This window comes from Pontibacter brevis (assembly GCF_054779655.1).
This window is the reverse complement of sequence record NZ_BAAGXV010000027.1, coordinates 1-115,343: the sequence shown is the minus strand read 5'-3', so window position 1 is coordinate 115,343 and position 115,343 is coordinate 1. Positions and strand designations below refer to the sequence as shown.

The 115,343-nt window shown below is 49.4% G+C and carries 100 protein-coding genes, 2 pseudogenes and 2 riboswitches; of the genes and pseudogenes, 56 read left to right on the top strand and 46 right to left on the bottom strand.

Annotation, left to right across the window (positions count from 1 at the left end):
* The first annotated feature begins 75 nt into the window (after positions 1-75).
* The 4 genes from ACYVB1_RS08335 to ACYVB1_RS08320 are packed head-to-tail and all read left to right on the top strand — an operon-like array spanning position 76 to position 2,291.
* Positions 76-504 (top strand): hypothetical protein, encoded by a 429-nt coding sequence (locus ACYVB1_RS08335; protein WP_460922694.1) that lies wholly within the window; start codon positions 76-78, stop codon positions 502-504.
* Positions 501-866 (top strand): family 43 glycosylhydrolase, encoded by a 366-nt coding sequence (locus tag ACYVB1_RS08330; protein WP_460922691.1) that lies wholly within the window; start codon positions 501-503, stop codon positions 864-866. The genes ACYVB1_RS08335 and ACYVB1_RS08330 overlap by 4 nt, the downstream gene beginning before the upstream one ends.
* Before the next feature lie 21 nt (positions 867-887).
* Entirely contained in the window at positions 888-1,586 is a 699-nt protein-coding gene (locus tag ACYVB1_RS08325; protein WP_460922688.1) for a discoidin domain-containing protein, read from the top strand.
* 42 nt (positions 1,587-1,628) lie between these two features.
* Entirely contained in the window at positions 1,629-2,291 is a 663-nt protein-coding gene (locus ACYVB1_RS08320; protein WP_460922685.1) for an SGNH/GDSL hydrolase family protein, read from the top strand.
* 113 nt (positions 2,292-2,404) lie between these two features.
* Here ACYVB1_RS08320 and ACYVB1_RS08315 read toward each other — a convergent pair whose 3' ends face one another.
* The 6 genes from ACYVB1_RS08315 to ACYVB1_RS08290 all read right to left on the bottom strand — a co-directional run bounded on the left by ACYVB1_RS08315 (position 2,405) and on the right by ACYVB1_RS08290 (position 9,176).
* Entirely contained in the window at positions 2,405-3,796 is a 1,392-nt protein-coding gene (locus tag ACYVB1_RS08315) for an alkaline phosphatase family protein (protein ID WP_460922682.1), read from the bottom strand.
* Positions 3,741-5,021, bottom strand: a complete 1,281-nt coding sequence (eboE, locus tag ACYVB1_RS08310) for a metabolite traffic protein EboE (protein ID WP_460922679.1) — start codon at positions 5,019-5,021, stop codon at positions 3,741-3,743. The genes ACYVB1_RS08315 and eboE overlap by 56 nt, the downstream gene beginning before the upstream one ends.
* A gap of 73 nt (positions 5,022-5,094) precedes the next feature.
* Positions 5,095-6,285 (bottom strand): 3-dehydroquinate synthase, encoded by a 1,191-nt coding sequence (locus tag ACYVB1_RS08305; RefSeq protein WP_460922675.1) that lies wholly within the window; start codon positions 6,283-6,285, stop codon positions 5,095-5,097.
* A gap of 128 nt (positions 6,286-6,413) precedes the next feature.
* Complete coding sequence (gene eboC, locus ACYVB1_RS08300) at positions 6,414-7,322, bottom strand: UbiA-like protein EboC (RefSeq protein WP_460922672.1); 909 nt, start codon at positions 7,320-7,322, stop codon at positions 6,414-6,416.
* Positions 7,322-8,266, bottom strand: a complete 945-nt coding sequence (locus ACYVB1_RS08295; RefSeq protein ID WP_460922670.1) for a TatD family hydrolase — start codon at positions 8,264-8,266, stop codon at positions 7,322-7,324. The genes eboC and ACYVB1_RS08295 overlap by 1 nt, the downstream gene beginning before the upstream one ends.
* A 46-nt stretch (positions 8,267-8,312) precedes the next feature.
* Entirely contained in the window at positions 8,313-9,176 is an 864-nt protein-coding gene (locus tag ACYVB1_RS08290) for an EboA domain-containing protein (RefSeq protein ID WP_460922667.1), read from the bottom strand.
* A 331-nt stretch (positions 9,177-9,507) separates the two neighbouring features.
* Here ACYVB1_RS08290 and mug point away from each other — a divergent pair, with 331 nt between their 5' ends.
* The 6 genes from mug to ACYVB1_RS08260 all read left to right on the top strand — a co-directional run bounded on the left by mug (position 9,508) and on the right by ACYVB1_RS08260 (position 17,721).
* Positions 9,508-10,062, top strand: coding sequence for a G/U mismatch-specific DNA glycosylase (mug, locus tag ACYVB1_RS08285; RefSeq protein WP_460922664.1), 555 nt, complete (start codon positions 9,508-9,510; stop codon positions 10,060-10,062).
* Positions 10,063-10,484: 422 nt separating this feature from the next.
* Positions 10,485-10,769: a hypothetical protein gene (locus tag ACYVB1_RS08280; protein ID WP_460922661.1), complete on the top strand. Its 285-nt coding sequence runs from the start codon at positions 10,485-10,487 to the stop codon at positions 10,767-10,769.
* Between the two features lie 594 nt (positions 10,770-11,363).
* Positions 11,364-11,465, top strand: a riboswitch (SAM riboswitch).
* Positions 11,466-11,975: 510 nt separating this feature from the next.
* Entirely contained in the window at positions 11,976-14,108 is a 2,133-nt protein-coding gene (locus tag ACYVB1_RS08275) for a nitrite reductase (protein ID WP_460922658.1), read from the top strand.
* 207 nt (positions 14,109-14,315) lie between these two features.
* Entirely contained in the window at positions 14,316-15,842 is a 1,527-nt protein-coding gene (locus ACYVB1_RS08270) for a TSUP family transporter (protein ID WP_460922655.1), read from the top strand.
* 152 nt (positions 15,843-15,994) lie between these two features.
* Positions 15,995-17,161 (top strand): trans-sulfuration enzyme family protein, encoded by a 1,167-nt coding sequence (locus ACYVB1_RS08265; protein ID WP_460922652.1) that lies wholly within the window; start codon positions 15,995-15,997, stop codon positions 17,159-17,161.
* A gap of 113 nt (positions 17,162-17,274) precedes the next feature.
* The gene (locus tag ACYVB1_RS08260; protein WP_460922649.1) at positions 17,275-17,721 is read left to right on the top strand and encodes an OsmC family protein; all 447 of its coding nucleotides are present in this window, start codon (positions 17,275-17,277) and stop codon (positions 17,719-17,721) included.
* Positions 17,722-17,875: 154 nt separating this feature from the next.
* Here the strand turns inward: ACYVB1_RS08260 and ACYVB1_RS08255 are convergent, their stop codons facing one another.
* The 4 genes from ACYVB1_RS08255 to ACYVB1_RS08240 form a co-directional block, all read right to left on the bottom strand.
* Positions 17,876-19,156 carry a sulfate adenylyltransferase subunit 1 gene (locus ACYVB1_RS08255; protein ID WP_460922645.1) on the bottom strand — a complete coding sequence of 427 codons (1,281 nt, stop codon included), beginning with the start codon at positions 19,154-19,156 and terminating at the stop codon, positions 17,876-17,878.
* A 1-nt stretch (position 19,157) separates the two neighbouring features.
* The gene (cysD, locus tag ACYVB1_RS08250) at positions 19,158-20,066 is read right to left on the bottom strand and encodes a sulfate adenylyltransferase subunit CysD (RefSeq protein WP_460922642.1); all 909 of its coding nucleotides are present in this window, start codon (positions 20,064-20,066) and stop codon (positions 19,158-19,160) included.
* Between the two features lie 144 nt (positions 20,067-20,210).
* Positions 20,211-20,930 carry a phosphoadenylyl-sulfate reductase gene (locus ACYVB1_RS08245; protein ID WP_460922639.1) on the bottom strand — a complete coding sequence of 240 codons (720 nt, stop codon included), beginning with the start codon at positions 20,928-20,930 and terminating at the stop codon, positions 20,211-20,213.
* Between the two features lie 344 nt (positions 20,931-21,274).
* Positions 21,275-21,378, bottom strand: a riboswitch (SAM riboswitch).
* 145 nt (positions 21,379-21,523) lie between these two features.
* On the bottom strand, positions 21,524-22,243 hold the full coding sequence (locus ACYVB1_RS08240; protein ID WP_460922636.1) for a hypothetical protein: 720 nt from the start codon (positions 22,241-22,243) through the stop codon (positions 21,524-21,526).
* 749 nt (positions 22,244-22,992) lie between these two features.
* Here ACYVB1_RS08240 and ACYVB1_RS08235 point away from each other — a divergent pair.
* The 4 genes from ACYVB1_RS08235 to ACYVB1_RS08220 all read left to right on the top strand — a co-directional run bounded on the left by ACYVB1_RS08235 (position 22,993) and on the right by ACYVB1_RS08220 (position 28,683).
* Positions 22,993-26,376, top strand: a complete 3,384-nt coding sequence (locus ACYVB1_RS08235) for a ThuA domain-containing protein (RefSeq protein ID WP_460922633.1) — start codon at positions 22,993-22,995, stop codon at positions 26,374-26,376.
* A gap of 256 nt (positions 26,377-26,632) precedes the next feature.
* Positions 26,633-27,412: a glucose 1-dehydrogenase gene (locus ACYVB1_RS08230; RefSeq protein ID WP_460922630.1), complete on the top strand. Its 780-nt coding sequence runs from the start codon at positions 26,633-26,635 to the stop codon at positions 27,410-27,412.
* Between the two features lie 76 nt (positions 27,413-27,488).
* Positions 27,489-28,127, top strand: a complete 639-nt coding sequence (locus ACYVB1_RS08225; protein ID WP_460922627.1) for a DsbA family protein — start codon at positions 27,489-27,491, stop codon at positions 28,125-28,127.
* A 196-nt stretch (positions 28,128-28,323) separates the two neighbouring features.
* A complete protein-coding gene (locus tag ACYVB1_RS08220; protein WP_460922624.1) occupies positions 28,324-28,683 on the top strand; it encodes a DUF1801 domain-containing protein in 360 nt (119 codons plus the stop codon).
* Between the two features lie 168 nt (positions 28,684-28,851).
* On the opposite strand, the gene ACYVB1_RS08215 is transcribed toward ACYVB1_RS08220, so the two are convergent.
* Entirely contained in the window at positions 28,852-29,052 is a 201-nt protein-coding gene (locus tag ACYVB1_RS08215; protein ID WP_460922752.1) for a cation transporter dimerization domain-containing protein, read from the bottom strand.
* Between the two features lie 259 nt (positions 29,053-29,311).
* Between ACYVB1_RS08215 and ACYVB1_RS08210 the strand changes: the two genes are divergently transcribed.
* From ACYVB1_RS08210 to ACYVB1_RS08200, 3 genes are all read left to right on the top strand, one after another.
* A complete protein-coding gene (locus ACYVB1_RS08210) occupies positions 29,312-29,995 on the top strand; it encodes a response regulator transcription factor (protein ID WP_460922749.1) in 684 nt (227 codons plus the stop codon).
* Entirely contained in the window at positions 29,992-31,374 is a 1,383-nt protein-coding gene (locus tag ACYVB1_RS08205) for a sensor histidine kinase (protein WP_460922621.1), read from the top strand. Before ACYVB1_RS08210 ends, ACYVB1_RS08205 begins: the two co-directional genes overlap by 4 nt.
* A 143-nt stretch (positions 31,375-31,517) precedes the next feature.
* Complete coding sequence (locus tag ACYVB1_RS08200) at positions 31,518-33,083, top strand: SulP family inorganic anion transporter (protein ID WP_460922618.1); 1,566 nt, start codon at positions 31,518-31,520, stop codon at positions 33,081-33,083.
* A 244-nt stretch (positions 33,084-33,327) separates the two neighbouring features.
* Here ACYVB1_RS08200 and ACYVB1_RS08195 read toward each other — a convergent pair whose 3' ends face one another.
* Together ACYVB1_RS08195 and ACYVB1_RS08190 are read right to left on the bottom strand one after the other, a co-directional pair.
* Positions 33,328-33,939 carry a porin family protein gene (locus tag ACYVB1_RS08195; RefSeq protein WP_460922614.1) on the bottom strand — a complete coding sequence of 204 codons (612 nt, stop codon included), beginning with the start codon at positions 33,937-33,939 and terminating at the stop codon, positions 33,328-33,330.
* 169 nt (positions 33,940-34,108) lie between these two features.
* Entirely contained in the window at positions 34,109-35,155 is a 1,047-nt protein-coding gene (locus ACYVB1_RS08190) for an SWFGD domain-containing protein (RefSeq protein ID WP_460922612.1), read from the bottom strand.
* 512 nt (positions 35,156-35,667) lie between these two features.
* Between ACYVB1_RS08190 and ACYVB1_RS08185 the strand changes: the two genes are divergently transcribed.
* Entirely contained in the window at positions 35,668-36,069 is a 402-nt protein-coding gene (locus ACYVB1_RS08185) for a hypothetical protein (protein WP_460922609.1), read from the top strand.
* A gap of 121 nt (positions 36,070-36,190) precedes the next feature.
* On the opposite strand, the gene ACYVB1_RS08180 is transcribed toward ACYVB1_RS08185, so the two are convergent.
* Positions 36,191-38,653: a type IA DNA topoisomerase gene (locus tag ACYVB1_RS08180; protein WP_460922606.1), complete on the bottom strand. Its 2,463-nt coding sequence runs from the start codon at positions 38,651-38,653 to the stop codon at positions 36,191-36,193.
* A gap of 244 nt (positions 38,654-38,897) precedes the next feature.
* On the opposite strand from ACYVB1_RS08180, the gene ACYVB1_RS08175 reads away from it, so the two are divergent.
* From ACYVB1_RS08175 to ACYVB1_RS08135, 9 genes are all read left to right on the top strand, one after another.
* Positions 38,898-39,119: a DUF2905 domain-containing protein gene (locus ACYVB1_RS08175; protein WP_460922603.1), complete on the top strand. Its 222-nt coding sequence runs from the start codon at positions 38,898-38,900 to the stop codon at positions 39,117-39,119.
* A 157-nt stretch (positions 39,120-39,276) separates the two neighbouring features.
* Positions 39,277-40,041 (top strand): YdcF family protein, encoded by a 765-nt coding sequence (locus tag ACYVB1_RS08170; protein WP_460922600.1) that lies wholly within the window; start codon positions 39,277-39,279, stop codon positions 40,039-40,041.
* A 303-nt stretch (positions 40,042-40,344) separates the two neighbouring features.
* Positions 40,345-40,899, top strand: coding sequence for an RNA polymerase sigma factor (locus ACYVB1_RS08165; protein WP_460922597.1), 555 nt, complete (start codon positions 40,345-40,347; stop codon positions 40,897-40,899).
* The gene (locus ACYVB1_RS08160; RefSeq protein WP_460922594.1) at positions 40,892-41,731 is read left to right on the top strand and encodes an anti-sigma factor; all 840 of its coding nucleotides are present in this window, start codon (positions 40,892-40,894) and stop codon (positions 41,729-41,731) included. The genes ACYVB1_RS08165 and ACYVB1_RS08160 overlap by 8 nt, the downstream gene beginning before the upstream one ends.
* A gap of 341 nt (positions 41,732-42,072) precedes the next feature.
* Positions 42,073-42,795 carry a TIGR04282 family arsenosugar biosynthesis glycosyltransferase gene (locus ACYVB1_RS08155; RefSeq protein ID WP_460922591.1) on the top strand — a complete coding sequence of 241 codons (723 nt, stop codon included), beginning with the start codon at positions 42,073-42,075 and terminating at the stop codon, positions 42,793-42,795.
* 189 nt (positions 42,796-42,984) lie between these two features.
* Complete coding sequence (locus ACYVB1_RS08150) at positions 42,985-43,320, top strand: arsenosugar biosynthesis-associated peroxidase-like protein (RefSeq protein ID WP_460922588.1); 336 nt, start codon at positions 42,985-42,987, stop codon at positions 43,318-43,320.
* 3 nt (positions 43,321-43,323) lie between these two features.
* Positions 43,324-44,391, top strand: coding sequence for an arsenosugar biosynthesis radical SAM (seleno)protein ArsS (arsS, locus tag ACYVB1_RS08145; RefSeq protein ID WP_460922585.1), 1,068 nt, complete (start codon positions 43,324-43,326; stop codon positions 44,389-44,391).
* 46 nt (positions 44,392-44,437) lie between these two features.
* Positions 44,438-45,034: a TIGR04282 family arsenosugar biosynthesis glycosyltransferase gene (locus tag ACYVB1_RS08140; protein WP_460922581.1), complete on the top strand. Its 597-nt coding sequence runs from the start codon at positions 44,438-44,440 to the stop codon at positions 45,032-45,034.
* A 145-nt stretch (positions 45,035-45,179) separates the two neighbouring features.
* Positions 45,180-45,860 (top strand): DUF2461 domain-containing protein, encoded by a 681-nt coding sequence (locus tag ACYVB1_RS08135; protein WP_460922578.1) that lies wholly within the window; start codon positions 45,180-45,182, stop codon positions 45,858-45,860.
* A gap of 21 nt (positions 45,861-45,881) precedes the next feature.
* Here ACYVB1_RS08135 and ACYVB1_RS08130 read toward each other — a convergent pair whose 3' ends face one another.
* The 3 genes from ACYVB1_RS08130 to ACYVB1_RS08120 are packed head-to-tail and all read right to left on the bottom strand — an operon-like array spanning position 45,882 to position 49,435.
* A complete protein-coding gene (locus ACYVB1_RS08130; protein WP_460922575.1) occupies positions 45,882-47,252 on the bottom strand; it encodes a glycosyltransferase 87 family protein in 1,371 nt (456 codons plus the stop codon).
* 2 nt (positions 47,253-47,254) lie between these two features.
* Positions 47,255-48,733: a cellulose synthase family protein gene (locus tag ACYVB1_RS08125; RefSeq protein ID WP_460922572.1), complete on the bottom strand. Its 1,479-nt coding sequence runs from the start codon at positions 48,731-48,733 to the stop codon at positions 47,255-47,257.
* A 9-nt stretch (positions 48,734-48,742) separates the two neighbouring features.
* Positions 48,743-49,435, bottom strand: coding sequence for a glycosyltransferase family 2 protein (locus tag ACYVB1_RS08120; RefSeq protein ID WP_460922569.1), 693 nt, complete (start codon positions 49,433-49,435; stop codon positions 48,743-48,745).
* Between the two features lie 135 nt (positions 49,436-49,570).
* Here ACYVB1_RS08120 and ACYVB1_RS08115 point away from each other — a divergent pair, with 135 nt between their 5' ends.
* Positions 49,571-50,065, top strand: coding sequence for a peroxiredoxin (locus ACYVB1_RS08115; RefSeq protein WP_460922566.1), 495 nt, complete (start codon positions 49,571-49,573; stop codon positions 50,063-50,065).
* A gap of 76 nt (positions 50,066-50,141) precedes the next feature.
* Here the strand turns inward: ACYVB1_RS08115 and ACYVB1_RS08110 are convergent, their stop codons facing one another.
* The 6 genes from ACYVB1_RS08110 to ACYVB1_RS08085 all read right to left on the bottom strand — a co-directional run bounded on the left by ACYVB1_RS08110 (position 50,142) and on the right by ACYVB1_RS08085 (position 58,090).
* Positions 50,142-50,708: a hypothetical protein gene (locus tag ACYVB1_RS08110; protein WP_460922563.1), complete on the bottom strand. Its 567-nt coding sequence runs from the start codon at positions 50,706-50,708 to the stop codon at positions 50,142-50,144.
* Positions 50,709-50,766: 58 nt separating this feature from the next.
* Positions 50,767-51,729, bottom strand: a complete 963-nt coding sequence (locus tag ACYVB1_RS08105; protein ID WP_460922560.1) for an alpha/beta fold hydrolase — start codon at positions 51,727-51,729, stop codon at positions 50,767-50,769.
* A gap of 9 nt (positions 51,730-51,738) precedes the next feature.
* The gene (locus ACYVB1_RS08100; RefSeq protein WP_460922558.1) at positions 51,739-51,924 is read right to left on the bottom strand and encodes a hypothetical protein; all 186 of its coding nucleotides are present in this window, start codon (positions 51,922-51,924) and stop codon (positions 51,739-51,741) included.
* 98 nt (positions 51,925-52,022) lie between these two features.
* Positions 52,023-52,256 carry a hypothetical protein gene (locus ACYVB1_RS08095; protein WP_460922555.1) on the bottom strand — a complete coding sequence of 78 codons (234 nt, stop codon included), beginning with the start codon at positions 52,254-52,256 and terminating at the stop codon, positions 52,023-52,025.
* Positions 52,257-52,577: 321 nt separating this feature from the next.
* Positions 52,578-56,192 carry a T9SS-dependent M36 family metallopeptidase gene (locus ACYVB1_RS08090; protein WP_460922552.1) on the bottom strand — a complete coding sequence of 1,205 codons (3,615 nt, stop codon included), beginning with the start codon at positions 56,190-56,192 and terminating at the stop codon, positions 52,578-52,580.
* A gap of 512 nt (positions 56,193-56,704) precedes the next feature.
* Positions 56,705-58,090, bottom strand: a complete 1,386-nt coding sequence (locus tag ACYVB1_RS08085; protein WP_460922549.1) for a neutral/alkaline non-lysosomal ceramidase N-terminal domain-containing protein — start codon at positions 58,088-58,090, stop codon at positions 56,705-56,707.
* Positions 58,091-58,219: 129 nt separating this feature from the next.
* Between ACYVB1_RS08085 and ACYVB1_RS08080 the strand changes: the two genes are divergently transcribed.
* The 7 genes from ACYVB1_RS08080 (at position 58,220) to ACYVB1_RS08050 (ending at position 66,031) form a co-directional block, all read left to right on the top strand.
* Complete coding sequence (locus ACYVB1_RS08080; RefSeq protein WP_460922546.1) at positions 58,220-58,354, top strand: hypothetical protein; 135 nt, start codon at positions 58,220-58,222, stop codon at positions 58,352-58,354.
* Between the two features lie 108 nt (positions 58,355-58,462).
* On the top strand, positions 58,463-60,718 hold the full coding sequence (locus tag ACYVB1_RS08075) for a Tex family protein (protein WP_460922543.1): 2,256 nt from the start codon (positions 58,463-58,465) through the stop codon (positions 60,716-60,718).
* A gap of 186 nt (positions 60,719-60,904) precedes the next feature.
* Entirely contained in the window at positions 60,905-62,077 is a 1,173-nt protein-coding gene (locus ACYVB1_RS08070) for a PQQ-dependent sugar dehydrogenase (protein ID WP_460922540.1), read from the top strand.
* A gap of 266 nt (positions 62,078-62,343) precedes the next feature.
* A complete protein-coding gene (locus tag ACYVB1_RS08065; protein WP_460922537.1) occupies positions 62,344-63,048 on the top strand; it encodes a porin family protein in 705 nt (234 codons plus the stop codon).
* A 147-nt stretch (positions 63,049-63,195) separates the two neighbouring features.
* Positions 63,196-63,945, top strand: a complete 750-nt coding sequence (locus tag ACYVB1_RS08060; protein WP_460922534.1) for an SRPBCC family protein — start codon at positions 63,196-63,198, stop codon at positions 63,943-63,945.
* A gap of 42 nt (positions 63,946-63,987) precedes the next feature.
* A complete protein-coding gene (locus ACYVB1_RS08055; protein WP_460922531.1) occupies positions 63,988-65,157 on the top strand; it encodes a zinc-dependent alcohol dehydrogenase in 1,170 nt (389 codons plus the stop codon).
* A gap of 280 nt (positions 65,158-65,437) precedes the next feature.
* Entirely contained in the window at positions 65,438-66,031 is a 594-nt protein-coding gene (locus tag ACYVB1_RS08050; protein WP_460922528.1) for a hypothetical protein, read from the top strand.
* Between the two features lie 105 nt (positions 66,032-66,136).
* Here ACYVB1_RS08050 and ACYVB1_RS08045 read toward each other — a convergent pair whose 3' ends face one another.
* Positions 66,137-66,628: a hypothetical protein gene (locus tag ACYVB1_RS08045; RefSeq protein ID WP_460922525.1), complete on the bottom strand. Its 492-nt coding sequence runs from the start codon at positions 66,626-66,628 to the stop codon at positions 66,137-66,139.
* Between the two features lie 89 nt (positions 66,629-66,717).
* A complete protein-coding gene (locus ACYVB1_RS08040) occupies positions 66,718-68,121 on the bottom strand; it encodes a high affinity choline transporter 1 (RefSeq protein ID WP_460922522.1) in 1,404 nt (467 codons plus the stop codon).
* Positions 68,122-68,318: 197 nt separating this feature from the next.
* Here ACYVB1_RS08040 and ACYVB1_RS08035 point away from each other — a divergent pair, with 197 nt between their 5' ends.
* The 8 genes from ACYVB1_RS08035 (at position 68,319) to ACYVB1_RS08000 (ending at position 74,828) form a co-directional block, all read left to right on the top strand.
* Positions 68,319-69,239: a M48 family metalloprotease gene (locus ACYVB1_RS08035; protein WP_460922519.1), complete on the top strand. Its 921-nt coding sequence runs from the start codon at positions 68,319-68,321 to the stop codon at positions 69,237-69,239.
* A gap of 118 nt (positions 69,240-69,357) precedes the next feature.
* Positions 69,358-69,777 carry a GIN domain-containing protein gene (locus ACYVB1_RS08030; RefSeq protein WP_460922516.1) on the top strand — a complete coding sequence of 140 codons (420 nt, stop codon included), beginning with the start codon at positions 69,358-69,360 and terminating at the stop codon, positions 69,775-69,777.
* A 2-nt stretch (positions 69,778-69,779) separates the two neighbouring features.
* Entirely contained in the window at positions 69,780-70,013 is a 234-nt protein-coding gene (locus tag ACYVB1_RS08025; RefSeq protein WP_460922513.1) for a GIN domain-containing protein, read from the top strand.
* Between the two features lie 15 nt (positions 70,014-70,028).
* A complete protein-coding gene (locus ACYVB1_RS08020; RefSeq protein WP_460922510.1) occupies positions 70,029-70,610 on the top strand; it encodes a hypothetical protein in 582 nt (193 codons plus the stop codon).
* Between the two features lie 453 nt (positions 70,611-71,063).
* Positions 71,064-71,978, top strand: a complete 915-nt coding sequence (locus ACYVB1_RS08015) for a M28 family peptidase (protein WP_460922507.1) — start codon at positions 71,064-71,066, stop codon at positions 71,976-71,978.
* 374 nt (positions 71,979-72,352) lie between these two features.
* Positions 72,353-73,102, top strand: coding sequence for an outer membrane beta-barrel protein (locus ACYVB1_RS08010; RefSeq protein WP_460922504.1), 750 nt, complete (start codon positions 72,353-72,355; stop codon positions 73,100-73,102).
* Between the two features lie 126 nt (positions 73,103-73,228).
* Positions 73,229-74,248 carry an SDR family NAD(P)-dependent oxidoreductase gene (locus ACYVB1_RS08005; RefSeq protein WP_460922501.1) on the top strand — a complete coding sequence of 340 codons (1,020 nt, stop codon included), beginning with the start codon at positions 73,229-73,231 and terminating at the stop codon, positions 74,246-74,248.
* A 64-nt stretch (positions 74,249-74,312) separates the two neighbouring features.
* Positions 74,313-74,828, top strand: a complete 516-nt coding sequence (locus ACYVB1_RS08000) for an NUDIX domain-containing protein (RefSeq protein ID WP_460922498.1) — start codon at positions 74,313-74,315, stop codon at positions 74,826-74,828.
* Positions 74,829-74,881: 53 nt separating this feature from the next.
* Here the strand turns inward: ACYVB1_RS08000 and ACYVB1_RS07995 are convergent, their stop codons facing one another.
* Positions 74,882-75,583: a hypothetical protein gene (locus ACYVB1_RS07995; protein WP_460922495.1), complete on the bottom strand. Its 702-nt coding sequence runs from the start codon at positions 75,581-75,583 to the stop codon at positions 74,882-74,884.
* An 81-nt stretch (positions 75,584-75,664) separates the two neighbouring features.
* A complete protein-coding gene (locus ACYVB1_RS07990) occupies positions 75,665-77,539 on the bottom strand; it encodes a glycoside hydrolase family 3 protein (RefSeq protein ID WP_460922492.1) in 1,875 nt (624 codons plus the stop codon).
* 224 nt (positions 77,540-77,763) lie between these two features.
* Between ACYVB1_RS07990 and ACYVB1_RS07985 the strand changes: the two genes are divergently transcribed.
* From ACYVB1_RS07985 to ACYVB1_RS07965, 5 genes are all read left to right on the top strand, one after another.
* Positions 77,764-78,573, top strand: a complete 810-nt coding sequence (locus ACYVB1_RS07985; protein WP_460922488.1) for a rhomboid family intramembrane serine protease — start codon at positions 77,764-77,766, stop codon at positions 78,571-78,573.
* A gap of 16 nt (positions 78,574-78,589) precedes the next feature.
* Complete coding sequence (locus ACYVB1_RS07980; RefSeq protein WP_460922486.1) at positions 78,590-79,396, top strand: TVP38/TMEM64 family protein; 807 nt, start codon at positions 78,590-78,592, stop codon at positions 79,394-79,396.
* A 399-nt stretch (positions 79,397-79,795) separates the two neighbouring features.
* Positions 79,796-80,323 carry a hypothetical protein gene (locus ACYVB1_RS07975; RefSeq protein ID WP_460922483.1) on the top strand — a complete coding sequence of 176 codons (528 nt, stop codon included), beginning with the start codon at positions 79,796-79,798 and terminating at the stop codon, positions 80,321-80,323.
* Between the two features lie 91 nt (positions 80,324-80,414).
* Positions 80,415-81,260 (top strand): potassium channel family protein, encoded by an 846-nt coding sequence (locus ACYVB1_RS07970; protein WP_460922481.1) that lies wholly within the window; start codon positions 80,415-80,417, stop codon positions 81,258-81,260.
* A 65-nt stretch (positions 81,261-81,325) separates the two neighbouring features.
* Positions 81,326-81,892 carry an HD domain-containing protein gene (locus tag ACYVB1_RS07965; RefSeq protein WP_460922479.1) on the top strand — a complete coding sequence of 189 codons (567 nt, stop codon included), beginning with the start codon at positions 81,326-81,328 and terminating at the stop codon, positions 81,890-81,892.
* Between the two features lie 39 nt (positions 81,893-81,931).
* On the opposite strand, the gene ACYVB1_RS07960 is transcribed toward ACYVB1_RS07965, so the two are convergent.
* Positions 81,932-82,144 (bottom strand): hypothetical protein, encoded by a 213-nt coding sequence (locus ACYVB1_RS07960; RefSeq protein WP_460922477.1) that lies wholly within the window; start codon positions 82,142-82,144, stop codon positions 81,932-81,934.
* A gap of 178 nt (positions 82,145-82,322) precedes the next feature.
* On the opposite strand from ACYVB1_RS07960, the gene ACYVB1_RS07955 reads away from it, so the two are divergent.
* The gene (locus tag ACYVB1_RS07955) at positions 82,323-83,285 is read left to right on the top strand and encodes a sterol desaturase family protein (protein WP_460922474.1); all 963 of its coding nucleotides are present in this window, start codon (positions 82,323-82,325) and stop codon (positions 83,283-83,285) included.
* 151 nt (positions 83,286-83,436) lie between these two features.
* Here the strand turns inward: ACYVB1_RS07955 and ACYVB1_RS07950 are convergent, their stop codons facing one another.
* Complete coding sequence (locus tag ACYVB1_RS07950) at positions 83,437-83,880, bottom strand: hypothetical protein (protein WP_460922472.1); 444 nt, start codon at positions 83,878-83,880, stop codon at positions 83,437-83,439.
* Between the two features lie 104 nt (positions 83,881-83,984).
* Positions 83,985-85,034 carry a nucleoid-associated protein gene (locus ACYVB1_RS07945; RefSeq protein WP_460922470.1) on the bottom strand — a complete coding sequence of 350 codons (1,050 nt, stop codon included), beginning with the start codon at positions 85,032-85,034 and terminating at the stop codon, positions 83,985-83,987.
* A gap of 171 nt (positions 85,035-85,205) precedes the next feature.
* Between ACYVB1_RS07945 and ACYVB1_RS07940 the strand changes: the two genes are divergently transcribed.
* Positions 85,206-85,856 carry a hypothetical protein gene (locus ACYVB1_RS07940; protein WP_460922468.1) on the top strand — a complete coding sequence of 217 codons (651 nt, stop codon included), beginning with the start codon at positions 85,206-85,208 and terminating at the stop codon, positions 85,854-85,856.
* A gap of 321 nt (positions 85,857-86,177) precedes the next feature.
* Positions 86,178-86,906, top strand: coding sequence for a porin family protein (locus ACYVB1_RS07935; RefSeq protein ID WP_460922466.1), 729 nt, complete (start codon positions 86,178-86,180; stop codon positions 86,904-86,906).
* Positions 86,907-87,194: 288 nt separating this feature from the next.
* Here the strand turns inward: ACYVB1_RS07935 and ACYVB1_RS07930 are convergent, their stop codons facing one another.
* The gene (locus ACYVB1_RS07930; protein WP_460922464.1) at positions 87,195-87,896 is read right to left on the bottom strand and encodes a response regulator transcription factor; all 702 of its coding nucleotides are present in this window, start codon (positions 87,894-87,896) and stop codon (positions 87,195-87,197) included.
* Positions 87,897-88,055: 159 nt separating this feature from the next.
* Positions 88,056-90,317, bottom strand: a complete 2,262-nt coding sequence (locus ACYVB1_RS07925) for a sensor histidine kinase (RefSeq protein WP_460922462.1) — start codon at positions 90,315-90,317, stop codon at positions 88,056-88,058.
* Between the two features lie 289 nt (positions 90,318-90,606).
* On the opposite strand from ACYVB1_RS07925, the gene ACYVB1_RS07920 reads away from it, so the two are divergent.
* On the top strand, positions 90,607-91,845 hold the full coding sequence (locus ACYVB1_RS07920) for a T9SS type A sorting domain-containing protein (RefSeq protein WP_460922460.1): 1,239 nt from the start codon (positions 90,607-90,609) through the stop codon (positions 91,843-91,845).
* Between the two features lie 312 nt (positions 91,846-92,157).
* Here the strand turns inward: ACYVB1_RS07920 and ACYVB1_RS07915 are convergent, their stop codons facing one another.
* Positions 92,158-92,385, bottom strand: coding sequence for a hypothetical protein (locus ACYVB1_RS07915; protein ID WP_460922458.1), 228 nt, complete (start codon positions 92,383-92,385; stop codon positions 92,158-92,160).
* 149 nt (positions 92,386-92,534) lie between these two features.
* On the opposite strand from ACYVB1_RS07915, the gene ACYVB1_RS07910 reads away from it, so the two are divergent.
* Together ACYVB1_RS07910 and ACYVB1_RS07905 are read left to right on the top strand one after the other, a co-directional pair.
* The gene (locus ACYVB1_RS07910) at positions 92,535-93,305 is read left to right on the top strand and encodes a DUF547 domain-containing protein (protein WP_460922456.1); all 771 of its coding nucleotides are present in this window, start codon (positions 92,535-92,537) and stop codon (positions 93,303-93,305) included.
* 96 nt (positions 93,306-93,401) lie between these two features.
* Positions 93,402-93,764, top strand: coding sequence for a hypothetical protein (locus ACYVB1_RS07905; protein ID WP_460922454.1), 363 nt, complete (start codon positions 93,402-93,404; stop codon positions 93,762-93,764).
* A gap of 115 nt (positions 93,765-93,879) precedes the next feature.
* Here ACYVB1_RS07905 and ACYVB1_RS07900 read toward each other — a convergent pair whose 3' ends face one another.
* From ACYVB1_RS07900 to ACYVB1_RS07890, 3 genes are all read right to left on the bottom strand, one after another.
* Positions 93,880-94,263 (bottom strand): hypothetical protein, encoded by a 384-nt coding sequence (locus ACYVB1_RS07900; RefSeq protein ID WP_460922452.1) that lies wholly within the window; start codon positions 94,261-94,263, stop codon positions 93,880-93,882.
* A gap of 512 nt (positions 94,264-94,775) precedes the next feature.
* On the bottom strand, positions 94,776-95,189 hold the full coding sequence (locus ACYVB1_RS07895) for a response regulator (protein WP_460922450.1): 414 nt from the start codon (positions 95,187-95,189) through the stop codon (positions 94,776-94,778).
* Positions 95,190-95,199: 10 nt separating this feature from the next.
* Positions 95,200-98,541, bottom strand: coding sequence for a PAS domain S-box protein (locus ACYVB1_RS07890; protein ID WP_460922448.1), 3,342 nt, complete (start codon positions 98,539-98,541; stop codon positions 95,200-95,202).
* A gap of 458 nt (positions 98,542-98,999) precedes the next feature.
* Between ACYVB1_RS07890 and ACYVB1_RS07885 the strand changes: the two genes are divergently transcribed.
* Complete coding sequence (locus ACYVB1_RS07885; protein ID WP_460922446.1) at positions 99,000-101,234, top strand: heavy metal translocating P-type ATPase; 2,235 nt, start codon at positions 99,000-99,002, stop codon at positions 101,232-101,234.
* Between the two features lie 31 nt (positions 101,235-101,265).
* The gene (locus ACYVB1_RS07880; RefSeq protein WP_460922444.1) at positions 101,266-101,475 is read left to right on the top strand and encodes a heavy-metal-associated domain-containing protein; all 210 of its coding nucleotides are present in this window, start codon (positions 101,266-101,268) and stop codon (positions 101,473-101,475) included.
* Positions 101,476-101,530: 55 nt separating this feature from the next.
* Here the strand turns inward: ACYVB1_RS07880 and ACYVB1_RS07875 are convergent, their stop codons facing one another.
* From ACYVB1_RS07875 to ACYVB1_RS07830, 10 genes and pseudogenes are all read right to left on the bottom strand, one after another.
* Complete coding sequence (locus ACYVB1_RS07875) at positions 101,531-101,920, bottom strand: transmembrane 220 family protein (protein ID WP_460922442.1); 390 nt, start codon at positions 101,918-101,920, stop codon at positions 101,531-101,533.
* A gap of 177 nt (positions 101,921-102,097) precedes the next feature.
* A complete protein-coding gene (locus ACYVB1_RS07870) occupies positions 102,098-103,123 on the bottom strand; it encodes a PorP/SprF family type IX secretion system membrane protein (RefSeq protein ID WP_460922439.1) in 1,026 nt (341 codons plus the stop codon).
* An 8-nt stretch (positions 103,124-103,131) separates the two neighbouring features.
* Entirely contained in the window at positions 103,132-108,978 is a 5,847-nt protein-coding gene (locus tag ACYVB1_RS07865) for an Ig-like domain-containing protein (RefSeq protein WP_460922437.1), read from the bottom strand.
* A gap of 968 nt (positions 108,979-109,946) precedes the next feature.
* On the bottom strand, positions 109,947-110,177 hold the full coding sequence (locus ACYVB1_RS07860) for a hypothetical protein (RefSeq protein WP_460922435.1): 231 nt from the start codon (positions 110,175-110,177) through the stop codon (positions 109,947-109,949).
* A gap of 289 nt (positions 110,178-110,466) precedes the next feature.
* Positions 110,467-111,231, bottom strand: coding sequence for a sensor histidine kinase (locus ACYVB1_RS07855; protein ID WP_460922433.1), 765 nt, complete (start codon positions 111,229-111,231; stop codon positions 110,467-110,469).
* 48 nt (positions 111,232-111,279) lie between these two features.
* Positions 111,280-111,768: a PAS domain-containing protein gene (locus ACYVB1_RS07850; RefSeq protein ID WP_460922431.1), complete on the bottom strand. Its 489-nt coding sequence runs from the start codon at positions 111,766-111,768 to the stop codon at positions 111,280-111,282.
* A pseudogene (locus ACYVB1_RS07845) lies at positions 111,752-113,131 on the bottom strand (sigma-54-dependent transcriptional regulator). The gene ACYVB1_RS07850 and the pseudogene ACYVB1_RS07845 overlap by 17 nt, the downstream one beginning before the upstream one ends.
* Before the next feature lie 67 nt (positions 113,132-113,198).
* A complete protein-coding gene (locus ACYVB1_RS07840) occupies positions 113,199-114,071 on the bottom strand; it encodes an ABC transporter permease (protein WP_460922429.1) in 873 nt (290 codons plus the stop codon).
* A 304-nt stretch (positions 114,072-114,375) separates the two neighbouring features.
* On the bottom strand, positions 114,376-115,182 hold the full coding sequence (locus ACYVB1_RS07835) for an ABC transporter permease (RefSeq protein WP_460922746.1): 807 nt from the start codon (positions 115,180-115,182) through the stop codon (positions 114,376-114,378).
* Between the two features lie 16 nt (positions 115,183-115,198).
* Positions 115,199-115,343, bottom strand: a pseudogene (locus ACYVB1_RS07830) (IS1 family transposase); the annotation flags it as partial.

Below are 115,343 nucleotides of genomic sequence, written 5' to 3'. Positions count from 1 at the left end.
TCGGTCATATGTGGCTTCATGTATCAAATACCTGTTTGTATCCCTGTTACATTGATGGGCATAACTAAAAAGTCAATGATTCTGGTCTTTTCTAAAACGTTGCTGTTCTGGTTCGCTGTTGCCTGCTGCATTTCGGCTGCCCGGACACAGGACACTCACATGAGCACTTACTGCAACCCGCTCAATATTGACTATACCTATGCGGTGTATGATGCCCACAGGGATATTTCGTACCGCTCGGGTGCCGATCCTGCTGTGGTTGAATTCAGGAATGAGTATTACATGTTTGTGACCCGATCCATGGGCTACTGGTACTCGACTGATTTGCAGAACTGGACGTTCATCAGCCCGGAGAAGTGGTATTTTGAAGGCTCTAATGCGCCGGCAGCACACAACTATAAAGACTCTGTGCTCTATGTGGCCGGCAATCCGTCCGGCTCTATGAACGTTCTATACACCGACAGTCCAAAAAAGGAGACTGGAAAGCGACACCGGCGATTTTGAACGACCTGCAGGATCCGGACCTGTTTATTGACGATGAAGGGCAGGCTTATATGTTCTGGGGTTCCTCCAACACCTACCCCATTCGGGTAAAGAAACTGGATAGGAAGAACCGGTTTAAGCCTTCCGAAGAAACAGTAGAACTCTTTAAACTGGATGGAAAGAAGCACGGCTGGGAACGCTTTGGAGAAAACCATTCTGACACGGTGCTGGCTGGCTATATGGAAGGGCCGTGGCTGACTAAGCACAACGGGAAGTATTACCTGCAGTATGCTGCCCCAGGCACAGAGTTCAACGTGTATGGCGATGGATTCGAATACGTACTTCGGGGATTATCCTCATTATGCACCAGCTGTTCCGGGTAAAATGGGGAATTTGCCGGATGGATGCTGCTGTCTTACAAGAAACCTGTTACAGCTTCTTCTACGCTGGAGGGGTTTAGCCCCGGGAACATGGTAGATGAAAGTATCAAATCTTTTTGGGTGGCGGCGGAAAACAATGATCAGCAGTGGGTGCAGGTTGACCTTCTGAAGCCGGGGAAAGTGTATGCTGTTCAGGTAAATTACCACGACTACAAATCCGACCTCTACGGCAAAGTGCCGGGGCTGTACCACCGGTATGTGATAGAGGGTTCTATGGACGGAAAGAACTGGCAGACCCTGGTAGACAGAAAAGATAATTATAAGGATGTGCCTAACGATTATGTTGAGATTGCCTCTCCACAGACAGTGCGTTACATCCGTTATCAGAACTTACACGCGCCTACTACAAATCTGGCTATCTCCGGGTTGCGTGTATTCGGCCTTGGGCAGGGTAAGGCACCCTCACGTGTGAAGGGCCTGAAAGTAAAACGTCCACAGGATCGCCGGGATGCCGTACTTACCTGGGACAGGCAGCCAACTGCACAGGGGTACCAGGTGCTGTGGGGTATAGCACCGGATAAACTATACAGTTCCTGGATGGTGTACGATGACAATTCTCTGAACCTGAAAAGCCTGTCAGTTGACCCGGCTTACTATTTTTCTGTGGAGGCTTTCAACGAGAATGGTGTGTCAGAAAGAACGAAAGTCGTGAAGGTTGAGTAAGCAAAAGTAAAAAATGCCACATGCCAGAAGCAAAATAAATACATGATGAAGAAAATTGCGCTATTGATTTTAGGACTACTGTGGCAGTTTAGTGTAAAGGCACAGGAAAATACTCCTCCTTTCTGGGACGAAATTCAGCACTATAAACAGCAGGACAGTGTGCAGATGCCGCCTGAAAATGCGATTCTTTTTGTTGGAAGTTCGTCTATCCGGATGTGGGACAGCTTGCAGGAGATGTTCCCTAAGCGGGCTGTCATTAACCGTGGATTTGGCGGTTCTAACCTGCTGGATCTGAAATATTACCTGAATGATATTGTGCTTCCGTACCAACCGAAGCAGATTGTGATATACTCCGGCGAGAATGACATTCCCTCTGACACCGTGCAGGCCCCAGAGGTGCTGGCGCGGTTTAAGGATGTTTTCGAAGGTATACGCCAGGAGATGCCGCAGGTGCCTATCGTGTTTATCTCGATTAAACCCAGCCCATCCCGGATCCAGTATCTCCCCGTCATGCAGGAGTCAAACAGGCTGATTCAACAGTACCTGAAAACGCAGCCCAAGGCAAAGTACGTGGATGTATATTCCCTGATGCTGGACAGGAACGGCAGGCCAATGCAGGACATCTTTCTAAATGACAACCTGCACATGAATAAGAAGGGATACCAGATCTGGAAGAAGGCGCTAGAACCACACCTGGCGAAATGAAAGTGAAGGCCCTTGAGCATTAGCAAAGGCAGACTTTCCCCACCACCTATACAAGCAGAAGGGGCAGCTAAACCAGCTGCCCCTTCTGCTTGCACATCATAGTGTTACTCGGTCTATACTGCCGTTTCCTGCTTCGGTACCTGCAGATGCGACAGGATGATATTAAATACATCTACGGCTTGTATGTCCTGTGGCAAGGCTTGCTTACTTTTTGTCAGCAGCACCGGCCACTCGCTTTTGTCTTCCGGGATGCGACCGTGCGAACCTTTGATTAAGGTAGCATCCAACGGAATAATATCCATCACCATCCGGAAACCCAGCTTTTTCTTCAGTACCTTGCCCGCCACTTTGGGAATCAGGAATTTGATTTTCGGATCAGCAAACATCTCTACCGGGTCGAAGCCGGGTTTTTTATGAATGTCTACCATGCGGGCATAGTCAGGGGCCTTTTTGTCGTCAAGCCAGAAATAATAGGTAAACCAGGAATCCTTATCAGCCACTACTACCAGTTCGCCGCAACGCTCGTGCGCCAGTTTATACTTGTCACGTTCAGCCCCCGCCAGTACCTCCTGCACACCAGGTACCTGTTGCAGTAGCTTTTGCACTGTGGCAACTTCAGAGGAGTTCTCTACATAAACATGCGCTACCTGGTGATCGGCTACGGCAAAAGCCCTGCTCATGGCCGTGTCCAGCAGTTCGGTGCCACGTTCATTGCGCACGGCAATATACCCATGCTCCCGCAGCACACGGTTCAGGTGCACCGGGCGGTTCACGTCCGAAATACCATACTCCGACAGCACAATTACCTGCGCCCCCTTTGCCTCGTAAAACTGGATCAGGTCGCCTACCACGGCGTCTATCTCCTGCAGGTCTTTGGCTACGCGTGGATCGCTGGGGCCGAGGCGCTGCAGGTTATAATCTAAGTGCGGCAGGTAAATGAGCGTGAGCGTAGGGTTGTACAGGTTATCTGTTATCTTGCTTGCCTCTGCTATCCACCTGCTCGATTTGATGGATGTTTTGGGGCCCCAGTAATTGAAAAGAGGGAATGTGCCCAGTTGCGCCTGCAGCGTGTCCCGTAAATCGGCAGGCTGAGTATAGCAGTCTGGTAGTTTACGGCCGTCGGCCAGGTATTGGGGGCGGGGGGTGAGGGTATAGTCGGCGGTAGTGTTCATGTTGTACCACCAGCCCATGTTAGCCACCGTAAAGTTTGGGTCTTTTGCGCGCGCAACTTCCCATATCTTAGATGCCTTGATCAGCTTATTCGACTGGCGCCACAGCTTGACCTCGTCCTCATCCCGGAAATACCAGCCATTGGCCACAATGCCATGCTCTTCCGGCCACTTTCCGGTAAGGTAGGTGGCATGGGCAGTACAGGTAACTGCCGGAAACACCGGGCGCACCGTTTTTTGCTGCGCATCTGCTGCCCATTTTGCCAGGAAAGGAGTGTTCTTACCGAGGAGTGATTTCGTGAGGCCTACTACGTCCAGCACTACTGTTTTCTGCATTTTCAGTACGGTTTATGTTTGTCAGAACCCATTCCAACTCCCGCTGAATAGATTCTGAAAGGTCTTTTTTCATGTCTTCCGGTAGCACGTCCCAGGTGTAGGTTTCAACCTCGAGGTGGGACGTTAGCTGTTTCTGCTGCAGGAGCGCCAGCACGTCCACTATGTCCTGCTGTGTCGACTCAAGGCCACTGTAGGATTGCGTGAAGAGTGGAACGTGAAAATGCATGCGCCACTCTACGGCATTCGGTTTGCGGATATGCTGCAGCGCGAATGTCAGGTCAGGGTACTGGCACATCTCGCCGCCATCCCCCCGCTCCACCACCTGGTGCAGGTATGTGGATTCGGCAAAGCAGGCAAAAGCCTCAGCCAGTTCACCGCGTGTCTCCACATCCTTAGGCAAATGCGTTTTAAGGGCAGCGCTAAGCTGTACTTTCCCGATTTTGATGCCGGCATGTGTCAGTTTGGCAAAAGCCTCCGCAGGTTTTTCGTAGGCCAATGCAAAGTGGCATACATCGTAGCAAACCTGTATGTGCTCTAAAACGGTTTTTTGGGCTTCCTCCTTTGTTAGCCCATGCGACTCCTGCAGGGCCTTCTCGCCGGCAGGAAGGAGCCAGTCGTGGTAATAGTTGATAACCTCTTTGCTGTTTTCCAGCAGCCCGTCCGGTTCCGGTTCTATATCAATATGTATGGTTTTGCCTGTTTCCTGCTTTAGTTGAATTAAGTCCTTGACAAGCGAAACCAGGTTGTCTGTTGCGTTACTGAAAACAGACTTTACTTTAGAGTTATCTGCCTCCAGGTACCAGGGCTTGTAAGAGAGGGGGGAGGTAGATATGCCGCCTTCCATGCCATCAGGCAGGAGTGCCGCCAGAATGTGCGCCAGGCGGACGGTATAATTCAGCCGCTCGTCCGTTGTCCAGTCTGGCTTGTGGACATCGTCTTTCACGGATTGGTTATGAAAGCCACCGTATGGAAAGCCGTTCATTGTGAACACATACAAACCCTGCTCCTGCAGCCACTGCTTAAACTCCTGTAGTTGCTCGCCCTCCAAAAGCTGCTCGCTGGCCTGGTTGGAGAGGCGCAACCCAATACCGAAAGGATGGTCGGGGGAGAGTTTATTTTTGAGTGGCGGAAGGTAAGTTTGAAGCTGTTGAAAAACATCTTCCCACGTTTCGCCGGGGTGGATGTTGGTGCAGTAAGTAAGGTGATGCCCTGTGTTCAGATACATGTTTTGCAAAAATTAAGTAAGAAAACAGCAGCCTTCAAACACCACAGTGCTGCTTTTTACAGAATACCGTTGCTTATGCAGCAGGCTGAGGGTGGTGGCGCTTTTTTAATAGTTCTACGGCCTGTAGCAAGAGCGGTTCGTCCATGTGGTGTACTTCCACACCCTCACCGATTTTGTTCAGCAGCATGATAGTCAGTTTACCACCCAGGTGCTCTCTGAATTCCTGGAGTCCTTTAATTACGCTGAGTTGCTCGGAATTAGTCTCCTGCTGCGATAACTGAGGAACATACAGCTCAAAACCCAAATCCTGGAGCAGTGTCAGCACATCTTCGTGCTCTTCCGGCGTCAGCATGCCTTTCAGCATCGAGTAGGTGGTATCCAGAGCGATGCCAATGGCTACTGCCTCACCGTGGCGCAGGTCGTAGTTGGTAAGTTGCTCCAGCTTATGGGCGGCCCAATGTCCAAAGTCGAGGGGGCGGGATGAGCCGGTTTCAAAGGGATCTGCTCCACCAATATGCTCCACATGCATCTCAGCACAGCGGTGGATTAGCCGCTGCATGGCTGGCATATCGCGCTGAGCCAGTTTGGCTGCATCTTTTTTGATTTCCCTGTAAAAGGCCTCGTCCTTGATAAGTGCCACTTTTATGGCTTCCGAAATGCCGGAGCGCCAGTCGCGGTCGTTCAGGGTGAGCAGGAAATCGCTATCGTTGATGACGGCAAAAGGCGGGGCGAAGGTGCCCAGGAAATTCTTTTTATTGAAGAAGTTGAAGCTGTTCTTTACACCCACGGCAGAATCATCCTGCGACAAAACGGTAGTAGGGATGCGGATGTGCCGGATGCCTCTGTGTGCAATGGCCGCGGCAAAACCAGCCATGTCCAGCACGGCGCCGCCCCCAATGGCAACAAAGTAGGAGTGGCGGTCGATGCCATAGTCGTTCACAGCCTCCAACAGCTTCTGCAGCAGTTGCGTGCTGTTTTTTACTTCCTCGCCGCCCGTAATCAACATGGGTTCAGCCAGCAGTTTCATGACCTCCTTATAGCGGAAAGCGTACTGCTTGATCTGTTCTGTTAAATTAGGGTGAGCGGCTGCCACGCCACTGTCTATCACAAAAAACACTTTGCGTGGGGCCGTGCCATTGTCCTGCTGCAGCACATCAGAAAACAAATTGTTTTCAGGGTTAAAAAGGTCCTTGGTAAAGTAAACACCATACCTGAACTGCACCGAAAACGACTGCTCAATGGCCCTCATATCTTTTTGAAGCATCTGATTTTTTGGGGTTGTGGAATTCTACGCTTTGCATAGCAAATTAAGAATTCTGTTGTTTATTGACCTAAATGTTACCCAATTTAGGTCTTCTTTCTTGTAGAACACCGTGCAGGGCCTAACAATTCTCAGGTAACGGCAAATTTCCGCGCTACATAAATAGAAACCGGTAAAAGCAGCAATACCAGCAGCCCATACTGCCAACCGGCAAAGCCTGCGGCCATGCTGGCATTCATCACTATCAGTGCCAGGATACCGGCTTTCACCGCTTTGAAGATCAACTTTGGCTCTTTGGCAGGCATTGCCTTGAAAAGTGGCGGGAAAATGAGGTAAGCAAACAGCAGCAAAAAAGGAATGCTGTACCATAGGTTAAAGTGAGGCAACAGCGAAAGGGTCATGATACCAGCAAACACCAGGGCATACATAAAAGCGGCTGCCTTCAGAGCGGCTGTGTTACCTCCGTGTACTTCCCCGCGACTCACCATTGTGATAGCCGCGATATACACAATCGGGATAAGCGCCATAAACCACAGTTGCCCTACAGCAGCAGGCACGGCACTTATCCCGAGCAGCAGGTTTCCGCCACGGCAGGCACCCATGTTGATAGGGCCAAGAAAGGTGTTGTGCTTGCCCCGGTAATCGTATAACAAAGCGAGGCAGGCAACAGCCAGGGCAATGGCAGCACTTACCAGCGACACCTGCCAGGCCGCCAACACCCCGCCTGTTAAAAGAAAAGCACCTAAGGTGGCAGCCCCCGCTACAGAGGCCTTTCCGCTGGGTATGGGCCGCTCCGGGCGCTCTACCCGGTCCAGATCGGCGTCAAACACATCGTTGAACACCACACCACCGCCATACAGGCCAATCGTGGACAGCACAAGCCAGCCCAACGGCTGAAGCGTTTCAGCGTTCAATCCACCCTCCCAGAAAGGGCGCGACAGCAAAGCCCCTGAGGCTGCAAAGCCCATCATGATATCTGCAATGGCCGTGATGATATTGGCTGGGCGCATGAGCCGCAGATAAGCGCCTAGTCGGGTCATCAACGTACGATGTTTGAGCCAAACTCTCCCTCGTCAGCTCCCAGGTTGCCGACTACAGGTGTTTGTCCTCCTCTTAATACAGAATTGTCTGAAAATTTCTCGCGCTGATCCACGCTTGCAGGGCTAAGCCAGTCAGATTCGTTCATCTGGCCGCTTTTGCCAAAGGCCTCGAGTGCGTTTTGGTAACACACCTTGCGCACATCTTCTAAAGAGATGCCGCGCTCCAGCATCAGGGAGGCTGTTTTAGGTACAGAAAGTGGGTCACTGATGCCCCAGTCGGCTGCGCTGTTAATCATAATGCGCTCTGTGCCATATTTCTTCACAACCTCCACCATGCGCTCGTTGCCCATTTTAGAGTTAGGGTAAATCGTGAAGGCAGCCCAGAAACCTCTGTCCAGCACATCCTTTACTGTTTCCTCGTTGTTGTGGTCCACGATCACCATGTCCGGGGCAATGCCGTGCTCCAGGCTCACTTCCATACTCCGGATGGTGCCGGATTTCTTATCGCGGTGCGGCGTGTGGATCTGCACCGGCATGTTTGTTTCCTTCGCCAGCTCCAGCTGCAAGCGGTAGTATTTATCTTCTGCCTGGGTCTGGTCGTCGTAGCCAATCTCACCGACGCCTACCACGCCCTCTTTATAGATGAAGAGCGGCAGCAGTTCCATTACCTGCTCAGCCAGTGCCTCGTTGTTTGCCTCTTTGGAGTTCAGGCCGATAGTGCAGTAGTGCCTGATGCCGAACTGGCTTGCCCGAAAGCGCTCCCAACCTACCAGGCTGCTGTAGTAATCTTTAAAGGAGCCGACTTCTGTGCGGGGCTGTCCCAACCAAAAGGCAGGTTCGATAATGGCCACAATGCCTGCCTGGCGCATGCGCTCGTAATCGTCGGTGGTACGGGACGTCATGTGTATGTGCGGGTCAATCAGCATCAGGTTCTGGGTGTTCATATGCTTTATCTTATATCGGTGATGTGTTATTTTAAATCTGTTTCAGTTAACTCTGTACTGTCGATGTGCGGCCAATCAGGTCCCAGTTCAGCTCATTGCTCTCCACTTTCTGCTTTAAGTCAGGGTGTGTCTCCAGCAGTTCTCTGGCCGGGCCATAGCTGCTTTTCGCGCAGGCCAGTGCTGCTGCTTCGCGCTCTGCTTCGTTAGGCTGCGAGAAGAGTTTCTTAATGTCCTGGATATTCGTTTCATCTATAAAAGGGCCAACCGGGCGCCATAACTCCGGAGACACCGGGCGTCCAGCTGCCCAGCGTTCGTGCGCATAGTCCGTCAGCATGCGGGCTAGTTTGGGATTGCTGCGTTCCTCCAGGCCGTAGATGCGGTAAAGGGGCTTGCCGACGAACAGGGTCTTTAGTACCAGTTGGTTCCAGGCATCTTCCTCCATATACTCCGCAGGGTAGGGGTTCTCAAGCGCCACGGCCTCGTACACGTCGCCTATATTGGTGCGCACGCCTTCTGCAGCTCTTTTCTTAAACTTTTCGGGGTGGGGCAGCAGGGGCAGGCTTCCGTACAGTGCTACCAGCTCGCCCATGTCTGCGGTACTAAACAGGGTCTCCACTTTTTTTACAAAGGCATCGGCATCCTGTGCCGGAAGAGACAAGAGGAGCAGGGTGCGGGCGGCCTGATCAGCAGTCCAACGGATTGGGTTAAAACCTTCCCGGATGTTGTTGGCCTGCTCCAGGTCTGCGTCAGTTACCTGCAGCTTCTCTTTGCCGACAAAACGCGGGGCAGCGCTAAAGGCAAGGTACAAGTCTTTTCCCATGGCGGCTTCAGATCCTAACTGCCCTGTTTTCTGGGTAAGCCATTCAATGCCCCGGTCTGTTGTGCTGCGCTTCAAAAGTACTTTCAGCAATGCTTTGCTTGCATTTATGTCTGCCTGATACACGTGTGTATGGTTTAAGATAAACAATGATTACCGTAACCTGTTGATGCTGCTTTCTTAGCCTTCAAGATAGCAAATTTTTATTTGCTGCCATGGCGTTCTGCTAATGAAGAGGTAAAACGCTGAGCCAACTTTGGCAGTGCAGGAAAGTTGCGCGCCTGCAGTGGAACAGGTTTATTGTCCTGATAAGCGTTTAAACACTCATTCTGGCTGCACAAGAAAAAAAATCCTGCAGAATAGGCTGCACCTGCCAGAAAACCGCTTTGCTGCAACAAAGCACCCACTGGTAAAGGTAAAAAGAATGATGCATATATATAAACCCACGAAAGAGGAAATATCAGCTGCTGCAGGAAAGACAGTACACGATGTCATAGCTCCCGACTTAAAGGTGCTGTTCTGTGGCATTAACCCTGGTCTTTATACTGCTGCCACCGGGTACAATTTTGCCCGCCCCGGCAACAGGTTCTGGCCTACTTTGTATGCGGCAGGCTTCACGCCACGCCAGTTAAAACCTCATGAGCAGCAGGAGTTGCTGACATACGGCTGTGGCATCACAAATTTCGTGGCGCGAGCCACCGCGGCGGCGGCAGAACTGAGTGCTGCAGAGCTGGTGGAAGGAGGAAGGTTGCTGAAAGAAAAGGTAATCCAGTATAGGCCGCAAGTGGTGGCTTTCCTTGGTGTTACGGCCTACCGCACTGCCTTCAGCCTACCCAAAGCCGTATTGGGACCACAGCCGGAAACAATAGGTGAGTCCCGGCTTTGGGTGCTGCCAAATCCCAGCGGCTTAAATGCCCATTACCCACCGGCTGCGCTGGCACAGGTGTATCGGGAACTGCGGGATGGTTTACTCCTCTAAGACGGCTACTAAATAAGACAAATGAAGAGTCTTTACCTCTTTACAAAACGATAGCCTTAAAAAGTTGAACCGGAGGTGTAGAACCTGCTGACTTTTTTAAACCAAAAAATATTTTGAAAAAATTGAAACCTTGTTAGCTGGTGCTGAGTATAAGGGGTGCAATCTGATTACATAGAAAAATATATATGTATATATTTTAGCTGTAAAAAGCTAAAACATGAGAGGAAAAGGTATATTTTTTTCAATGTATATACATGTAAGTGCTGTTTACCCTTGAAAAAGTACCGTTTACTTTGTTGTTATAGTTTATTGAAGTTTTTGAGTATAGTTTTGAACTATAAAGCTCTTATAAGTGTCAACCCAATAGAACTAAAAACCAAACATATAAAATCAAACTTAAAAGTTAGAACATTAAAAGCATCATGAAGGATTATTTAGAAAGACTTGAGAGCGGACTTAACAAAAGCAAAACTTTACTTTACAAGCCTGACCAAACAGGTTTGGCGTGTTCCTTTGTAAATGGTGGATTAGTAGTGGATAGCTTCATTATTGAAGATGATGTAATTGCCGATGCACTTTCCAAGAAGGGATTAAATGGTGTGGTAGAAGGTTCTAACTTTGAGATGCTGAAAAGCAACTATTCATGGTTCTCCCTGCATGTTAAAACAAAGCAGGTTTACCGTGAGCTGGAAAAGCAGGCAGTATAATTTATACCAGTAGTTCTACACACATCCTCTCCATATGGCCAGAAAAGGGCATGTGGAGAGGATGCTTTTTTATATAGGCTTCCATAAAAGTCCTCCAGCAGAAAAGCCTCTTTAAAATAGGAGAGCCCTTCTGTATCGGAAGCAATAGAAACGTAAGTGCTATTCATTGTCAATGCCGTTTACGTCATGCCTGATAGCCATGTCCTCCTCGTATGGAACATCACAGTTTAAGCTGCAGCATGCAAGCACCGCCGTCTTTTTTTGGAACTTTCGACAACATTCCAGTGGACTTACCAGTGTCGCACATATAATAGAAGTGTTGGTAGAGGAATTGGAGTACTGGTGCACGAGCGGAAACAGGAACATAAAATCAGGTAAGTTTATACAGGCGGAACAAAAACAGCTTTCCGCTGTTTATAGATTATGGTTGCTGTTGCCACAGCCAAAACCACCCAGGGAATCAGATAAAAGGAGCTGCCTGTGCAGTGGTACGGAACTGTTGTATAGAAAATAATCGCATGTTTTTGGCAATCTGGTATACTATGTGATATTTATTTTCTATTTTTGCAAAGAATATTATTGCTATCCGCAAGAAATTTATAGACGAAGAGGCGAGAGAACAGGCTCCCAGACCCTCTGGCAACCATCCGATTGGAAAGGTGCCAAGTCCTGCCCAACGAAGGGGAAATATAAATTAAAGAACCATGAACAAGACATCAGGCATATTCCACTCTACCAGTTTGTTACCTCCTGCTAACGCCGTTGCTACATCTTTGCCTGTGATGTGCTGTTGTTGCTGTTGTTCCTGTTAAAGGATTCCCCACCTCTTTCCTGCAGCCAGGCTAACGTAGCTTTTGCCGGTTGTAAAGGAACTTATCAACCTTTTTAATCTTTAACATAGCGCAGGGTGCGGCATATCAGGTACATATACCGTTTCGTAACAGCGCAAAGCAACAAGTTTATGCTTCACACAATTGCACATTTTATACATCAACAGGCTTCCGGGTTAAAAACCGGTGCCTCCGTTACATGCCTTCCTGCTGGCAGCAGGTGCATGCACTGTTGTACCTCAAGTGTCTGTTGTTGACACTTTATATTATACAGTTTACTGCCCCGGGTAGTAAGTCATTAAATTGCTGATTGATATATTAATAACAAATTTGAGCAGAAGCCTTTACAGGCTCATTTATAAAACAGAACATTTGTATGCAAAGCTTTAGATCTGAGATAGAGAATCCGATAGTCGAAAAGGATATCATTGACCTGGAAAAGAAAATCCGGCTGTTCCGTGAGGGTAAGTTACAGGAAGATAAATTTAAGAGCCTGCGCCTGGCCCGTGGCGTATATGGCCAGCGCCAGCTAGGTGTACAAATGGTGCGTATCAAGCTGCCTTTTGGTAGAATGACAACGCAGCAGTTGCTGCGCATTGCGTCTATATCTGATGAATACTCAACCGGGAACCTACACCTGACTACACGTCAGGACATCCAGATCCACTTTGTGAGTCTGGACAGAACACCTGAACTGTGGGCAAACCTGGAGAAAGATGATATTACACTGCGTGAAGCCTGCGGTAATACGGTGCGTAACGTGACGGCTTCGCCGGAAGCGGGTATTGACCCGGAAGAACCGTTTGATGTGTCGCCTTATGCGGATGCCACATTCCGTTACTTCCTGCGTAACCCAATCTGCCAGGACATGGGCCGAAAGTTCAAGATGTCCTTCTCATCCAGCGACTCTGATACCGCTTTATCTTATATGCACGACCTTGGGTTTATACCGAAGGTAAAAGAAGAGAACGGCGAAACCATCCGTGGCTTTAAAGTTATGATTGGCGGAGGTTTGGGGGCCCAGCCGGCACTGGCACATACTGCCTATGAGTTTCTTCCTGAAGACAGGGTGATACCTTTCATTGAGGGCGTGTTGCGCATCTTTGATCGCCATGGCGAACGCAATAACCGCAACAAAGCCCGCTTCAAATACCTGATTGGCAAACTTGGACTGGAAGAGGTGATGCGCCTGGTGAACGAGGAGTATAATGCCCTGAAGTCACATTCTTTTGAAATTGACAAGTCTGCGAGCTTTGATCCGGCCTTGCCTGAAGTAAAAGAAATCCCCGACTTCGTAATTGAGGACACAGACAAGTACAACAAGTGGTTGAAGACAAATGTGTTCCAGCAGAAGCAGAAAGGCTACTATGGTGTTTACATCAAAGTTCTGACCGGCGACATCAGCAGCGATACAGCCAGAGAGCTGGCACCGCTGGTACGTGAATATTCTGCCGATGAGATAAGGGTAACACAAGGCCAGAACCTGCTGCTAAAATATGTGCCGGAACAGGCGTTGCCATTCTTCTTCTCCAGGTTAGATGAACTGGGGCTTGCTGAGCCAGGCTTCAACAGTGTGGCCGATATCACTACCTGCCCTGGTACTGACACCTGTAACCTAGGTATCTCCAACAGTGTGACCGCTGCCAAAGTACTCGAGGACCTGATCATCACAGAATACCCGGAACTGCTCTTTAACAGGGATATCAAGATTAAAATGAGCGGCTGTATGAACTCCTGCGGCCAGCATGGCATGGCGAATCTGGGTTTCCATGGTTCTTCGCTGAAGAGCGGCAAGAGCGTGATACCTGCGCTGCAGGTGCTGCTGGGCGGTGGTACTGTGGTGAATGGCGAAGGCCGTATTGCACAGAAAGTGCTGAAAGTGCCAAGCAAGCGTGGTCCGGAAGTAGTGCGCCAGGTTATCAACGACTACCAGGCGAACAAACTGGAAAACGAGCGCTTTAACGAGTACTACGACAGAAACGGCAAAGATTACTTTTACCAGATGCTGAAGCCGTTGGCTGACCTGACCACACTAACACCAGATGAGTACATTGACTGGGGGCACCAGGAGCAGTTTGAAACTGCCATTGGCGTGGGTGAGTGTGCCGGTGTTATGATTGACCTGGTAGCTACGCTGCTGTATGAGTCTGATGAGAAACTGGAGTGGGCTGCCGAAGCAATGGAAGACCAGCGTTTTGCTGATGCCATCTACTATGGTTATGCTTCTTATGTAAGTACCGCCAAGGCGCTTCTGTTGGATAAGAATGTAAAGTGTAACACACAGGCTGGCATCATTCAGGATTTTGACACACATTATGTAGCAGAGGGAATCTTCCGTTTTGAGCCTGATTTCAGCAGCGAAGTAATGCAGATAAACAAGAACAAGCCAAGCGAGGCCTTTGCGAAAGAATACCTGAACAAAGCCACTTTATTCCTGCAGGAAGCTACACGCTACCGTCAGGAGCAGCGTGACATAACTGCACCTGCCAGGCTAAATCAAGAGGGGTAGTAAAGGAGAAAGGTTAAATGGCTGGCTGCTGGATTCAATTGTTCAGCAGTCAGCCATTTCATCGTTTAAAAAGACATGAAGATGGTATAAGGAATCATCTGATGCTGCAGTACTTCCCGAACCTGGACAGGTGGAGGAAGCAGTACAGCATAGTCTTATGTTTCCGATATACTGAATATATTAATGAGTAGCGCTCCTAACACAACCATGGCTTCTCCTGCAACATCAACTCAAACAGCTACGAATCCGCTTTTTCCGGTTTTTTTGAAACTGGAGCAATTGCAGACACTTGTGGTAGGTGGAGGCGCTGTGGGCCTGGAAAAACTTTCCGCCATTTTAGCCAATAGTCCGAAGGCACAGGTGGTACTGGTTGCACCCGAAATACTTCCGGAAATCGTGGAACTGGTAGCCCGTCACCCACTGGTGCAGCTTGTGAAGCGGGAGTTTCAGGAAGAGGACCTGACACGCAAGGACCTGGTACTGGTGGCGACGGACGACCATGTGCTGAATGTGACCATCCGGGACCTGGCAAAGTCGCGAAAGATTCTAACGAACGTAGCGGATACACCGCAGCAATGCGACTTTTACCTTGGATCTATTGTACAGAAAGGAAGCCTTAAGCTTGCTATCTCCACCAACGGTAAATCCCCGACGGTAGCCAAGCGCCTGAAGCAGGTACTGAATGAGTCTCTGCCCGATGAGATGGAGCAGGTGCTGGATAAGCTCACGCAGCTGCGGGCGCAGCTTAAGGGCGACTTTGCCTATAAAGTGAAGCGACTGAACGAAGCCACTGAAATTCTGGTGGAGCCGACTGTTGCAACTGCTACCACCGTAAGGGAGAAAAAAAAGCAGGCAAAATACAGCCTGAAGGTGGTGCTGATGCTCCTCTTCGCTGCGCTTGCCCTAATGGTAACCGGCCACCTGCTTTTCAGCTATATTCCCTTCAGCACCATTGGTGCCATGGCCATGGATGTAGCAGCACAGGTAGACAGGGAAATCCTCATTTTTATCCTGGCAGGCTTTGTTGCGCAGCTGATTGATGGCGCGCTGGGCATGGCCTACGGTGTGAGTGCCACAACATTCCTTCTTAGCTTTGGCGTATCGCCGGTGGCCGCCAGTGCGAGTGTGCATGCCTCTGAGATTTTTACCTCCGGTGCCTCTGGCTGGATGCACCTGAAGTTCGGGAACGTGAACAGCAAGCTGTTCAAAACCATTGTGTTTCCGGGAGTATTAGGGGCTATTGTAGGAGCTTTCCTGCTTTATACGCTGGAGGAGTACCTTTACCTCATTAAGCCGGTGGTAGCCTGCTACACCTTGTTCCTGGGTATCCTGATTATCCGGAAAGTGCTGAAGAAGCGTGTCAAGAAGAGCCCTGTCAAAAGGCTGGGTATGTTGGGTGCCATCGGGGGATTTATGGATGCCATTGGTGGCGGCGGTTGGGGGCCTATTGTTTCCTCCACCCTCATTGCAAAGGGCAGGCACCCGATGTATACAGTAGGTTCTGTTAACTTAGCCGAATTTTTCGTGTCTTTTGCGAGCTCCGTAGCTTTTATTTCCCTGATAGGTATTACGCACTGGCAAATAATCATAGGCCTGATACTAGGTGGTACTATTGCAGCTCCCTTAGGAGCAATGCTTGCCAGAAGGCTTCCGGTAAAGACGATGATGATCATCGTGGGTATTGTGGTTATTATCGTCAGCCTGCGCCTTATCTTTATGGCTTTCTTTATGTAATCAGGGGATCAGGCGCCCCACAGTTTGAAGATACGGGGACACCTTCTTAACTTGAGCTCAAAGAATTAAATTAAATATAATCGGGATGTGAGCAGACGGAGCTTTTAGGTGTCCGCAGCAAAACAACCTGCTATTAGCAATGAACAATCAATATGTCTGATAAAGAAACAAAAGCTATCAGGCTGCAGACCAAGCGCAGCCATAACCGGGAACACTCGGTACCTCTTTACCTAACGTCCAGCTTCCTTTTTGAGGATGCAGAGCAGGCGCGTGCAGTATTTGCCGATGAAGAGCCAGGAAACATTTACTCCCGTTTCTCAAACCCGAACGTGGATGAGCTGGTGGAGAAAATGTGCTATCTGGAGAATGCCGAAGATGGTTTTGCCTTTGCTACAGGAATGGGAGCCGTGTTCACGAGCATGGCCTCTTTGTTGAAAGCAGGTGACCATATTCTAGCAAGCCGTGCTGTTTTTGGCTCTACCCACCAGTTGCTGACGAGTGTGCTGCCGCGCTGGGGCATTACCCATTCCTACGCCGATGCCAGCAAGCCGGAAGAATGGGAAAGCCTCATCAAGCCTGAGACCAAGCTTATCATGATCGAGACGCCCTCCAATCCTGGGTTGGAGCTCATTGATTTAGAGTGGCTGGGTGAACTGAAGCGCAAGCATAACCTGATACTTGTGGTGGACAACTGCTTTGCTACCTGTATCCTGCAGAACCCGATAGAATACGGTGCTGACCTGGTGGTGCATTCTGCCACGAAGTACATTGACGGGCAGGGTCGTGTGTTAGGCGGTCTGGTAGTGGGCAGGGCTGATTTGATAAAAGAAGTACGCTTCTTCTCCCGCCATACAGGTCCGGCTATGTCGCCGTTCAATGCCTGGGTGCTCTCTAAAAGTCTGGAAACACTCTCGCTGCGCATCGACAAACACTGCGAAAATGCACTGAAGCTGGCACAAACGCTGGAAAACAACCCGGCACTGGAGGTAGTAAACTACCCGTTCCTGCCATCTTTTCCGCAGTACGAATTGGCTAAAAAGCAGATGAGGCAGGGTGGAGGCATTATCACCTTTGTGGTAAAAGGTGGCTATGATGCAGCCAAGCGGTTTATTGATAACCTGGAGATGGCCAGCATCAGTGCAAACCTGGGCGATACGCGCACCATCGTGACGCATCCGGCTTCCACCACTCACTCTAAACTGTCAGCTGAGGAAAAGGCTGCTACAGGTATTTCTGAAGGCCTTATCCGGGTTTCTGTTGGTTTGGAAAGCATACAAGATATCATCCAGGACATAGAGCAGGCACTGGCAAAGGTGTAGTGAATATCCAATCAAAGGATTGGTTTAATAAGACTCTTTTTATTATCAAATCATGCAGCTACAGTTTCGCGTTTACATGCAGCTGTAGCTGTATCTGTAAAAAATAAATGAACATGGAAGTTAATTTAACACGCGTAGATCAGGATTTTCATTTTGCAGCAACGGGTGCCTCTGGCGTAGCAGTTCAGATTGATGGTTCGCCTGAAATTGGCGGTCACAACGCAGGTGCCCGCCCTATGGAGCTGTTGCTTATGGGCTTAGGCGGTTGCAGCGCCATCGATATCATTCAGATTCTGAAAAAGCAGCGCCAGCAGATTGATACCTTCGACATAAAAGTAACGGCAGAAAGGACGCCAGGCGAAATTCCATCCCTGTTCAAGAACATCAATGTGCACTTTATGCTGGGCGGGCCGCTGGATGAGGAGAAAGTGCAGAAAGCCATCAATCTTTCTATGGATAAGTATTGCTCGGTAGCAGCCATTCTTTACAAAACAGCTACCATCACCCACACGTTTGAAGTGGGAGCCGGGAAGCTGGGCATGCCAGGCGAGCTAGTGTAATAGCAAATCCATTTCAAGGCTAAATTTCTCTGGTGCGAGTTTTTCGAACTTGTGGTATTTAGAAATAAAAACAAAAGAGCCGCTGCAGGTATACCCGCAGCGGCTCTTTTGCTTCCTGACCTCCCGGTGTCCAACAGACCCGTGGAGTGTCTTTTTAAATCATGTAATTCAGTTCACTCTCGTGCGTGATACTTTCTACCATACCGGCACCAACGGTTGTAAAGGAAGTCTCATCAATCAATATGAAACCGCCATTTGCACGGTTGTTTTCATACTTGTCGAGCAGGAGGGGAGTAGCTGTTTTAATCTGCACACGGCAAATGTCGTTCAGCTGTACCTGATCTGCGTCGATGATGTTATCAAGCGAGTTTACGTCTATCTTATACTGTATCTGTCTTACAACCGCGCGTGTTTCGGTAGAGTTGTGGCGCAGCAACAGTTTGGCACCTGGCTTCAGCGGCTTGTTGTTCATCCAGCAAACCAGTGCTTCAAACTCTTTTGTTACGTCCAGGTTTTCTTCCTGCTTCACAATCACATCGCCACGGCTGATGTCCACATCATCTTCCAGTTGCAGTACAACCGACATAGGAGCGAAAGCTTCTTCCAGTTCCTTGCCACCCAGTTCTACTGATTTGATAATAGAGGTTTGGCCAGAAGGAAGAACAGTCACTTTATCGCCTTTGCTGTAGGTGCCGCTGATAACCTTACCGGCATAGCCACGGTAATCGTGATGCTCGTGCGTGTGAGGGCGGATGACGTACTGCACCGGGAAACGGGCGTCTTCTAAGTTAAAGTCGTTTGATACCGGCACTTTCTCCAGGTGTTCTAAAAGATTAGGGCCTTCATACCATGGCATTTTCTCAGAGCGGTCTACCACGTTATCGCCTTTCAGGGCGCTAATCGGGATAAAGGTAATGTCCTTTGCAGTCAGTTTGGAGGCAGCGAATTGCTTGTAATCTTCTACAATCTGGTTGTATACGTTTTCATCAAAACCGACTAAGTCCATTTTGTTGATGCAGATAACCAGGTGCGGAATACCAAGCAGCGAAGAGATGATAGAGTGGCGGCGGGTTTGCTCCTGCACCCCATTACGGGCATCTACCAGGATGATAGACAGGTTGGAGTTGGAGGCACCCGTTACCATATTGCGGGTATACTGGATATGGCCAGGGGCGTCGGCAATAATAAACTTACGCTTTGGCGTGCTGAAGTACTTGTAGGCTACGTCAATCGTAATGCCTTGTTCACGCTCTGCCTTCAGGCCGTCCGTCAGCAGCGACAGGTCTACCTGCCCGTCTTCGTTTACCCGGCCAGAGCTTTCAATGGCTTCCAGCTGGTCGATATAAATCTGGTTTGTGTCGTACAGCAATCTGCCAATGAGGGTACTTTTACCGTCGTCTACGCTACCTGCCGTTATAAATCTTAATATATCCATGTTAAAAGTATCCTCCTTTCTTGCGGTCTTCCATTGCCGTTTCCGATAACTTATCGTCGATACGGGTAGCGCCACGCTCACTTATTTTTGACTCTATTATCTCTGCAATCACAGTGTCTATGTCGTATGCCACAGACTCTACAGCAGCTGTACAGGTCATGTCGCCTACGGTGCGGAAGCGTACTTTGCGGGTCACAATTTCATCTTCCGGGTCACGGTAAATAAAATCTGAAGTGGCCATTAGCTTTCCATCGCGGATGAGGCACTCGCGCTCGTGGGTAAAATAAATGTTTGGAAGAGCGATATTCTCGCGCTTGATGTAGTTCCAAACATCCAGTTCCGTCCAGTTACTGATAGGGAAGGCACGCACATTTTCGCCCAGAGAAATACGGCCGTTGTAGGTGTTCCAGAGCTCCGGGCGCTGGCGTTTCGGGTCCCACTGTCCGAACTCGTCTCTTACTGAAAAGATCCTTTCCTTGGCACGGGCTTTCTCCTCATCGCGGCGGGCACCACCAATGCAGCAATCAAAACCAAACTCTTCTATTGTCTCGAGCAAGGTATACGTCTGCAGACCATTGCGGCTGGCATAGCGGCCGGTTGGCTCCGAAAGGTTCTGCTTCTTGATGGTGTCTTCTACGTTACGCACAATCAGCTTCTCACCCAGTCGCTCGGCTAACTCATCACGGTACTGGATAGCCTCCGGAAAGTTATGGCCCGTGTCGATGTGCACCAGCGGGAATGGGAATTTACCCGGGCGGAAAGCCTTTTCAGCTAAGCGCACCAGGGTGATGGAATCTTTACCGCCCGAAAACAGTAAGGCCGGCTTTTGAAACTGGCCCGCTACCTCACGCATGATATGGATGGCTTCTGCCTCCAGCTGGTCGAGGTAATCAAGGTATCTCTTATTCATTTCTTGTATTGTTTATTCAAATCGTGTTTCAGCGAAACGACTTTAAATTTGGGTGCAAAATTAAGGGAACTTAAAACGTAAAGCATGATTTAAATTAATTCTTTGTAAAGAAGAACAAATTTAAATCATGCTCTGGATGCTTTATTACCTGGCGTGCAGTCCGCACTCTTTCTTGGAGTTGCTTTCCCACCACCAGCGGCCTGCCCTAAAGTCTTCTCCTTCGGCAATGGCACGGGTACAAGGGGCACAGCCAATGCTCACGAATCCTTTGTCGTGCAGCGGGTTGTAGGGAATGTTAAGCTGGCGCACAGCCTCCCGCACGGCATCCAGCGACCAGTTCTTCAGGGGGTTGTATTTTATTACCTGGAAACCTGGGTCCCACTCCAGCAACTGTAGGTTCTGGCGTGCATCAGACTGTTCTGCCCGTATACCTGTAATCCAGAGTTCTACGCCCTGCAATGCCCGCTTCAAAGGCTCTACCTTACGCACAAAGCAGCACTGCTTGCGGTCTTCCACAGAATTGTAGAAGCTCAGTGTGCCTTTCTCGTTTACCATTTGCTCCACAGCCTCGTGCTTCGGGAAGAAGACTTCTATGTTTTTACCGTAGTGGCGGTTGGTTTTGTGCAGCAGAGTATAAGTTTCGTTGAACAGGCGGCCTGTATCCAGCGAGAAAACACGGATAGGCAGGTTGTTCTCGAATATATAATGCGTAATAAGCTGATCTTCGATGCCAAGGCTACTGGAGAAGGCAATTTTCCCTTCGAACTGCGAAGCCAGCAGTGCCAGACCTTCTTCGATGCCTTTTCCCTCCAGCAGTGCAAGCAGTGCCGGCAGTTTGGTTTCTAAAGCAGATATATCGTTCATGTGTGGTAATTTAAAATCTTGGGAAGATGAAACTTAGTTGTTTGTCATTGCTCCCGGGTTATAACTATCCTGCTCCTCTTTTTGTGCCCGCAACAGCATAAAAATTCAACTGAAGCATGGGCACATAATGCCTGAAAAAAAGAAAGAGGGTGAAAAACAGGGGCGCCTGACAGGGCAGAAGTGCTGAAAGTAAAATCTAAGGCAATAGATTTAAACGCCTAGCACGGCATACAGCAACAACAACAGCAGCATGCTGACAGAGCGTAAGTAGGAACTGTGGCAGCAGGAGCGCTACCAGGAAAAGAAGGCGATGTGTAGTAAGCTGTCGTTTGCATTGTTTCTGAAATTTATATGTCCCGAACACGCGGGATAGGACTTGGCACCTTCCCTAAACGGGTGGTTGCCAGAGGGTCATAGAGCCTATTCTCTCGCCTCTTCTTTATAAATTTTTATCTTGACGGTTAAGTCAACCGGTATTAATTATACAAATTTACACCAAAAAATGTTTAACAGCCTACTATTTAGTTTAAAATATATTTGCGGAGCAGCAAAAAAGGGCCTCAGCTGCTCCGATATTCATAATTTATTTCCGGTTACGCTGCCAGATTCGCCACAAACTTAACCAGGGAGCGCTTGGCAATAGGTAGCAGCGAGTGCTCCAGTGGTACTGGAATTTTAGACACCACCGCAAACGTGGCGGGGTTTGGAAATTCCTGTCGCTCCCGCAACAGCTGCACTTTCAGGTTTTCGTGTGTCTGTGCCAGCCCGCGGCGCACTGTTTGCAGGTGCTTTGTGTTGATGCCCCTGTATTTCTCGTAGGTGTTCTCGAATACTGTAATGCGGTATACATAAACCTGTGTCTCTTTGCCCGGGAAGGTCTCCAGAAACAGGTAGCCTTCGTTGCGGTACATGGGTGTGATGCCGACGGAGCTGATTTCCAGGTGTCGCTCCACAAAATCATACAGTTCTTTGCCTTCAGAGAGGGCCTCGTTGAAGAGGGGAGAAGCATACTGTATTATCTCCTCAATCTGCTGCATTGTCTCGTCGTCCTGCACAATTTTCTCATATACCAGTTCCAGCTTTTCGAAGTCAGCCCGGCTGATACGCTCCGGAAACGATTCGTATGCCAGCTGCTTATGCGCTTTTACCTGTTGCAGGTTGCGGTAATGCATGATCAGGTCTGAGAAAACCGGGTAGAGGCGCTGTTTGCCAAATTCAGATCTGGCAGCTTTGAGGTAAGCCAGCAGCAGGTACTTTTTGTACTCAAAATCAAGAAGCCCTTCAGTGAGCCAGTTGGCAGGTAGGGTGTTCATACGCTTTCAAGTTTATATAGGTAAATTTAGCACAGTAGTTTAACGCTGTAACGCTTTTCCTGTTGATGCCTGTAAAAGGAAAATTCTTAAAATTTCTAAGAGCAGCAATAAGGCCAGAATTAAGCAGGTCACACCCGTGGCAGATTTGCTCTGCGTATCTGCACAGTAACATTATCTGATGTAGCTGTTTCAGGATATAACTTGCAGCAGCTTCTTGTTCTTTATACAAGTCCTCGTGCAACATGCTCAGCTTTTGAGGCGGCGCCTGGATGCACTTTACCAGGTAGTGGTGTAGCGAATCAGCGCGGTGCAGGTACTCCTTTAAAGCTTTTGTCTAAAAAGCGAAAGAACATACATATAGCCGGACTGTAAAAACAAGTATCTGAGTCGCATTCAGAACGGCTGTTCATATAATGACAGATGCACGCAGCGCCTTTTTTGAGCCTACTCTAATAATTCCTTTGTTGGCACTTCGAAAATATTTCCTTAAACTTATAGGCTGTTTGATATTGAACTAAGGCAGGATGCTTTACGGTTAAGGAAGTGATTACTCAGGTAAAGAGTATAATGTGCTGTTATGAAGTGTTTTAGCTGCCGTGTTGCAGTTGAAATAATCTTTTATCCTTAGCGTTCTAAGCTCGTTACAGAAACTCATTGCGTCAAAAGAACACATATATACCAATTATTACACCCCTACATAAAAATAAATGATAACAAAGGTCTCCCTCTATCAGGTCTTTTGCTTATTTATGATAAGCAGCCTTACACTCTTTTCTTGTAGCGACAAACGCTCCGGTGATCCCCGGGTGCTCGTCTTTAGCAAGACAAGTGGCTTTCACCATGCATCCATTGATGCTGGAAACAATGCCCTCATGCAGTTGGGCGAGGAGCACGGCTTTATTGTAGACACTACTACCAATGCCGCTGTTTTCAACGAAGATTCACTTAAGAAGTATTCAGCCGTTGTGTTCCTGAACACAACCGGTGATGTGCTGAACAATTACCAGGAAGCGGATTTTGAGCGCTACATACAAGCTGGCGGTGGCTTTGTGGGTATACACGCCGCTACCGATACGGAGTATGACTGGGGCTGGTACGGCAGGCTCGTGGGTGGCTACTTCAACGGCCATCCGGAACCACAGAAGGCTGTTTTAAGTGTAGTGAACACAGAGCATGCGGCTACTGAGCACCTGCCGAAGCAATGGGAAAGAGCAGATGAGTGGTACTCGTTTAAAAATCTGAACACCAACGCTAAGGTTCTGCTCACCATAGATGAGAGCACCTACAAAGGTGGCACGAATGGCGACAACCACCCGATGGCTTGGTTTCATGAGTACGATGGTGGTCGTGCCTTCTATACCGGCTTAGGCCACACGGAGGAATCTTTCAGGGACCCACAGTACCTGAAGCATGTGGCAGGAGGTATCAAATATGCCATTGGTGAGAACCTGGAGCTTGATTACGAAAAAGTTAAAACACAGCGTGTGCCGGAAGAAGACCGCTTTGTGAAGGTGCAGCTGAGCCAGGGCCAGTTCTTTGAGCCTACCGAAATGGCCGTTCTCCCTAACCTGAACATCCTGGTGGCACAGCGCCGCGGTGAACTGATGCTTTATAACCAGGAAACCGGTGATGTAAAACAGGTTGGCGCGCTGAATGTGTACCACAAAACAACAGTGCCGGATGTGAATGCAGAAGAAGGCCTGATGGGCCTTGCAGCTGACCCTAACTTCAGCAAGAACAACTACATCTACCTGTTCTACAGCCCGATGGATACTTCTGTGAATCGTTTGTCGCGTTTTGTTTTCAAAAACGGGCAACTGGACAACAGCTCTGAAAAAGTAATGCTGGAGTTCTACTCACAGCGAAACATCTGCTGCCATACCGGCGGTTCTATCGCCTTTGGCCCGGGTAACATCCTGTACCTGTCTACAGGAGATAACTCAACGCCTTTCAACGAGAAGGGGCAGCCTTATGTAAACAACGGCTTTGCGCCACTGGATGATCGCCCGGGGCACGAGCAGTATGATGCCCGCAGATCTTCTTCTAACTCAAACGACCTGAGAGGTAAAATCCTTCGAATCAAAATAAACGAAGACGGTACTTACACGATACCGGACGGTAACCTGTTTCCTGGCAACAACCCGAAGGCACGCCCTGAAATTTACACCATGGGACACCGTAACCCGTACCGCATTGCAGTAGACCAGAAAAACGGCGCCCTTTACTGGGGTGAAGTAGGACCGGATGCCGGTGCAGACAGCTTGAATGTGCGTGGCCCGAGAGGCTATGATGAAGTGAACCAGGCGCGCAAAGCCGGTTACTACGGCTGGCCGCTGTTTATTGGCGACAACTACGCTTACCACCGCTACGACTATGCCAAAGGGGAAACAGGTCCGACTTTCGACCCTAAGAAACCTATCAACAACTCTCCGAATAACACGGGCTTACAGGAGTTGCCAGAAGCACAGCCAGCCTTTATCTGGTATCCTTATGCTGAATCACCAGATTTCCCGCAGTTAGGCACTGGTGGCCGTAACGCCATGGCGGGCCCTGTGTACTATTCCGATATGTTCCCGGAAGCCACCCGATACTCCTCTTACTATGATGGTAAGCTGTTTATTTATGACTGGATGCGGGGCTGGATTAAGGCTGTGACAATGGATGAGAACGGTAATTTTGAAAAGATGGAGCCGTTTATGTCCACCATTGACCTTAATGCACCAATAGACATGGAGGTAGGTCCTGATGGCAAGCTTTATATACTGGAGTACGGCTCCGGCTGGTTTGCTAAAAACGAAGATTCCGGCCTGGCCAGAATAGATTACCTGGCAGGTAACAGACCACCGAAGGTAGCAGGTGTAACCGTTGATAAGATGAGCGGAAAAGCACCGCTTACCGTTACGGCCACAGTCGAGGCCATAGATCCGGAAAACGACAGGCTGCGATACGTGTGGACGGTAGGTGATAAGAAGAAAGAAACTACTGAGCCAAAGCTGAATCATACTTTTGGTGCCAAAGGAGACCATAACATCAGTGTAGAGGTGTTTGATCAGCATTATGCTTCTACCAAGAGTAATGTGGTGTCGCTTTATGCCGGAAATGAGCAGCCAAAAGTGAACGTAGTCGTGCAGGGTAACCGCAGCTTCTACTTTGAAGGGCAGCCCGTGCAGTACCAGGTGAAAGTAACAGACGAAGATGGCACAGTGGACAACAGCAACCTGTTTGTTTCTGCGGATTATGTAGAGGGCACAGACATGGCGGGTGCCTCTATGGGCCACCAGATAGTGTCGGCTGAGATGCTAGGTAAAAACCTGATGTTAAGCTCCGACTGTAAAGCGTGCCACGCTGTAAACGAGAAGTCCATCGGGCCGACTTATACGCAGGTAGCACAGAAATACCAGAAAGACCGTGATGCGATGCAGCACCTGACAAATAAGATCATCAAAGGCGGAAGCGGTGTATGGGGCGAGGCAGCCATGCCGGCTCACCCGAATATGCCGGCTTCTGATGCAAAACAGATTGTGCAGTGGATTCTTTCTTTGGGTAACACCGCAAATGCACGTCAGTCGCTGCCAGCAAGCGGTCAGGTGGTACCAAAACTGGACCCGCAGCAGAAAGACAATACCGTGCTGAAACTGGCTGCCACTTATACCGACCAGGGCGGAGCAGGCATCAAGCCATTGGCTGGCTCTGACGCCGTTTACCTCAGAAACAATGCCATGGATGCGGCTGATTTCGCTTCTGTCAACGGGTTCAGTAAGGCAACCTTTAGCGGTGCAACTTACCTCATCTTCCCGGGCACAACCGGTTGGGTGAAAGGAAATCAGCTTGACCTGACAAACATTGGCAGCATTGAACTGACAGGCATCGGAAACGGTGAGGCAAGTCAATATGCCCTGGAGGTAAGATTAGGCAAGCCGGATGGTCAGAAAATAGGAGAAGGGCAAATCAGCCTGTCCGGTGAAAGAAAGCCAACTCCTGCCACCATAACGATACAGAATGTTCCGGCTAACAAGCAGCAGGACGTTTACATCGTGGTGCGGCACACAGGTGGTGCAACAGGCCAGAATCATGTGCTGAAAACGGTTAAATTTGTGCCGTCTACAGGAACAGCAACTGCCATGAATAAATAGAAATTTTCTTGCAGTACCCCTAAAAAGAGGCTTCCTGATGAAGGAAGCCTCTTTTTTTTACTCGTTCAATGGTTAATCAGGTTTGTGGCGACTCCGTGTTGTTCATGGGTTCTCCTAAAGGGCCATAAGAACCTCGTAAGTTGGCAATGGGAATAGACCGCTTGCCTTTAACAAAAACCTTCCAATCAAGCCTTGCAGGACCTTGGAGGCAACAGGTAAGGTGTTTCTGTCCGTATCCATCAGAAAGACTAATACGATGAAAGACTACTACACCTCAAAAGTTATTTTGATTACGGGCGGTGGCCAGGGCATTGGCTTTGGTATGGCTCAGGCTTTCGGCAAGGCAGGGGCAAGCGTTATCATAGCCGACGCCGACGAAGAAGCCGGGCAGGAAGCTTTGGAAAGGCTCAGGAAGCAGCAGCTGCAGGTAGAGTTTATACGGTGTGACGTGGCTTTGGAAGAGCAGGTACAGCACCTGATGCAGCAGGTAAGCCAGAAGCACGGTGTGCTGGATGCGTTGGTTAACAATGCCGGTATTGCCGACCCTTTTGTGAAGCCGCTGCAGGAAATGGATATAGCAGTGTTTGACAGGGTGCTGGCAGTGAACCTGCGGGGGCCACTATTATGCGCCAAATATGCGCTACCGCTGTTGCAGCAAGCCGCTCACCCGGCCATTCTGAATATCTCCAGTACCCGCGCCTTTATGTCGGAGCCAAACACCTTTCCCTATTCCGCTTCAAAAGGCGGACTTGAAGCCCTTACGCATTCGCTGGCCGTTAGCTTAACAGCGGAGCATGTGAGGGTAAATGCCATTGCCCCCGGCTGGATAGAAGTAGGAGAGTGGGAAAAAGAAAGTCAGCGCTATTATCCGCAGCATAGCAGGGAAGACAAAGAGCAGCACCCGGTCGGGCGGGTAGGCATGCCTGAAGACATCGCTGAAGCTGCTCTGTTCCTTTGCTCTGATAAAGCCGGGTTTATTACAGGGCAAAGCCTTGCCATAGATGGAGGCATGACTGTGAAAATGATTTACAAGTGAATTGACAGACCCATAACCCAATAAAACATAACTCTTATTTAGCCTTTGCTGTAAACTAAAAGCAAAAACTTTGCCTATGGTACATGCACCACATGCTCCTACTTTGATTTACGTAACCAACCCTATGTGCCCCTGGTGCTATGGTTTTACGCCTGTTGTGCGCCGGTTGCGTGCCCTCTGGCATGGCAGGTTAAATGTGCAGGTGCTGCTTGGTGACATGTATGCGCATGCAACTGAGCCGCTTCCGGTGGAAGAAAAAAGTAAACAAGCGGTGAGCTGGCACAGAATACAGGAACACACTTTTCAACCTTTCGATTACCGCTTTTTCAAACAGCGGGACTTTGTTTACAATACTGAGCCTGCCTGCCGTGCACTGTTATGTGTGCGCCTGCTTCGGCCAAAGCTCGTGCTGGAGGTGCTGCGGGCCTTTCATTCCGCCTTTTTTGTAGATGGCCTTGACCTGAAAGAAACAGCAGTGTTAGTGCGCCTCGTCAGTTTATTCGGAATCAGAGAGAACCTGTTCCTGGCCCTCTTCGAATCAGACGAAATTATGCAGCAAATGGAGGAGGAGTTCAGTTACGTGGATAGTATTGGGGCTGCTACTTTTCCGAGTGTGCTGGTGCAGACAGGCCGCGGAGTAGAAAAGCTTGTACATGGGTATGTGCCTTTAGACCAGTTAGAGCAGCGCCTGTTGCAGATACTGGAGCAGGTATAGCCGGTTCTTATAGCTTTTCTGTTACTAACCTGCTGTTCTGCAGCCTATAGCTGGTTTTGTCTCTGTGTAAGGTGTATTAATTTATATATTTTAATAAAAAAATATATGCAAATCTAAACTTAAAAGGCTGGTTTGGTGTATATATTAAAATATTAGTATATTTATGATGCTATCTCCTACCAGAGACAATACCTATATGAAAAGCAGAACGACAACCAACCAAGTAGACATGTATATTGAATCCCTTGCACCTGAAAAACAAGAGCTTGCAAAAGAAGTCCGACGCATTGTTGCCGCCTCTGTTGCACATCTGGAAGAGACGGTGCGGTGGGATTGTGCCTGCTATTTTTTCTATGGCCCAGTTTGTTATTTCGCCTCTTCGCGCAGCGGCATCCATTTCGGTTTTTTCCGCGGCAAAGAACTGTCTGATCCGAAGCGACGGCTTGTGAGCCGTAACGGGCAGTACCCACACATAAAAGTGCGCTCGCTGCAGGACATAGATGAAGACTACTTTGGAGACCTCATTCGGGAGGCGGTACACCTAAACCAGAACTAACCATACGCTTAGTTATTCTTTGTCTGTAAGCGACTCTTGTCAAAACTGCTTCTGTTGTCCCGCCTCGGTCAGCGAAAGCAGTTTTGCTTTATAGCAGGCTTGTTGTGGTTTGGTGCTGCGCTTATTTCTCCACGAGCCTGGTTCAGCTTCTGATATTTCGCGCGTTTCTCAGAGGTATTCCTGGTGGCTGCAATCCTCTGCTGTTTCCAGCTCCACCGTAACATGCTGTATATCTATGTCAGCCATAGCTTTCCTTACACTTTTCTTCAGCGCCTCTGCCTGTTGCATTTTCAAATTCGGAGCTATCACGGCATGTAGTGTCAGCACGTAATAGGTGCCACCCAATGTCCAGCTGTGCAGATCGTGTATGGCGTGTACAGGATAGCTAAGCCGAAGTTCAGGATAAAAGTGACTCTTATGTTATTGCGGGCATCGTGGCGATGCCCGGTATGGTGGCGATGTGCGTGTGCCACAGCATTAAAATGAAAACGGGGTTAGCTGGAACTTCATCGGCGCAGCTCAGGCTTCCTGCATTTGTTTTGATATTGTGTTGTAGCTTTGTGTACAGTGGTAATTTGAATTTACTTTCGTAACATAACATCCAGATGAACCCTGGTCAATTTACATGATGAGAATACTGCTGATAGAAGACGAGCCCAAAGTAGCTTCCTTTATAAAAAAGGGCCTCGAAGAACAGTCCTATGAGGTGGACCAGGCTTATGATGGCATTTTTGGGGTGAAGCTGGCGCTGCAGAATGAGTATGACCTGATAATACTGGACATCATCCTGCCTAATATGAGCGGGCTGGACGTGTGCCGCGAGATTCGCCGACATAACAGCAGCGTTTCTATCATGATGCTGACAGCACTGGGAAGCACTGATGACAAGATAGTGGGCCTTGATGCGGGGGCGGATGATTACCTGGCAAAGCCCTTTGAGTTTAAGGAGCTACTCGCGCGGATCAGGGCGCTTTCCCGCCGCAGTACCGAAATCGTAACCAGTGAAAAGCTGCACATAGCGGACCTGGAGCTGGATGTGAACAAAAAAACTGTGCACAGAGCTGGCAAGCCTGTAAGCCTGACTGCCCGTGAATTCGCACTACTGTACTACCTGCTGCGCAACAAAGGCAGGGTGGTGTCGCGGGTAGATATCACGGAGCAGGTATGGGAAACCTCTTTCGATACGGGCAGCAACGTGATAGACGTTTACATCAATTTTCTTCGTAAGAAAGTAGATAAGGGCCATTCCACAAAGCTCATACATACGCTTGTGGGTATGGGCTACGTGCTAAGGGAACAGGACGAAGCATGAGAATCAGAAATAAGCTTACCCTGCAGTTTGCCAGTATCACAGCCCTGATACTTCTCCTCTTTTCGCTGGTAGTCTACTATTTCACCTCGCTGTACCGGCAGGACGATTTCTATAACCGGATTGACCGGAGGGCCTCTATTGTGGCCAGCCACTTGCTGGAGGCCGATGAAGTAGACGACAGGCAGCGCAGGAGCAACCAGATAAGCTATTTCCAGGAACTGCCTTACGAAGCCATCCGAATATTTCAGGCCAACGGCGACCTTATTTTTGCCAAGGGAGAGGGGTGGCTTGGAGTGACTCCTGAGGTGCTGCAAGAGATTAAGGAGAAAAAGAGGCTGCAGTATGAACAGGATGCACGGCAGGTGGTAGGAATTTATTACCCCGACAACCAGGGCGACTTTATTGTGCTAGCCTCCTCTGTGGATGCCTATAGCCTGCGCAAACTGCAGCACCTGAAGGTCATCCTGATTGTGTGCTTCTTTGGGTCAATGGTGCTGGTGTTGGTGGCAGGATGGGCTTTCTCCAAACAGGCCATGCGGCCGATTATGAAAGTAGTGCGGGAGGTGGAGAGAGTGAGTATCAAAGACCTGCACATGCGCCTGACCAACGCTGACGGCAGAGACGAAGTATCGGAACTGGCGCAGACATTTAACAAGATGCTGGACCGCCTGGAGCTTGCCTTTGAGATGCAGCGTACCTTTGTTTCGAATGCCTCCCATGAACTGCGCACCCCCCTGACTGTGATGATAGGGGAGTTGGAGGTAGCCCTGATGAAGCCCAGGGAGCAGAAAGAGTATGAGCGGGTGCTACAGTCTGCTCTGGAGGACGCCCGCCTGCTGGCTGAACTGCTGAACGGACTGCTGCACATCGCCCAGGCAAGTATAGATACCTCTAAAATAGAGAAGACCCACCTCCGGTTTGATGAACTGGTCTGGATGGCCAGGGATCAGGCCCTGAAGCGACATGCTGATGCATCTATTGATATTGACTTTGCCAATTTTCCGGATGATGAGAACCGGCTCATTGTAAAAGGCAATGAGACCTTGCTGCTTATTGCCGTGCTGAACGTGCTGGAGAACGCTGTAAAGTTCTCTCCGTCTGGCAAAACGGCCACCGGGCGAATTATTGTACAGAAGCAGGAGGTATGGCTGGAGGTAAGGGACCGTGGTATCGGTATTTCCGCAGAAGACCTGAAGCATGTTTTTGTGCCTTTCTTCAGGGCTGAGAATGTTCGCAGCATAACAGGGCATGGCATCGGGCTGCCACTGGCAGAGCGGATCCTGAAGCTGCATGGCGGTTCAATAACGGTAAATTCCAAAATCAACGAAGGAACGGAGGTGGTTCTAAAGCTTCCGCAGGCCTATCTTTTTATTCCCTAAGTCTCATTTTAATCTAGTTTTAATCTCATTTTAATTCCATATTAATGTCTTGCTCGTACGTTCATACAATTATCAGATAGTGTGTAAGTTTCACAACCGTGCTGGTATAAAACTGTTTTTTGCATAAACTTTTTGAACTCAAAATGGAGAAAGACCACAATAGTTTAACCGCCAATTTAGGGAAAGATATACCAGCGGGCTTGGTTGTATTTCTTGTGGCACTCCCTCTTTGCCTTGGAATTGCCCTGGCGTCGGGAGCACCACTTTTCTCGGGGCTTATTACCGGTATAGTTGCAGGTGTGTTAGTATCCTGGCTGAGCGGCTCTAATTTGGCTGTTAGTGGCCCGGCTGCCGGCTTAACAGTTATTGTGCTGAACGGACTGGAAACACTTGGGTCCTTTGAGGCTTTTATTATGGCCGTGGTGCTGGCAGGTGTTTTACAGCTGGTCCTGGGTTTTATGAAAGCAGGTGTAATTGGCCTTTACTTTCCTTCTTCTGTAATAAAGGGTATGCTTGCCGCCATTGGCCTTATTCTTATCCTGAAGCAGATTCCGCACTTTATGGGTGCCGATGAAGACTTTTTTGGAGAAATGCAATTCTTTCAGCCGGATGGCCGCAATACCTTCTCTGAAATAGGCTACGCCTTCTCTTCTATACAGTTAGGTGCCCTGCTTGTGGGGGTTATCTCTCTAATTATATTAGTCGCATGGGATACAAATGCATTGAAGCGCTTTAAGTTCTTCAAATTTGTGCCAGGTGCCTTGGTGGTGGTGCTACTTTCTATTGCTCTCAATGCTTTGTTCATCAACTATTTCCCTTCGTTGGCTATTGCCGAGTCTCACCTCGTAAGCATCCCGAACATAGGAAGCTTCGCGGAGTTAGGTAATGTGCTGATGCTGCCTGACTTCGGGTCTCTTGCTGATATTGATTTGTATATAGTAGCCTTCACGATAGCCATTGTGGCAAGCCTCGAGACCCTGCTGAGTATAGAAGCAATAGATAAGCTGGACCCGCATAAGCGCCGAAGTGATCTGAATCGTGAATTGAAAGCCCAGGGAGTGGGTAACATTGTAGCGGGTATGTTAGGTGGCCTCCCGATGACTGCTGTAATTGTTCGGGGAACAGCCAACGTTACATCTGGTGCTCAGACACGCGTTTCTGCTTTTGTGCATGGTGTTTTACTCTTATCAGCAGTGTTTTTCCTGGCTGGTTTCCTGAATCGAATACCGCTCTCGGCCCTTGCTGCTGTGTTACTTGTTGTAGGTTACAAGCTGACGAAACCTGCCCTCTACAAGAATCAGTTCCGGCTGGGACATGAGCAGTTTGTGCCTTTTATTGTCACTATCATTGCCATCCTCTTCACTGACCTGTTGATAGGTATCTGTATAGGTTTGGCAGTAGGTGTCTTCTACATTCTGAAGGCAAACTACAACTCGCCTTATTTCTTCCACAAAGAGGAGTCGCCGAACCGTGACATCATTCGCATTAAGCTGAGTGAGCACGTTTCTTTCCTGAACAAAGCCAGCATTATCATGACCCTGGACCAAATGCCCCACAATAGTCATGTTATCATCGACGGAGAGAACACCGAGTATATAGACTATGACGTGTTGGAGGCAATTATGGAATTTAAGAAAACAGCCCATGAGCGTGACATCCTGGTTGAGGTGTACAACATCAAAGAGGTGAATATAATGGAGATGCACTAAGCTTCAGGCTTCCTGAACTTGTCCTTTGCAGCAGGCACCATGGTGGATGGTTCACGTTCAGGAGGCATCCTTTGTACCCTCCGTAAGCCAGTAATAGGTAAATGCATTCGTTTAAGCGTTACGAACACATCTATAGTGTGGAGGGGTTAAGAAGAATAAAGAAGTATAAGATTTATCTGAAACATAAGAGGCCCTTGCCAAAAGCAAGGGCCTCTTATGTTTCAGATAAATCTGGTGCAATACCTTAATGACCTAAAAAGTAGCTCAGCATCAGGTTGAAGCCTGAGTTTCTACGTTCTTTGCCAGCGAATGGTCCTTCATCATCAATGTTCTTTAAGCCACCGTTGTATCTCAGTTCCAGGCCAATCCCATTGTCTGCACGGTAGCCAATACCGGCTGCATAACCAAAGTCTATAGTATAAGGCTGATCCGTAATGTCTGTTTTAGAGGAAGTGGTGGTACTGCCGGAGGTGATCTCCCGCATATGATTTGCTTTTACGATAAAAGACGCCTGAGGTCCTAAGTCGAAAAACAGTCCCCCGGCTGAGACATGAAACAAGACAGGTACATCTACATAGTTCAGCCGGAACGACTCTTCTACCTCATTGTTGCCGGCGTTGGACAGGCGTTTAGCTCCCCTGGCTGTATACAGCGCCTCTACCTGAATGCCCATCAGGGTATTGAAATGCCGCTGCAGTACAAGGCCAGCCGTATACCCCACGCGGGAGTCGTAGTCCTGCGCATCATTGCCTTTAAAAGTTGTGTACGTTGCCCCTGCTTTTATGCCAAGGCTCTGGGCAAATCCTGTGGTCGTAGCCAGCGCCAGAACCAGAAGCAGCATCAGTTTCTTCATCATCTTTGTAATTTTTGTTTTCTTTTTAGGTTGATTNAGCATAACTTAGGAATGGCATAAAATTAAAAACCCCGCTGCTACTTGCAGCGGGGTTTTCTGTGGAGTTACATCCACTATCCTCAGGTAGTGCTACCGTTGGTAGCCGTAAGAATACGGCCGCCTGTTGGAGTTTCTACCACTCATAGTCTCTGCGCGAAGATGATCCGTAAGAGTAGGGAGGTCCGTTATAGGTGTTTCCTGTTGTTCTGCTCCCATACCTGTCGTTGTCCCGGCTACGGTCGCGGGCTTCATCCATTCTTCTTCTTCGTTCGGCTTCATCATCGCCAAACCATGACTTCACCTCGTCTCCGGCTCTATCAAAGAAACCACGGTCATCGTCATTGTTTCTGTTCCTGCCGTAGTCATTTCTGTCGTTATCGGAGCTATAGCGGTCTCTGTCATAGTTTGATGAATATCGGTCTCTGTCTCTGTCAGATGAACCGTAAGAGGTGCCATAGTTTGATGTGGTATAACCTGTGCCATAGGTCGCGTTACCATAGCCTGAGTTGCCACCCATTGATGAGCTGGAACCATATCCTGTAGCACCTGAGCCTAAAGAACCGGAACCATAGTTACTGCCAGAGTTAGAACCATAGTTGCTCAAAGAACCAAAACGGTTGTTACTAGACGAATCGTAGTCATTGTCTGAGCCATAGCGGCCTGAGTAGCTTGAGCCAGCATCGTACCCTCTGTCAGAGTTGTATCTGCCGGAGGAGCCGTAGCTTCTGTTTCTGTAGTTATCGTCGTCGTCGTCGCTGTTGGTCATTCTGTCCCAGGTGTTCTCCAGCTTATCAGTCCAGCTGTTGTTATCGCGGTTTCTGTCGTTGCCGTAGCGGTTAGATGAGCCGTAAGAACTGCTTGTTCCATAGCCTGTGTTATGCTGGTCTCTGTCATTGCCATAACGGTTGCTCATACCGCTGTAGTTATAGTTTGAGTCAGAGTTGCGGAACTCTCCTGAACGGTTAAAGTTCATGGAAGAACCGGCATAACCTGAGTTAGAGAAAGTATCAAAGCCTGAACCAAAGTCGCTGCTATCGCGGCTGGTGTTTGTGCGCGAGCTACCACGGTCCTGGTTAGTTATATCATAATCATCTGAGTAATAATTTCGTCTGGATCCCCTTGTCTGGGACCTGTCGTTACTGTTGTACGGGTTGTAGCCCGAATTTTCATAGCTTCTCATAGTTCAATAGTTTTTAGTTGAAAGAATCTCAAAAGTGTGGAATGGCGCCAATGACAACATTCTACTTATTTTTTTACGGTTATAAATACTTAAAGTTTATTCACTGTATGCACCTTAGAATCTAAAGCGGGAGCACGGTTTTTTCAAATCAGCGCTATTTATACCTAATTTTTTCTGTGCAATTTTAGCCTTTGTTAAGGGATACGTTTAGGAGCTGCGGAAAAGTAAATAATTGTACTTTAAATTATAATTTATATAACCGTTGTGGCGTTATAGTAGATATGGTCTGTATATATGCTTGATGTGTAATGTTGTAGGCGAGTTTTTAACACACTAACACATCTATATATTATATCTAGAATTGTAAATTTTTATGTTCTTGTTCTTTGACATTCAAACAATCTTTCTAAATTTGCATTATGCTTCCGGGAGGGACCCGCTGGAGGCTAGATAAAAGAAGTGCAAAATTAATGCTGTCGCCAAAGGCAGACTTACAACTTTTAGCCAATATTATGAAATTGAAAACAATGCTAGCCTCTATGGCAGCCGTATGTATGCTTACGGCATGTGAGGATTTGTTCGAGGACGGAAGCTTGCAGCCAGATGGATCTGTTCCAAGCTTAAAGGTCAACAGTCCCACTAAAAACCCTACTGTTACAGCCGAGCAAGGTTTACAGGTTTATGTAACGGTAGTAGATAAGGATAAAGTAAATAGCATCGACTTTCAGGTGCTAGGTGCTAATGGCGAAAAGCCACTGATTGATTTCAGCAAGCAACCTAACAAGACTGTAGTTGAGTTTGATACGCTGGTATCTCTGCGAGGTATAGTACCCGGTACGTATACTTTAAAGATCAGCGCCAAAGATATGCGTACAAACGTAAAAGCAGAGGAAGTTAACTTTACAGTAGAGTAAAGAACCCCTAAAGCTTTAGAAGCGGCAACCGTAGCATTACGGTTGCCGCTTTTTTTATGGCTGAGGCTTATACTTTTGTGCTGGTAATAGGAATGGCAGATGGAAGGGAGTGCAGGTTGCCCTAGAACTGGTAAACTACCTGCCACTGTTCGTTTAGCTTTAGGGCGGCATCAAATGAGTCACCGGTTTTCTCTGAAATAAATCCTTTGATTTTAGGTGTTTTACCTTTCAGAACGAGGGCGGCTATCTGTTTGTCCGTTAACTGTCTGCCGCCCATCTCGAAAGGAACCAGGAAACGGCAACCCTCCCGGAAACGGCTGCAGCCGTAGGCCGTTTTGCCCTTCAGTAGTTTGCCCTGCTTGCAGCGCGGGCACTGTTCGAAAGGATCCGCTGCAGGGGCCTTTTCCACTTTCTCCAGTACCAACTGGTTGGCGCTGCCTAATTTTACAACCGCATCAAAGTTTTCACCCTGTTCATCTTTGAAGCCTTTGATGACAGGCGTCTTGCCTTTGCTGAGCAAAGCCTGTACCTGCTTCTCAGTTAGCTCCTTTCCCTGCTGGTCGATCGGTATCAGAAAGCGACAGCCCTCCTTATAACGGATGCAGCCGTACGCCTTTGACCCCTTCAGTATATGTCCTTCTTTACAGGCAGGGCAGGGGCCCATGCCTGCGGTAGGAGCTGCAGGGGCTTTCGCTGCCTTTGGAGCAGGAGCTGATTTCTTTGTAGGCTGCTTACCCGGCTTAGATGATTCCTGCTGCTGCGGTTCCAGGGTAACAGTGGCGGCATGGTCGTACTTTACCTCCTGGACCAGGCTGATAACAAAGTCCTGCAGTTCCTGCAGGAAAGCCTCAGCCCTGAACTCTCCGCCCTCAATCTGGCGCAGCTTGCGCTCCCACTGCCCCGTCATCTCCGCCGATTTTAGGGTCTGGTTCCGGATAACGCCAATCAGGTCGATGCCCATCTGCGTGGGCACTATCTTCTTTTTCTCCTTGCGGATATACTGGCGCTTGTACAGCGTCTCGATGATGGCAGCCCGCGTGGAAGGGCGGCCGATACCGTTTTCCTTCAGGGCCTCCTTCAGTTCATCGTCTTCCACCTGGCGTCCGGCTGTTTCCATAGCGCGCAGCAGAGTCGCCTCTGTGTACTCCTTCGGTGGGTTGGTCATCTTCTTGTCCAGCAGCGGTTCGTGCGGTCCGTGCTCGCCCTTTTCGAAATTGGGCAGCACGCCGGTAGCTTCCTCTTCCTCCTTGTTTTCGCCTTCTTTGCCGGTCGGTGCGTCTGAAGACTTTATGTCATCGGCACCATACAGCACACGCCAGCCCGGTTCCAGGATCTGCTTGCCCCGCACCCGGAAGGCATAACCTGCCGATTCGGCCATCACGGTGGTGTTGCTCACAATACAGTCCGGGTAAAAAGCAGCGATGAAGCGGCGCGTGATGATGTCGTAAACATCTGCCTCACGTCCATACAGGCTGCCTGCCGCTGCCCCTGTAGGGATGATGGCGTGGTGGTCGGTTACTTTATTGTTGTTGAATACTTTCTTCGTTTTCCTGATTTTGCTTTGCAGCAGCGGTGCCACCTCCTGGCTATAGTTATTCAGGCCCTGCAGGATGCCCGGTATCTTCGGGTAAATATCGTCTGGCAGGAACGTCGTATCAACGCGTGGGTAGGAAACTACTTTTTTCTCATACAGGCTCTGCACTGTCTTCAGCGTCTCATCAGCCGAGAGGCTCAGCTTGTTGTTGCACTCAATCTGCAGCGAGGTCAGGTCAAACAGCTTGGGAGGCGACTCGGTACCTTTCTTAATCTCGACATCCGTTATCGTCAGTTCCTCCTGCCGTATGGCATCCATTATCTTCTGCGCCTCTTCCTCTTTCTGAAAGCGGCCGTTGGTGCTGGAAAAGGTGGTGTCGCGGTAAACGGTTTTCAGTTCCCAGTAAGGCTGCGGTACAAAATTGGCAATCTCGTGGTGGCGGTTCACCAGCATGGCCAGCGTAGGCGTCTGCACTCTGCCGATGGAGAGCGTCTGGCGGCTGCCGTTCGCATACTTCAGGGTGAAAAGGCGGGTGGCGTTCAGGCCCAGCAGCCAGTCGCCGATGGCGCGGCTCTTGCCAGCCTGGTACAGCGAGTCGAACTCAGAGCCCTCGCGCAGTTGCGCAAAGCCCTGCCGGATGGCGTCTTCGGTGAGCGACGAAATCCAGAGGCGCTTGAAGGGCTTACGGTAGTTTGCCTCCGTCAGCACCCAGCGCTGAATTACTTCTCCTTCCTGCCCGGCATCCCCGCAGTTAATCACCTCTTCGGCTTTCTCCAGTAATTTCTTTATGATGCTGAACTGCTTCTGCACACCGCTGTCTTTCATCAGCTTTATACCATAGCGTTCGGGCAGCATCGGCAAATCATACAGGCTCCAGCGCTTCCACTCCGGGCGGTAGTCGTCCGGCTCACGCAGCGTACAAAAGTGGCCAAAGGTCCAGGTCACCTGATAGCCGTTGCCTTCATAATAGCCGTCCTTCTTCGATTTGGCACCTATCACCATGGCTATCTCACGGGCTACACTCGGTTTCTCAGCAATACAAACTTTCAAGTAAATCAGAATTAATGGTTCCTACAGAAGTCAAATTTACGATTTTTGGGGCTTATAAACGAGGCGCAGCAGCTATTATCTGCGCGTCAGCTTAACTTTGCAGCTATAGCCCAATAACCCGGAACATGCAAACGTAGTAGGTGGTTAGAAGGTGCACGGGCCAGAGGAAAGGCTGTGCAGTCAGGGGGCAAGATTAAGTTAGCCGCTCTGTTGAATTTCATTTAAATATCATCCAGAAGAACCCATGCAACCTATAGGAAAAACAATTGTCTTACTCGGTGTGATACTGGTGGTGGTAGGGCTGGTAGTGTGGCTGGCAGGTGACAAGTTCGGGTGGTTTGGCCACTTGCCTGGCGACGTACGCGTAGAACGGAAGAATATGCGCTTCTATGCCCCCATCACCAGTATGATTCTGCTAAGCATCCTTTTCTCAGTTCTGATGTGGCTGTTCCGTAAATTCTTCTAGCCGTAGGTTTTTTATGCTGCAGGCATATTGCCTAAATTGCCACTGCCAAAGGAATACCAGAATCAGAGGAAAGCAAAGCTGCACAAAGATGTGATTATCATCCGGGCAGTGGTGCTTGCTTTCCTGTTGCTTTGGCTTTTCTTTTAAACCCAAGGCAATGTTTTTCATCCTTTCCAAGACCTTACATTTTTTTCTGATGCCCTTTATCTGGGTGCTGGTCCTTTTGCTGCTGGCTGTGTTTCTCAAATCAGTAAAGATAAGGCGCATCAGCCTGCTGGCAGCGCTCGCGATACTCCTTATCTTCTCTAACCCCTTCTTGGCAAACGAAGCCTGGCGGGCCTGGGAGGTAAAGGCCAAACCGGTAAATGAGCTGGAGCAGTTTGATGTGGCTGTTATCCTGACGGGGGTTACCGGTTACCGGGAGGATATTCCGGACAGAATCCACACCCATAAGGGGGCTGATCGCTTCCTGCACCCGCTGCAGCTGTACCGCATGGGCAAAATAGACAAGTTCCTGATTACGGGTGGTAGCGGGCACGTATTGGCCAATGCAGTGCCTGAGGCGGAGCAGGTAGAGAAGGTGCTGCTCATGGCCGGTGTGCCGGAAGAAGCCATCATAACTGAAGGAAACAGCCGCAACACCCATGAAAATGCTGTCAACACCGCCCGGCTTTTAGAGCAACACCCGGAGTGGCAGGACCTGCTGCTGGTGACTTCTGCCTTTCATATGCGCCGGTCAGCCGGGTGCTTTGAAAAAGCAGGTGTCAGCGCTACTCCCTTTAGCACCGATTTTTACGCCTCTGAGCGACGCTTTACACCGGATGAATTCATCATACCCAGTATCCATGCCTTCAGCAACTGGCACCTGCTCATACACGAAATATCAGGTTACATTGTCTACAAAATCATGGGTTATTGTTAAGTGTGGGTACTAAAGCAGCGTTGAAAACTGTAGCGACAATCACATTTGAGTAGCATTAAATTTTACTACGCTAGAGTAGGAATCTGGGTGCCTGCTGATTGAGATATGGCCCCGGAATCATTGGCTTTAGCCCGATGCTACAAAAAGCGGCTGTCTGTGTCTGAACACTAATTTTTAGACTTTTGTACACAGAGAATAGTACCAAAAACCTTTTGTGTCAGGAATAGTTTAAAGACTAGTTTTCCAAAATTTTTATTACATTCAAGCACCTGAATACCCCAGGCAGCGCCTTAATTTAAGACATTGCAGAACCAACCAACCAAAACTATTACGGAGGAGGAACTGGTAGCCCGACTCCGGTCGCAGGATGCATCGGCTGTGTCGTTGCTATATGACATGTATAGCCCCACGTTGTTTGGTGTAGTGTTGCAAATTATCAAAGAAGAAGAGACTGCTGAGGATGTGCTGCAGGAGGCTTTTGTTAAAATATGGAGCTCTTTTCAAAGTTATGATGCCTCGAAAGGCCGGTTGTTTACCTGGATGATAAACATCTGCAGAAATCTGGCTATCGATAAAATCCGCTCGAAACAATATCGCGTAAGTCAAAAAACAAACGAAATACCTGCTTCACCGCGAGCCATCCATGGTTCATCGGAATTTAAACCAGAGCATATCGGGCTACGTGAAGTAACCGAGAAGTTAAGCCCTGAGCAGAAGCAGATTATCGATTTGATGTACTTTGAGGGACTGACGCAGAGTGAGATTGCAGAGGAGTTTAGTATTCCGCTGGGCACCGTGAAGACAAGGGCTAGAAGTGCAATAAAAACTTTAGGAAAACTGTTTAAAGGACGTGAATAACGAAGAGGACTACATAGCGTCCGGAGTGCTGGAACTATATGCCGCAGGTGCACTGAGTGAGGAGGAAAGGCTGGAAGTAGAGGGCATGGCTGCCGGTTCGCCGGAAATACGCATTGCCTTAGAGGAAGCTTGTGCCGTAATGGAACAATACGCTACTCTGCATGCTGTAAAGCCGTCTGCTGCCCTGAAAGCAAGGGTTCTTGAACAGATAGTGGTGCAGGGACCTGTTTCCGCCTCAGAGGCGGAAGAGCAGACTGTCCGGCCGTTGTACCCTGTAGAAGACGAACACCGGGTGGGTTCTGCTTATAAATGGATGTTTGCGGCAAGTATCGCGCTGTTTCTTTTGTCCGGCTTTATGAGTATCCGCTTTTACCAGAACTGGCAGGAAGCAGAGGAAAAGCTGGCCGAAGCGCTGGTTTCCCAGCAAATGCTTGCACAGAACTACCAAACCACCTCAAACCGCTTAGAACAGCAGGAACAGATCCTGCGAGTGCTCCGGGACGAAAATTTTCAATCTGTAAGGCTACAGGGCGTGGAGGCTCACCCTGAGGCGAATGTGCTGGTGTACTGGAATCCGGAACAGCAGGAAGTGTTTGTGGATGCCGTACAACTGCCTGATCCGCCCGCCGGAAAGCAGTACCAGTTGTGGGCCTTGCTGGATGGCAAACCCATCGATGCGGGCTTGATCAACGTGGAGGGGAAACAGTACCCGATGCAGCAGATGAAGCCCATTGGTGCCGCTCAGGCTTTTGCTGTTACACTGGAGCCGGCCGGCGGTAGTGTGAACCCTAGCCTGGACCAACTCTATGTAATGGGAGAAACAGAATCATAATGGCGGGAGTACCTAATCCATAGGCCTGTGCAAGGTACTCCTTCATGCTGATAAGGAGAAAAGCCTGCTCTTCCGATAGGAGATGGAGCAGGCTTTATTCTTCTGGTATCTTTTATGGCAGGCGCCTGTATCTCTGATACAATGGCTGCCAGGCAGGGTAACATTGTTTAATTGTTTTTCCGGGAGAATATTCTGTACACCCGGGTGCATGTGAAGCCGTTATACTGCTTTTCCTCCTAATGAATCAGGTATTATGAGTATATTTAGAAATAGGTAAGCTTATATGAGAAAAGAACTTAAATGTACTGTAGCAGGTAAAAGAAAGTAATACAAAGTCTCTGTTGTTTCACGCTCCCCCCAATACCGCCATTCTCCTGTTTGCACATGCAGCAGAACACGAAGTAAAGTCAAAGATTTTTTCTTCCGGACACAGCGCGCATGTAAATCAGAAGGTTGCCTTGGCCCTGCTCAGGCACACACTCAGGACCATAAAAAAGTCGGGTATTCCTTTCCTTACTGTTTTTACAGAGCAGCAGAGCGGAAGCACGTTTGGGGAGCGTTTGGCAAATGCTTTCCGTGATGCCTTTCAGGCGGGCTATCAACGGGTGATTTGTGTGGGGAGCGACTGCCCCACTTTGACCGCGGCAGACTTGCTGCAGGCAAAACATGTTTTGCAGGAGCGATGCATCGTCGCAGGTCCTGCCGCTGACGGCGGCGCCTGGCTTACCGGGATGCATGCAGACAACTTTAACCCTGAGGCCTTTGCCTTGCTAAACTGGCAAACGGACCAGGTCATGCAGGAGCTAGCCTCATACGCCTTTCAGCAGGGGGTGCCGCTGCATGCTCTTGGGTTTCTGCAGGTAAAAGCAGACGTTGACTCAGGGGAAGACCTTAACCTTCTGCTGCAACAATTGCCAGTACTGAACAGGCTGAGAAAACAACTCCTTTCCATACTGTCAAAAGGAGCAGCACAGGCACGTGCTTTCCGGCGCCTGCTTATTCAGCCATTTGATAAACATCTTCAAGTCCTGCTGTTGCGCCCGCCTCCACTGCAACAGCTGTAACTTATTTGTATTCTAAAACATTGCAGCCCCTTACAGGTTGCTGTTGAAGCAATTCTGCCCCTGCACTATAGCTGCAGGAGGCGAATCCTATTCATTTTAATTTTCAGGAAGAAAATAAAAAACAGGGCAGGAGCAAAGTTCAGGCTGCTGTTCTGCTGTAACCATACATCATTCATAAAAGAAAAAATCATGGAAAAGACCTACTATAACCCGGCTGACCTCTCAAAATTTGGCAATATCTCTGAGCTTCAGCCAGAAATGGGCCGCAAGTTCTTTGACTACTATGGCGAGGTATTCAAAGAGGGCGCATTAACGGAACGCGAGAAAGCACTGATTGCCCTTGCTGTGTCGCATGCAGTGCAATGCCCGTATTGCATTGACGCCTACACCACCGGCTGCCTGGAAAAAGGAGCAGATGAAAACCAGATGATGGAAGCGGTGCATGTGGCAGCAGCCATCAAGGGTGGGGCAGCACTTGTGCATGGTGTGCAGATGATGAACAAGATCAAAGAACTGACAATGTAGCCTATGGAAACCTCTGTCAAATCATTAAAGGGCCGGCAGCATGAGCTGTCGGATTCTTCTTTTCAGCTGAATGTGCTCCAGGCGCCAACGCAACATGGTACCCGTTTTCCGGCTTTTGCAAAGCGCCTGCAGGAGCACGAGCTTTACCCGCTGAAGCCGACAGGCACCACCATCCTGCAGGTGAACATGGGCAAAATGTGTAACCAGACCTGCAAGCACTGCCATGTGGATGCCGGGCCGGACCGCAGGGAGAACATGACGCGTGAAACGATGCAGTTGTGCCTGGATGCGCTGAATCAATCGCCCCAAATAAGGACTGTAGACCTGACAGGTGGCGCGCCGGAGATGAACCCGGACTTCCGCTGGTTTGTGGAAGAACTATCGAAGTTGGGGCGGCAGGTGATAGTGCGCTGTAACCTCACCATCATCCTGGCAAATAAAAAGTACCACGACCTGCCGGAGTTCTTTCAGAAGCATGGGGTGCACGTGGTGTCCTCCCTGCCGTATTTCCAGGCTTCGCGCACGGATGCGCAACGGGGCGATGGTGTGTTTGATAAATCCATCAAAGCACTGCAGATGCTCAACGAGGTGGGATATGGGATGGAAGGCAGCAACCTGCTGCTGGACCTGGTCTACAATCCATCCGGGGCCTTTCTTCCAGGTGCGCAGGCCTCGCTGGAGGCAGAGTTTAAGCGCAGGCTGCGTAGTGGTTACAACATTCAGTTCAACAACCTTTTCTGCATCACGAACCTGCCGGTCAGCCGCTTCCTGGATTACCTCGTACAGAGCGGTAACTACGATGGCTATATGGAGAAACTGGTGAATGCTTTTAACCCTGTGGCTGCAGCAGGGGTAATGTGCCGCAATACCATTTCCGTTGGCTGGGACGGCTATCTCTACGATTGTGACTTTAACCAAATGCTGGAGCTGCAGGTGGCGAAGAATTCCCCCCGGCACATCCGCGATTTTGATACCGCAAGCCTGGACCAGCGCAGCATTGTGCTAAATCAGCACTGCTATGGCTGCACAGCCGGGGCCGGCTCAAGCTGTGGTGGCGAAACGGTGAAGTGAGTGGTTATTAGTTATCAGAAGTTTGTTGTTGGCGTTTTGAATACATATGGATGATAAAAAGCTGTTGATGCTCTTTGTGCGCAACCCTGAACTGGGCAAGGTGAAAACTCGCCTGGCGGCAGCCGTAGGAGAGGAAAAGGCGTTAGATATATACCTGCAACTGCTCCGGCATACCTGCCAGGTTACGAAAGGATTGCCCGTACAGAAGCTGGTGTATTACTCCAATGCTGTGGACACAAACGACCTGTGGCCAAACGAGCATTACCAAAAGCAGGTGCAACCGCAGGGCGATTTAGGAGAGAAGATGGAGGGTGCTTTTGCTGCTGCCTTTGCCGAGGGCTATACCGCTGTTGTGATAATTGGCAGTGACTGCCTGCAGTTGACGGCAGACATTGTTTTGCAGGCTTATCGGCAACTGGAACAGCATGATGTGGTTATAGGGCCGGCGCTGGATGGCGGGTATTACCTGCTGGGCATGAACCGGCTGTACCCAGAGCTGTTCCGGAACAAGCGCTGGAGCACCAGGCATGTCTTTCCGGACACACTTCAGGACGTGGAGCGACTGCAGCTATCGCACGCGTTGCTTCCCTCTCTTTCAGATGTCGATTACGTGGAAGACCTGGATGCCCGCTTCCTGTCCTGATACGAGAGGGTGTAAAGTTGCTTCAGCTTTACTTATCAGGAGTACAAAGAACATCAAGAAATATGATAAACTTGTCTTGCCACGGATAAGCTAACTGCTTTGAAAGGAGCAAAACTAACCAGCATAAAAGAAGTATAAACAGTCCATGTCAACCATCATACAGAAGTCCACGCTTGAATTTTTGGCCGAATTGGCAGAGCATAATACCCGGGAGTGGTTTGCAGAGCATAAAAGCCGCTACGACGCCTCACGTAAAAACTACATCAGCTTTTTAGATGATCTCCTGCAGGAGATGCAACAGTTTGAGCCGGCAGCGCGCGGGCAAAGAGGCAAGGATCTGGTATTTCGAATTTACCGTGATATACGTTTCTCAAAAGACAAAAGACCTTTCAAAGACCATTTCGGGGCCTACGTGGCCGAGGGTGGTAGAAAGTCAACTTTACCGGGCTATTACCTGCACCTGGCCGGCAACAACAACTCCTTTGTTGCCGGGGGACTGTGGATGCCGCCTTCCGATCAGCTAAAGGCAGTACGCCAGGAGATAGATTACAACCTGGATGCTTTCAAAGAAATTGTGGAGGCTGCAGACTTCAAAAAGCGCTTTGGTGATTTGCAGGGGGAACAACTCAAAACCACACCAAAAGGCTATGATAAAGAGAACCCGGCTATCCACTACCTGCGCCATAAGAGCTGGAATGCTGTGATGCCTTTAGCAGACGAGACAGTGCTGCAGGATAACTTTGTTCAGGTGGTGCTGGATGCTTTTCAGGCCCTGAAACCGTTTAACGATTTCCTGATGCAGCCGCTGCAGGATGTGGAGGACTAAGGTAACTGACTGCGTCTACCCTTAAGCCTGCCCTTGTTCATTGGCTGTTGTTTTACCTGTTTCCGCTTCCAGGTTTGCGTGGCGCTGTCGCTGGCGGTAGAGGTAAATTTCTGCCAGCAGCCACAGGAACACCAGCGTGTACTCCAGCAGGAGGAAACCTGTATGTTCGGTAGTAGAACTTGTTTGGTAGGCGGCATACGACAAGATGGCCAGACCGGACCATGCCACAGCAAAGCGGAAGCGGCTCATGGTGGTGAGTGCGACGAGCGTGGTAAGGTACCAGGGATGCACGGTGGTAGCCAATAACAGGTAAATAGTTAAGGCGGCTGCCATATACCCTGAAAGCCTGCGAATGGAGCCCAGCTTTCTGGAAGAGGCTAAGTAAACAATGAGGAGCAGCGTGGCCAGTGAAAGCAAAGGCCCCAGCACCTGAATAATGTTAAAGCCAGCCAGTTGATAGCCGAGCCAGCGCAGCACATAATAAACGCTGGCGTTAAACTCGAATTTCTGGAAATACAAGTACAGGCTCTGGAAAATGTGCTGTATTACTTCTTTCGATAGCAGCGGGTAAAATACAGCTGCCACGGTTAGTCCTGCAGCAGCACCGAAAATCAGGAACCTGCGCAGGCCGAGTCTGCGGAGCACGAAAGGCAAAAACAGGAGAGGCAGCAGCTTTGTGCCGATAGACAGGCCAAAGGCAATGCCTGCCATGGTAAAGCGCTGGTAAAAAAGCTGGAGCAGGAAGAGAAGCAGGAAAAAGATCATCAGCGCTTCGAAGTGGAGGTTTCCCACGAGCTCTAGTATTACCAGCGGGTTCAGGGCGTAGAACAGCACATGCTTGTCTGGCAGGGCCATTTTACGGAGCAGGCGCAGCAGCAACAGAATGCTTCCCACTTCAGCCAACAGCAGTACTATCCGCATCACCAGCAAGCTGCCCCACAGGTTGCCTGGAAAAGGCGCAGCAGCCAGCCAGAAAACAGCCTGCGCCACAGGCGGATATACGCTGTAGTAGTTCGGGGAATTAAGCTGTTGGTATAGTTCAGTGGTAAGTCCGTCCAAAGGCTGTTCTTCACCGGAAATATAAAACTGCGGCACGTGCAGGTACGGATTCTCACCAGCGGCCAACAACCTGCCATCCCATACAAAACGGTAAAAGTCATCTGACAAAGCAGGCGCAGCAAACAGAAACAGGAGCCGGAACAGAACTGCCGTTCCAATGCCGTACCACACGTTAAAGCGGGTGTTAATGAGGTAGAGGTAGCAGGAAAAGACAATTGCGTACAATACCAGCAGCTGCGGAAAATCCGTGCGTGGTGTGGCATAGGCCAAAGCAAGGTAAACCAGTGCCGAAATGCCTGTTGCTATATAACTTGTCGTGTTGCTTTTTGTCATACTCAGGCTTTCCTGCTATGGAAAAGAGAATAAAAGAACACAGAGCCGAACCCGAAGGCCAGCATCACGTGAAAGGGCAGCTGGCCATAGTTCCCCAGCCTGAATGCCAGGCTTATGGCATATAAAAAGTAGAGCGCCAGTAGCCCCTCGACTAGTGTTACAGGGCTTATACTTTTCATGCTGTAAGCCTGTTGCCGCCAAGAGTCCTTGGCGTGCAGAATGTTGTATTTCGGCGTCCGGACAAACGGTGTTTTTTTACCAAGGTAGCCTTCCAGCACGGCCAGGCTGTTGTGCAGCGAAAGCCCCATCGATATGGACAGGAAAAGGATGAATTCCGGCACAAAGCGCAACGTAGTGTGCCAGGCAGAGGCACTGCGGGAATACTGGGCTGACCAGTAAAAAGCAATTAGGGCGACCAGGCTTAACAGCAGACCATAGCCCAGCTTAAACAATGACGCCAGTTCCGGTGCCTCTTTTTTAAGGTAGAGCACCGGTACACTTAATACTGCCGTTAACAGCACACAGATAAAGATACCACTGTTGAGTAAATGAAAAAAAGCGTGCAGTTTGGTAGGGAGTGATGCGCTCGAGCGCATTACCCGTCCCAAATGTTTGCGGGCAGTTTCTGCGGCTCCTTTCGTCCACCGGAACTGCTGCGATTTTAAAGCACCCATGGCGGCGGGTAGTTCAGCTGGTGCCTCCACATCTTCCAGAAAAAGGAACTGCCAGCCCCGGAGTTGCGCCCTGTAGCTCAGGTCAAGGTCTTCCGTGAGTGTGTCAGCCTGCCAGCCACCAGCATCCAGAATGCACGCCTTCCGCCATATACCGGCCGTACCATTAAAATTGATAAAATGGCCACCGCTGTTCCGACCTGTCTGTTCCACAGTGAAATGTGCATTCAGCCCAAAAGCCTGCAGCCGCGTCAGCAACGAGTAACTGCTGTTCAGGTGGCTCCAGCGGGTCTGCACCACGCCGATGTTGTTTTCTGTGAAAGCAGAAATCGTCTGTTTCAGAAAGTCAGACTTGGGTAAGAAATCGGCATCAAAAATAGCTACAAATTCTCCGGTAGCCTGTGCCAGCCCATGTTGCAAGGCCCCGGCTTTATACCCAATGCGTTCAGGGCGTCGGATGTGCTGTATATCCAGATGAGGGTATGATTTTATTTTGTCTTCAATGATTGTGGAGGTGTCATCTGTAGAGTCATCGAGGACCTGAATCTGCAGGCGGTTGTGCGGGTAATCAAAAGCGGCCACCGCGTCTAGCAGGCGTGCTACCACATAGCGTTCGTTGTACACAGGGAGCTGCACGGTTATGGCTGACCAGTCCTGTTGCTGTACACCGACTTTTTTATGGCTTTGTGTGCGGCTACTGCGGCGGAGCCAGTAGAGAAAGGTAAGGTGCAGCTGGGCCATACTATAGCAGAAGATGAAGGCAAGGCACAGACCATACACAACCAGCATCAATCCTTCTGCAACGCTCATACAAGGGGTTTAAAGATACTTAAAGATAGTCAGAATGATTTTATAACCTGCCATCACGGTGCCCTTTACAGTGCCTGAAACTTTGGAAGTGCCTATCCGTTTGCGGTATGTTACCGGTACTTCTGTATACCGGATTTTCTGCTTTGCTGCTTTTGCCTGCATTTCTACTGTCCAGCCATAGGTGCGGTCGCGCATGGTGAGTGCCAGTAGTGTGTCTAGTTTGATTGCCCTGAACGGCCCAAGGTCAGTGAAGCGTGCCTTGTAAAGCCAGCGCAGCAGGGTGGTGGCGAGCCAGTTGCCGAAAAGCTGCTGTGGCAGCATGGCACCTGCGGCGCGCCTGCCCAAAGCCCTGGAGCCTATCACCATTTCTGCCTGCCCGTCCAGAATGGGCTGCACCAGCTGTGGCATCTCCTCTGGGTAATCAGAAAAATCACCATCCAGGAAAACAAGGATATCTGGGCGTGTATGAGTGGGTTTGGCAGCGGCATAGGCTATGCCTTTGAGGCAAGCGTTTCCATAGCCGGGGTTGGGTTCTTCCAGCACGGTAGCACCGGCAGCGGCGGCAACCCAGGAGGTGCGGTCGCTGGAGTTGTTATTGACCACAATTACCTCCTCTACAAAGCCTGCCGGTATGGCATGCAGCACTTTTGAGATAGAACGTTCCTCGTTGTAAGCAGGAATGATAACGTTGATTCGGGGCATAATGTAAACGTGGGCACAAAGATGTTCAAATTCTATTTCTGATGCTATTAATGCGCTTCATCTTTGGAACTTTGCCATAACACAGGTTACCTTTGCACCCAGAATTTTTTGCATGAAGTTTGCAATAAGCTAGTTATGATACTTGAAGCACTTTTAAAGGAGGATGCAGTGAAGGAGGGGGACTTGGCTCCTGACTTCGAACTGCAAAGGCAGGATGGTGGTTTGTTCCGCCTGCATGACCTGCTGAAGGAGAAGAACGTGGTGCTATATTTTTACCCGAAAGATAGTACCCCCGGCTGTACAAAACAGGCCTGTGAATTCCGCAACCAGTACGAACAGTTTAAGGAATATGATGCTGAAGTGGTTGGGGTAAGTTCTGACAGCCTGCAGTCGCACAAGAAGTTTGAGCGGGTGTATCACCTGCCCTTCACACTGCTGAGCGACAAAGGTGGCCAGATACGGAGTATTTATGGAGTGCCACGCCAGTTAGGCGTGTTTCCGGGGCGCGTGACCTATATCATAGATAAATCAAAAAGGGTGCGTGCCATTTACAACTCCATGTCTAAGCCGCTGGAGCACATTATTACTGCAATTGAGGTATTGCGTAGCATCAAAGAGGAACAAAAGTAAACAGATGCCTGACCACATGGTAAAAAGGGCTGCCTGGATAATCGGGTAGCCCTTTTTGTTTCGACACGCTTAAAGGTTAAGCAGGCCTCCGGTTCAGGAATCTACCGTCGTTGAACTCCACGCTCAGAAAGCCATACTGTTTGTTGTACAAAATGCGCCTTACACCCCCTCCATCGGTGCTGTTCGTGATTACCTCATACACATTGTCGTACAACTGTCCATTCACCTCAAGGCTTTCGTACGCTGGCGCCTCATCGTTTACCTCCCATACTCCCATGTCTGCCACACTCAGTTCCACCTGCAGGTCATCAGGCTTGCGTAGGATGCGTGTTGCCAGCGAAGGCCGGTTGTCCCTGATGTCACCAATCACAGAACGAATCTGCACGTTTACTTTCTCGATACATTCATCAGTGGCAGAGAAACCTTCTCCGGGAAACTCCTGGGCAAAGATGCCGGAGCGGGTGTACACTATCGTCTCATTCAATTCAGTCATGAACCGGATGGTGTCATTTTGCCGGTAAGGAAGCCACTCCGCATCCGCTGCGGTTGGTGATGATATAGTTACATTGCCGCACTTTTCGCAGGAGGTGAGCACGGCAGTTGCCAGGAGTAACAGGAAAAAGGAGTGGAGGCTAATCTTCATTTTCTAAGGGGTACGTACTTTCTTGATTGTTTTTTTCCGGTTAAAATTAAAGGAAGTCTCAGGTTGCGCCATAACGCTGACCCAGTTTTGTTTCAATAGGTTGCAGTTGCCCTGACTTTCTGAACCATTTTACCACCATCGGGAAATGGTCCCGTACTGCATCCTTGTGCGTCATGATTGTGACATGATCGTAGTCGTGCAAGTGGCCATTGGCCTTCCCCAGCACCCGGAAAGCTGCCGCCTCGCTACCCGTTTCAAGTAAGAGCTTTTCTACATCTACCGGGTTGCCCAGCACGTCGTCTTTTGCTCCGGTTAAGTATAGGGTAGGCGGTAACTCCATTTGCTGCAGGGCAGCGGCATAATCAAACCTGTCGTGCCAATGGAGCCAACGTTTGTTTATCACCCATTCGTGTGTTTGCAGGTGGGTGAGGCGTGTTTCACGGTCAGAGCCCATCTGCAGCTTCTCGGCTGGCAGGGCGCCGGTGACAGCCACAGCTGCTTTGGCCACCCAGTTCCACATCACATCTACCATAAAAAACTTTTTAGGGCTCCAGATACTGATGCGGCGTTTGGTGGCAAAAAAAGCCATGGCCTGTACTTTTACCGGCACAACGGGGCGGGCGAGGTAAGCCAGCATCAGCACGCCTCCCCAGGAGTGGGCGCCCCAGAACTGCGGCACATCCCCTTTCAGTTCTTTTATCTTGTTGATGAATGCTGGAAAGTCTTCTTCCAGGGTGTGGGTTAAGCCAAAATCGGATTCCCCTGAAATGGAAGGCTTGCTTTTGCCCCGGCCCCGCAGGTCAGCCACAAACACATCGTAGCCCTGTTGCGCCAGGAATGGTGCAAGGCCCTTCCCCGATTTGGAGTAAAAGATATGCCCGTTCTCGATTGAGCCATGTACCAGTAACACCGGCGGCCCTTGTTGGGCCTGGCTGAAGCGTTTCAGATGCAGTGTGTCGGTGGCGGTAACCGGAATGTAAATAGAATCTTTTTGCAGGGGTAGAGTAGCAGTTTCTGCCATGTGGTTGCGTTAGTTGGAAATCATGAAGCCTTTGGGTCCTGCCGGCAGAACCTGGGCAAAACCTGCCGGAATAATGACAGCAATACCCCCTATGCCACTTCCCTCCAAAGCCAGGTTATAGTTCGGGGTTTGTGTTTGGCTAAAAATACTTGTGCCAACCAGCCGGCAAAGTATGAGCAGGATAAAATTTATCATGGAAAGCATCACCTTCAGGTCCTGTTATTCTCAAAGATAAAAATTAGCTGCTATACCTAGGTGGCAGGTTGGCACTTTTATGTAGATATAAAATGCGTTTAACTTCTTACCGGGATAGGTTGTGGTTTCAGACTAGGCCTTAACGCCAGCCAGACCAGCGTTCCGAAAATGGTACCGGAGAAAAATGCCATTGCTGTAACTAACCAGCCGTTTACGCCGCGCTGTTCTGCATCATAATACACCCATGTCAGAATAAACACAAGCAGCATCATGTATACACCTATGATTGTAAGAAATATAAAGTTCGGTATGTCTATTGATATCAGTTCCATATGTCAGTTTTTTATTTGTACAAAAATGAAAGTGCAATTCACTTCCTCTTATTAATTTAAACTGATGATGGAGGTGTAATGTTTATAACTATATAAAGAATGCCATTGCAATATTATTTAATCGGGTAAGGTGAGTTGTATTCTACTGGTCAGGTAGTTATGGCAGAGGCGGTAAAAAAATGTATTGCTGCAGGTGGCTTCCGCAACAGCGGTTTTATGAACTTGCTAAAAGCAAGTAAAACTGTATCGCAGTAGACTGCATAAAATAAAAAGAGCCACCTTTTTTAGGCGGCTCTTTCTGTATATTAGAAGTTATTGTTTTTACTTCCTGATGATGAGTTTATGTGTCTCCGTTTTACCTCCGGCTGAGATAGTGAAGTAGTACAAACCATCCGGTAGCTGGCTTAAAGGTATCACAATGCCACCCGCTGACGGTGCAGCCTGTAACTGCTTCTGCAGCACCTGCTGGCCCAGGTTGTTCACCGCTGTTACTTCTACCAGGCCGGTGGTGCCATGTGCCAGTTGCAGGTTCACGCTTTGTTGCGCAGGGTTCGGATACAGGATAGTACCCCGTGCCGGCACTACGGCATTCGAAACCTGAGTGGCCGTCAGTGCATCCGACTTCAGCACCAGCGTCTCAGTTTCTGCTGTGGCGTCACCTCCCCACTTTGTAGTGACAGAGGCAGTGTTCACAATAGTGGTTGGGTTTGATACCACATCCACATTGTCCACATACCAACCTGTGGCGCCTGTCAACACATCAGAACCCATTCTAAAGCGAATGAGTACCTTCTGTCCTGCAAAGCTGCTCAGGTCCACGATGGTCTGTATATAGCCGTTGCTGCCGCCCGTAAAGGCTGGGCCACTGATAGTAGAGGCATTCTCCAACGGAATTGTGCTGTTGTAGCCATTCTGAATCATCTTGTCGCCCAAGTTAGCCCAGGTAAGGCCGCTGTTGGTGCTGATTTCCACAACGCCGCCGTCAAAGCCGGCCTCTGTGGCATAGCTGTGCCAGAAGCGCAGCAGGGCGTTTTCACCTACAGTTATTGGGCTAGCTGTTATCAGGTATTGATCACTGAAGGTGTTCGGATCCACTGCAAACCAGGAGGTGGTGCCGCTGTATGGGTTCTTCGTACTTAGTTTCCAGTCGTCCAGGCCAACAGCATGGGTGGTCTTCCATTTTGTGGCGCCGTTCTCCATATCGTCCTGGAAATATACGGTAGTACCGTCGCCTTTCTGTACCGTCACTTTGAAGGAGCGGTTAACTGTTTCGCCCTGTGCCATTTTTACAGACTTGAAGGTTACTACACCATTTGACACTTTTAGTGCATCCTTGCCAGACTCAGCTACAATAGTGGTATTAGCCGGGACAAAGCTGCTGATGCTAACGCCGTTCAGGTCGCTGGCTGTGTTGTTCGTTACCGTGATGTTATAGGTAAGCTGCTGGCCGTCTACTACAGGAGATGGATTTGCGTCTAGTTTTATGGCAAACTGAGGCTCGCAGGAAGGTGGCATGTCAAAGGCTTCCACACCATCGGTCAGGTCGTTGTTGCTGCCCTGCTGCGCACTAAAGCCAAGGCCGCGCTTTGCAAAGGCCCTCCAGATGTAGCACTGGTTGGCACCGCCGTTGTTGATTCTGTCGGCTGCCAGTATGGCGTCACGGGCATCAATAAAGCCGGGGCTGCAAGGCTGCAGCTTCAGGCCATCGATGATGAGCTGTAAAGCAATGTTATTGCCGCCTGTGCCACTGTAGATGTTAGGGTCGTAGCCGTACTCGTCGATGAGGCTCCAGGTCATATCCCAAAGCATTGTCGCCCAGATAAAGCCAACGCCGTGCGGTACGGAAATTTCGGGGTTAGACACCATGCCGTAGGTGTAAGGGTTGATGCCCATGTCTGTGCTGTAGGGAGCAGGGCGTATACCGCCGCCGTCTATAGCCTGAGACTGCACATAGGTACCAATACCACGCCGCTGCGGACCTGTGTCACCGTTTTGCATGGTCATGTACAGGGCAAAGTAGTCACTCCAGCCTTCGCCGCCTTGCTCAGCTCCGGCCAAGCATTGGGTGCTTGGCCCACCGGTGAGACGTGTGGAGATTCCGTGTCCGTATTCGTGGGCGATGATACCGTTGTCCAGGTCTCCGTCACGAAGCGGGGGCACACCGCCTTCACGTCTTAGTGCACCTGCCAACCCTTGCGCCAGCGCAGCTTTCAGCTTGTCACCATCTGCCTTGCTGATCATGATGGCCGGTATCAGCACCGCGGTACCTGTTTCGTCGCCGCCCATAGAGATAGGATCCCCATCAATATTATTTACCACTATTACTGCTGTTGCTCCTGATGCCTGTGCATTCAGCGCTTTTTCAATAAAGGTACAGGCACCACGGTCTATCAGGGCAATGTTTCCGGAAATTTCGGCCTGGTTGGCAAAAGGTACTGTTAGGGGAGAGGTGGCACCACTACAACCATTAGAAGGGTCAGCCATGATAATGTTACCTGCCACACCTATCTCGTCAACGGCAGGGCCAAACGCAGCCTGCACGCCAATATAAGCACCTGCTACAGAAGAAGGAGTGTTGATATGCAGTAGCTCAGCAGGCAGTGATGAAGTCCAGAGGTACATTTGCATGCGGCCTGGTACACCGTCCTGCAGCGTCAAGAAGTTGGCATTGTTGGTGCCGCCGCCGTCCTGCGCTTCTGCCATCACGCCATCTAGCCCCTGGCCTTCGCCAGTGAAGTTCGACTGCTGAAAATTGCCGCTCACTTCGTCAAACCCGAACTGGTAGAACACATCGTGCATCAGGTTGTTCCAGTAAAAAAGGTTGGCGGTAGCTGCCTGCACGTAGGTGTCCGGCTCCTTCGCCAGGTCCAGCGGGAAGTCGAAGATAAGGTCAAGGCCGCCATCCGGGCTGACACCGGCATTGGCACCTGCACGGTCTTCATAGGCATGCACGTTGTTACCTTTGGTGATGGTGTAGGAGAGGGTGCCGTCGTTGTGCCAGCCTAAAGGCGATGCCGTCAGGTCCTCTTTACCTGTTACCAACGTTCTCTCGCCATGGTTCGGAGTTTCAAAGGGAGCATCGTAAACGCGGTAAGTACCGCTTGTGGCAACCGCTGCCGTGGCCGCTTTTGCCGCTACGGCTTTCGGTGCAAACAACTGGGTGTAGAGGTTTTGTCTTGCTTTCAGCTGCTCCTGCTTTGAAGCAGTTGGCTTTCTGCCGGTTAGTTTCCTGGCTGTGGCCGGAGCATCCGTTACTACTTCTGGTCCCCAGATGTCGTGAATCACGAGGTCCTCCTGCAGTAATACGTCACCTGTTGCCGCGTCGATTTTAGTGTTCCAGTAATGCTGCGCATCTGTTTCGTAGATAGCCACTTCCCATGCCAGTCGCACGCTGCCGTCAGGCATTGGCTGGTACACCAGCTTGGCCGGGATAGGATGCAGGGAGATGCCGCCATCGGTAAGTACTACTGGCTTGGCAGCGGCAGTGACTTCGGCGTCAGGGGCTTTGCGTTCTTTTACCTTGATAGGGTGCTGCACCTTCAGCTTCAATTTACCGGCTGCAGCCATGGCCGCCTGCTCAGCCGAGATGGAGGCAGAGCTGCTCTTGATAGCAGCTCTCAGGTTAGGAATAAAGCGGTTGCCCATGTTTATCACGTTACCTTCGCGGTCGATGTTGATGTTCAGGTTGGCACCTGCCACCTCGATACCCTGGAACCGCTGCCGCAGGTAAATGTGCGTTACGCCGCTTTTCTTACTCACATACTGGTCTGTGATGACATAGTCGGAGATATCCGCAGCAGTGAGTTTGTAATCCGCTTTTGTATTGTCTATGTGTTGCTTTGCAGCCTCAAACGCTGACTGCGCCGGGCTTATACCTGGCAGCAGGAGCAGCATGCACAGGAGTGATAGGAGGGAATACGGTGAGATGTTCTTCATAGGAAAATGTTAAAGGTGTTACATATAAAGGTTAGTTTAAAATGCTGAATGGTTGGAAAAAGATAGGAGTATATGGTGAGGTGCCTTCACTTTGGTATTCCTGGAACCCAATCGTAACGCCGGATATAGTGCCATGTTTAAGAGGGACCTCCTGTTGGTGATGCCCTAAATACGGTAATCCGGCTTCACCGGATGTACAGGCTGCAGGCCTGGTTTAGCAGATTTATAATTTTTCTGACAGGTTGATTTAGAGGGAAATGGGGTGTTGAGAGCCTTTTGTAAGGTTAAATCAAAATCGGGTTAAAGGTTTAAGCATTGATGTCAGAACGCTTCAAGAAGTAGCAGCGGCCATTTCAGATTAAACCTTTCCTGGTAAACGAGTTGAGAATTTTATAAAAAGTATAAATTTATCAATTTAACAATATTGAACTTTATAAGGATGAGGCAGGGTGTGAATAACTGGTGAGTTGGCTGAGGCTTTGATAGTATAGGACTATTTTATGAAAAATAATTTACTCTTTCTCTGCGGCAGGTAGAGCATGTGCAGTGTTAGCGTGCTGACGCAGCAGCAGTTGCAGTATTTCTGTCATATAGTTCCCACTGTAGGGGCCATAGAAGCTCATGCTGCGCGTTTCATACTTATCCAGGTCATAGTGCTCTTCGGGCGTGACATAGCCAATATAGCCCCCGTTAAAGCTGGTAGCAATCACGTTCAAATCTTTCTGGGAAGCGGTATGCTCCAACTCATCCATAAACTCACCGGAATAGTCAGCCGGGGCACCTAACAGCACGATGTCTCCTAACTGCAGGCTGGTAACATAAGCCGGATGCTTCCCGAACAGCCAGTTGAAAAGCGTAGGTGCCAGCCGCAAGTTTTCAGAGATGCGCCACTGCGGGTCCGGCAAGAGCAGGGGGGTCCTGTTATAGCCGAGTGTGCGGGTGTAGGATGTTTCGACCTGGTGCAACTCATGCCGCAGGATGGTAGCGAGGCGTTCCCCCACTTCCTCTGTACCTTCAAAAGGCTCACGCTGGAAGAAAACCGGGCTGTGGCTGCCTACTGCGCCTGCCGAGAAAGCTGCAAACCCGACACGTACTTCCAGTTCATCTACCAATACACCAGGGTAGTCGCGGGAGAGAACGGGCTGCATAGAAGGCAGGGTAGTGGGGTGAGCCGAGAAAAAGGAAAGCACGGCAGCTGTGCCATCCGGGCGTTCAAACTTCAGGAAGCGAAGGGCTGTATCCCGGTCCTGCCTCGATTTTGTAAGTCGGTTTTTTACCAGGCTGGAAGCATCTGTGCTTCCATAGCCTATGCGCGTCGGTTTCAGGTTTTGCCGTGCCAGCTCAATGCTCTGCAAAATCTGTTGCGTCAGGTGCCGGACAATCTCGCTTTCATATTCCCCTGACATGATTTTTACGCCAATCCTGCGCCCCCAGCCGCCAAAGCTGGAGTGGCTGTGAGTGGCAGACAGGTATACCTGCTCTGGCTTCAGGCCTCGTTTTGGATATTCTTTTTCCAACTCCTGCAGCACCAGCATGGGCACAATCAGCAAATCCAGGGAAACAAAGTATGCCTCGGCCTGCCCGTTATCAAAAGCAAAGGTGCGTACCCAAGCCGTATCGTGCACTTCCTCATAGTCCATGCCCAACCGCTTGCCGTAGCCTGCCAGCGGAGCGGGTGCCGAAGGCGTAATGTTAAGTTTAGCCCAACCCACTTCCAGCGTATCGCCGGTCATGACAGTGGGCGGGTTGCTGTTCAGGCTGGCAAGGGTCTTTTTATAGTAGTCGGTTTGCTGGTAAGGTGTGCGATCTATGCGCTGCACAATGCAGGCAGGCAGCAGCAGGAGCAATAACAGCCAGTACCAGTTTCGGGAAACTTTATTTTTGGATGCAGTCTTCAATCCTGCGCAATTTACGAATGGGTGATTTTTGTTAGGCACTATAGCTAAACAACATAAAGAAGCGCTGTGTTATCAAATGCCTCAAATATTTTACAAAGCTACAATCTCATCGCGTTAATCTTTCTACTTATGGCAATATACTTTAAATTTGGCGTTTCTATAACCCAGGGATTTGAACATGAGCAGGAGAGCGACAGCAGGGCCGGTAAGCAATCAAAATTTATTCTGGCACATCCATCAGAAGGCGACACAAAGCTTCTCTAGCTGTTCTTTTTTCAACAAAGCTGTAGAGTGTCATAAACCCGGCTACCCATTAACTTCATATTTCTCATAACCCCTGTTTCCCGATTGTCTTTTGTGTAATAAAAATATATGGAACAAAATATTGACCATCTTTTAAAAATTGCCACTGAGCTTACCATCACCATCAAGCAAGTGGAGGCTACGGTCACCTTGCTGGATGAAGGAGCGACAGTCCCTTTTATTTCCCGTTACCGCAAAGAAGTGACTGGCTCGCTGGACGAAGTGCAGATTGCCGCTATCCGCGACAGAATGGAGCAGCTGCGTGAGCTGGACAAACGCCGCGAGAGTATTCTCAAATCTATTCGTGACCAGGAGAAGCTGACGCCGGAACTGGAGGCGCAGATTATGGCTGCCGAGACCATGGCTGTGCTGGAAGATATTTACCTGCCATACAAGCCGAAGCGCCGCACCCGTGCCACCATCGCCCGCGAAAAAGGGCTGGAGCCACTGGCTGAGCGTATATTCCAGCAGGAAAATTTCGATGTTACGGCAGAAGCCGCCAACTTTATCTCTGAAGAGAAAGAGGTGAAGGATGCTGAAGAAGCCCTGGCTGGTGCCCGCGACATCATGGCCGAGTGGATGAACGAGAACGCCGAGGCACGCGCCTCAATGCGCCAGCTTTTTGAGAAGAAAGGTGTGTTCAAGAGCCGCGTGATGATGGGCAAAGAGGAAGAAGGCCAGAAGTTCAAAGACTACTTCGAGTGGGAAGAGCCGATTGAGAAAGCACCGTCGCACCGTGTGCTGGCCATGCGCCGTGGCGAAACCGAAATGGTGCTGATGCTGAGTGCACAACCAGAGGAGGAAGCTGCCCTGGCAAAGCTGGAGGACATGTTTGTGAAAGGCAACAACGCCGCCTCAGAGCAGGTGCGCCTGGCAGTGAAAGACTGTTATAAGCGCCTGCTTAAGCTGAGCATGGAAACAGAGGTTCGCCTGAGTTCTAAGAAGCGCGCTGATGAGGAAGCCATCCGGGTGTTTGCCGATAACCTGCGCCAGTTGTTGCTGTCTTCGCCGCTTGGCCAGAAAACAGTATTGGCGCTGGACCCTGGTTTCAGAACTGGTTGCAAACTGGTGGTGCTGGACAAGCAGGGTAAACTCCTGCACAACGAAACAATTTACCCGCACACAGGCCAGGGCAAAGCCGTGGAGGCAGGGCAGAGCGTGAAGTACCTCGTGGACAGGTTTGATGTTGAAGCTGTTGCCATAGGCAACGGTACGGCTAGCCGTGAAACAGAAGCCTTTGTGAATAAACTGAACCTGCCGAAGACAGTGCAGGTGGTAATGGTGAACGAGAGCGGTGCCTCTATCTACTCGGCCTCCGACGTAGCCCGCGAGGAATTCCCTGATCAGGATGTGACGGTACGTGGTGCCGTGTCTATCGGACGCCGTTTGATGGACCCATTGGCCGAGTTGGTAAAGATTGATCCGAAGTCAATTGGCGTTGGCCAGTACCAGCACGACGTGGACCAGTCCGCCCTGAAGCACACGCTGGACGACGTGGTAATGAGCTGCGTGAATGCGGTGGGTGTGGAAGTAAACACCGCCAGCAAGCAGCTGCTGACTTATGTGTCGGGCCTTGGACCGGCCCTGGCGCAGAACATTGTAGACTACCGCAACCAGAACGGTCCTTTCCGCACTCGTACAGAGCTAAAAAAAGTAGCCCGCCTTGGTGATAAAGCCTTCGAGCAGGCAGCAGGCTTCCTCCGCATCCGCGATGCGAAGAACCCGCTGGACGCCTCTGCCGTGCACCCGGAAAGCTACCCGATTGTGGAGCAGATGGCAAAAGACCTGGGCGTAACGGTGCAGGATTTAATTAAGAGCGATGAGCTGCGCAAGAAAATTGAGCTGAAGAAATATGTAACCGATACCGTTGGTTTGCCTACACTGCAGGATATTGTGAGCGAGCTTGCTAAGCCAGGCCGTGACCCGCGCGAGACGTTTGAGGCTTTCAGCTTCACAGAAGGTGTGAATGAGATGAAAGACCTGCGTGCCGGTATGAAACTGCCTGGCATCGTGACCAACATCACGGCCTTTGGTGCTTTCGTTGATATTGGGGTGCACCAGGACGGGCTTGTACACGTAAGCCACCTGTCTGACCGCTTTGTGAGCAACCCGCACGACGTAGTGAAGGTAGGGCAGAAAGTAGAGGTGACTGTGCTGGAAGTAGATGAGAGCCGCAAGCGCATCTCGCTTAGCATGAAAAGCGATCCTGCCGCAGCCAAACCAGCAGGCGGTGGCGCGGGCAAAAAAGGTGGTGCCAAAAAAGAAGCCGAGCCGGTGGATGATTTCCAGGCCAAGCTTGCCCAGCTGAAAGGCATGTTTAAGTAATAGAAATATCAGGCAGGCAACATAAAAGGCCCTGTGCGTTATGCGTGCAGGGCCTTTGCTTTTAAAGCATCAGCATGCTGCCAACTAAACTGCCTGCTTCCGTGAGCTGGCATTCATATAGCCATTGCTAAGGCGATGCCGTATGAAAGCAAGTGTTTTTTAGTTAAGGATCAACCTGTTACTTCTATGGTATTGTATAATCTAAGTTATCTGCTGGTGATGTTCCTGCTGATGGGCTGTGCTGAACCTGCCGATGCACAGTATGAGCATGATGCGCAGTATGAGTTAAAGGAAGTATACCCCAATATAGAAATTAACGACGCTGTGGAAGCTGTTTCGATGGAGGGTCGCCTGTACGTGGTAGACCAGGAGGGGAAAATTTACTGGCTCCCCGGCGACGACCAGGACGTTTCTACACCAAACCTGTTTCTCGACATTTCAGATAGGGTGGTATCCGGAGGCGAGATGGGCTTGCTGGGCCTCGCCTTTCACCCTGATTTCCGGAACAACGGCTACCTCTACGTCAACTATACCGCGGGCAGTAAGCCTGAGACCAGGATCTCGCGGTTTACCCTGAAACAGGGAGGCAACGGGCAGGTCGACCCAAAAAGCGAATCTGTTTTACTCAGATTCGACCAGCCCTACCGGAACCACAATGGGGGCAAGGTCGCTTTTGGCCCGGATGGTTACCTGTATATTTCCGTTGGGGATGGTGGCAGTGGTGGCGACCCGCAAAATAACTCTCAGAATAGAAGTAATTTACTCGGGAACATCCTGCGCATCGATGTGAACAGCTCTTCCGGCAGCCGCAACTACAGTATCCCGGCCGATAATCCTTTTGCCGGAAATTCAGAAGGGTATCGGGAGGAAATCTATGCCTATGGCCTGCGCAACCCCTGGAAGTTCTCCTTTGACAAACAAACAGGGACGCTGTGGGCTGCTGACGTCGGGCAGAACAAGCTGGAGGAGATAGACATTATCCGGAACGGCGGCAACTATGGCTGGCGTGTAATGGAGGGGACGGACTGTTTCAAACCCTCTTCTAACTGTGACCAGTCCGGCCTGGTACTGCCTGTGCATGAATACGTGCGCTCAGAAGGGGTATCTGTTACGGGCGGCTTTGTATACAGGGGTAAGCAACTGCCGGCTTTACAGGGTAAGTACATTTACGGCGACTATGCCAGTGGTAAAATATGGGCGCTCACCGTGGACGGCAACGGAAAGAAAACAGACAATGTGCTGTTGCTCACTACCGGATTTCCGCTGGCTACTTTCGGAGAAGACCAGGAAAATGAACTGCTGGTGCTCAGCTACGGTAACGATGGCAAAATCTACCGGCTGCAGCAGCAGGTCAGGTAGCCCGGGATGTTGATGTCAGCCACAAAATTAAAGTTTTCTTACTATAAATGGTGGAGTTGGCTGTGTGCGTGTATGCCTGTTGTTTAAATAAATATAAACAGCTGTTTTTCAGCTATTTGATGTTGATTAAGTAGTTCGTTTTAAAACTAATAACAGAATGGTGGTATAACGCCATTTTTATGATGCAGGTGTTCGGTATTATTTAGATAAAAATTTTAACTTTTCTAATTGATATAGTATCTTCAATATGTAAAAGCGAAGATGCTATGAACACTAAAATTTACCTGATTGTAGCGGCTGCCATGGGAATGGCGGTTGCTGCCGAGGCACAAAGCGTGTCTTTTGGTCCACGCGTGGGGGCGAATTTCGCCACTATCCGAGCTGTAGGGGGTGATGACGATTATCGGAAGGAATTTAATGATGAAATGGAGTATTCCACTGGGGCACAGTTTGGTGCAGTAGTCAATTTTGGTGTTTCTAACATATTTTCTATTCAACCGGAAGTGCTGTACGCTCAGAGAGGCTTTGAAGCGAATGCTTCCTTGCTGGAAGATGACCCGATGGGGGATGTAAGTGTGAAAGTGAAAATGAATTACCTGGAGGTGCCTGTGCTGGCTAAAATCGCCTTTGGTGGAGAAAACCTCAAAGCCTTTGTAACAGCCGGCCCTTCAGTAGGCTACTGGATGAACGGTAAGTTGAAATCTTCTTTTGCCGGAGAGGAGGAAGAAGAGGATATTGAGTTTCAGGATGATTATGAGGATGGCATGAAGCAAAACCGCTTAGACCTGGGTGCCAGTGTAGGCGTTGGTATGGCGTATCGTTTAGGCGCTGGTTTCCTTAACCTGGATGTGCGCTATGGTCATGGTTTGTCTGATATGACCAAATATGAAGATGAGCGTCCGGATGATGAGCCAAAAAACTCTAACCGCACAATTGGTGTGTCTTTAGCCTATCTGTTCGGAAGAAGGTAAAAAGCTAACACGCAAGCACTGAAAAGGCGTCTCCTGCACATGCGGGAGACGCCTTTTTTTAACAAGTAAGTAAAAGGTACAATTAAAATAGTTGTAAAAGCAACTTCAACAGTTAGTGAATGCGTATCCAAAAAAAAAATATTACATATGGATACATATAATACAACAATGTCTGATGTGCTGGATACACAGCATATTATCCCGCCAACTACTGGCTCCAGCCATATAAATGTAGGAACAGCGGAGCGTGTCGCTTCGGTAATGGTAGGTGCTTTGATGGCCTATTATGGCTTGCGTAAGCCCAACTTAGGAGGTTTGATTATGGCTGCAGCCGGAGGTGCCCTGCTTTACCGGGGATCCACTGGCTATTGCCCCATGAATGCTATGGCTGGCCGTGACACTTCTACCGGAAAAGACATCTCTATAGAGATAACCCGTAGCCTGACAATTAACAGGCCGCGCAGCGAAGTATACCAGTTCTGGCGACAGTTCGAAAACCTGCCGCAGTTTATGCAGCATCTGCAGGATGTCCGCCAATTAGGTCCCAAACGCTCCCATTGGGTTGCCAGGATACCGAAAGGAGTGGGTACAGTGGAGTGGGAAGCCGATATTGTGCAAGAGGAGACAGGCAGTATGATTGCTTGGCGCTCTTTGCCAGGTTCTGATGTGGATAATGCAGGGGAGGTCCGGTTTATGGATGCACCTGCCGACAGAGGCACTGTTGTTCAATCTACTATCTCTTACAGACCACCCGCCGGTGCAGTGGGAGGAAGCCTTACCAAACTGCTAAACCCCGCCTTTGAGCAGATGGTGTCAAACGACCTTCGCCGCTTTAAGCAACTTATGGAAACCGGCGAGGTAATTACGGTAGAAGGCCAGCCAGCAGGTGAGCGCTAAAAGCCTTCTGAACTTTTATTCTCTAACCATCAAAATAAAACTATGAAAGCACTTTGCTGGAATGGCATTAACGACCTTCGGGTTGAACGTGTGCCCGATCCGTCTATATTGAATTCAGGCGATGCCATTGTAAAAGTTACCATGTCGTCCGTTTGTGGCTCTGATCTGCACCTGCTCGACGGCTATGTGCCTACTATGAAAGCCGGTGATATTATCGGGCACGAGTTTATGGGGGAAATAGTAGAGGTAGGCCCCGGAGTGAAAAAATTCACCAGAGGAGACCGCGTGGTGGTGGGCTCTATATTAGGCTGCGGCGGCTGCGAATTCTGCCAGCGCGACGAATGGTCGCTCTGCGATAACTCCAATGCCAAGCCAGAATACCTGGAGAAAGCGTACGGCTACCCAACTGCAGGTATCTTTGGCTACTCCCACGCCTTTGGCGGCTATGCTGGCAGCCATGCAGAGTACATCCGGGTACCTTATGCAGATAACGGTGTCTTTAAAATACCAGAGGGAGTCTCAGACGATGCGGCTGTATTCACCTCAGATGCCTTCCCGACAGGATATATGGCCGCCGATATGTGCGGCATAGAGCCTGGCGATACAGTGGTAGTTTGGGGTGCAGGCGGTGTAGGGCAGATGGCCATGCAGAGTGCCTGGCTGCTGGGCGCCGGTCGTGTCATTGCCATCGACCGGTTTGACGATCGCCTGGCAAAAGCTAAAATACATGCCAAAGCAGAAGTATTGAACTATGAAAAGGTAGACATACTGGATGCCCTGAAAGAAATGACCGGCGGCCGCGGACCAGACCGCTGCATTGATGCCGTGGGCATGGAGGCACACACAACAGGCGTGGAGCAATACTACGATAAAGCAAAACAGACACTTCGTATGCAGACAGGCCGACCCGCGGTGTTGCGGCAAGCTATTATGGCCTGTCGGAAAGGTGGTACTGTCTCTATCGTAGGTGTGTACGGTGGCCTGCTTGATAAATTTCCGATGGGAGCGGCCATGAACAAAGCGCTTACATTCAGAATGGGACAAATGTTTGCACAAAAGTACATTCCGCAGTTACTGGACAGGGTGGCGGCAGGTGAGGTAGACCCATCGTATATGCTCACGCATAAATGGAGCCTAAACCAAGGCCCGGAAGGCTATAAGATGTTCAAGGAGAAAACAGATAACTGCATGCGGGTGGTGTTCACACCATGATTGCCATAAATTAGAAGGAATTGAAAAGGAGGCATCTGCACAGGTGGCTCCTTTTCAATTTTAAGAGCAAGAGCAATCGCTGTTCCTGGCTTGGCGCGGGAACTAACGCAGCCACTTAGGGTGTAGAGGAGCTTTCAGGCTTTCTGGTGCAATAGCACTCCTGCAGCTGCTAAGGCACAGGAAATAAAAACAGTAAGCGGAAAATTCTGATAGAGGAAGTGTCCTGTTTCCTTGTTGGTGCGTAATTTGCTTTAAAAGAGCAGGATAAGACGAATTGAGAATGAGAAAGTACAGTTACATCTATAGTCTGCTTCTGACAATGGCCGTGCTGTTTACCGGGTGCAAACAGGCCAGCGACTTAAAAGCATTCACGGAGGCAAAGTATAGCTTAAAAGAGGTGCAGGACCTGCAGTTGAACGGCGTAGACGTGATGAAGAAGCGTGCAGCGCATGATTTTACGACCAGCGAAGGCGACAGCCTGCTAGCCTCTATTTCTGATAACACGCTGCGGGCCAGCACCACCTTATACCTGCAGGTGCAGATGCAGGAGCCGGAAGAAGTACGGCAGATGACCATTACCGAAATGAAATGGCAACTGCTGGTGGATGGGGAGGAAACGCTGCAGGGTGTGGTGCAGGAGCCCATGAAATTGCGCGAAGGGCTGAATGAACTCCCCATACATACCTCCGTGACAATGTCGGAGCCGGAAGGAATCCGAAATTACGAAGGCCTTTCCAAGCTGATGACGCTGATCTCACAGAAAAAGGACCTGCGCCAGAACCTGACATTCCAGATTAAGCCGACAGTGCAAACCCCCATTGGAGAAATAGAAGTGCCCCGATACATTACTGTATCCGGTCCGAGAAGCAGTTAAGCCGATTCAGAACCTTAAACACAGATGCCAGCCTTACCGGTTGGCATTTTTACTATCAGTAAAACTGTGGCACCATAACTTTCCTATGAAAAGGAGAGCCCAAAACTAGATAAAGGAATTTGGTGCAGGACCCGTTGGAATAACTGGCGAAGAAACTGCAGTGCGGAAAACAGTCGCCTGGTTGTCTTGGAACCAGGAGTGGGCACCAGCAACATCATCAAAGAACTGCATCTCGAAGGGAAAAACATTCTTAACCTTATCCATCATATCCTCCAGGATAATTTTGCTGTGAAAATCCATTGGTTCAACAAAAGCCATCTTCCTGATAGAGGACTCTGTAGCTAACTGAGGGGCATTTACTTCGGTCGCCCATATCTGGTCTGCTGGTGTGATGATGCCTCCTTCCTTGTTGTTTACCAGCCAGAAACTTAACTTTTCTTCTATCGCAATTTTGGTAGCCAGGGAGAGGCCGTGGCGGTAAATTTCAGAAGGAACAATGCCACTTGCCTGTATTACTAAAAGTTTAAGAGAAGAGTTGGTGTAAATCTTCAGTTCTGGTGTATCAAGATAAACCGTTACTTCCTGTGTTGTCTGCATTAGAAGCTGGAGGGTGTAGAATGAAATATTTTCAAGTTACGGCCTTGAACTTTCTGGTGCAAAACAAAGTCGTGTAAAGGTGCCCCAAATTAGGATTTTTTTTGAACAGCCCCCACTTTCAGTGCTCTTTTCTGCCCTACAAGCTGACCTAAAAATAATCCGGCTGTACTTCCCGCCAAACCATACAACATCGGGTTTACCTCAGTGCTGAGGTACAGCGCCAGTAGCCAGACTCCCATTCCTGCCAGCATGGAGGCAATGGCGGCGACTGCATTTGTTTTGCGCCAGAACATGCCAGCCACCAGTGGCACAAACAGGCTCACCAAGCTCAAGGCCGAGGATTCACTCACCAACTCATAGATGTTGCTGCGCAGCAGCGCCATTGCCAGCGAGACTGCCGCAACCAGCAACACACTCAGGCGGGAGAGGCGCAGCAGTCGGGCATCTGTTGCATTTCGCAGAAGGGGGCGCAGCATGTTTTCACTTAATATAGAAGCAGGCGCCAGTATACCGCCACTTGCCGTGCTGATGATAGCAGAAATAAGTGCCCCGAAGAAAAGTACTTTCACGAGCATGGACGTAGAACGCAGAATAAGCCCCGGCACCAGCAGCTGCGCGTCCTGCTGCATCAGCTCCGGGTGCATTTGTTTTGCATAAAGGGCCAGCAGCAGCGGCATAAAGGCTACCGTCAGGTACAAAAACCCGGCACTGACAGAGGCCGCCACCGCCACCCGCTCTGATTTTGCCGACATCACCCGCTGAAACACATCCTGCTGCGGAATGGAGCCAAGCCCAATCGTAATCCAGAGGCCGAAGTAGTTGAGCCAGCTGACAGCACTGCGTTCTTCAGGTACAAACCGGAAGAAGTTATCTGGCAAGCCTGCCCTAACCTCTGTCAGCGGCACTGCCTGCAGTAGCTCCCAGGAGATAAAAATCAAACCACCGATAATCATCACGGTTTGTACAAAGTCTGTGATGGAAACAGACCACATACCCCCCAGAAAGGTATAGCCAATCACGATGCCGCTGCCTATCAGGATACCTCCAACGGTGGATATGCCAAACACCTGGTTCATGACGATACCCAGTGCCACCATCTGCGCCGCAATCCAGCCAAAGTAGGAGATTACCATGAAAAAAGCAGCTAGCTGTTCAGTGGTTCTGTTGTAGTGTACCCGGTAAAAGTCGCCGAGAGTGAGCAGGTTCATGCGGTAGAGCCGCTTTGCAAAGAAAAGTCCCACGAGCACCAGGCACAGCGCCGCCCCAAATGGATCCTCTATTACTCCCAGCAAGCCATGCGAGGCAAACTCGGAAGAGGCACCCAACAGGGTTTCGGATCCAAACCATGTTGCGAACACAACGGTGGTGGAAATGTAGAACGGCAGGCTGCGGCCTGCCAGCAGGAAATCGGTGGTGTTGTGCACACGGCGTGATGCCCAATAGCCAATGCCAATGTTAAAGAGCAGGTAGAGCAGCACGAACAGGATGAGCATAGCAATAGTAGTTTCCTGCTAAAATAAGAAGGAATACTGAATAGGGGCGAAACCATCCGAAACGGAATTAAAAAATAATCAACGAACAGACCTTCGGACGCTTAGCGGAATATTTTGGCAAAGTACTTGCTATAAAATAACAGCTGATAATTACCGTTTTACTTTTACACAGCGCACTTATCCATACAAACTAAACTATGCTATATATAAAGAAACTTACCATTATGTTGGGACTGGTGTTCGCCCCTGTGTTGGGGCAGGTAGCTACTGCTGCTACTGTTGCCACACCGGCTTCTGACGTTACTGCGCCTGCCGATACCCGCGACATTGTGCAGGAAATTATCAATGTAGTGGGGCTGAAGCCACGCTTCGAACTGCGGGCTGCCGACATAGACAATGCTGCGGCAGTAGTTTATAACGGCAAACGGTACATTCTGTACAGCGACAGCTTTTTGTCCAGCATCAACAATGCCGTGCACACTGACTGGGGTGGCGTGAGCATACTGGCGCACGAAATCGGGCACCACCTGAACGGGCACACCCTGTCCAGAAGTGGCAGCAACCCTGAGGATGAGCTGGAGGCTGATGAATTTTCGGGGTTTGTGCTTCGTAAAATGGGAGCAAGCCTGGCAGAGGCCCAGGCCGCTATCGATTTACTCTCAGAAGAAGAAACTTCCCGCACACACCCGGGCAAAAGATACCGCCTGGCTGCCATAAGCAGAGGTTGGAAGAGTGCAAATGACCAGTTAGTCGCTAGTGCCCAGGGGCCGCAGCCTGATCAGCGGGGTATTGTGCCAAGCACCCGCCCGTCAGAGCGCCAGATAGTCTCTGCACAAAGGCCCTCATCCGTTAACACGCAGCCTGTGGCGATGGACAGCCGCAATGTGCTGACGCGTGTGAACTTCACCAAAGCTCCGCGTGAGCAGTTTTATGTGACAAGACGCCTGAACCTGGTGCACATGACCGAGGACGGCGTACGAGTGATAGGTAAACTGGCTAAAACAAATAACCCGGATTTCCCTTACTACTTCGAAAGCAAAATAATGGATACTATATTCATAACTGACGAAGGTTATCTGGTGAATAAGCGAGGGCAGCGAGTAGGCCACCTCTCTTAAAAGACTCCTCTTTTCGGGGGCCACATCTCTAAGAGGTGTGGCCCTTTGTTTTATAGGTTGTATGTGTTTTTATCAATATATTGCTGATAAATTATTTGCCCCACCAAACTGTAGAACTATGCAAAGCTTCCGCTTATCCTTCACTCTGCTGGTGTTATCTTCTTTTTTTGTCTCCTGCGATGGGGGAGGTATGTGCCTGGAAGGAGAGGGAGACGTAGAAACACGCACGCTGAACGTGGCGCAGTTTGACGGAGTAAGTGTAAGTGGCAATTCCCGTGTATTTGTCAGGAAAGGAGAAACCCAGCGGGTAGAGGTGAAGGGGCAGCCAAATGTGCTGGATGAGTTGGAAACCGAAGTCAGGGAGGGGACCTGGGACGTCGGTTTTAACCGCTGCCTCCGTAACCATGAAAAGGTACAGGTATTTATTACTGTGCCGGAAATCCATTCGGCCAGCGTAGGCGGCTCTGGTTATCTGGAACTGGAGGATGTGTTTGAGAGTGACGAATTTAATGAAGAGTCTCGGGCTCCGGCGATATAAAATTGCGGCTGGCGGCCAACAAGCTAAATTCCCGCATCAGTGGCTCTGGCAGCAACAATAGCTTTGACCTGACGTCCAGAGCGGCTGATGTGGATATCTCGGGCTCAGGGAGAGCAGAGGTTAATGTTGAAGAACGGCTGGATGTAGACATTAGTGGCAGTGGACGTGTATACCATATGGGGAACCCAACCGTTAATGCTGATGTATCCGGTTCTGGTAAGGTTGTCAGAAAGTAATGAGGTGAATTCAATATGATTAAAAAGTTTGGAAACTATGCGCTGGTGCTGGCCCTGTTGGTGCTCAGCTTTGCGTGTAAAACTAAGAATGACGTAGAGGCTTTCAAAGAGGCAGAATACAGCCTGAAAAGCGTGGATAGGATAGAAGTGAATGGGGTGAATCTCCTGGCGAAGAAGAACCCGCAGGATTTCTCTTTTAGTGAGGCCGCTCGGCTATTTTCGGCAGTTTCTGAGAATAACCTGAATGCGACCTCTACCCTAGGTCTGAATGTGGCCCTGGGCGAAGGGCAGGAGGAGCGAACCATGACGGTAACGCAGCTGAAATGGCAATTGCTGGTAGAAGGCCAACAGGCACTGAGCGGCCTGGTAAGTGAGCCTGTAGAGTTAAAGAACGGCTTAAATACCGTTACCCTTCGCTCTCCCCTTAAACTGGCAGAGTCGAACGGCCGCCCTGACCTGAACAACCTGCTGCAACTGGCTACGCTCCTGAACCAGGACAAAGCAGCGCGGCCCAAGGTAACGCTGCAGATAAAACCGACCATACTCACTTCGTTAGGCCCTTTTGAATTGCCGTCGTACATCAACATAAAAGACTAAAGAGAAGCCAGGCTGTATGTCTGGCTTTTTTGTGTAGTGAAATTGTGCTTTAGGGGGACTAGTTTTCCTGGCTTTCAAACCTCAAAAAAGCGAGCAACCTTGTCCATTTGTGGCGTAGCTGGCACATTCCTTGTATAAGTTATAACATCGACATGTTTTGAAATTGTAACGGAAGCAAGAAGATGAAAAATAACTCTAAGCAATACAAAGACTCTCATACTCAGCCAGATGCTTCTGGAACCTATATCCGGAATGGTTGGATTCCTACCGTGGTGTATGTGCCAAATAGAGAAACCAGAAAATGGGATGCAGCGCATCAGCCTAAACCTTACCCCAGGTCATGCAGCAGAAATACAAAACGGCAGCATAACTGGGTAGCATGGCCACAGATTTAAAGCTGCCTGTGAGGCGAAAAATGCCTTTTACATTACCTTCGTGTTTGTAGAACTGATTATGAAAAAATTACTAGCCTTTTCCATTATCCTTGCTGTGCCGCTACTAAGCATGGCACAGCGGCCGAAGCTTAACAAAGAGCTGCTGCTAAAAGATGTACAGGTGCTGGCTTCAGACTCTTTAGAAGGAAGGCTCAGTGGCACTGATGGCAATAAAAAGGCACAAGCCTATATCCAGCAGCGTTTTAAGCAGATTGGCCTTCGCCCATTCGGGCAGGATTATAAGCAGCACTTCCGGTTAGAGAGAAAGGAACTGGTGGTAGAGCAGGCGACTAATCTGGTAGGGTATATTCCGGGTAAGTCAGAGAAAGCTATCGTGATTACGGCGCATTATGACCATGTGGGGCAACGGAATGGCGAAATCTATAATGGTGCCGATGACAATGCCTCGGGTGTTGGAGCCTTGCTAGCGGCAGCCTCCCATTTTTCTAAAAGCAAGCCGGACCATACCCTGATTTTTGTGGCCTTAGACGGGGAGGAACTGGGCCTGCAGGGAGCAAATGCTTTTCTGGAAAACCCGCCAGTGCCTTTGCAGCACATTCTGCTGAATGTGAACATGGATATGCTGAGCATAAATGACAAAGGCGAACTTTATGCCAGCGGTGCTTACCATAACCCGCAGCTTAGGCCGTACCTGGAGCGTATCAAACCGCAGCCACAAGCAAAACTGTTGCTGGGACACGATCTGCCGGAGCAGGGGCACGATGACTGGACTTCTCAATCCGACCATTACCAGTTTCATAAGCGGAACATCCCTTATGTATACTTTGGGGTTGAGGATCATCCGCATTATCATAAACCCACTGATGATTTCGTGAACGTGAACACCAGCTTTTATCCGGATGCCGCAGCCCTTGTGATTGATTTTATCAGCCTGATGGATAAAAACGCAGGCAAGCTCACAGCCCCTAAGTAATATCAAAAACCTTTTCAGGCAGGTGCTGACTCAGCTAAATGAGGAGGTGCTTGCTTTTCTTTTTTATGAGCCAAAGCAACCTGGTGCTATGCAGCAGCTAACAAATTACCCTGCTGGTTCCTGTAGTACGATGGTGAAATGTCACCAGTACCTGAACTACCGTGCTTGAGTGCAACGGCTTGATGGTAACATACAACAGCATTAGTACAGGCAATTGGTACATACACCCTCTATTTTTGCCTTAAGACTAATAAATTAAAGCCCTGCCTATAAATCAGAAAATTTTTTGCTTACGGTTGAGTTAAACTTACGTACAGAGACAAATTTAATTTGGCGGCACGACACGCTTTTATTTAAAAACCCTGTCTAATCATATGAAAGGTAAAGTTTACTTTTTCCTGTTATGCTTTTTCCTGATGTTAGGTAGCTTTAAGAGTGCTGAAGCGCAGGCTTTGCGTAACAGGACCAGGGTGAGCACGATGCCGGAAGGTAGACTGGTGTTGGTGGCAGGTGGAGGTGTGGCAGCCGTTAAGAGTGACATCTGCAGTGGGCCAGGCTGTAATAACCTGGGGCTAAGTGTGAGTGGGGGAGCGCTCTTTCGGCTTTCGGAGTATCTGAGCGTTGGTGGTCTGGTGGAGTATGCCCGTTTAGGAGCTACCGGGGCAGATTCACTTCTGGTGCAGCAAGTCTCTTTTCAATCTGATGTGATAGAGTTGGCCGGAACAGTTGTGGTAAACCTGCTGGAAAGCCATGCAGGCACCGCTGGCTATCGTTCTGCACGCAAACGCCTGCTGATACCTTATGTCAGAGCCGGTGCAGGCTTGGCTTACTACAGCCCCACCTCTTTCCCAGGCGAAGGTGATCTTAATACCTCCCAGACAACCTATGATCCGGAGCGGAAGTACCCGGCGTTTACACTGGCCATTCCTTTTGGCGCAGGTGTTCATATTCGTTTGACTGACGCAATCAGTATTTCGCCGGAGTTGGTGTACCGCATCACCACAACCGACCATTTAGACAACATAGGTGCGCGTGCAGGCAGCCCGGAAAACGACCATTACGCTGTTGCGGCAGTAAAAGTGCTGTATACCCCCTTACTCCGAAACAAACTCCTCTCCCGGTAATAAACTGCAGCCTGCATTCCATCAGCTACTTTAATTTAACTACTCTTACTAGCTGCCGTAGAGGAAAGAGCCGCTACTGCTCTCCGGGCGGGTGTGGTGTGCCTGTGTAATCTAAACAACTCCAAAATGAAAGCAGACGATAAAAACAAACTCTGGTGGGTAGCAGCTGGTGCAGGAGCCTTGATGGCTGCAAGGGCCGTTATCAGAAATCTGAGCGCCTACGATTTTAATCACAAAGTAGTGCTGATAACGGGCGGGTCGAGGGGGCTTGGCCTGGTGATGGCACGGCAGCTGGCCGCAGAAGGAGCCCGCCTGGTGCTTTGTGCCCGGGACGAGTTTGAACTGGAAGATGCGCGGATGGAGCTGGCAGGAAATGGCGCAGACGTGCTGGTGCAGAAGTGCGATGTAACCGTGGCGGAGCAGGTGAATGACATGATAACAAATGTGCAGAACGAGTTTGGGCCAATTGACGTGCTCATCAACAACGCTGGCGTCATTCATGCCGGGCCTGTGGCTGAAATGACCCTGCAGGACTTCGAGGAAGCGATAAATATTTATTACTGGGGACCGGTACATACCATTATGGCGGTGATGCCGAGTATGAAAGCCCGCGGTGGGGGCCTCATCCTGAACATATCCTCCATCGGAGGTATAATTGGAGTGCCGCACCTGGTGCCTTACAGTGCGGGTAAGTTTGCACTAACGAGGCTGTCGGAGGGGCTGCGATCCGAACTGATGAAGTACAACATCAGGGTAACCACCGCCACACCAGGGCTGATACAGACCGGAAGCCCGCGCCACGCCCTTATAAAAGGCCAGCACAAAAAGGAGTATGCCATCTTCAAAATACTGGACTCAAGCCCCTTTACTTCTATGACGGCAGAGGCCACTGCTAAAAAGATTCTGGATGCCCTACGCTTTGGAGATGCGCAGGTAACAACTACCTTGCCTGCTAAACTAGGCGCTCTGCTGCATGGGCTTTCGCCGGAGCTGATGACGGATGTGATGGGTATGGTTAACAAGCTGCTGCCCGGTGAAGGCGGAATCGGCAAAGAGAGAGCAAAAGGCTATGAGAGCGAAACTGACCTGTCGATGTCACCTTTAACTGAGCGGACACAGGAGGCAGCAAAGCGTAATAACGAATAATAGCTTAATAAAATACACTATTTATTATTTGCCTTGTCTCACTTAGGCAGGGCACGGGAAAACAATGGAGATAAAGAAAAGAGAAAGAGCCTACGATGGCTACTTTAAAATAAATAAACTAACAGTTGAGCAGGAAGGGCAGACCTTTACAAGGGAGCAGTTTAATCGTGGTAATGCCGTGTGTGCCCTGGTGTATGATACCCAAACTCAGGAGTACATTCTGACAAAGCAGTTTCGTATAGGTGCCGAATCGGAGTTGGTAGAAGTTGTGGCAGGTATGATAGATGAAGGAGAGGAGCCAGAGCAAAGCATCAGGAGAGAAATAGAAGAGGAGATAGGCTACCATGTTAATAAGTTACAGCAGCTTTACACTTTTTACTCGTCGCCGGGCGGCACCACCGAAAAAGTTACTTTGTTTTATGCAGAGGTGTCGGAGCAGCACACAGCGGGTGGCGGAAGTGCGCATGAGAATGAGTACATAGAGATAGTGCGGTACTCAGCACAGGAACTGGAGAACACAGAATTCCAGGATGCCAAGACGATTATTGCGCAGCAGTGGGCAAAGCTACAGCAGAGGTAAAAGGGTAAAGCCAAGCTTATGCCTGCTTTACCCGGTTGTTGTCTGAAGTATTGTTAGTCTGTGGTGTTGCGCAACATGTCTTTTGTGTCGGCACTTCCCTCCAGGGCCAGGTATTCCGCCTGCAGCGTCCTGATTTTTAGTTTATCACTTGTTCTCAGGTCGCCCTCTATTTGGCGGCGGCGCTGGTTGAGTTGGCTGTAGACATGGTCTACATAGTCCCAGTCGTCCTGCGTCCAGTTGCTGCGCTTGGCTCTTACTTCACCCATAAAAGTAAGGTATGCCTCCCGTATATTCTCAGGCTGGATTCTGTTTAAGTTATTATACTCATCCAGAAGCTGGTTTCGCCATTGTGCCACCTTCGCAGGGTCAAGGGGTTGCTGCTGGCGGCGTTCCTGCCGTTCTTCCCAACGCTCGTAACGGTTCTGTAAACTTCTGAACTCTTCTTTTGATTGTTCAGAAAGGCTATCGAATTTCTGCTCAAGCTTTGCGTTGCGTTCGCGTAGTTCTTCCCGCACCTGTGGCCACTCCCGGCGGATAGCAGTATCTCCCCGCTCTGTCTGCCTGTTCAGCCAGGCGCGGAACTCCTCCAGTTCATCTTCCGCTGTATTTCCGGTCTTTACTACCCGAACAGTATCGTTACTTTCTGCTGTATCTACTGTTATCTCTTCTGTAGTTTCTACTTCGCGGCGGCCTTCGCAACTCCAGATCGCAAAGCCTAAGCAGAGTAAAACTGTATATCGCCATGTTGATTTCATAGTATCCATTTTATCTGGTCTAAAAGAAAATTTCTTTGCTCTATGTACGAAAAGAGCTTGTATAAGATAACTACAGGCCCACTAGCGTGTAGCCAAAGGATTTGAGGCGGGTATAACAGGCTTGTCCTTACTAATACCATCGCCATAGGAGTAAAACCTGTTAATAGTAACAGGCAGTTTGCCCCGTGCCGGTATTTTGCCGAAAAGGAGCTTTGCTGCGGCCTCCTGGGCATGGAAGTGGGGCTGGTACGCTAATAACAGCCCCCTGCTCTTTTCAATCCCCGGAAACTGGTTCAGAGCATAGGCATTATCGAAAAGAGCGATGATGGCCCTGTCGGAGCTGGCTAGCTTTTGCACCAGCGCTGTTGCCTCTTTAGAATAACCCAGGTTGTTGCTCGGCCGGATGCTGGGTCCGTACAGCCCCACCAACACCACATCATACTGCTGAAGCTTTTGCCAGAGCTTTTTTGTTTCCTTCGCCTTGGCTTTGCGTGAAATAATAAAGTCAGTAGTGGTGGCCCGTTCCTTTACTTCCCGCTGAAAAGCCATTGTGCGCCGGGCACCAATAGCAAGTGTCGCAATCCGAAGGCCGCGCTTCTGCTTTACCGGCACCATGCTTTTCCTGTTGTTGAGGAGTGTTAAGGCTGCCTCGGCAATGGCACGGTTTGTACTGTCGGCCGCTGCGGGGTTCAGGTCCTCATACAATGTGGCTAACTCAATAGGCTTATAGTTGTCCAGGCCCAGCCACTGCTTGGCAGCAAGCACGCGTTTGCAGCGGCGGTCAATTTCCTCCTGGTCCAGGTAGCCTTGTGCAATGGCTTGCTTAATTGCACTGATGGCTTTGGGCACGCTGTTGAGACGCTCCAGCACATCGTTGCCAGCCATAAGGGCACGTGCCTCCGCCACACCGGGTTCAAAATACTTTGTCACGCCTTTCATCACCATCGCATCGGTAAAGACCAGCCCCTCAAACCCCAGTTCCTTTTTTAGCAAGCCGGATACTATAGGTTTAGATAAAGTAGAGGGTAAGTTGGCACTGGAGTCGAGTTGCGGAATATGCATGTGGGCTACCATTACGCCACCCACGCCATGGTTAATCAACTCCTGGAAGGGGTATAGCTCCAGCGAGTCCAGGCGCTCCCGGTGAAAAGGAATGACAGGCAGGTCAAGGTGCGAGTCTACGTCGGTGTCGCCATGCCCGGGGAAATGTTTGGCCACGGCAATAATGTCATTCTCCTGCATCCCCCGCATATAGGCCAGGCTTTTTGCCGTCACATCCAGCCGGTTTTCACCGAAAGAGCGGTAGCTGATGATGGGGTTATTCGGGTTGTTGTTGATGTCGGCAACAGGTGCGAAGTTTACGTGCATGCCAAGCCGCCTGAATTCTGCTGCTACCTGGGCCCCCATACTATAGATGAGGCCATTATCGGCCACGGCGCCCAGCATCTGCTGGAAAGGGTATTGCACCGTGCTGTCGAGCCGCATGCCTATACCTGTTTCCGCATCCATCGAAATCAGCAGGGGCACTTTGGAGGCTGTCTGGTATTTGTTCGTGAGGATGGCTTGCCGAACGGGTCCGCCCTGGAAGAAGATTATGCCTCCCACCTTATAACGCTTTACCAGGTTCAGCACATCCGCTTCATATTGAGGCCCCTGGTCCGAGAATGCTTCTATTACAATCAACTGGGCAATACGTTCCTCAGGAGTCAGGGTATTAAAAACAGAATCAACCCAGAAAGAGGAGGTGTCCTGCAAGGCTGTTATCAGGGAGGTTGGGCGTACGTACGGTATTCGTTCTGCAGGTCGCTCAACAGGAAAGAAAGCCTCCTGCCTGTCTGCACCTTCCTGATGACCCGTTTCGGAGCTTTCGCAGGCAAACAGCAACAGTGGTAGCCATGCCAGCGTTAACCAGCAGAACATGCGTTTAGCAGAATATGAATGTATGGTATGTGTCATTTTTTAACTGGTTGCACTTCTTGCCTCTCATTTGGGGGTATCCGTGTTGCAAATAAATCCAAAGCCGGTGGTATAGGCAATACCACCCTTTGAATACACTAAGCCAATACACTACGTTAGAAGCACACAAGTAGGTAAGGTAATGTATACTGCTTTTTGTTCATTAACTTTATCTTTCATAAAAATGAAGGAGATATCACACGCTTATTTCTCTGCACACCTCTATGCCAGTATTTTTATCTGAAAAAGATACCTATGATGATCTGCAAAACCAGAACATACACTTTGGCTACAGTTTCCTGCCCGGCACCCTCTTTGTGGGGCTTCTGGCGCTTATCAGCCTGCTCAGCTACCTGACAGATGCCAGCCTGAGTTGGCTGGGGGTACTGCCGCGTAATTTCTTTGGCTTGATAGGGGTAGTAACTGGTCCGCTTGTGCACAGTAACCTGCTGCACTTGCTTTCCAATTCTTTCCCGCTGGTGCTGCTGTCTGGGTTCATTCTCTTCCTGCACCGCCTCACAGCTCCACGGGTCATTGTGCTGGTGTATGTGCTGAGCGGCATCCTGACGTGGTTTATCGGGCGGCAGGCCTACCATATCGGGGCGAGCGGGGTGGTGTACGGAATGGCCGGCTTCCTGCTGTTTAAGGGCTTTTTGCAACATAACCGCAGCTCAATGGCAGTGTCGCTGGCTGTGCTTTTTTTGTATAGTGGCCTGTTCTATGGCCTGTTCCCAAACGAGGAGCATGTGTCGTGGGAAGGGCACCTGGCTGGATTGATAGCTGGCCTTGTGGCAGCTATTGTGTATGCAGAAGGCAAACCGCAGAGGGCCGATCAGAAACCTATTGAGCCAGGGGTGGTGCAGCGCCACATGAGCAACACGATGGGTGCCCATTACCATTATTTCGGCATTCATTATGCAGTGCGGGAGCAAAAAAAAGACACAACCACCTATACCTACACATTGAACCCTGCCACAGGTACTGCTCAAATGCCAACCAAGCGTCCTTCTGTTTCGTCTAAGAAATGGAAATAAAGGATCAACAAGAAGCATGACTGAAGAAGAGCAGTACCAACCGCACCATAGCAAGAGGGAACACCGGCGGGGAGACTATAACCATCCACAGCCACAGGAGGAGCCGGTAGAGACAAGCGACGACCAGCAGGGTGATGAGGATGATTATAAGCAAAGCAAATGGCCGTTGATTATAACGGGTGTCCTTATCGGAGCACTTATTGCCTCTTACTTTATATTCCCAAACTTTCAGCGGGAGGTGCAAAACGCCTGGACTGTGCTGACAAGCGGAGATGAACAACGCATCTCAGAGTGGGTAAGCCAGTTCGGGTTCTGGGGCCCTTTCTTTATTGTGTTAGCCATGGTAGCGCAAATGTTCCTGCTGGTCATCAATGCGGTGGCGCTCATGTTGGTGGCAATCATTGCTTATGGGAGTTTCTGGGGATCCCTTATTGCCATAACGGCCGTGGCAGTAGCCTCTACTATAGGCTACTGGATTGGACATGGCGTGGGAGAGGTTGGTGTAAGTAAACTGATTGGCCGGAAAACAGAAAAGAAAGTAGTTAAGTTTGTCGATAACTATGGCACCTGGGCTGTTTTCATTGCCCGCATTTCTCCTTTTCTGTCGAATGATGCGGTCAGTTTTGTGGCTGGTTTGGCCCGGATGGGCTATTTCAAATTTATGGGAGCGACACTGGCGGGAATTGTGCCCCTCACTATCCTGCTTGCCTGGCTTGGGGAAAACAACGAGCGCCTGAAAACAGGTCTGATCTGGGTTTCTGCCGTCAGCCTTGCAGCGTTTATAGGATACGTGGTGTACGATAAATACATCAAGAAGAAATAAAGGGAGTTAGAAGCCAAACAGGGTGTGCTCCGCCCTTCACACCAGCCTTATCCTCCTCTTCTCCTTCGCTGCAGTTTATAGCAATGCCACCAGCTTTTGGGGTGGTGCTAAAATCCTTTGGCATGTTCCACAGGCAGGGTTACATTTCAGTTGATTTTCCACATCTGCCCGTTTCTAATTTCATCCAATTCATTCAAGGTAAAGTCAGGGGAGGTGCTTCTATATAGTAATTTTCTATTTACAAGTTTATATAAATTATTATTAAAATAATAATGTAGGAAAAAATGGCGAAAAATGGGCTTTAATGCTACCTGCTGCGACAAAATAAAACCATTCTATTTTCCTGTCGTTTAAGCGGGTTATTGTTATAAAAATCGATGTTCCACGAAAAGGATAAGTATGTTTAGAACAAAATTACTCGCCGCTTTATTTTCAATTGTGTTGGCTGTGGCTGAAGAATTTTCCTTGTTCAACGAAGAATCCCTCGAACCGAAAATCGAAGAAAATGAGAAAACACTCGCATTGCGTTTAAAGGAACCTGAACGCACCATCAAAAAAATCAAAAAAGCAGAGTCCGAAGAACCACCGGTTGAAATAATAACAGTTTCCGCCTCCGTTTACTTTCCTGTGCCCGGGCAGACAGATGCCACGCCCTTCATCACGGCAGATGGTTCCCGTATCAACCAAAAAAATCCTAAAAAGCACCGTTGGATAGCGGTATCGCGAGACCTTCACAGCCGCTGGGGCGGTAATATCAGCTACGGTGATTCCCTTGAAGTTACTGGTCTTTCCGATGAACTGGATGGCCTGTATGTAGTGCGCGACATTATGAACCGCCGCATCCGCAACCGTATTGATATACTGGTAGGGGAGAAAGACAAAGTGATGGGTTTCTGGGAAGAAGTTCAGGTTGCCAAGCTTAACTAATACCTGCCTGACCGGCGTTTGAACGAACTGGTACCTGCGCCGTACTTTATGCAGCATTGTTCTCATCACAAGGGATGCGTAATGTGAAGGTATGGCGAAAGACAACAAGCAAAATGGTGCTGCAAAGCAGGAGTTGGAGAAGGAGCGATATGAGCTGCTGAACAGACTGCAGGATGCACTTGAACTGCCAATGGTGGTGCTCGGATTTATCTGGCTGGTGCTGCTGGTGGTAGAGTTTATATGGGGCTTAAGCCCTGTGCTGCAGCTTATCAGCAATATTATCTGGGTTTTATTTATCCTGGACTTCGCCCTTAAGTTTATCCTGGCGCCTCACAAATTGCTTTTTCTGCGCCACAATGTGCTCACTACTGTTTCGCTGGCAGTGCCTGCATTGCGCCTGTTTCGTATTACACGGGCCTTCAGGCTCATCAGCACGGTGCGGGCTACGCGGGGGCTGCGGCTGGTAAAAGTGGTGGGTTCTATTAACAGGGGCATGCGCAGCCTGGGCAAGGCTATGAAACGCCGCGCCTTCGGCTATGTGGCAACCCTTACCCTGGTAGTGGTAACTGCGGGTGCGGCAGGCATGTATGCCTTCGAGAGCGAGCACGGGCTGAAAACCTATGGAGAGGCTGTCTGGTGGACGGTGATGCTGCTGACGTCTATCGGCAGCGATTATTTTCCCATAACACCGGAAGGACGGGTGCTCTGCCTGTTGCTGGCCATGTATGGCTTTGCGGTGTTCGGGTACTTTACAGCTACCCTGGCCACTTTCTTCATAGACAGGGATGCTGGCAGCGAGGAGGCAGAGGTAGTAGGGGCAAGGCAGGTAAAGGCATTGCACCAGGAAATACGGCTGCTGCGGGAGGAACTGCAGGCAGTAATGCACCAACAGCAGGGCAGGCCTCCGGAACAACACAATACCCCACCAGAAGTGTAACTGCAAATTTGACGGCTTTAGAAGATTGTGTATTTTCGGCTGTTTAACAATGAATATCCCAAAGCATGACACACGAAGAAGCCGTAGAAATACTGAACAGCATGACGACCAGCGAAAGCCTCCTGCGCCACGCCCGCACTGTGGAGCTGGTGATGCAGGCTTATGCCACAAAAATAGGAGAGGAGCAGGGCAAATGGGCCATTACTGGTCTGCTGCATGATGCCGATTATGAAGCTTACCCGGAGCAACACCCTAACGTAATTGTCAGCCTGCTGCGGGAGCGTGGAGAAGAGGAAATAGCGCATGCCATTTCAGCACACTACACGCACTGGGGCGTGAGCTACGATACTGTACTGGACAAGGCCTTGATTGCGTGCGACGAGATTACGGGTTTTGTAGTAGCCTGTGCACAGGTAAGACCTGATCGGTTGCAGGGGCTGGAGGCGAAATCGGTGATAAAGAAGCTGAAGCAGAAAAGTTTTGCCGCCTCCGTAGACCGCGAAGAAGTACGTAAAGGGGCGGAGTTGTTTGGAGTAGACCTGACCGAGCATATCAGCTTCATTATCCAGGTGCTACAGCAACACCAGGAGGAGCTCTCTTTGCAGCCCCAACCCAGCAGCACGCAAGGCTAAATAACAGGAGCAGCTACAATAATAGCTGCTCCTGTTATTTTACAGCATATAATCCTGCAATATCTCCAGCCCCTCTTTATCGCTCTGGGCTTCCACTATTTCGTTTATAACAAACTGAATTTCCTGTTCGGTCCAGTTCTCTTTCTCGGCGGCTTTCACAAACGTGTCCAACGCTGCAAACCGGGTTCCTGCTGTGGGTGCCGGAGCCTTTACTTTCTTTCTGATGCGCATGGTAGAGTAATTTTTCTGCAAATGTACGAAGCCTTTAACTTTGGGTGAATGCGGTAAAGGCTTTGTTCCTGTTACACAGATATTAAGCTTTTCTGTTTTCTTTCTTTTACTGCCCTATAGCCCCGCCTGTACCCGTTCCTGCTTAACCCTTTGTTCTTTTGACCGTTGAAATGAAGGTACCTATTCGCAGAAACACTCTATGGAGAAACAGATATTTACGTTTGATGAGCTTCAGCAACTCGATGATCTAACCATTATGCACTATGCCATTCCTGTTATTGTGCTGTCGGTGGTGGCAGAGTGGCTTGTAGGTGTCTATAAAAAGCGTAACTATTACCATAAAACAGAGTTTTTTTCAGCGTTAACCATAGGTGCTGTCAATACCGTCCTGAGCGGGCTGCTAAAAGTGTGGCTCTTTGGTGTAGCACTGGTGGTGTATAACATGGTGCCCTGGGCTATGCCAAGAGAATGGTGGGGCTTCATCGTCTGCTTTGTAGCCGTGGACTTTTGCCGTTACTGGGCTCACCGCATTGCGCATGAGCAGCGCTTCTGGTGGGCAACGCATGTTACCCACCACTCTTCAGAAAGAATGAACTTCTCGGTTTCTTTCCGCACCAGCTGGACACAGCATATCAAGTTTATCTTTTTTGTTCCAGTGCCGTTTTTAGGTATCGACCCGTTCACGTTTTATATCTGCCACCAGGTGGCGGTGCTGTACCAGTTCTTTGTGCACACGGAGCTGGTAAAAAAGCTGCCGGCACCTATCGAGTACATCTTTGTCACCCCATCGCACCACCGGGCTCACCATGGCTCTAATCCGGAATACATAGACAAGAACTACGGCTCTACCTTCATTATTTGGGACAGGATGTTCGGAACCTTTGTGCCGGAAGAAAAGAAGCCAATTTATGGCCTGACCAAACCTGTGAAATCGTTTAACCCTGTATACCTTGTATTTCATGAATGGGTAGATCTTGTGAAAGACCTGAAGCATACCAAATCATTGAAAGAGGTGTTCCGTATGCTTTTCAGCCCTCCCGGAACCATTATAACAGAGCACCAGCAAATGAGCATGCTGGCACAGCCAGAGCAGGAGATAATAAGTGAAAAAGAAGATGAAAAAGCTATCTACAGGCCAAATGGCACCGCGGGTGCGGCCTGAAGAGAAAATTAGAAACAGAAAAGCACGGCGTCAGCCGTGCTTTTCTGTTTCTGTAAATCCATAGAACAACTCATCTTCACCGGTCTGTTTGGTAGGTTACCAGCAAACAGGCACAACAGTGGCCTCCGGTACACAATTAGTGTGTGATACACTAATAACTTTCCTGGTTTAGCGGACTCTGCTGCCGCGAGGCAGGATTGCTTTGCGCTTCGCGTGGAACCCCCATTTTCTCTTCCCTCCTCTGCTGGTATTGCTGGAACTGCAGGGGCGTGAGCACATCCTTTATCTGGGAAAGCCTTGTCTGGCTGATGATATCCATCTGCTTTACAATTTTACGGGGCTCCTTCTGATACCGTGCTTTGGCCGCCTCCGCATTTTGCATGCTGCTGAGGTTGATGGCTCTGATTTTCTGTGTTTGTTCCGGGGTAAGGCGCAGGTTTTTGGCCATACCTGCCGTTATTTCATCCGCACGCTGCTCAAGCGATTTAGTACCCGCCTGTGCGGCTGTAGGCTGCTGTTGTGGAGCAGCCTGGCCCTGTGCAAAGGTGGCTGTGGTGGCAAGTGCAAAAAATAAAGCAAAGGCTAATTTCTTCATATCATCAGTTTTAACTTCTCGTGGTCCAGAACAATTTTCGTTCCGGTTTATACCTGAAGCAGTTTTTTAACAAAGCCGCAGGAGCTATCGTTCTACACCTAACGTTAACTTTCGTTGTGAAAGTATACTTTGTAGAAGTGCATGCCCCGCTCCTGATCAAAGCCTCGCTCTACATACTGCTCGCTTTGCTCGGGATTATAGCCGCTGAACTTTATCTCGATCTGTGTATCCAGCTTAATAAAGTTGCGGAACTTGCGTTTCATGTTGCGCACCGTGTTCTTGTTTATGGCGAAGTCAGTGAAGCCTTCAATGTCGCGCTCTTCTGCAAAAGCCTGACTGTAGTCTTTGAAGCGTTCTTTTGTTTCCGGTTCATCTATCACACTGCTCGTAAACTCTTCCAAGTCAAACGTCTCACTTTTGGAAAAATAATCTACGGAGCGACTGATAAAATCGACCTGAGCTTTTTTACTTTCTGTTTTGGCAAAAACTTCCTCCGAGAAGTCCTTGCACAGGTTCAAGGCAGCTTTGGTATTGAAGTTAGTGTCCTTCAGTTCTGTTACGTTAAGGAAATCCTCTTTCCAGAAAACAGCATCCGTACTGTTGGCATCTACTAATTTTACCCTGAATCCGTCTTCTGCTTCAATGTTAAAGATCATGCAGCCTTTGTCTACACCTTTCAGGTTCACACCCGAGTGGTAGTCCACGTTCAGGTCATCGTCGTTATCCTGGAAAGTCAGGAAGGTGTCTTTGTTTTCTGATTTGAAGATGCCAACGGCATCCACTATCTCATCCTCCATCACACAGCCTGCAAAGTGTACCACGTAAAGCTCGCCGCTTTTCACCTTCGGGTGGTCAGACTGCTCGTACAGGTGGTTGAGGATGTGCACAGAATATTCAAAGAATTTAGATGGTTCACTGAAAATCAAAGCTGAATAAGCGAACATCTCATTCAGGGCAATGTCGGAGGTGTGCGTAAACCGGAAAAACTCCTCCTGCTTAAAAGGTGACAGGAAGTAGTTCAGGAGCAGGTCAGACAGCTGTTCATCGCGTAAATCTACCGCTTCCCTCGAGGCGACAACACCTTCTTCTTTTGCTTTGTTACCTACCCGGTGTATGGCCAGTTGCTTCAGGCGTACCTGTGTTTTTTCGTTCATCTCTTACATCCTTCTGTTGCGGCTGCAAAGCTACTATTTTAATTTTTGTGGATGGAAAAATTGCACAGCCAGGTAACTGTTCTTTTGCGTTGCAGTTTAAATATATAACTCAGCTGAAAGTCTTCGTAAGATACAAGCAGAAAAGCATGCGCTACTAAACTACACGAGCCTATGGAGCCAAACATAATTGCCCCACCGCCCTGGTCCTTAACCGGAGAAGGCATTGTGCTGCTCTACCACTTTCCGGAGGAGTTTAACCGGCAGTTTGGGTTTATGAGAGACTTCCAAATCAAGGGATATAAAGGCTGGTTAGGCGCAGTGATGCTGGTGGAGTATAAAACGGCAGATGTGGGGGCCTACTTTGAGCTGCTCTACATCCCTGGTTTCTTTTCTATAAAGGGCAAACTAACTTTTTCCGTATCCAAAATATATGTTTCCAGTTACGACAGCGCCTGGAACGGAAGAGAAAACTGGGGTATACCAAAAGAAATGGCGGACTTTACCCTGATAAAGCGACCAAATGGCGAAAGGTTGTATGAAACAGAGGTGAACGGGGAGCTAATATGTGCAGCACACGTGAAGCCCTGGAGCCCGGCAGTACCTTTTTCAAATAAAATGGTACCCCTGACACGTATTGTGCAGGAGTTCCAGGAACAGTTTCTGCTGACCCGGCCCATAGCGTCCGGGCACATTCAGCTAGCCGCTTTAAGGCATGTGGCCGCAGCCCCAGATTTTTTCCCTCCTGTTCATCAACTGCAGCCCCTGGCGACGCTGTGCATCCCTGATTTCAAGATGACTTTCCCTCAGCCTGACGTGCTTTAAGTAAACGCCGGTCATAAAGTTGTTTTAACCTAAAGAGGTTCGGGTTTGTCTGCTTCTCAAAAAGCTTTCTCACAGGCGTGTATTTTCTGTGTATTGCAAGCCGGTTGGTTCCCACCTTTTTCCTGATACTTCACATCATCTGCAGCTATTTCTAATATAAGTTGGCTTATTTTTATTTTCTTGTTGTTGATAATGAGTTGTTTATAAAATATTTAAAACAGGCATGGCATCTTTTGAACTTTTCTGGCACGATTATTCCATTCTGAACAGACAAGCAGCGCAGCTTAGAAACAGATAGGGTAAGTTTAAAAGATTACAGTCATGAAAAAGATATTTTTACTGATAGCGGTTGCGTTTGCCTTTGCAGTAAGTGACGCAAATGCACAAAAAAGAGCAGGTTATATAAACCCCTCAGAGCCATATAATACACAGAAGCAGCAAACTGCAGTGCGATTTGGAATAAGAGCAGGCTTGAACCTTGCGGATTGGGAAGGCGAAACCATACAAAGTGTGCAGGATTTAGCTGACATGGCGGGTGGTTCAGTTTCACAGCAAATGCGTCAGGGCTTTCATGCAGGAGGATATGTATCCATACCGGTATTACCGGGATTTGACATTGAACCGGGGTTGCAGTATTCTCAAAAAGGTACTGTGCTGACAGCTACCATTCCGATAGAGCAGATAGAGTTCCTGAATACGAATGTCACTGTCACGAACAAAGCGGAGTACCTGGATTTACCCGTGCTGGCGAAAGTTTATGTAGGTGATGGTTTCCATATCTATGCCGGTCCACAGGTATCATACCTGTTGTCTAATAAAGTAAAAACGGAGGCAGGTGCTTTAGGGATCAAGGCGCTGAACCAGGAGTTTGATGTGAAGAACAATTTCCGTGAGTTTGATGTGGCCGTTTCAGGTGGTTTAGGCTACCGGTTCACGAATGGCATTAACCTCAGTGCTGGTTACGATTACGGCCTTAACAGCGTGGACGCCAATGGTAGCTTCGATACCTTTAACCGTGTTGTAAAAGCCTCTGTTGGTTTTACTTTTTAAAAAATGAAGTTTAGTGTTTTGGGACTGTATTGGGCTACTGCTTTGCGGTAGCCCAAACTCATATAAAAGCACAGGCCCCGTCTTTCACAAAAAGACGGGGCCTGTGCTTTTATAGCCTGCTATCAGTAACTTTGGTTTTTGTATGGGAATTTCTTGGAAGAATTGCGCATCAGGGCATTGGTAAGCGATTGCCTGCTGCTGCCCACGCTTCCGGAGGCAACAAAGTCATATTTCCACATCAGGTCACTTGGGAGCGAGGTACCTACTGTGCATCTCGATGAAAAAAATTTAAAGCAAAGCTCCATTGTGGACGCACAGCCTGTAACCCTGACTGTGTATGTTAATGATTTCTACGGTAGTATCCTCTTTTAAAAATTTTCGGAGTTTGGCGATGTATACATCCATGCTACGGGCGGTAAAGTAGCTGTCTTCGTGCCAGATCTGGTGCAGGGCTTCTTCGCGGGGGAGCACGTCGTTCAGGTGCTGGCAGAGCATGCGCAGCAGTTCAGCTTCTTTAGGAGATAACTTTTGCTCCTTGCCTTGCCGGATGAGGAGGCGCAGCTTTGGCTGGAAAAGATACTGGCCAATGGTAAATTCTGACGGCTCTGGTTTTACCGCTACAGCCCCGGCTTTACGATTCAGTATAGCCCTTAGCTTGCACAGCAGCACCTCCGAGTCAAATGGTTTGGTGACGTAGTCGTCAGCTCCGATTTTGAAACCCTCCAGCATATCTTCTTTCAATGTTTTGGCGGTCAGAAAGATGAGCGGCACATTGGGGTTTAGCTTCTTTATGTCACGGGCAAGGGTGAAGCCATCTTTCTCCGGCATCATCACATCCAGTATGCAAAGATCGTATGTGTCTTTTCGGAAGGCCGTCAGACCTTTACACCCATCGCTGCAGAGCGTCACTTCATAATCGTGCAGTTCAAGGTAGTCGCGCAGCACAATGCCAAAGTTAGGGTCATCCTCAGCCAGGAGTACTTTTATCACCGGTTCTGCCATGGTCTTGCAATTTTAAATAACTGAGTTTTGAATGTCTGAATGAAAATATGGGATAAATGATGAGTTGCTGAATTATGATTCCTGATTATGATAAAACAGAACCGGAGTGCTGTTTTATTCAAAATTCAGTTATTCGGCCACTCAGAATCAACGCAAGGGCAGGAAGATCTCGAACCTGCTGCCTTTGCCCAATTCACTCTTTAGTTTAATGTCGCCGTGGTGCGCCTGAACAATGGCTTTTACATAACTCAGGCCAAGGCCAAAGCCTTTTACATTGTGCAGGTTTCCGGTAGGCACGCGGTAAAACTTCTCAAACACCCGTTGTTGCGTATCCTTGCTCATGCCAATGCCTTTGTCTTCTACAGCAATCAGGATGCCGCCGTTCAAGTTTTTAGTTCGCAGCTGGATGTCTGGTGAAGCAGGAGAATACTTATTGGCGTTATCGAGGAGGTTACAGATAACGTTGTAGAGGTGTACCTCGTCAGACTGTAGCTCATGCTGCAGGGCGTCCAGCTGCACGTTTACCTGCCCCAACCGTTGCTCTACCTGTAAGCGGATCCCCTCTATTGCTTTCATAATGAGTGTGTGCACGTCAATGGGCTGCAGGTTCATCTTAAACTCGTTCTTTTCGAGCAATGCAATTTGAAGCACATTTTCCACCTGCGAATTCATCCGTTTATTCTCTTCTCTGATAATGCGGGTATAGTACTTTATCTTATCCGGGTTCTCATATACTTTCGGGTTGACAATAGAGTCCGTAGCCAGTGAAATGGTAGCGATAGGAGTTTTAAACTCATGCGTCATGTTGTTGATGAAGTCGTTCTTCATCTCCGACAGCTTCTTCTGTTTGTAAATGATATGGATGGTGGTACCGAACGTAGCTATGATCACGAGTGTGAAAAGAGCTGATAACGCCAGCATTCCCCAGAGCGACTTCATAGCGTAGGCTTTACTGTCGGGGAAGTAAAGCCCGAGGTAATCCGGTTTATCAAATATATCATTGGGAAAAAGAGTGGCTTTGTAACTTGGCAGGTTTTGGTTTTTGATGGCGTTAATGTTCTGCGCGGCCACTGTATCGGCCTGGCCGGCAACTACCCAGTACCCGAAACCAAGAGAAATGCCCTGCTGTTGCAACTCAGCCTTTAGCAGGTGCTGCAGGACATGCAGGTTCAGGCGCTGCTGCAAGGGTTCGTCTTTTACAGCATACTCCACCACCATTTTCTGCACTACATCATTCAGCATGTCTTTCTTTATCTCTATTTTTTCAATATCGGAGACATTTGTTTTTGCGTTAGGCACCTTCAAGGGGTTTGCGTTGGAAGAAGCATTTCCTTCCGTTATGATCTTAATCGGCTTTGCCACTTTGGATTCCTGCAATACTGCAGCCCCCCTCAATGGCGCTGTTACCCTTGTGGGAGTGGTTTCTCTCCAAGTGGCGGCGGAAACCTCATTTTCTGGGCGCGCTGTAGTCAGGCGGCGCAGGTAGATCTGCTTCGCTGTATCTGAAAGGAATACAAAGATGCTATCGTTGCGCACATTTATAGAAGATACACCGGCAGGTTTAATTTCTATCGGTAGCCTGCCAGGTTGCTTCATCCGGTATAATTCAGCAGCAAGAAAACGTAAGGTGTCAACAGAAATATGTATAGCCTGCTTGTGCTGTGTCCTGAAAATTAAAGCGGCTGAATCTGCCCGTCTCGTGTATTCCTTTACTTTCTCCCACTGGAACACAGTGTCTGTTAAAGGCTTTTTCCCCTGCACCATTTTTCTGAGATGCACGGTATCTGGCTTACTCCTGGCTATGTTGAGGTAAGAACCGGAGGCGGGTACAGAGGCTGCAACACGTGTGGTAGTCATAACTCTGGCTTGCTCTTTCAGGTGCTTTTCCCTGGTTACCGGGTCTTCGGGGCGGCGTTGAATCTTTATACTTCCCGTTGGGGATACAAGAATATAATCAGCAGGTGCGGTGCCATATATGGGACCAGCGTCACTGTAAGTTACCCCACCTCCTGTTGCCTTTGCCTTTCCGTGAGGGGCAGGAACAGGAACTTTGAAGACTTCAGGCTGTGGTTTCGGCGCTTGTGCAGGAGGCTTTGCAGTTTGCTTTGCAGGTTCCGGAAGAGGCTGTACGCGGGTTTGCTCTGTTGCTGGGGCCGGTGTAGCAGTGGTGTCTAAAGGTGTGGCTTGGGAAGGTTTGTTCAAAGAAGCCATCTGGCCTGCTACCACCGAAACGGCTTCATGGGTTTCGAGCTTTTCCACCACTTTTGTGAGGGCAGCGTTCACACTGCGGTCAAACTGCTCCTGCTTTACTTTGATGGCATCGTTTATCCAATACAATTGCAGCCCTACCACACCCAGCAGGGAGATGCTCATCAGCACGATAACGCCTAAAATAGTATGCTTGCTCACAAAACAAATGTACGTTTTTGAAACTGCCGGTGCTCTTCTTTAACTTTTCTTTAACCTTTTTAACAGTGCTTTAACATTTACTTCAATATGTATGGTAAGTGGTTGAATATAAGGGGTAAAGAAGAAGTAAAGTACAAATACAAGCCGGCATTGTCAAGGCAAGTGGTAAGCTGTGTTAGTAGCCTGCTTATATCAAATTTAACTTTTCTTTAACAGACTTTAACTTCGCCTTAACCAAAAGAAGAAGCTAAAGGACGTAATTTTGATCAAGAACTTAAAGAACAGAAGCATGGATACTGTAACTACTCTTCTCCTGAACATGGTAAAAGCGGCAATAGCCTTTTTACTGACTTTTTTCCCCCTCCAGCACACGGCTGCACAGGATGCGGGGGCGGAGCAAAAGACAACACTGCGCATTAAGATGATAAAAGAGGTAGACGGTAAAGTACAGGTAACCGACACTACGGTACAGGCAGAGGACCATGCGGCACTGCCTGGTTCCATAAAAGGCTTGAAAGTGGATACAGCTATGCTCCGGCGGCTGAATGCCGGCCTTTCGGTTTCAGTAAGACCCGACACAACAGTGGCCATGACCAACTTAAGAAAGTTGGTTGTTGATGCGGAGCACCTGAAACCAGACACAGCTGCGTTTCATGCCCTGCATGGTGGTAAAGTGAAAGCGTTCCGGATGCACGGAAACCGGAGTGCAGCAGACCGGGAGGCTATGGTTGCCCGGGTAAAAGACCATAAAACAGATACACTGCTCCTGCGTGCTGCGAAAGGAGACAGGATTATATACCTGAAAAAGGACAGCGCTGCACATTCTCAGCTGTCCGAGTTCAAAAAGAACGGGGAGGTGGTGCGGTTCCGTACTATAACACCAAGTATGGTTATGGAGTCTTCTGTGGATTCAGCAGGCGTATTCAGGCTGCGGAGGAGCGGCGAAATTTTTTCGGAGTTGGAGCCAAATCAAATTGAACGTATCATCGTGCGTAAAAACCACTCTGCCATCAGCATAGATTCTCTTGTTTCTGTGGGTGATACTAAAATCGAGTTGAAGGTTGTACAGGATAAGACAGGTGAAAAGAAAGTCTACAAAGTAGACGAAAAGGGCAACGAGGTACTGTTAAAAGGAGAACACCTGAAACTTGACCATGGAGATGCCAGGATCATGATTCTTATGAAGGCCAGGGTGGAGGAAATCACCGCTGCAGACAAAGAGGCGTTAAAAGAGGCTGGCGCTGCTGTGGAAATGAAGAAGAAAGAAGCCTTGGACGTAGAGCGAATCAGTTTTTACCCAAACCCGAACAACGGACGCTTCAACCTGAACTTCACCCTCGAGGACAAAGGCACCACCCGGGTGAGTGTGATGGACAGCAAGGGCGAAGAGGTATTTGTTGATACCGTAGAGAAACTAGCAGGGGAGTACAGCCGCCAGATAGACCTGACACCATTCGGGCGTGGTATTTATTACCTCCAGATAGCGCAGGGCGGGAAATATCATACTAAAAAGATTCTGGTGCAGTAGAAACAGTGGTCAGCTTACGGCGAGTGGGTAAAGGTGCCGGGTGCACTAATCGGGCAGACGGATTATCCAGAGATTGCCAAAGTCCCAGCGCTGGCCTATGTGCTATGCTTTACCAGTAGCTGGTGGTGTTCCGATTAAGTCAGGTGCAGGTTCCTACCCTTCTCATTACAGGGCAGGAGGACAGAATGGTAATGGGGTAGGGCTACATAAAAGACAAGCAGAACTGCAGGCAGTGGGGCATATTCCGCAGAGAGCATCCATACTGCATTCGCAAGAGGCACTGCTATCGCTTTGGGAGCAATGGTTTTTTTTCTAATGGTGGTGGTGATGGTCGTGGTCGTCAGGGTTGCTATTGAAATTCACAATGGTACCTAGCCCGAAGAACACCGCCCAGCACAGGTACAAAGCCTCAAAGTTGTGCATGCTTTTGCCAATCAGCAGCATGATAATGTTCGCCACCAAGGTCATGACTAAGCCTGTTGCAGCCACAAACTGGTAGGAGTTCATCTCGCGGGGGTCGTATATTTTAGTAAATTTCATATGCTGCTGTTCTATACTGGTTCTTTTGCCTAACGATTATTTAGCAACAGTGGTGCCATAACCTTCTATATTTTGCAGCAAAGATAACAGAACAGAATGCTTGTTGTTATAGTAATGTAAAACAAAGCCTGTAGCTAACTCCCGGATAAATGATAAAGAACTTCCTGCACAGCGTTTCGCTCTTCCTGTGCCTTCTTCTGTTAACCAGTTTACCCGCCGCCCAGGCTTCCATGATGCCACTAGGTTCTTCTGTACCTGAAAATGCCTTTTATACAGCCCTGTCGCAACTCCTGCAACAGCATGTAAAGGAGGGACAGGTAGATTACAGAGGCCTGCAAGAAGATAGGGCAGCATTACAACGACTGGTGCAACAAATTGCCGACTACAATATAAGGAATGCGTCGGCCGCAGAACGAAAGGCTTTTTACCTCAATGCCTATAATGTGCTGGTGCTACAGCAGGTGTTAATGCACTACCCCTTGAAGTCAGTGATGGATGTGCCGGGCTTTTTTGATAAGCAACAGTTTAACGTGGCCGGTGAGCGTTTGACACTGAATGAACTTGAAAAGCAAAAGCTGTTGCTACCATACAAAGATGCCCGGATACATTTTACTTTGGTGTGTGCCGCTAAATCCTGCCCGCCACTTCTGAACAAGGCTTACACACCGGCACAGGTCGAAGCACAGTTGGAGGCCCAGGCAAGGCAGACGTTGCAGAGCCCCCAGTTTATTAAAATACAGCATGGCAGTAAAAAGGTGCTGGTTTCTGAAATATTCAAGTGGTATGGGCAGGACTTTCTGCAGGAGGAACGGTCTGTTGCGGCTTACATCAACAAATACCGTCAGAGTCCTTTGCCCTCAGGCTACCGCCTGGGTTACTATACCTACCAATGGGCGCTGAATGACTCCAGGAGTAGGTAGCTTTCATTAGTTGTTAAATTATGTTAAATATAGATTTAACAACAAACAAGTAAAAGGCCACAGCGTATACACAGGAGTAACAAATGAAATCCAGTCATGACAGATAAAAAAAGTAAACCATATACCGAACAGGATAACATCAACAACGAGTACCGTGACCGTGTGGGCATGGGTAACCATCCGGACCCGTCAGCGAAGCGTAACATAGGTCCCAACGGTGAAACAGAGCGGGCAGGGCAGAAGGACAAACTGGAGAACCTGCATATAGGTGGTAATGAGACAACTGGTTACGGAGCTAATACTGCTGAGAACGCAGAATCTATCTCGCAGGGGCCAGGTTTTGAATTTGAAGGCAGCGATACAGCTATGGACGACAGCGTGAACGGTATCAGGAGAGGAGATCAACCGTTTGGTGAGGATGAAGAAAGACCAAGCGATGCCGATTTCAGCCGGCGCTAATTAATATGAAGTATAAAAAAGCAGCAGGAAGAACCAATTGGTTCTTCCTGCTGCTTTTTTATACTCATCAAGCCTTCTCTTCAGTTGGCTATGCTACTGTGGTTGGTTTGAGCTACTATTTTTTACCTGTAGATGCTACAAACACTGTTTCAGAAGACTCCTTTCTGAAGTTAGCATACGCCTCCATTTGCTTCGGAGTCAGAAAAGCAGCAATACCCTTCTCATATGCAAGCTCAATTTCCTGCATTTTCTCACGCACCAAACCCTCGTTGTTTCCATAGCTTGCCAGAACTGCTTCTGTTTTTACTATAAATTCACAGTTTAACGACTTTAACTTTATGTAGTCAAATTCTGTGAGGCGGAGCTCCTGCGCCATTTTTTGCGTTAAAGCAGTGCACTTCTTCTCTGTTTCCGGAGTGGTGCCACCGGTATAAGATTGCGCAAAGGCAGGAGCAGTTAAAAGTAAAGCAGATAGAATAGGAAGTAGAATTTTTTTCATGGGCTTGTAATGGTTTTGGTTAGTATTATTGGTTTGATAATAGTTTATATGTGTATTGCAATATTGTAGTTCCCCCGAAATACGATGTTTTACACATATAGTTGTATATAGCTATAAATTTATATTTACGATATGCAAAGAAAGTTAATTTTTTATTCAAAATGCAATATACGATATATAAATTTCTCTATTATTTTTTGAAGCCCCCTTGCCAACACACACAGTGGCACATTTAAGGATACCAAAATGACTGTTTGGTTTAAGAATAGCTGTTCTAAATGATGATGGGTGGTATATATATTTACCCGGCAGGAATTGAATAAACTATTTACTTTTCATGAATAAATAGTTTATCAAAAAAGTTAAAAGTATTTTTATCACGAAAAGGTACTGAGGCAGTGCATGCAGGATAACCTGCAAATGCTAGCAGGATCATGGCATCTGCAAACTGAAAGAGGGAGAGGAGGAAAAAGAAAAGCGCTTTATGCACAAGCTGCAGGACAGGCAGGGTGCTAGCGTTTGAAAATATAGTCTTCCCGGATAATGTTTAGTATTTCAGGTGAAAGCGGTTTAGAGAAGAATTCCTTCACCTCATCGTTGCTCTTTGCTGTCAGGATATCCTTTCTGTCTACTGCAGAGGAAAGCATAAACAGAGAGCAATTTGCTGTAGCCTCTTCAGGAAGTTTTCTGTACTCGTTTATAAACGTCCAGCCGTCCATGCCGGGCATATTGATATCCAGGAAAATAAGTTCAGGGAAACTGGCCACTCCTTTATCAGATTCCTCCCTCAGGTAGTCTAAAGCGTCTTCGGCCCAGTCGAAGCTGATGATTTCATCAGCGAATTTCTCGTTGCGGATTATACTTTCGCAAACGAAGTTGTTTACCTGGTCATCATCTACTAATACTACCTTCTTTAAAGTACTCATTGTAAAAAATCTAACTTTTGAAGTAGACATCAAAGGTGGAACCCTCCTGCAACTTGCTCTGCACCTCCACTCTGCCTCCAAGCAACTCTACCTGTGTCTTCACCAAATGAAGCCCAAGCCCCTTACCCTCAATACCTTGGTGGAAGCGTTTGTACAGCCCGAATATTTTATCCTGCTGCCTTTCCAGGTCTATACCTGAGCCATTGTCCTGCACACGGAGGCAAATATAGTTGTTTAGCCGGAATGTGTTAATGCTAATCATAAGTTTTCTGCCCGGAGAACGATATTTGATGGCATTTGAAATGAGGTTAAGCAGAATGCTTTGTGCATAGCTTCTGATACTGCTGACCTGGGGAGCCTCCCTGAAGTCGGCGCTTATACTCGCTCCGGAAGCAGTTATTTCGGTATCCAGTATCTCCAGCACATTTTGAAGCAGGCAGTCGAAAGCCACAGTCTCTTTTACGCTGCTGATTTGGCTGCGAATTGTCAGGATGTCGTTCAAATCCCGGATGGTGGTATCCAAAAGCTGTGCAGACTTCACCAGGTTATCTATAACCTTCTGGTTAACAGGAGAGTCAAACTTGTTCCTGTCGTAGATAGAGGTGAGGCCCAGCATATTAGCGATGGGGGCCCGCAGGTTGTGGGACACTATGTAGGCAAACTGCTGCAGGTTCTGGTTTTGCTGTATCAGCTGCTCAGAGAGCTCCTGCTGCTTTGCCTCCGCTTCTTTGTAGGCCGTCATGTCAGAGGCAGAACCATACATCCGCATCTTACCGGCAAGGTCAAAGCCTGGCGACACACGGACTAAAAGCCAGCGCAGTTTTCCTGAACTATCTATGATGCGTATTTCATGCTCCTGCGACTCTCCTGATAACGTCTTAGGGAACACCTCCTGCATTAACTGCTCCCTGTCTTCAGGGTGAATCACTTTGAGCCATGTTTCTGGCTTGCCTAAGAAAGCCTCTTCAGAGTAGCCTGTAATCTGCTTGCACTGCGGGCTTATGTAAAGAATGCTCAGGTCCGGGTCTACAGTGAATATAATTTCGGGTATGTGCTCAATGGTGGTTTGCAGCAGGTTCTTGGCTTCAGTAACCTCCTGTTCTGCCATTTTGCGTTCGGTGATGTCCTGTACCGTACCAGACAACTTGATAACGTCTCCGCTCTCGTCGCAGGTTACTTCTGCTACCTCCATCACGTTTGCCACTTTGTCGCCTGGCAGGATAATACGATGCTCGAAGCGCAGGGTGCTTTTCGTTGCAACAGCCTGCTGGTATTTTGTCTTCACCATTTCCCTGTCATCCGGGTGGATGAGGGCCAGCATGTTATGAAGAGACGGGGCAAAGCTTTCTTTATCTTTTCTGTATACTGCAAAAGTCCCGTCAGACCATGTCAGCAAGCCCTGCTTTACATGGAATTCCCAGCTGCCGAGTTTAGCCAGCTGTTGTGCCCTGGCTAGCTGTAGCTCGTTTCTTTTAATCGTTTCTATGGATTTCTTATGCTCCGAGATGTTCCGGATGGTAAGGGCTACCGCCAGTATTTGATTTTCCTCGCTTGTAACAGGCTTGTATGTTATCTCATGCCAGAACTCACCATGGCCGGCAGTAAAAGATACTGTCTCACCCTGCATGGCGCGGGTATGATAGGCTATCGTGCTGCTAATCTTTGTGCTGGAGATATACTCCAGCATACTTTGCCCCGGCTCCAGTTTTTTTAACAGGTACTTCCATACATCAGCAGCTGCTTCCCTGTTAAAAGAAACTACTTTCAGTTCTTCATCCAGCAGGTAAACAGCCTGCGAGGAACTGTCGATGAGGGCCCGCAGGTTGGCTTCCTTACGCTTTAACTGTTCCTGTGCCTCTTTTTGGTTGGTGATGTCAATAAAGGTGCCATTCCAGACGACAGTACCTTTCCCCCTGTGGGAAGGCAGGCTGTGACCGCGAACCCACATATATTTTTTAATTTCAGGCTGCCACACCCTTAGTTCATACTCCCAGGGTGTCAGGTTATTATAAGATACTTTGGTTGTGTGCTGTACACCGGCAAGGTCATCGGGGTGCAGGTTCCTGTAAAGGAGCAGCGGGTTTTGGTACACTTCTTCAGGAGTAACCCCGCACAGCCTTACTACACCTTCGCTTATATAAGGAAAGCAGAAGCTGCCATCCTGCTCCATCTGATACTGGAATACCGCACCCGGTACACTTGAACTGACTTCACGTAGCTGCTCCTCGCTCCGCCTTAATTGCTCCAGTGCCTGCTCCCGCTCCTGCACGTTTACCGCCACAACTAATCTTGGGCTGATACCTGCTTTAGAAGGCAGGGAGTGGCATCTGACATCGGCTCGAAAAACAGCGTTGTCTTTGCGTTTATGTACTGAACTGGTAAAGGCGGTTTCAGTCTTTTTGACAGCGTTTTTAAAGTTGGTTAAGAATGCCTCCGTTTCCTCCTCAGGGCGCAGGTCCAATATGGTCATCTGAAGGAATTCTGCTTCCGAGTAACCGTATTCCTGTTCAGCTGCCTTGTTTACTTCCAGAATTCTGTAGGTTGCCTGGTCATAAATCCACATTGGCACCGGATTGCGGTTGAACAGTATTTTATACTCCCGCTTCTGCTCACAAAGTTCCTGTTCAAGCTTTTTCCGCTCCTGAATTTCTGCATTCAGGTAAAGGTTTTCCTGTTTTAGCTTTCTGAAAACAAGGCTGATAATATAGGCAGCACCGGCAGCGGAGGCCAAGGCTAAAAGTAAGAGCAGGGTGTGCTTGTCAACAGTGGAGTCGATATAAGAAGCCGCTTCATTGGCTCTTGTGTCAACGGTTCCCTGAACCTCCCGGGTCAGGCTTTGCAGGTACTGCTGATGGCGCTGGTGAGCAGGCCGCAAATAGGCCTGTGCATAAGCTCTTGCCTTCTCAGGGCTTTCGTCGCTCAGGCTGAGCAGGCTGTCAGATACAATGTAGTAGGTTTCACGCTCTTTAAGAATATTCTGAAGCAGCTCTTTTCTATCCTGGTTCTTAATCAGTTTGTCAAGTTGGAGAATCGCAGCGGCGTTATCGTCATGTGCCCGTTGTATCTTCCCTCTGATTTTGTTCTTCAGGTGTTCATCTTCCGAGCCAATGTAAGTGATGAGCAGGTTCTGAACTTCGTTTTCGTTGTGATGCAGTTCATTAACCAGTTCCAGTTTGCTTAAAGCATTCAGTACCACGATGCTATAATTTTGTTTTACCTGCCTGGCTGTAATGAATGAAATAGTACAAACCGCAACAAGCACAAATGCCAAGCCGGCAAAAGCAAACCCTATAAAACGGATTATACGCTCATATGTACTGTTGTTATTGTGGTTAAACTCTTTGGGGTGCATAAAGAATATTAGACTGAAAATAAAGCCAAGACTCCGATGGTACAGCTTTAGAAAGAGAAAAGTACTCTTTAGGAATGAGAATGGCAAAAAGGAGGCTCTGTGTTTTGGAAATAAAGATTTTACAAACAGTGGTTTTGTACTTAAGTAATATTAAGTGTTTTTTTAGATAGTGAAAGCACCTGCTTATGTGAGCGGGTGTGCAGAAAACACCAACTGCCACTTATTTCAGTACGAAAGCCTTCAGACTATCTGTGAGTAGTAGTGGAAAAGAGCATATCAGTCTGAAACTGAACCCTGCAAAAGTTTAAGAAACACGGCACACACGAACTGAAGTGCCGGTGGAGTAGCTTTTTGAGTGCAGCCACAGTATAAAAATCTGTAACACGAAGGCAGAATTGTGTAACAGCAGGGGCAGGGCTGTGTTGTACCTTTGTAACAGGAATTAAGTAGATAAAGAAATGGCAACTATAACTAAAAACAAGCTAACCAAAAGCACATTCCCGGTGGAGGGAATGAGTTGTGCCTCCTGTGCCAGTAGCATCGAGAGTATGCTGCGGGCAAAGGAGGGGGTACAGGAGGCTAACGTGAATTTTGCCGGTAAAACCCTGCAGGTGTCTTATGAGCCGGAGACCGTTAGCCCGGTACAACTGCGTGAAACGGTGCAGGAAATTGGCTTCGACATACTGGTGGAGCAGAAAACACAGGAGGAGTTGGAGGAGCGGCAGGCGGCTGTCCTTGCCAGGCTTAAGCGCAAAACCATAGTGGCAGGCGTGCTGGCCTTTCCGGTTTTTGTGCTGGGCATGTTCTTCCACGATACTTTTGCCTGGGGCAACTGGGCGATGCTGCTCCTCACCGCACCCATCCTGCTGTGGGCTGGGCAGCGCTTTTTTGTGGGTGCCTGGGCGCAGGCAAAGCACTTCCGGGCAAACATGGACACACTGGTAGCCCTCAGCACTGGTATCGCTTTTGTCTTCAGTTTTTTTAATACGGTGTACCCCGAGTACTTCCTGAGCCGTGGCCTGGTGCCGCACGTGTATTATGAGGCGGTGGCAGTAATCATCGCCTTCATTCTCTTAGGAAAATACCTCGAGGAAAATGCTAAGGACCGAAGCTCTTCCGCCATCAAAAAGCTGATGGGGCTGCAACCGAAGACGGTGCGGGTAATACGAAACGAAAGCGAGCTGGAGATAAAGATAGAAGAGGTGCAGGTAGGCGACAGGGTGCTCTTGCTGCCCGGAGAGCGCTTACCCGTGGATGGCGAAGTGGTAGCAGGTACCTCTTATGTGGACGAAAGCATGCTGAGCGGGGAACCACTGCCTGTGCAGAAGCAACCTGGCGATATGCTGTATGCCGGAACCATCAACCAGAAAGGAAGCCTGCAGCTGGTAGCCCGTAAAACTAGTGGCGAAACCATGCTGGCGCACATCATCAAGCTTGTGCAGGAGGCGCAGGGCAGCAAAGCACCGGTTCAAAAGCTGGTAGATAAAATTGCGGGCATCTTTGTGCCGATTGTACTGGGCGTTGCAGTGCTGACATTTGCGGCCTGGATGGTTTTCGGAGGGGAGGCATACCTGACGGAGGCGCTGCTCTCCACTATCTCAGTGCTGGTAATTGCCTGCCCCTGTGCCCTGGGCCTGGCCACCCCGACCGCCATTATGGTGGGTGTGGGGCGAGGGGCTGAGAGCGGCATCCTGATCAAAGATGCCGTGAGCCTGGAGCGGGCCCATAAAGTAGATGCTGTTATCCTGGATAAAACCGGAACCATTACCCTGGGCAGGCCTTCCGTAACCGACGTAGTATGGGCGGGTGAAACAGGAGCACAGGCACAGCTTGAGCAACTGTTCTTTTCCATGGAGGCGCAGTCTGAGCACCCCATTGCGCAGGCTATCTATGGGTTTTATAAAGAGCGGGGACTGCAGGCAGTGCAGCCAGCCTATTTTAACAGCCTGACAGGACTGGGGGTAGAGGCTGATTTTGACGGCACGCGCTATTTCTCCGGAAACGAGAAGCTCCTGAAACAACAGCAAATTCAGACGCCGGAGCACTTGCTGCAGGCTGCAAGGCAACTGCAGGAAGATGCCAAGACCGTTATATTCTTTGCGGATGCTCGCCAGGCTTTGGCTGTCTTTGCCGTCAGCGACCCCATAAAACCAGCTTCGGCAGCGGGTATAAAAGCCATGCAGGAGGCAGGCCTGGACGTATACATGCTGACAGGCGACAACCAGCAGACAGCAGCGGCTGTGGCTCGGCAGGTGGGCGTGGCGCATTACGAGGCGGAGTTGTTGCCAAACGACAAGGCATCCTTTGTGAAGAAGCTGCAGGCGGAAGGCAAGGTAGTAGCCATGGTGGGAGACGGTATAAACGATGCACAGGCCCTTGCCACCGCTGATGTGAGCATTGCGATGGGGCAGGGCACAGATATTGCCATGGATGTGGCCAATATCACGCTAATGCGTTCTGACCTGATGCAGGTAGCCGGTGCCGTTAAATTATCGAGAGCCACGGTGCAGACGATTCACCAGAACCTGTTCTGGGCTTTCTTCTACAACGTAATCTGTATACCGGTGGCAGCAGGTTTGTTGTTTCCTTTCACCGGCTTTTTGCTGAGCCCGATGGTGGCAGGTGCTGCCATGGCCCTAAGCTCTGTTTCGGTGGTAGGCAACAGTCTTCGTTTAAGAGGTAAGAAATTATAAATAAATGTTTAGTTGATAAATTATGTTAAATATGGAAACTTATAAATTTAAAACAACCATAAACTGTGGCGGCTGCGTGAAAGCCGTAACACCGCATCTGAATAAACTAAAAGGAGTAGAGGAGTGGAAGGTGGATACTGATAATCCAGACAAAGTGCTGGAGGTGAAAACTGATTCCTTAGATGCCAATCAGATTAAAAGCACTGTAGAAAAAGCAGGCTTTAAAGCCGAACAAATCTAGGAAAAGCCTAGTGTGTACAAGAGGGGCTGGCTTTCATTAGCCAGCCCCTCTTGCTTTACAGAGTTCTGCCTGCTGTGTGGCGGCGGCTACCGAACTTTGATAACAGGATGAAGTTCAGCAGGGCGATGCTGCAGATGGCCAGTCCCAGGGCTTCGCGTCCCTCTTCCACGTTCCTCAAAAGAGCACCTGTATTGGCATCCCGCATGCTGTCACCCACTCCCTCAAACTGCTCCGGCCACCAGTAAATCACACCAACAGCATATGCGATGCATGCAATGGCCAGTGTGGTGGTACTTACCTTGCCAAATCCAGCGGCCACGCTAAGCGCAGCCGCGATGGCATAGATGGTCATCCATACAGCAGGATCCGGATCGTTATACTGCACTGCTGCAAATGAAATGAAAACTAATCCGAAAAAGATGCCTAAGGTTTTCTTTAGTAGCATAGTAATTCTGATTCTTTGATTATGCTGTAGCTGCGGTTATTTAATGTTGCTGCAGGTAGCAGGAGGTGCAGCAGCCCATCTTGTTATCAAGTTGGGAAGATTATAGATAAGTACCAACAAAAGAGGCAGCTAATATAGCTGCCCTTTTCATATTACAAAACTAAACTTGATTCTTATTTACCAGGCCCATTCCGGGCATATAACTTTCTTTGTGTTACGAATCTTGAAGCCTAACACTACTTCATGGCTCCCCGCATTCACCCGGCCAAGGGGGGAGGTGCCGGCATCGTAAGAGTAGGCGAGGTCAAACAGGTGGCTGATGTTCAGGCCTGCCATGGCCGCAACTGATTCGTTGTGGCGGTAAGCTGCTGCCACCCACAGCCTGTCGCTGTACATGGCTTTAACCGTGGCATCTACAGATGCAGGGCTGGGCTGCGCCATCTTCACCATTACGGACGGGATGAGCACGAAAGTCGGTGCCAGGTCAATGCGGTAGCCGCCGGTTACGAAGTAGTGCTTCTGTAGCTCTCCCTTATTATCTTCCGCTGAGCCACCTGTAGAAATCAACTGGCGCTTGCTTGGCACAAGCTGTGCCCCGGACATACCCACGTAAAAGTTCTGGGAGTATAGCCAGAGGCCAAGGTTCATATCGAATTTTACCTCATTCAGGCGGCCGTCCATAATAGCAGGGTCATTTTTCCTGGCTGTAGTAACATAAGCAGGATCCAGGCTATACTGGATAAGGCCCGGTGCCACACCTCCTGCCACCCGCAGGTTGCGGGTAATGGGCTGATGATAGGCATAGCTCAGCGAAAAGCTGCCACGCTTCAGCGGGCCAGTTCTGGTAGCCATGGCGGTACCTCCTAAACCATGGTGCGCCCGCACGCGGCGGTACATGTTCGTCTTTTTAGAGGTAGCTTCTTTGGGTACCTCCCGGGATCTGCCGGCCCCACGGTAAGAAGCAGTCATGTCTTTGTTTACCGGCATGTGTACTGTTACATAGTGGGATTCCGGTGCCCCTTCCAGGCCAGACCACTGATACCTCGTGCCCATTTTAAGATCCGCATAGTCCTCGATGCCGGTGATGGCCGGGTTGAGAAGGTAATTATTGAGCGTATACTGGGTGTACTGCGGCTTCTGTTGTGCCAGTGCTGTGCCCACTGCCAGCATCAAAATCAAACCGATAGATAAAAGTCTGTTCATATAGCGAATTATTTAACAATGGTCACGCTGCCAGAAAGAAGTTTCTCGTGCTGGCCCAGTTCTATGATATAGTAATAGGTGGCAATAGGTAACTCTTTGCCGTTGTAGCGGCCGTCCCACGGCTCTTTGTAACCTTCTGAGCTAAACACCTCTGTACCCCACTGGTTGAACACTTTCACCCTGCAGTTCTGGTACTTGGTAATGTTCTCAATCTCCCAGGTGTCGTTAAACCCGTCACGGTTAGGGGTGAAGGTGTTGGGGATAGAGACAAACGGAAGCACAGTCACCACCACCTGGTCGCTGAAAGTGCAGCCCTCTGCCGTGGTGGCAGTTACCGTGTACACCGTCGTTTCCTCAGGAGTCAGTTGCGGGTTGGCGATGTGGGGGTTGTCCATGCCGGTGGCCGGAGACCAGGAGTAGCTAATACCGCCACTGGCCTGGAGCTGTGTGCCGCGGCCTTTCACCACGGTCACATCTTCGCCTGCATACACCTTGCTCTCTGCCACCTGCACCACTACCGGTTTGCGCACGCTCGCACACGACTGCGATACTTCCTGTACATAGAAGGTGGTAGTGTAGTCCAGGCGAGGCGTCTGCAGGGTGTTGCCCACGGCGAGCAGGTTCCCGCCAGATGCACTGGCATACCATTCCAGGCGGCCGCCACTTCCTTTGGCCGTGAGTATCGCGTTCTGGCCTGCACAGATGCTGGTGCCCTCCGCAGCAGGCGGCAGTGGCAGAGGTGTAATGCTCACCTGTACGGCGGCGCTAACCAGTGCCTCACAGGATTCGGAGTTCACTACCCGTCTGAACCACGTCTTTTTTGTCAGCGGTCCGGGGCTGTAGTCCTGCCTGTTGTTGCCGCCAGGGGCTGATGTGAAGCCGGTGCCTGGGCCGGTTGTGCTCATTTCCCAATGGTAGGTGTACTTTCCGCTGCCCCCATTTGGCAGAGTACCCGCCAGGGTAGAGGGGGCGGTGCCGAAGCAGATGGTTTGGTTTGTGCTGATTTTGTTGTTGCTCATGGCTGGCTTCACTGAAACCATGACCGCTGCACTTGTGTCGGTATTGATGTCAGAGATAACAATCCTCCTGAACCAGGTGTCCTGCGTCAGTGCCGGTGGGGCATAGTGCTGCGTGTTACCTGATGCCGCTGCCGTACGCCAGCCCGTTACGGGGCCGGTGGTGCTTTGCTGCCACAGATAGCTGAAGCCACCCTTGCCACCAACGGGCTCGGAGCCGGTTAAAGTGGCAGGCACGTTGCCGAAGCAGATAACCTGGTCTGCCTGAATGTTGTTGTTGCCAATGGCAGGCGTAATAGTAATCTTGATGATATTAGACACTGCCTCACATCCGCCAGAGAGTACGCTCCTTCTAAACCAGGTATCCTGCGTCAACGCCTTTGGGGAGTAGTTTTTGCCTGAGTTTGGCAGAGGAGCCGGTGAAAAGTTTACACCGTCCTCGCTGTACTCCCAAACATATACATAGCGTTCATCGCCACCCGTAGGGGTGGAGCCAACCAGTGGGGCCGGCACCTGGCCTGCGTAAACAAGCTGCGGCGCCATAACGGTGTTGTTCGCAATTTGCGGGTTCACCTTTACCTCTACCGTATTAGATATACTGGAACAGGCGGCAGTGTGGACCACGCGCCGGAACCAGGTGGTTGTGGTCAGAGCACCCGTTGCCAGGTTACGTCCCTGACCGTTCTGGGCAACGGGCCTGTATGTTCCGTTTTCACCGGTAGTAGAGAACTCCCAGGTAAAGGTGTATGAAGCAGAAGCTGCTTGAGGCACAAATCCGCCGCCTGGTTCGGAGCCTATGATAGTTGCAGGCGCGCTGCCTTCGCAGATAGTCTGGCTTTCGCTGATCTGGTTGTTGTTGATGGGCGCGGCTATGTTAATGTGCAGTATATCTGAATAGCTGTGGCACTGCCCTGATGTAACCTTGCGGCGGAACCAAGTAGCTTCTGTAAGGGCAGGTGCATTGTAGCTGCCGTTGGTGCGGGTGCCGGGGGCATCGGTAAAAATCATGCCGTCCGTACTCATTTCCCACAGATAGGTATAGTTGCCGTTGCCACCAGTCAGGTTGCCGGCTGCCGTAAGGGTTGCCGGGGTTTCACCGTAACACAGCGTGATGGAGGTGGCTGTAAGCTTGTTGTTGCGGATGGCAGGTTGCACTGTTACTAGCACAGCAGCGCTGATGTCGCTGTTACAAGTGCCGGAGTTTACGATGCGGCGGTACCAGGTACTTTCTGCCAGCGGAGCCGGGGCAGTGTATGTTTCCTGTCTATTGTTTCCTGCGGCAGCGGTGAAGGTTGTGCCGTCTGTGCTGCTTTGCCACAAATAAGTGTAGGTGCCGTTGCCCCCCGAAAGCGGTTCTCCTTCAAAGGGAAGAGGGGTATCGCCTTCACAGATAGTTTGCGCGCTTCTGATGATGTTGTTGCTGATAGCGGGTGTTACCACAACCTCCACAGCCGCCGACACATCTGTGCAGGCAGAAGAAACAATCACACGCCGGAACCAGGTAGGGCGGCTTAAGGCTTGTGGCTGATAATGCATGCCTGTGGCACCCACAATCTGGGAGAAGCCAGTCTCCTGCCCTGTGATGCTGCTTTCCCACTGGTACTTGTAGTGACCATCTCCGCCTTCAGGTGTTGAGCCATACAACTCGGCAGGCGTTTGCCCGGCACAAATAGTAGGCACGCCTGTTACAGCGTTGTTTCTCAGCACCGGATATACTGTTACCTGCACTTCTGTACGTGGGCTTAAGCAGCCTTCGATGCTTGCCTGCACATAGTAAGTTTTGCTGGCATCAAGCACTTCTGTCTCAAACGTTCTGCCCGTTGCAATAGGAGTGCCGCCTGTGGCTGCTTCAAACCACTCGTATACCGTTGCGTTGCCTTCTGCTATCAGTACAGCCTTGTTACCCGGGCCGCAAAGTGCCACCGGTGCTACAACCGGGGCAGGCGTAGCCGGGCGAACCCTTACCGTTACAGGTGTTCTGACGCTGGTACAGCCGCCTTCAATTGTTGTCTGTACATAATAAGTAGTTGTCTGTTCCAGAACAGGGGTAGAGAAAGTTGCCTCCTGGCTGAGTAAATTGCCGCCTGTCGGGGCATCGTACCAGGCGATGTTCCCCGTGGGGTTGTCTACTGAAAGCAGGGTGCCAAAGCCGGGGCATAAAAGCGTGCCGGTAGCAGTAGGGGCCGCAGGCAGCGGATTTACCGTTACCTGCAGTTGGTCTGTGGTTTCGCAACTGCCGGTGCCCTGGGTATACGTAAGCAGGAAGGTGCCGACAGCGTCCGGTGTGAAGGTGCCCTCTGCGGTTACGTGAACAGACCCGGACCAGGAGCCACCTGCAGGCAAGCCGGTTAGCTGGAATGAGCCACTGTTCAGGCAGACTACCTTGTCTTCACCGGCATCTGCTACAGGAACCTCCTTCACAGTGACCACCATTTTATCGGAGGCTGTACAGCCTGAAGGGTCTGTGTAGGTATAGGTTAGCTCCAGCTTTCCTAAGGCTGCAGTAGGCGTAAAGGCTCCGTCAGGGGAAACGCCTGGCCCACTCCAGGTGCCGCCCGAGGGGCTACCCTGCAGTTGCGTAGGTACAGGAGCATTGCAGACTGTTATGTCGGGGCCTGCGCTAACTTCAGGCAGCGGATTAACAGTAACTGTTATGGTGGCAGAATTCGTGCAGCCTATAGCCGCATTCATGCCGATAACGGTGTAGGTAGTGGTGCGAAGAGGCCTGGCTACAACCGAAGTGCCGGTGGTGGCACTCAAACCGGTAGCCGGAAACCAGGTATAGCTGTCAGCACCTGATGCTGTTAAAGTGGCAGCACCCTGTGTGTAGCAGATCGCCGCTACGTCTGATGTGGCTGAAACATCCGGCAAAGAGTTCACCCTTATTGTAAAGGTGGTGGTGCTGGTACAGCCGGTTTCGCTGTTGGTGCCGGTGATGGTGTAGGTGGTGGTAACAGCAGGGTTGGCCGTTACAACGCTGCCCGTCGTGGCACTTAGGCCCTCAGTTGGCTCCCAGGTATAGCTGTCGGCGCCTGTAACGCGGATAGTAGTACTTGCCCCCTCACAGATAGTGGCATTGGGCGAAGACGTAACCAATTCAGGAATGCTGCCAATGGTGATTTCCTGTGTGGCTGCCTCCGACGTGCCGCACTCGTTTGTGGCCACCACGCGCACGGTGTATTTGCCCGCTTCTGTAAACCTGATAGTCGGACTGGCGGAGTTGGAGTCAGTGCCATCGGCAAAGGCAGTTGCGGCAGGACCTGTTACCGACCAGTTGTAGCCTGTGATGTTGCCTGACCGGGCGTCGAACTGCGGCGTATGATTAGCATTCTCGCCGGAGAAAGAGATAGTTTGCGGGCCACAATATAGCTGCGGACCCGGTAACAGTGCCACAGGCTTATCCTGAATTACAACTGTTCTCTCTTTCACCTCACTGGCACAGCCGTTGCTGGTAGTAAGGGAGATAGTGTAAGTGCCGGATCCAGTGAAGTTAAAAGAGGGGTTTTTGGAAGTTTCCGTTGTTCCACCTGCAAATGCCCAGCCTTCTGCAGGGCTAACCTGCCACACATACTGCAGATCGGCACCGGTAGATTTGTTTTGTACGGAAAAAAGTGCAGGCGCACAGGTGCTGTTTCCGTTCAGTTCGAAATCAGCAGTAGCTGGTTCTATTACCCTATAAACCTTTTCTATTGTGCTGCTTGAGCATTTTGAGCCTGCACTTGCAGGAATAGATGTCATCTTAATGGAGTATTCTCCTGCCTTTGTAAACACCATGGAAGGGTTCTTGGTTGTAGCATTGCCATACCGATACTCCCAGCCTGTAGCCGGTGTTATTTCCCACTCCACAGTATAGGCTGCGCCCGCACTCGGGTTCACGGTGTTCGCGTTGAAGCCCACAATAGTCATGTCTGTCAGCTGTATCGGCACATTTACGCAGCCTATTGCTTGGCTCACACCAAATGCAGCCTCAGGTCCCTTCGAAATCTTGATACCGCCCACTGTGGCAGGTGTATAACCGCAAGGGTTTGTAGCTGTTGCTGTTACCGTAAATGCATTATTGGGTGCATCTTTAGAGGATACCTCATAAGTGTGTGTCACAGCTTTTGGCAGGTTAGCGTGCGTGAAGTTCAGAACCGGGGTTCCATCCCCAAAATCAACTGTGTAGACGGTGAGCGGCGAGTTACCATCGGTATTAAGGATATCAAAAGTGTAAGTGGCAGGAAGGCAGTCGTTGGTGTTGCCGCGGCTTGCCAGTCCCAGGCTCGGGTTACTACCAATGAAAACCCGCTCAGTTGTCGTGCTGGTACAGCCACTTTCACCTGTAACCTCTACCTCTAACTGAAAGAAGCCCGTCGCTGTGTAAGTGTGGCTGGCTGTCTCAAAGTCTTTACCCAATGTTATGGCAGCTCCGTCGCCCCATTTTATCTTGTAGGTTTTGTTAGACTCTTTTGTAGTGGAGGTGTTCTCAATGGTCAGGTTAAAGCTGGCACTGCCGCCGGTAGAGCTGCAGGAAGTAAAGAAGTTAATCGGATCTTCTATGCGTGCATCAGGTGTGCCAGCTATGTGCCTGGAGGCAGATGTGGCCTCGCAGCCATCAGCCTGCACTGTTTTTACCCAATAAACCCCGTTTTCTGCAACGGTAATAGATTTTGTGGTAGCTCCTGTAGACCACAGGTAACTTGCTGCTTCGCTTGCTGTGAGTACAACCTGCCCGTTCTGGCAAAGGTTACCGGAACTGGTAATAGTAGGGGTGCAGTCCTGAGCATAGAGGGTACCCGGGAACGTTCCACCCATTCCAAAAAACAGAATGAGCAGAAAACCCTTGAGAATCGTCTGCATTTATTTTAGCTGTAGATGTTCTTAATAGTTAATTACTTTGAGTTGTATTGCTGGCGTAATGTGGAGGTGTTTTCAAAACTGAAGGACATGCAATCATGAAACCTCTGAATTAGTAAGATCTGCTGTAAGCTGTTTCTTCATTGTCGCTCCTTTCTGTGTTTGTGTTTCAGCTGTACCCTTTACAAGATTGAAAACCATTGTTTGGTGTATAAATTTAAAATGTGCAAATTCTTACCTGATAAAATTTAGTATTGTAATTGCTTCTTTTTGAGGTTCTCAAAAAAAAGTTTTCTAAAGATAAGTGAATAAAATTGATGTCTGCAAAAGGTGAAAGTATAATTTTTTTTAACAAGTTAAAGTGCTTTTGCTTAACATTAGCTTGTATATAAGGTGCTGATAGTTATTTTGGCTTCTGATGTAAAAATCTTTAATATAATAAAAACTATATATTTGTAATGGTTTGAAATTGTACTATGAATATTTAATTGGATTGTTCAATGATTTTTGTGTGTTAAATAATTTATAATTAAATGCCTCTTATATAGAGAGGTGAAATACACAAGCTTTTAATAAACCAAGGCAGTTTGTTGATGGGTGGTGAATGCTTGTGGATGATCTATGTTTAAGCCTGTGCAGACTAAAACTGCCTGACAAAGAAGTTAGCTCTCTTTTCAGCTAGCCCTCATTATTCTGGCTGCCTTTTCTAACAGAAAGGACAGTATAGCCCGAAAGGCTGCTTATAAAGGTCAGTTCTGGCTAATAGCTCTTCTATGTTTTTTACCGCCCCTCTTATGCTATGGAGGCACGTTTGCCTTTCGTTTCTGATGACGTGGGAGCAGGTGCTGCAGGAAGCTTAGCAGCTGCAATAGCAAATCCGTCTGGGCAAAAAAAACACCTCCAACACCTGCTTCTTCTAAAGCTGGCGTGGGAGGTGTACATACTTTGGCTAAAAAGTATTTATAGGGTGATTATTCTATCCATCGGGTGCGCCGCTGTTTTGCAGAAGCTAGCTGCATCTGTTGCTGCTGCTTTTGGTGTATTAAGCGGATACTGTCTTTTGGGTGACGCACAATTTGTTGCGCATATCCGTTCATGTGCTCCAGAATAGCTCCTTTTAATTTCCAGCCTTGCGGGATAAAACCTGCTACTTCTGTTGCTAATAATTCTAATGTCGGGGCGATAATGATGTTATATTCCATGACCTTTAGGTGCTAACTATAGGTCTAATGTAGAGAATAAAAACATAAGTTGTATGGTCGCGCAACGAAAAAATTTACAAATAGGTTACATTCTTGCAAATTTTCATGTATTGGGCTAAATATTTATACTTTTATCAATCATGTTTAATGGTTTGAGAGGGTATGGTAAAATTATGCCTCAGTTGTTGACTAAATGCTTGTTTGGTGGAGATAGGAAAAATGCTGTAAAAAGATGTTTTTTCACAAATATGTCATAATTCAGGTTTTGCAATATAAAGCATGCTTCATGCTACGGCTGCAGCCTGATGGTGAAGCTGGTCAATCCTGCATCAGAGCTTAAAGAGAAGGTGAAGCCATGGTTTACCAGGATGTCGCGCACCATGGTCAGGCCAATGCCCTGGCCCGTGTTCTTGGTTGTGTAGAAAGGGGTGAAAAGGTGTTCCTGCACCTCCTTTGGTATTCCTTCTCCATTGTCGGTGATGGTCAGCTGCGGCGGGTCGAGCTGCGTCCGGATACAGATTTCGCCTTCCTCGCCAATGGCCTCCATGGCATTCTTCAGAATGTTGAGAATTACCTGCTCCATTTGCTGCTCATCTATCGGGATGACCAGGGGCTGTGGCGCAAGTTGCCAGGTGCAGCTGATGTGGCGCTTTTCCAGTTGGGGCTGCAGCAGGCGTTGTAACCCCTGCAGGAGGGCGTGCAAATCCTTCGGGGCTTTTCTGGGTTGTGGCAGGCGCACTACTTCCGCAAAGTTGGCCATAAAGCGGTTCAGGTTGGCATTCCGGTCAATGGCTACCTGCAGCACATGCTCAAAATCAGGCTGGTGCTCTTCCTCTAACTGGGGCATATAGTACTGCAGGGAGCCTAGTATGGAGTTAATGGCCCCGGTCGTATTATTCACCTCGTGCGACATCACCCGGATGACTTTTTCATAAGCCTGGCGTTCGTTCTGTAGGATAGCCTCCGTCAGCTCTTCAATCAGAATAAAGTAATGCTGAAAACCGCGGTCCAGGAAATGGGCACGATGGCAGCGGTAGGTCCAGGTGCCATGCAAACGGAAGGTGGTGGACTGGCCGGAAGAAAGGGGCGCCAGCTCCTTTGCTCACTCCTGCGGCAACTGGCTTACATGTTTCCCTAGTAATTCAGGAGCTTTGTGCTGCAGAAATCGCTCCGCCGCCGGGTTTACGCTTTCTACTTGGTTGTCGAAGCCCAGCAGGATGATACCGGCAGGGGAGGCCTGTATGAGTTTTTCCAGGAGAAAGTGTTTTTCTGCCTGCCCTACCCGTTCCTTTCGCAGCTGGTCTATCATGCGGTTGTACACGTTCACCAGCTCGTCCAGGTCCTGCTGGCCTACCGTCATAAACTTGGTGGAGAAATCTTTGTCCCGGATAGACTCTATTCCTGCCCTTATAAGTTTGAGGGGCTTGAAGAACGCCTGGTACAATTGCACTGTTATCAACACAAAGATTATAATCACCAACTCCATCCCCAGGAAGAGGAACTTGTTTTCCTGCAGCAGGTACCAGGCCATTACCCCCAGCAGGGTGTGCACAAACGCAGCGAACAGGAGAAATTTAGTCCGCAGGGTCATACGGAATATTGAATTTGTCGAGACGGCGGTAGAGAGCGGCACGGCTCAAGCCCAATGCCCTGGCTACTTTGCTGATGTTGTTGTGGTAAAAGTCCATCGACTTCTTTATCATGGATGCCTCCATCTGGTCCAGCGTCATAGTGCCCACAGCCGGCAGGATTCTATCGCTTGGTTTGGAGGGTCCCTGCTGCGCCTGCTCCTGGAAATCCTCTGCCTCCAGCATGTCATTTTCAGCCACCAGCACCGTGCGCTCCACCAGGTTCTTTAGCTCTCTGATATTACCAGGCAGCGACAGCTCTTTCAGTCACTGCAGTGCACGTGAACTCACCTGCAGATCTGGCCGGTGATACACCTTTTTCAGGTTATTCACAAAGTACTGCACCAGCAGCGGGATGTCATCGGAGCGCTCCCGCAGCGAGGGGAGTCGTACTTTTATCAGGTTGATGCGGTAGAACAGGTCTTCACGGAACTTCCCTTCTTCCACCAGTTGCTCCAGGTTGCTGTTGGTGGCGCACACTACCCGGATGTCGAGTTTGCGGGACTTGCTGTCGCCCAGCACCTCATACGTGCGGTCCTGCAGCACCCGCAGCAGCTTTACCTGGCTGCTCAAATCCAGTTCCCCAATCTCATCCAGGAAAATGGTGCCTTTGTTGGCCATTTCAAAACGACCCACACGGTCGGCCTTGGCATCGGTGAAAGCGCCGCGTTTGTGTCCGAACATCTCACTTTCAAAAAGAGAGGAGGAGATGCCCCCCAGGTTCACTTTTACAAAAGGCTGGTTCTTGCGGAGACTGTTGCGGTGCACCGCCTCCGCAATCAGCTCTTTTCCGGTGCCGCTTTCTCCTTCAATCAGCACAGAAGCATCGGTAGGCGCAATCTGGCCTATTTTCTTCAGTATCTTCAGTAGTTCCTGGTCCTGGCCCACTATAAAGCCTAAGTCATACTGCTGGTCCAGTTTCTTGCGGGTCAGGGCATCGCCTGTATTAGTTGCCCCCTCCGACAGGCTGAGCGCTGTGCGCACCAATTGCAGCAGGTAGTCGTTGCTCCAGGGTTTGGTTATGAAGTCTGCGGCTCCGGCACGCATCCCTTCCACCGCCAGGTTGATAGAACCCCAGCCAGTAATGAGGATGACGGGCACCTCTGGCAGCAGCCTTTTAAACTGTTGCAGGAGTTGTAGCCCATCATGGCCGGTGGTTTCGATGGAGAAGTTCATGTCCATGATCACCAGCTTAAACCTGTACTGCTGCTCGAGCTCGAGCGCCTCTTTAGGGGAGGCAGCCTGCTGCGTTTTATAGCCGTTCTGCTTCAGGAGCAGGCTCAGCGAGGCACGTACGGCAACATCATCATCTACAATAAGAATCATCTGATGGTCTTGTTTAAGCTGGTGATCGGGAGATATAAAGATAATTTATTTCTAGTATATATAGTGCTTACTCTTCGTGCAATGCAATGGCCGGGTGAATGGCCGCCGCCTGCCTGCTGGGGTAGAAGGCACAGAGCATTGTAATCAGGTAAATGGTGGCAACGGCCCCTACGATGGCAATCGTATAAACCACAGACTCCACCTGGAACACCTGCAAGAGGGGGATTTGTACGGCAAATACAACACCCAGTAGCAAACCGAATGTTGCCAGAACCAGCACCTCTCCAATAAACTGCATGTAAATCTGCCAGGAGTCAGCCCCTAAGGCCCGGCGCAGACCAATCTCGCTGTGGCGGCTGTTGATGTTGTACCACAGCACCCCGAACAGGCCAAGCGCTACGTTAAAGATTAAGAAAGCACAGATGAAGCCCAACGCAATCATCGGTACCAGGGTGAGCTTTGCTTTACTCTGGCGCATTTTTTCCAGTGTAGCCACTTCCAGTGTCCAGCCTTTGCTGATGCCGGAAATTTCTTTTACCATTTTTTCTTCAAAAAGCACACCGGTACCGGGTTTTACCCTGATAAGGAGTTCACCCCAAAAAAAATCCTTGTTTTTCTGAAGATTGATGCGTCTGAAAATGGCTGGTTCTTCAGCTGCATATTCACTGGAAGCACGGTAATGATCCAGCACCCCTACTACTTTATAGTTAGTCGAATCATTTCTGGGAATGAGTTTGCCCAGCGGATTTTCAGCTAAGAACAGTTGCTCCTGCAGTGCCTTGTTGATGACAATAGGCTCGTGGTGAGAGGCATTATCTGCCGGCCCGAACCAGCGGCCCTGGCTTACCTCCAGCTTCATAACATCCAGAAAATCATCCTCTGCCTCATACACATTCGTCTGTAAATCTTTGACGCTGCCATACGACAGGTTATCCGACATATGACTGAAAGCAAAAGGGGTATTGCTTGTACTTGCAGTACCTGTTCCAGGTTCTCGTGGTTAAGAGCAGAAGAATCGCTGCCAGGGCGCATGGTCAGCAACCACACGTTCTCATGCTCAAAGCCCAGCGGCCTGGTATAGTTGCGCACATTGTACACCACCAGGCTAAGTACTCCGAACAGTACCAGAAAGCAAAAGAAGATTTCGGTCATCAGCAGGAAGTTACTCTTCTTCCTGTTCCAGATCAATTTAAAGAGATGGCGTATCATTTTGAACCTCCTTTCAGCGCCTCAACGGCATGTAATCATGACATTCTATAAGCCGGATATACTCCGGAAATCAAACCAAACACCAGGCAGAACAGCAGGCCAATAGCAAAAACGCGCAGGTTAAGCCCCAGGTCTGCATATACTATCAGGCCGCTGTCGTTGATGAGCCACAGCACTACCGCAGAGAGCAGGAAACCCAACAGGCCTCCTAGCAGCGTCAGGAACAGATTTTCGACGATGAACTGCCAGATGATGGCAGCGCTGGTGGCACCAAAAGCATTACGCGCGCCAATTTCAGAAGAGCGCTCCATGATGCGGCTGATGTTAATGTTGACCAGGTTGATAGTAGGCAGCAGCATGAACAAAAAAGCCAGAACAGCCAGGATGCTATACAGGATACCAACACTTGCTTCCCGTCCGTTTCCTAAGAAGGTTCTTGCAAAACTCTCCAGGATGGTATCAGGAAAGGAGTACAGCTTTGTGCCCTTCGTAGGCTGCTGGCTTTCCACCTGTTGTATCATGGCTGCATACTCTGCCTTTATTTTAGGTATATCAGCCGACTCCTTTGCCATGATGGTGGCAAAGTAAGTGCCATGCAGCTGTGGCTTGTTGAAATCCTGGCTCTTTAGCGTGATCGGCACCCACACGTCAGCGTAAGAATGCAGGCGCAGCACCGGCACATCTTCCACCACGCCTACTACTTTATACCGCACCTGGTCTACCTCAATGTAATGCCCGATGGCCTCACCTGCCCCGAAGTATTGATTTCTGGTGTTCTCATTTATCACAGCCACACGGTTTGCACTTCTTACATCCTGCTGGGTAAATGCATTTCCCTCCAGGAAATTGGGTTGTGGTCTAGAATGTATGATGGTTTCGGTAATAGAATGTTAGCTTTATGGCGTTGTAGTGATTCTGCTCTTTTTTAGAGAAGCAGGCTGTTTTTCTGACCAATCTTCTGTTTCTTGTTCTCAGGCACAGGTTCACCCCTTCAATGTTCCTG

Bases quoted from the DNA above. Each gene is read 5' to 3' on its own strand.
- ACYVB1_RS08170 (WP_460922600.1), top strand. From the start codon at position 39,277: ATGTTTTTCATCCTTTCCAAGACCTTACATTTTTTTCTGATGCCCTTT.
- ACYVB1_RS08280 (WP_460922661.1), top strand. From the start codon at position 10,485: ATGAAGGATTATTTAGAAAGACTTGAGAGCGGACTTAACAAAAGCAAA.
- ACYVB1_RS08100 (WP_460922558.1), bottom strand. From the start codon at position 51,924: ATGATAAATTTTATCCTGCTCATACTTTGCCGGCTGGTTGGCACAAGT.
- ACYVB1_RS08110 (WP_460922563.1), bottom strand. From the start codon at position 50,708: ATGAAGATTAGCCTCCACTCCTTTTTCCTGTTACTCCTGGCAACTGCC.
- ACYVB1_RS08010 (WP_460922504.1), top strand. From the start codon at position 72,353: ATGAAAGGTAAAGTTTACTTTTTCCTGTTATGCTTTTTCCTGATGTTA.
- arsS (WP_460922585.1), top strand. From the start codon at position 43,324: ATGGAAACCTCTGTCAAATCATTAAAGGGCCGGCAGCATGAGCTGTCG.
- ACYVB1_RS07935 (WP_460922466.1), top strand. From the start codon at position 86,178: ATGAAAAAGATATTTTTACTGATAGCGGTTGCGTTTGCCTTTGCAGTA.
- ACYVB1_RS08080 (WP_460922546.1), top strand. From the start codon at position 58,220: ATGGCAATATACTTTAAATTTGGCGTTTCTATAACCCAGGGATTTGAA.
- ACYVB1_RS07965 (WP_460922479.1), top strand. From the start codon at position 81,326: ATGACACACGAAGAAGCCGTAGAAATACTGAACAGCATGACGACCAGC.
- ACYVB1_RS08130 (WP_460922575.1), bottom strand. From the start codon at position 47,252: ATGACAAAAAGCAACACGACAAGTTATATAGCAACAGGCATTTCGGCA.
- eboC (WP_460922672.1), bottom strand. From the start codon at position 7,322: ATGACCCGACTAGGCGCTTATCTGCGGCTCATGCGCCCAGCCAATATC.
- ACYVB1_RS08190 (WP_460922612.1), bottom strand. From the start codon at position 35,155: ATGAGAAGCTATGAAAATTCGGGCTACAACCCGTACAACAGTAACGAC.
- ACYVB1_RS08115 (WP_460922566.1), top strand. From the start codon at position 49,571: ATGATACTTGAAGCACTTTTAAAGGAGGATGCAGTGAAGGAGGGGGAC.
- ACYVB1_RS08105 (WP_460922560.1), bottom strand. From the start codon at position 51,729: ATGGCAGAAACTGCTACTCTACCCCTGCAAAAAGATTCTATTTACATT.
- ACYVB1_RS07840 (WP_460922429.1), bottom strand. From the start codon at position 114,071: ATGTCGGATAACCTGTCGTATGGCAGCGTCAAAGATTTACAGACGAAT.
- ACYVB1_RS07915 (WP_460922458.1), bottom strand. From the start codon at position 92,385: ATGAAATTTACTAAAATATACGACCCCCGCGAGATGAACTCCTACCAG.
- ACYVB1_RS08230 (WP_460922630.1), top strand. From the start codon at position 26,633: ATGAAAGACTACTACACCTCAAAAGTTATTTTGATTACGGGCGGTGGC.
- ACYVB1_RS08240 (WP_460922636.1), bottom strand. From the start codon at position 22,243: ATGAACACCCTACCTGCCAACTGGCTCACTGAAGGGCTTCTTGATTTT.
- ACYVB1_RS07975 (WP_460922483.1), top strand. From the start codon at position 79,796: ATGTTTAGAACAAAATTACTCGCCGCTTTATTTTCAATTGTGTTGGCT.
- ACYVB1_RS07985 (WP_460922488.1), top strand. From the start codon at position 77,764: ATGCCAGTATTTTTATCTGAAAAAGATACCTATGATGATCTGCAAAAC.
- ACYVB1_RS07950 (WP_460922472.1), bottom strand. From the start codon at position 83,880: ATGAAGAAATTAGCCTTTGCTTTATTTTTTGCACTTGCCACCACAGCC.
- ACYVB1_RS08075 (WP_460922543.1), top strand. From the start codon at position 58,463: ATGGAACAAAATATTGACCATCTTTTAAAAATTGCCACTGAGCTTACC.
- ACYVB1_RS08275 (WP_460922658.1), top strand. From the start codon at position 11,976: ATGCAAAGCTTTAGATCTGAGATAGAGAATCCGATAGTCGAAAAGGAT.
- mug (WP_460922664.1), top strand. From the start codon at position 9,508: ATGATGCATATATATAAACCCACGAAAGAGGAAATATCAGCTGCTGCA.
- ACYVB1_RS08225 (WP_460922627.1), top strand. From the start codon at position 27,489: ATGGTACATGCACCACATGCTCCTACTTTGATTTACGTAACCAACCCT.
- ACYVB1_RS07945 (WP_460922470.1), bottom strand. From the start codon at position 85,034: ATGAACGAAAAAACACAGGTACGCCTGAAGCAACTGGCCATACACCGG.
- ACYVB1_RS08255 (WP_460922645.1), bottom strand. From the start codon at position 19,156: ATGGATATATTAAGATTTATAACGGCAGGTAGCGTAGACGACGGTAAA.
- ACYVB1_RS07920 (WP_460922460.1), top strand. From the start codon at position 90,607: ATGGATACTGTAACTACTCTTCTCCTGAACATGGTAAAAGCGGCAATA.
- ACYVB1_RS08090 (WP_460922552.1), bottom strand. From the start codon at position 56,192: ATGAAGAACATCTCACCGTATTCCCTCCTATCACTCCTGTGCATGCTG.
- ACYVB1_RS08335 (WP_460922694.1), top strand. From the start codon at position 76: ATGATTCTGGTCTTTTCTAAAACGTTGCTGTTCTGGTTCGCTGTTGCC.
- ACYVB1_RS07900 (WP_460922452.1), bottom strand. From the start codon at position 94,263: ATGAAAAAAATTCTACTTCCTATTCTATCTGCTTTACTTTTAACTGCT.
- ACYVB1_RS08030 (WP_460922516.1), top strand. From the start codon at position 69,358: ATGCAAAGCTTCCGCTTATCCTTCACTCTGCTGGTGTTATCTTCTTTT.
- ACYVB1_RS08320 (WP_460922685.1), top strand. From the start codon at position 1,629: ATGATGAAGAAAATTGCGCTATTGATTTTAGGACTACTGTGGCAGTTT.
- ACYVB1_RS08040 (WP_460922522.1), bottom strand. From the start codon at position 68,121: ATGCTCATCCTGTTCGTGCTGCTCTACCTGCTCTTTAACATTGGCATT.
- ACYVB1_RS08325 (WP_460922688.1), top strand. From the start codon at position 888: ATGCTGCTGTCTTACAAGAAACCTGTTACAGCTTCTTCTACGCTGGAG.
- ACYVB1_RS07885 (WP_460922446.1), top strand. From the start codon at position 99,000: ATGGCAACTATAACTAAAAACAAGCTAACCAAAAGCACATTCCCGGTG.
- ACYVB1_RS07875 (WP_460922442.1), bottom strand. From the start codon at position 101,920: ATGCTACTAAAGAAAACCTTAGGCATCTTTTTCGGATTAGTTTTCATT.
- ACYVB1_RS08205 (WP_460922621.1), top strand. From the start codon at position 29,992: ATGAGAATCAGAAATAAGCTTACCCTGCAGTTTGCCAGTATCACAGCC.
- ACYVB1_RS08185 (WP_460922609.1), top strand. From the start codon at position 35,668: ATGAAATTGAAAACAATGCTAGCCTCTATGGCAGCCGTATGTATGCTT.
- ACYVB1_RS07970 (WP_460922481.1), top strand. From the start codon at position 80,415: ATGGCGAAAGACAACAAGCAAAATGGTGCTGCAAAGCAGGAGTTGGAG.
- ACYVB1_RS08245 (WP_460922639.1), bottom strand. From the start codon at position 20,930: ATGAACGATATATCTGCTTTAGAAACCAAACTGCCGGCACTGCTTGCA.
- ACYVB1_RS08295 (WP_460922670.1), bottom strand. From the start codon at position 8,266: ATGAACACCCAGAACCTGATGCTGATTGACCCGCACATACACATGACG.
- ACYVB1_RS08135 (WP_460922578.1), top strand. From the start codon at position 45,180: ATGTCAACCATCATACAGAAGTCCACGCTTGAATTTTTGGCCGAATTG.
- ACYVB1_RS08200 (WP_460922618.1), top strand. From the start codon at position 31,518: ATGGAGAAAGACCACAATAGTTTAACCGCCAATTTAGGGAAAGATATA.
- ACYVB1_RS08220 (WP_460922624.1), top strand. From the start codon at position 28,324: ATGAAAAGCAGAACGACAACCAACCAAGTAGACATGTATATTGAATCC.
- ACYVB1_RS07865 (WP_460922437.1), bottom strand. From the start codon at position 108,978: ATGCAGACGATTCTCAAGGGTTTTCTGCTCATTCTGTTTTTTGGAATG.
- ACYVB1_RS07955 (WP_460922474.1), top strand. From the start codon at position 82,323: ATGGAGAAACAGATATTTACGTTTGATGAGCTTCAGCAACTCGATGAT.
- ACYVB1_RS08315 (WP_460922682.1), bottom strand. From the start codon at position 3,796: ATGCAGAAAACAGTAGTGCTGGACGTAGTAGGCCTCACGAAATCACTC.
- ACYVB1_RS08020 (WP_460922510.1), top strand. From the start codon at position 70,029: ATGATTAAAAAGTTTGGAAACTATGCGCTGGTGCTGGCCCTGTTGGTG.
- ACYVB1_RS07905 (WP_460922454.1), top strand. From the start codon at position 93,402: ATGACAGATAAAAAAAGTAAACCATATACCGAACAGGATAACATCAAC.
- ACYVB1_RS08050 (WP_460922528.1), top strand. From the start codon at position 65,438: ATGAGAAAGTACAGTTACATCTATAGTCTGCTTCTGACAATGGCCGTG.
- ACYVB1_RS08305 (WP_460922675.1), bottom strand. From the start codon at position 6,285: ATGCTTCAAAAAGATATGAGGGCCATTGAGCAGTCGTTTTCGGTGCAG.
- eboE (WP_460922679.1), bottom strand. From the start codon at position 5,021: ATGTATCTGAACACAGGGCATCACCTTACTTACTGCACCAACATCCAC.
- ACYVB1_RS08210 (WP_460922749.1), top strand. From the start codon at position 29,312: ATGAGAATACTGCTGATAGAAGACGAGCCCAAAGTAGCTTCCTTTATA.
- ACYVB1_RS08235 (WP_460922633.1), top strand. From the start codon at position 22,993: ATGATAAGCAGCCTTACACTCTTTTCTTGTAGCGACAAACGCTCCGGT.
- ACYVB1_RS08095 (WP_460922555.1), bottom strand. From the start codon at position 52,256: ATGGAACTGATATCAATAGACATACCGAACTTTATATTTCTTACAATC.
- ACYVB1_RS08175 (WP_460922603.1), top strand. From the start codon at position 38,898: ATGCAACCTATAGGAAAAACAATTGTCTTACTCGGTGTGATACTGGTG.
- ACYVB1_RS08125 (WP_460922572.1), bottom strand. From the start codon at position 48,733: ATGAGCGTTGCAGAAGGATTGATGCTGGTTGTGTATGGTCTGTGCCTT.
- ACYVB1_RS07995 (WP_460922495.1), bottom strand. From the start codon at position 75,583: ATGAAATCAACATGGCGATATACAGTTTTACTCTGCTTAGGCTTTGCG.
- ACYVB1_RS08000 (WP_460922498.1), top strand. From the start codon at position 74,313: ATGGAGATAAAGAAAAGAGAAAGAGCCTACGATGGCTACTTTAAAATA.
- ACYVB1_RS08260 (WP_460922649.1), top strand. From the start codon at position 17,275: ATGGAAGTTAATTTAACACGCGTAGATCAGGATTTTCATTTTGCAGCA.
- ACYVB1_RS07910 (WP_460922456.1), top strand. From the start codon at position 92,535: ATGATAAAGAACTTCCTGCACAGCGTTTCGCTCTTCCTGTGCCTTCTT.
- ACYVB1_RS07890 (WP_460922448.1), bottom strand. From the start codon at position 98,541: ATGCACCCCAAAGAGTTTAACCACAATAACAACAGTACATATGAGCGT.
- ACYVB1_RS07990 (WP_460922492.1), bottom strand. From the start codon at position 77,539: ATGACACATACCATACATTCATATTCTGCTAAACGCATGTTCTGCTGG.
- ACYVB1_RS07870 (WP_460922439.1), bottom strand. From the start codon at position 103,123: ATGAACAGACTTTTATCTATCGGTTTGATTTTGATGCTGGCAGTGGGC.
- ACYVB1_RS07940 (WP_460922468.1), top strand. From the start codon at position 85,206: ATGGAGCCAAACATAATTGCCCCACCGCCCTGGTCCTTAACCGGAGAA.
- ACYVB1_RS08270 (WP_460922655.1), top strand. From the start codon at position 14,316: ATGGCTTCTCCTGCAACATCAACTCAAACAGCTACGAATCCGCTTTTT.
- ACYVB1_RS08070 (WP_460922540.1), top strand. From the start codon at position 60,905: ATGGTATTGTATAATCTAAGTTATCTGCTGGTGATGTTCCTGCTGATG.
- ACYVB1_RS08060 (WP_460922534.1), top strand. From the start codon at position 63,196: ATGGATACATATAATACAACAATGTCTGATGTGCTGGATACACAGCAT.
- ACYVB1_RS07980 (WP_460922486.1), top strand. From the start codon at position 78,590: ATGACTGAAGAAGAGCAGTACCAACCGCACCATAGCAAGAGGGAACAC.
- ACYVB1_RS07860 (WP_460922435.1), bottom strand. From the start codon at position 110,177: ATGGAATATAACATCATTATCGCCCCGACATTAGAATTATTAGCAACA.
- ACYVB1_RS08015 (WP_460922507.1), top strand. From the start codon at position 71,064: ATGAAAAAATTACTAGCCTTTTCCATTATCCTTGCTGTGCCGCTACTA.
- cysD (WP_460922642.1), bottom strand. From the start codon at position 20,066: ATGAATAAGAGATACCTTGATTACCTCGACCAGCTGGAGGCAGAAGCC.
- ACYVB1_RS08195 (WP_460922614.1), bottom strand. From the start codon at position 33,939: ATGATGAAGAAACTGATGCTGCTTCTGGTTCTGGCGCTGGCTACGACC.
- ACYVB1_RS08005 (WP_460922501.1), top strand. From the start codon at position 73,229: ATGAAAGCAGACGATAAAAACAAACTCTGGTGGGTAGCAGCTGGTGCA.
- ACYVB1_RS08055 (WP_460922531.1), top strand. From the start codon at position 63,988: ATGAAAGCACTTTGCTGGAATGGCATTAACGACCTTCGGGTTGAACGT.
- ACYVB1_RS07850 (WP_460922431.1), bottom strand. From the start codon at position 111,768: ATGACCCTGCGGACTAAATTTCTCCTGTTCGCTGCGTTTGTGCACACC.
- ACYVB1_RS08045 (WP_460922525.1), bottom strand. From the start codon at position 66,628: ATGCAGACAACACAGGAAGTAACGGTTTATCTTGATACACCAGAACTG.
- ACYVB1_RS08120 (WP_460922569.1), bottom strand. From the start codon at position 49,435: ATGCCCCGAATCAACGTTATCATTCCTGCTTACAACGAGGAACGTTCT.
- ACYVB1_RS08140 (WP_460922581.1), top strand. From the start codon at position 44,438: ATGGATGATAAAAAGCTGTTGATGCTCTTTGTGCGCAACCCTGAACTG.
- ACYVB1_RS08035 (WP_460922519.1), top strand. From the start codon at position 68,319: ATGCTATATATAAAGAAACTTACCATTATGTTGGGACTGGTGTTCGCC.
- ACYVB1_RS07895 (WP_460922450.1), bottom strand. From the start codon at position 95,189: ATGAGTACTTTAAAGAAGGTAGTATTAGTAGATGATGACCAGGTAAAC.
- ACYVB1_RS08150 (WP_460922588.1), top strand. From the start codon at position 42,985: ATGGAAAAGACCTACTATAACCCGGCTGACCTCTCAAAATTTGGCAAT.
- ACYVB1_RS08265 (WP_460922652.1), top strand. From the start codon at position 15,995: ATGTCTGATAAAGAAACAAAAGCTATCAGGCTGCAGACCAAGCGCAGC.
- ACYVB1_RS07880 (WP_460922444.1), top strand. From the start codon at position 101,266: ATGGAAACTTATAAATTTAAAACAACCATAAACTGTGGCGGCTGCGTG.
- ACYVB1_RS08065 (WP_460922537.1), top strand. From the start codon at position 62,344: ATGAACACTAAAATTTACCTGATTGTAGCGGCTGCCATGGGAATGGCG.